Annotated in this window: 110 protein-coding genes (1 of these 110 cut by a window edge); 39 read left to right on the top strand and 71 right to left on the bottom strand. The window is 69.2% G+C overall.

The features are described from left to right. The 3 genes from nhaA to QRN21_RS09435 form a co-directional block, all read right to left on the bottom strand. Positions 1 to 226, bottom strand: partial view of a Na+/H+ antiporter NhaA gene (gene nhaA, locus QRN21_RS09445; protein ID WP_285363804.1) — the 5' portion only. Its footprint begins 1,055 nt before the window's first position; only the first 226 of its 1,281 coding nucleotides appear in the window; it begins with the start codon at positions 224 to 226; the stop codon falls past the left edge of the window. A 64-nt stretch (positions 227 to 290) separates the two neighbouring features. After that, complete coding sequence (locus QRN21_RS09440) at positions 291 to 464, bottom strand: hypothetical protein (RefSeq protein ID WP_171821976.1); 174 nt, start codon at positions 462 to 464, stop codon at positions 291 to 293. A gap of 51 nt (positions 465 to 515) precedes the next feature. Next, complete coding sequence (locus QRN21_RS09435) at positions 516 to 857, bottom strand: ArsR/SmtB family transcription factor (RefSeq protein WP_053098578.1); 342 nt, start codon at positions 855 to 857, stop codon at positions 516 to 518. An 83-nt stretch (positions 858 to 940) separates the two neighbouring features. Between QRN21_RS09435 and QRN21_RS09430 the strand changes: the two genes are divergently transcribed. After that, positions 941 to 2,275, top strand: a complete 1,335-nt coding sequence (locus tag QRN21_RS09430) for an NAD(P)-binding domain-containing protein (RefSeq protein WP_285363802.1) — start codon at positions 941 to 943, stop codon at positions 2,273 to 2,275. After that, positions 2,272 to 2,676: an arsenate reductase ArsC gene (locus tag QRN21_RS09425; protein ID WP_285363800.1), complete on the top strand. Its 405-nt coding sequence runs from the start codon at positions 2,272 to 2,274 to the stop codon at positions 2,674 to 2,676. The genes QRN21_RS09430 and QRN21_RS09425 overlap by 4 nt, the downstream gene beginning before the upstream one ends. A gap of 173 nt (positions 2,677 to 2,849) precedes the next feature. Here QRN21_RS09425 and QRN21_RS09420 read toward each other — a convergent pair whose 3' ends face one another. The 3 genes from QRN21_RS09420 to fdxA are packed head-to-tail and all read right to left on the bottom strand — an operon-like array spanning position 2,850 to position 4,337. Next, positions 2,850 to 3,479 (bottom strand): superoxide dismutase, encoded by a 630-nt coding sequence (locus QRN21_RS09420; RefSeq protein WP_285363799.1) that lies wholly within the window; start codon positions 3,477 to 3,479, stop codon positions 2,850 to 2,852. Between the two features lie 10 nt (positions 3,480 to 3,489). Continuing rightward, positions 3,490 to 4,014 carry a flavin reductase family protein gene (locus QRN21_RS09415; protein ID WP_053098574.1) on the bottom strand — a complete coding sequence of 175 codons (525 nt, stop codon included), beginning with the start codon at positions 4,012 to 4,014 and terminating at the stop codon, positions 3,490 to 3,492. Then, positions 4,011 to 4,337: a ferredoxin gene (fdxA, locus tag QRN21_RS09410; protein ID WP_285363797.1), complete on the bottom strand. Its 327-nt coding sequence runs from the start codon at positions 4,335 to 4,337 to the stop codon at positions 4,011 to 4,013. Before fdxA ends, QRN21_RS09415 begins: the two co-directional genes overlap by 4 nt. A gap of 79 nt (positions 4,338 to 4,416) precedes the next feature. Between fdxA and soxR the strand changes: the two genes are divergently transcribed. Beyond that, on the top strand, positions 4,417 to 4,893 hold the full coding sequence (soxR, locus tag QRN21_RS09405; protein ID WP_053098572.1) for a redox-sensitive transcriptional activator SoxR: 477 nt from the start codon (positions 4,417 to 4,419) through the stop codon (positions 4,891 to 4,893). A gap of 17 nt (positions 4,894 to 4,910) precedes the next feature. Here the strand turns inward: soxR and QRN21_RS09400 are convergent, their stop codons facing one another. From QRN21_RS09400 to QRN21_RS09375, 6 genes are all read right to left on the bottom strand, one after another. Continuing rightward, a complete protein-coding gene (locus QRN21_RS09400) occupies positions 4,911 to 7,157 on the bottom strand; it encodes an exo-beta-d-1,3/1,6-glucosidase (RefSeq protein ID WP_285363796.1) in 2,247 nt (748 codons plus the stop codon). Then, entirely contained in the window at positions 7,157 to 8,281 is a 1,125-nt protein-coding gene (locus QRN21_RS09395) for an ABC transporter permease (protein ID WP_285363795.1), read from the bottom strand. Before QRN21_RS09395 ends, QRN21_RS09400 begins: the two co-directional genes overlap by 1 nt. Before the next feature lies 1 nt (position 8,282). Then, positions 8,283 to 9,371, bottom strand: coding sequence for an ABC transporter permease (locus tag QRN21_RS09390; RefSeq protein WP_053098570.1), 1,089 nt, complete (start codon positions 9,369 to 9,371; stop codon positions 8,283 to 8,285). Continuing rightward, positions 9,368 to 10,174, bottom strand: coding sequence for an ABC transporter ATP-binding protein (locus QRN21_RS09385; RefSeq protein WP_285363793.1), 807 nt, complete (start codon positions 10,172 to 10,174; stop codon positions 9,368 to 9,370). Before QRN21_RS09385 ends, QRN21_RS09390 begins: the two co-directional genes overlap by 4 nt. Further along, positions 10,171 to 10,995, bottom strand: a complete 825-nt coding sequence (locus QRN21_RS09380) for an ABC transporter ATP-binding protein (protein ID WP_053098568.1) — start codon at positions 10,993 to 10,995, stop codon at positions 10,171 to 10,173. The genes QRN21_RS09385 and QRN21_RS09380 overlap by 4 nt, the downstream gene beginning before the upstream one ends. Before the next feature lie 71 nt (positions 10,996 to 11,066). Next, on the bottom strand, positions 11,067 to 12,734 hold the full coding sequence (locus QRN21_RS09375; protein ID WP_072590603.1) for an ABC transporter substrate-binding protein: 1,668 nt from the start codon (positions 12,732 to 12,734) through the stop codon (positions 11,067 to 11,069). Between the two features lie 166 nt (positions 12,735 to 12,900). Here QRN21_RS09375 and QRN21_RS09370 point away from each other — a divergent pair, with 166 nt between their 5' ends. Both QRN21_RS09370 and QRN21_RS09365 read left to right on the top strand, forming a co-directional pair. Then, on the top strand, positions 12,901 to 13,548 hold the full coding sequence (locus QRN21_RS09370) for a TetR/AcrR family transcriptional regulator (protein WP_056276425.1): 648 nt from the start codon (positions 12,901 to 12,903) through the stop codon (positions 13,546 to 13,548). A 9-nt stretch (positions 13,549 to 13,557) separates the two neighbouring features. Further along, entirely contained in the window at positions 13,558 to 14,772 is a 1,215-nt protein-coding gene (locus tag QRN21_RS09365) for an amidohydrolase (RefSeq protein ID WP_053098565.1), read from the top strand. Positions 14,773 to 14,888: 116 nt separating this feature from the next. On the opposite strand, the gene moaA is transcribed toward QRN21_RS09365, so the two are convergent. The 5 genes from moaA to QRN21_RS09340 form a co-directional block, all read right to left on the bottom strand. Continuing rightward, positions 14,889 to 15,974: a GTP 3',8-cyclase MoaA gene (gene moaA / locus QRN21_RS09360; RefSeq protein ID WP_285363791.1), complete on the bottom strand. Its 1,086-nt coding sequence runs from the start codon at positions 15,972 to 15,974 to the stop codon at positions 14,889 to 14,891. A 186-nt stretch (positions 15,975 to 16,160) separates the two neighbouring features. Next, positions 16,161 to 17,222 carry a sulfate/molybdate ABC transporter ATP-binding protein gene (locus QRN21_RS09355; protein WP_285363790.1) on the bottom strand — a complete coding sequence of 354 codons (1,062 nt, stop codon included), beginning with the start codon at positions 17,220 to 17,222 and terminating at the stop codon, positions 16,161 to 16,163. Next, positions 17,219 to 18,007, bottom strand: coding sequence for a molybdate ABC transporter permease subunit (gene modB / locus QRN21_RS09350; RefSeq protein WP_285363789.1), 789 nt, complete (start codon positions 18,005 to 18,007; stop codon positions 17,219 to 17,221). Before modB ends, QRN21_RS09355 begins: the two co-directional genes overlap by 4 nt. Beyond that, the gene (gene modA / locus QRN21_RS09345) at positions 18,004 to 18,783 is read right to left on the bottom strand and encodes a molybdate ABC transporter substrate-binding protein (RefSeq protein WP_285363788.1); all 780 of its coding nucleotides are present in this window, start codon (positions 18,781 to 18,783) and stop codon (positions 18,004 to 18,006) included. Before modA ends, modB begins: the two co-directional genes overlap by 4 nt. Before the next feature lies 1 nt (position 18,784). Further along, the gene (locus tag QRN21_RS09340; protein WP_056276411.1) at positions 18,785 to 19,177 is read right to left on the bottom strand and encodes a TOBE domain-containing protein; all 393 of its coding nucleotides are present in this window, start codon (positions 19,175 to 19,177) and stop codon (positions 18,785 to 18,787) included. Positions 19,178 to 19,327: 150 nt separating this feature from the next. Here QRN21_RS09340 and QRN21_RS09335 point away from each other — a divergent pair, with 150 nt between their 5' ends. From QRN21_RS09335 to QRN21_RS09320, 4 genes are read left to right on the top strand one after another with little or no spacing between them, the layout of a single operon-like run. Further along, positions 19,328 to 20,098, top strand: a complete 771-nt coding sequence (locus QRN21_RS09335; protein WP_285363787.1) for a HesA/MoeB/ThiF family protein — start codon at positions 19,328 to 19,330, stop codon at positions 20,096 to 20,098. Further along, the gene (locus QRN21_RS09330; protein WP_285363786.1) at positions 20,095 to 21,342 is read left to right on the top strand and encodes a molybdopterin molybdotransferase MoeA; all 1,248 of its coding nucleotides are present in this window, start codon (positions 20,095 to 20,097) and stop codon (positions 21,340 to 21,342) included. Before QRN21_RS09335 ends, QRN21_RS09330 begins: the two co-directional genes overlap by 4 nt. Then, a complete protein-coding gene (gene moaC / locus QRN21_RS09325) occupies positions 21,339 to 21,818 on the top strand; it encodes a cyclic pyranopterin monophosphate synthase MoaC (protein WP_285363785.1) in 480 nt (159 codons plus the stop codon). Before QRN21_RS09330 ends, moaC begins: the two co-directional genes overlap by 4 nt. Continuing rightward, entirely contained in the window at positions 21,815 to 22,051 is a 237-nt protein-coding gene (locus QRN21_RS09320; RefSeq protein WP_187248955.1) for a MoaD/ThiS family protein, read from the top strand. The genes moaC and QRN21_RS09320 overlap by 4 nt, the downstream gene beginning before the upstream one ends. A gap of 125 nt (positions 22,052 to 22,176) precedes the next feature. Here QRN21_RS09320 and QRN21_RS09315 read toward each other — a convergent pair whose 3' ends face one another. The 5 genes from QRN21_RS09315 to QRN21_RS09295 all read right to left on the bottom strand — a co-directional run bounded on the left by QRN21_RS09315 (position 22,177) and on the right by QRN21_RS09295 (position 25,920). Then, positions 22,177 to 22,617, bottom strand: a complete 441-nt coding sequence (locus QRN21_RS09315) for a molybdenum cofactor biosynthesis protein MoaE (RefSeq protein WP_187248956.1) — start codon at positions 22,615 to 22,617, stop codon at positions 22,177 to 22,179. Further along, positions 22,614 to 23,102: a MogA/MoaB family molybdenum cofactor biosynthesis protein gene (locus QRN21_RS09310; RefSeq protein WP_285363782.1), complete on the bottom strand. Its 489-nt coding sequence runs from the start codon at positions 23,100 to 23,102 to the stop codon at positions 22,614 to 22,616. The genes QRN21_RS09315 and QRN21_RS09310 overlap by 4 nt, the downstream gene beginning before the upstream one ends. Positions 23,103 to 23,143: 41 nt before the next feature. Next, complete coding sequence (locus QRN21_RS09305; RefSeq protein WP_285363781.1) at positions 23,144 to 24,784, bottom strand: molybdopterin-dependent oxidoreductase; 1,641 nt, start codon at positions 24,782 to 24,784, stop codon at positions 23,144 to 23,146. A gap of 84 nt (positions 24,785 to 24,868) precedes the next feature. Further along, positions 24,869 to 25,138 (bottom strand): hypothetical protein, encoded by a 270-nt coding sequence (locus tag QRN21_RS09300; protein WP_053098553.1) that lies wholly within the window; start codon positions 25,136 to 25,138, stop codon positions 24,869 to 24,871. 83 nt (positions 25,139 to 25,221) lie between these two features. Then, positions 25,222 to 25,920, bottom strand: coding sequence for a GTP pyrophosphokinase (locus tag QRN21_RS09295; protein ID WP_053098552.1), 699 nt, complete (start codon positions 25,918 to 25,920; stop codon positions 25,222 to 25,224). A 108-nt stretch (positions 25,921 to 26,028) separates the two neighbouring features. Here QRN21_RS09295 and QRN21_RS09290 point away from each other — a divergent pair, with 108 nt between their 5' ends. Both QRN21_RS09290 and QRN21_RS09285 read left to right on the top strand, forming a co-directional pair. After that, positions 26,029 to 26,388 (top strand): nuclear transport factor 2 family protein, encoded by a 360-nt coding sequence (locus QRN21_RS09290; RefSeq protein WP_056276387.1) that lies wholly within the window; start codon positions 26,029 to 26,031, stop codon positions 26,386 to 26,388. 91 nt (positions 26,389 to 26,479) lie between these two features. Continuing rightward, entirely contained in the window at positions 26,480 to 28,567 is a 2,088-nt protein-coding gene (locus QRN21_RS09285; RefSeq protein ID WP_053098550.1) for an APC family permease, read from the top strand. Positions 28,568 to 28,573: 6 nt separating this feature from the next. On the opposite strand, the gene QRN21_RS09280 is transcribed toward QRN21_RS09285, so the two are convergent. Next, complete coding sequence (locus QRN21_RS09280; RefSeq protein ID WP_285363778.1) at positions 28,574 to 29,980, bottom strand: aminotransferase-like domain-containing protein; 1,407 nt, start codon at positions 29,978 to 29,980, stop codon at positions 28,574 to 28,576. Here QRN21_RS09280 and QRN21_RS09275 point away from each other — a divergent pair. Genes QRN21_RS09275 through QRN21_RS09265 form a run of 3 tightly spaced genes read left to right on the top strand, consistent with a single transcriptional unit; the run spans position 29,979 to position 32,170 of the window. After that, positions 29,979 to 30,926 (top strand): DMT family transporter, encoded by a 948-nt coding sequence (locus QRN21_RS09275; protein ID WP_285363776.1) that lies wholly within the window; start codon positions 29,979 to 29,981, stop codon positions 30,924 to 30,926. The two genes, QRN21_RS09280 and QRN21_RS09275, sit on opposite strands and share 2 nt — an antisense overlap. Then, complete coding sequence (locus QRN21_RS09270; protein WP_053098547.1) at positions 30,926 to 31,537, top strand: FMN-binding negative transcriptional regulator; 612 nt, start codon at positions 30,926 to 30,928, stop codon at positions 31,535 to 31,537. The genes QRN21_RS09275 and QRN21_RS09270 overlap by 1 nt, the downstream gene beginning before the upstream one ends. A gap of 9 nt (positions 31,538 to 31,546) precedes the next feature. Further along, complete coding sequence (locus QRN21_RS09265) at positions 31,547 to 32,170, top strand: GNAT family N-acetyltransferase (RefSeq protein WP_285363774.1); 624 nt, start codon at positions 31,547 to 31,549, stop codon at positions 32,168 to 32,170. Here QRN21_RS09265 and QRN21_RS09260 read toward each other — a convergent pair. The 6 genes from QRN21_RS09260 to QRN21_RS09235 form a co-directional block, all read right to left on the bottom strand. Beyond that, the gene (locus tag QRN21_RS09260; RefSeq protein WP_053098545.1) at positions 32,134 to 32,835 is read right to left on the bottom strand and encodes a GntR family transcriptional regulator; all 702 of its coding nucleotides are present in this window, start codon (positions 32,833 to 32,835) and stop codon (positions 32,134 to 32,136) included. The two genes, QRN21_RS09265 and QRN21_RS09260, sit on opposite strands and share 37 nt — an antisense overlap. A 1-nt stretch (position 32,836) precedes the next feature. Then, positions 32,837 to 33,577 carry a GntR family transcriptional regulator gene (locus QRN21_RS09255; RefSeq protein ID WP_285363773.1) on the bottom strand — a complete coding sequence of 247 codons (741 nt, stop codon included), beginning with the start codon at positions 33,575 to 33,577 and terminating at the stop codon, positions 32,837 to 32,839. A 212-nt stretch (positions 33,578 to 33,789) separates the two neighbouring features. Continuing rightward, positions 33,790 to 34,968: an SLC13 family permease gene (locus QRN21_RS09250; RefSeq protein WP_285363772.1), complete on the bottom strand. Its 1,179-nt coding sequence runs from the start codon at positions 34,966 to 34,968 to the stop codon at positions 33,790 to 33,792. Positions 34,969 to 35,001: 33 nt separating this feature from the next. Continuing rightward, positions 35,002 to 35,358, bottom strand: coding sequence for a YciI family protein (locus tag QRN21_RS09245; RefSeq protein WP_053098543.1), 357 nt, complete (start codon positions 35,356 to 35,358; stop codon positions 35,002 to 35,004). Continuing rightward, a complete protein-coding gene (locus QRN21_RS09240) occupies positions 35,355 to 36,728 on the bottom strand; it encodes an RNA polymerase sigma factor (protein WP_285363770.1) in 1,374 nt (457 codons plus the stop codon). Before QRN21_RS09240 ends, QRN21_RS09245 begins: the two co-directional genes overlap by 4 nt. Beyond that, entirely contained in the window at positions 36,725 to 36,916 is a 192-nt protein-coding gene (locus QRN21_RS09235; protein ID WP_150115145.1) for a hypothetical protein, read from the bottom strand. The genes QRN21_RS09240 and QRN21_RS09235 overlap by 4 nt, the downstream gene beginning before the upstream one ends. Positions 36,917 to 37,208: 292 nt before the next feature. Here QRN21_RS09235 and QRN21_RS09230 point away from each other — a divergent pair, with 292 nt between their 5' ends. Genes QRN21_RS09230 through QRN21_RS09205 form a run of 6 tightly spaced genes read left to right on the top strand, consistent with a single transcriptional unit; the run spans position 37,209 to position 44,969 of the window. Then, positions 37,209 to 37,298 carry a potassium-transporting ATPase subunit F gene (locus tag QRN21_RS09230; protein ID WP_056276367.1) on the top strand — a complete coding sequence of 30 codons (90 nt, stop codon included), beginning with the start codon at positions 37,209 to 37,211 and terminating at the stop codon, positions 37,296 to 37,298. Then, the gene (gene kdpA, locus QRN21_RS09225) at positions 37,298 to 38,983 is read left to right on the top strand and encodes a potassium-transporting ATPase subunit KdpA (protein ID WP_285363768.1); all 1,686 of its coding nucleotides are present in this window, start codon (positions 37,298 to 37,300) and stop codon (positions 38,981 to 38,983) included. The genes QRN21_RS09230 and kdpA overlap by 1 nt, the downstream gene beginning before the upstream one ends. Before the next feature lies 1 nt (position 38,984). Further along, positions 38,985 to 41,123 (top strand): potassium-transporting ATPase subunit KdpB, encoded by a 2,139-nt coding sequence (gene kdpB, locus QRN21_RS09220; RefSeq protein WP_056276359.1) that lies wholly within the window; start codon positions 38,985 to 38,987, stop codon positions 41,121 to 41,123. Between the two features lie 41 nt (positions 41,124 to 41,164). After that, the gene (kdpC, locus tag QRN21_RS09215) at positions 41,165 to 41,764 is read left to right on the top strand and encodes a potassium-transporting ATPase subunit KdpC (protein ID WP_230100854.1); all 600 of its coding nucleotides are present in this window, start codon (positions 41,165 to 41,167) and stop codon (positions 41,762 to 41,764) included. 14 nt (positions 41,765 to 41,778) lie between these two features. Continuing rightward, the gene (locus tag QRN21_RS09210; RefSeq protein WP_285363902.1) at positions 41,779 to 44,301 is read left to right on the top strand and encodes an ATP-binding protein; all 2,523 of its coding nucleotides are present in this window, start codon (positions 41,779 to 41,781) and stop codon (positions 44,299 to 44,301) included. Then, on the top strand, positions 44,298 to 44,969 hold the full coding sequence (locus QRN21_RS09205; RefSeq protein ID WP_285363766.1) for a response regulator: 672 nt from the start codon (positions 44,298 to 44,300) through the stop codon (positions 44,967 to 44,969). Before QRN21_RS09210 ends, QRN21_RS09205 begins: the two co-directional genes overlap by 4 nt. 131 nt (positions 44,970 to 45,100) lie before the next feature. Here the strand turns inward: QRN21_RS09205 and QRN21_RS09200 are convergent, their stop codons facing one another. Both QRN21_RS09200 and QRN21_RS09195 read right to left on the bottom strand, forming a co-directional pair. Further along, complete coding sequence (locus QRN21_RS09200) at positions 45,101 to 45,895, bottom strand: TspO/MBR family protein (protein WP_285363765.1); 795 nt, start codon at positions 45,893 to 45,895, stop codon at positions 45,101 to 45,103. A gap of 98 nt (positions 45,896 to 45,993) precedes the next feature. Further along, positions 45,994 to 46,557 (bottom strand): TetR/AcrR family transcriptional regulator, encoded by a 564-nt coding sequence (locus QRN21_RS09195; RefSeq protein ID WP_056277669.1) that lies wholly within the window; start codon positions 46,555 to 46,557, stop codon positions 45,994 to 45,996. A 94-nt stretch (positions 46,558 to 46,651) separates the two neighbouring features. Between QRN21_RS09195 and QRN21_RS09190 the strand changes: the two genes are divergently transcribed. Then, positions 46,652 to 47,494, top strand: a complete 843-nt coding sequence (locus QRN21_RS09190) for an alpha/beta fold hydrolase (RefSeq protein ID WP_285363764.1) — start codon at positions 46,652 to 46,654, stop codon at positions 47,492 to 47,494. Between the two features lie 63 nt (positions 47,495 to 47,557). Here QRN21_RS09190 and QRN21_RS09185 read toward each other — a convergent pair whose 3' ends face one another. From QRN21_RS09185 to QRN21_RS09165, 5 genes are all read right to left on the bottom strand, one after another. Continuing rightward, complete coding sequence (locus QRN21_RS09185) at positions 47,558 to 50,332, bottom strand: glycosyl hydrolase 53 family protein (RefSeq protein ID WP_285363762.1); 2,775 nt, start codon at positions 50,330 to 50,332, stop codon at positions 47,558 to 47,560. 29 nt (positions 50,333 to 50,361) lie between these two features. Then, on the bottom strand, positions 50,362 to 51,273 hold the full coding sequence (locus QRN21_RS09180; RefSeq protein WP_053098533.1) for a sugar ABC transporter permease: 912 nt from the start codon (positions 51,271 to 51,273) through the stop codon (positions 50,362 to 50,364). Beyond that, positions 51,273 to 52,895 carry an ABC transporter permease subunit gene (locus QRN21_RS09175; RefSeq protein WP_072590577.1) on the bottom strand — a complete coding sequence of 541 codons (1,623 nt, stop codon included), beginning with the start codon at positions 52,893 to 52,895 and terminating at the stop codon, positions 51,273 to 51,275. Before QRN21_RS09175 ends, QRN21_RS09180 begins: the two co-directional genes overlap by 1 nt. A 64-nt stretch (positions 52,896 to 52,959) precedes the next feature. Further along, positions 52,960 to 54,186 (bottom strand): sugar ABC transporter substrate-binding protein, encoded by a 1,227-nt coding sequence (locus tag QRN21_RS09170; RefSeq protein WP_056276340.1) that lies wholly within the window; start codon positions 54,184 to 54,186, stop codon positions 52,960 to 52,962. A 124-nt stretch (positions 54,187 to 54,310) separates the two neighbouring features. Further along, positions 54,311 to 56,317 (bottom strand): beta-galactosidase, encoded by a 2,007-nt coding sequence (locus tag QRN21_RS09165; protein ID WP_285363761.1) that lies wholly within the window; start codon positions 56,315 to 56,317, stop codon positions 54,311 to 54,313. Between the two features lie 215 nt (positions 56,318 to 56,532). On the opposite strand from QRN21_RS09165, the gene QRN21_RS09160 reads away from it, so the two are divergent. Further along, a complete protein-coding gene (locus QRN21_RS09160) occupies positions 56,533 to 57,540 on the top strand; it encodes a LacI family DNA-binding transcriptional regulator (protein WP_285363760.1) in 1,008 nt (335 codons plus the stop codon). A 193-nt stretch (positions 57,541 to 57,733) separates the two neighbouring features. Here QRN21_RS09160 and QRN21_RS09155 read toward each other — a convergent pair whose 3' ends face one another. From QRN21_RS09155 to QRN21_RS09110, 10 genes are all read right to left on the bottom strand, one after another. Next, the gene (locus QRN21_RS09155) at positions 57,734 to 58,600 is read right to left on the bottom strand and encodes an alpha/beta fold hydrolase (protein ID WP_285363759.1); all 867 of its coding nucleotides are present in this window, start codon (positions 58,598 to 58,600) and stop codon (positions 57,734 to 57,736) included. 300 nt (positions 58,601 to 58,900) lie between these two features. Then, on the bottom strand, positions 58,901 to 59,857 hold the full coding sequence (locus QRN21_RS09150) for a siderophore-interacting protein (RefSeq protein ID WP_285363758.1): 957 nt from the start codon (positions 59,855 to 59,857) through the stop codon (positions 58,901 to 58,903). Further along, positions 59,847 to 60,647 (bottom strand): ABC transporter ATP-binding protein, encoded by an 801-nt coding sequence (locus QRN21_RS09145; RefSeq protein ID WP_053098527.1) that lies wholly within the window; start codon positions 60,645 to 60,647, stop codon positions 59,847 to 59,849. Before QRN21_RS09145 ends, QRN21_RS09150 begins: the two co-directional genes overlap by 11 nt. Then, positions 60,644 to 61,726, bottom strand: coding sequence for a FecCD family ABC transporter permease (locus QRN21_RS09140; protein ID WP_187248976.1), 1,083 nt, complete (start codon positions 61,724 to 61,726; stop codon positions 60,644 to 60,646). The genes QRN21_RS09145 and QRN21_RS09140 overlap by 4 nt, the downstream gene beginning before the upstream one ends. Further along, positions 61,723 to 62,766, bottom strand: a complete 1,044-nt coding sequence (locus tag QRN21_RS09135) for a FecCD family ABC transporter permease (protein WP_072590572.1) — start codon at positions 62,764 to 62,766, stop codon at positions 61,723 to 61,725. Before QRN21_RS09135 ends, QRN21_RS09140 begins: the two co-directional genes overlap by 4 nt. Before the next feature lie 32 nt (positions 62,767 to 62,798). Further along, positions 62,799 to 63,833, bottom strand: a complete 1,035-nt coding sequence (locus tag QRN21_RS09130; RefSeq protein WP_285363756.1) for an iron-siderophore ABC transporter substrate-binding protein — start codon at positions 63,831 to 63,833, stop codon at positions 62,799 to 62,801. Between the two features lie 290 nt (positions 63,834 to 64,123). After that, positions 64,124 to 64,327 (bottom strand): cold-shock protein, encoded by a 204-nt coding sequence (locus tag QRN21_RS09125; RefSeq protein WP_042538190.1) that lies wholly within the window; start codon positions 64,325 to 64,327, stop codon positions 64,124 to 64,126. Between the two features lie 77 nt (positions 64,328 to 64,404). Continuing rightward, positions 64,405 to 67,317 (bottom strand): helix-turn-helix transcriptional regulator, encoded by a 2,913-nt coding sequence (locus QRN21_RS09120; protein ID WP_285363755.1) that lies wholly within the window; start codon positions 67,315 to 67,317, stop codon positions 64,405 to 64,407. A 68-nt stretch (positions 67,318 to 67,385) separates the two neighbouring features. Beyond that, positions 67,386 to 67,637: a hypothetical protein gene (locus QRN21_RS09115; RefSeq protein WP_056276321.1), complete on the bottom strand. Its 252-nt coding sequence runs from the start codon at positions 67,635 to 67,637 to the stop codon at positions 67,386 to 67,388. Positions 67,638 to 67,821: 184 nt separating this feature from the next. Continuing rightward, a complete protein-coding gene (locus QRN21_RS09110; RefSeq protein WP_285363754.1) occupies positions 67,822 to 68,277 on the bottom strand; it encodes an SRPBCC family protein in 456 nt (151 codons plus the stop codon). A 117-nt stretch (positions 68,278 to 68,394) separates the two neighbouring features. On the opposite strand from QRN21_RS09110, the gene QRN21_RS09105 reads away from it, so the two are divergent. Further along, positions 68,395 to 69,429: an FUSC family protein gene (locus QRN21_RS09105; RefSeq protein WP_285363753.1), complete on the top strand. Its 1,035-nt coding sequence runs from the start codon at positions 68,395 to 68,397 to the stop codon at positions 69,427 to 69,429. Between the two features lie 22 nt (positions 69,430 to 69,451). Here QRN21_RS09105 and QRN21_RS09100 read toward each other — a convergent pair whose 3' ends face one another. Continuing rightward, positions 69,452 to 69,649 (bottom strand): hypothetical protein, encoded by a 198-nt coding sequence (locus QRN21_RS09100; RefSeq protein WP_053098521.1) that lies wholly within the window; start codon positions 69,647 to 69,649, stop codon positions 69,452 to 69,454. Between the two features lie 101 nt (positions 69,650 to 69,750). Between QRN21_RS09100 and QRN21_RS09095 the strand changes: the two genes are divergently transcribed. Then, entirely contained in the window at positions 69,751 to 70,419 is a 669-nt protein-coding gene (locus QRN21_RS09095) for a DNA alkylation repair protein (protein ID WP_285363752.1), read from the top strand. Between the two features lie 71 nt (positions 70,420 to 70,490). On the opposite strand, the gene putP is transcribed toward QRN21_RS09095, so the two are convergent. After that, positions 70,491 to 72,002 (bottom strand): sodium/proline symporter PutP, encoded by a 1,512-nt coding sequence (gene putP / locus QRN21_RS09090; protein WP_187248979.1) that lies wholly within the window; start codon positions 72,000 to 72,002, stop codon positions 70,491 to 70,493. A gap of 106 nt (positions 72,003 to 72,108) precedes the next feature. On the opposite strand from putP, the gene deoD reads away from it, so the two are divergent. Both deoD and QRN21_RS09080 read left to right on the top strand, forming a co-directional pair. Further along, complete coding sequence (deoD, locus tag QRN21_RS09085; RefSeq protein ID WP_053098518.1) at positions 72,109 to 72,822, top strand: purine-nucleoside phosphorylase; 714 nt, start codon at positions 72,109 to 72,111, stop codon at positions 72,820 to 72,822. A gap of 162 nt (positions 72,823 to 72,984) precedes the next feature. Then, positions 72,985 to 75,498: a DEAD/DEAH box helicase gene (locus QRN21_RS09080; RefSeq protein ID WP_285363751.1), complete on the top strand. Its 2,514-nt coding sequence runs from the start codon at positions 72,985 to 72,987 to the stop codon at positions 75,496 to 75,498. Here the strand turns inward: QRN21_RS09080 and QRN21_RS09075 are convergent. From QRN21_RS09075 to QRN21_RS09065, 3 genes are read right to left on the bottom strand one after another with little or no spacing between them, the layout of a single operon-like run. Further along, a complete protein-coding gene (locus QRN21_RS09075; protein WP_285363750.1) occupies positions 75,495 to 76,490 on the bottom strand; it encodes a D-alanine--D-alanine ligase family protein in 996 nt (331 codons plus the stop codon). The genes QRN21_RS09080 and QRN21_RS09075 overlap by 4 nt on opposite strands. Next, positions 76,487 to 77,635, bottom strand: a complete 1,149-nt coding sequence (alr, locus tag QRN21_RS09070) for an alanine racemase (RefSeq protein ID WP_285363749.1) — start codon at positions 77,633 to 77,635, stop codon at positions 76,487 to 76,489. Before alr ends, QRN21_RS09075 begins: the two co-directional genes overlap by 4 nt. Then, on the bottom strand, positions 77,632 to 78,240 hold the full coding sequence (locus QRN21_RS09065) for a M15 family metallopeptidase (RefSeq protein WP_285363748.1): 609 nt from the start codon (positions 78,238 to 78,240) through the stop codon (positions 77,632 to 77,634). The genes alr and QRN21_RS09065 overlap by 4 nt, the downstream gene beginning before the upstream one ends. A gap of 102 nt (positions 78,241 to 78,342) precedes the next feature. On the opposite strand from QRN21_RS09065, the gene QRN21_RS09060 reads away from it, so the two are divergent. Then, positions 78,343 to 79,014 carry a response regulator transcription factor gene (locus QRN21_RS09060; protein WP_285363747.1) on the top strand — a complete coding sequence of 224 codons (672 nt, stop codon included), beginning with the start codon at positions 78,343 to 78,345 and terminating at the stop codon, positions 79,012 to 79,014. Positions 79,015 to 79,042: 28 nt separating this feature from the next. After that, positions 79,043 to 80,119 carry a sensor histidine kinase gene (locus QRN21_RS09055; protein WP_053098513.1) on the top strand — a complete coding sequence of 359 codons (1,077 nt, stop codon included), beginning with the start codon at positions 79,043 to 79,045 and terminating at the stop codon, positions 80,117 to 80,119. Between the two features lie 198 nt (positions 80,120 to 80,317). Here the strand turns inward: QRN21_RS09055 and QRN21_RS09050 are convergent, their stop codons facing one another. Then, positions 80,318 to 80,974 carry an FMN-dependent NADH-azoreductase gene (locus tag QRN21_RS09050; RefSeq protein ID WP_187248984.1) on the bottom strand — a complete coding sequence of 219 codons (657 nt, stop codon included), beginning with the start codon at positions 80,972 to 80,974 and terminating at the stop codon, positions 80,318 to 80,320. A 79-nt stretch (positions 80,975 to 81,053) separates the two neighbouring features. Between QRN21_RS09050 and QRN21_RS09045 the strand changes: the two genes are divergently transcribed. Then, positions 81,054 to 81,392, top strand: coding sequence for a winged helix-turn-helix transcriptional regulator (locus tag QRN21_RS09045; protein ID WP_053098511.1), 339 nt, complete (start codon positions 81,054 to 81,056; stop codon positions 81,390 to 81,392). A gap of 164 nt (positions 81,393 to 81,556) precedes the next feature. On the opposite strand, the gene QRN21_RS09040 is transcribed toward QRN21_RS09045, so the two are convergent. From QRN21_RS09040 to QRN21_RS09030, 3 genes are all read right to left on the bottom strand, one after another. Next, positions 81,557 to 83,074, bottom strand: a complete 1,518-nt coding sequence (locus tag QRN21_RS09040; RefSeq protein WP_285363745.1) for an SDR family NAD(P)-dependent oxidoreductase — start codon at positions 83,072 to 83,074, stop codon at positions 81,557 to 81,559. 181 nt (positions 83,075 to 83,255) lie between these two features. Next, positions 83,256 to 84,461 carry a hypothetical protein gene (locus tag QRN21_RS09035; protein ID WP_285363744.1) on the bottom strand — a complete coding sequence of 402 codons (1,206 nt, stop codon included), beginning with the start codon at positions 84,459 to 84,461 and terminating at the stop codon, positions 83,256 to 83,258. A 66-nt stretch (positions 84,462 to 84,527) separates the two neighbouring features. Next, the gene (locus QRN21_RS09030; protein ID WP_285363743.1) at positions 84,528 to 85,745 is read right to left on the bottom strand and encodes a hypothetical protein; all 1,218 of its coding nucleotides are present in this window, start codon (positions 85,743 to 85,745) and stop codon (positions 84,528 to 84,530) included. Positions 85,746 to 85,982: 237 nt separating this feature from the next. Here QRN21_RS09030 and QRN21_RS09025 point away from each other — a divergent pair, with 237 nt between their 5' ends. The 4 genes from QRN21_RS09025 to QRN21_RS09010 are packed head-to-tail and all read left to right on the top strand — an operon-like array spanning position 85,983 to position 88,019. After that, positions 85,983 to 87,047: a M4 family metallopeptidase gene (locus QRN21_RS09025; RefSeq protein ID WP_187248988.1), complete on the top strand. Its 1,065-nt coding sequence runs from the start codon at positions 85,983 to 85,985 to the stop codon at positions 87,045 to 87,047. Continuing rightward, complete coding sequence (locus QRN21_RS09020; RefSeq protein ID WP_056276288.1) at positions 87,022 to 87,327, top strand: protealysin inhibitor emfourin; 306 nt, start codon at positions 87,022 to 87,024, stop codon at positions 87,325 to 87,327. The genes QRN21_RS09025 and QRN21_RS09020 overlap by 26 nt, the downstream gene beginning before the upstream one ends. A gap of 35 nt (positions 87,328 to 87,362) precedes the next feature. Next, positions 87,363 to 87,701 (top strand): hypothetical protein, encoded by a 339-nt coding sequence (locus QRN21_RS09015; RefSeq protein WP_056276285.1) that lies wholly within the window; start codon positions 87,363 to 87,365, stop codon positions 87,699 to 87,701. A gap of 60 nt (positions 87,702 to 87,761) precedes the next feature. Then, positions 87,762 to 88,019 carry a hypothetical protein gene (locus QRN21_RS09010; protein ID WP_285363741.1) on the top strand — a complete coding sequence of 86 codons (258 nt, stop codon included), beginning with the start codon at positions 87,762 to 87,764 and terminating at the stop codon, positions 88,017 to 88,019. Positions 88,020 to 88,028: 9 nt separating this feature from the next. On the opposite strand, the gene QRN21_RS09005 is transcribed toward QRN21_RS09010, so the two are convergent. After that, on the bottom strand, positions 88,029 to 89,084 hold the full coding sequence (locus QRN21_RS09005; RefSeq protein ID WP_285363740.1) for a mechanosensitive ion channel family protein: 1,056 nt from the start codon (positions 89,082 to 89,084) through the stop codon (positions 88,029 to 88,031). Between the two features lie 85 nt (positions 89,085 to 89,169). Here QRN21_RS09005 and QRN21_RS09000 point away from each other — a divergent pair, with 85 nt between their 5' ends. Together QRN21_RS09000 and QRN21_RS08995 are read left to right on the top strand one after the other, a co-directional pair. Further along, positions 89,170 to 89,907, top strand: a complete 738-nt coding sequence (locus QRN21_RS09000; RefSeq protein ID WP_285363739.1) for a ribonuclease H family protein — start codon at positions 89,170 to 89,172, stop codon at positions 89,905 to 89,907. Between the two features lie 38 nt (positions 89,908 to 89,945). Continuing rightward, positions 89,946 to 90,368, top strand: a complete 423-nt coding sequence (locus QRN21_RS08995; RefSeq protein ID WP_053098501.1) for a DoxX family protein — start codon at positions 89,946 to 89,948, stop codon at positions 90,366 to 90,368. 78 nt (positions 90,369 to 90,446) lie between these two features. Here the strand turns inward: QRN21_RS08995 and QRN21_RS08990 are convergent, their stop codons facing one another. Both QRN21_RS08990 and QRN21_RS08985 read right to left on the bottom strand, forming a co-directional pair. Further along, positions 90,447 to 91,424: an SRPBCC family protein gene (locus QRN21_RS08990; RefSeq protein ID WP_285363738.1), complete on the bottom strand. Its 978-nt coding sequence runs from the start codon at positions 91,422 to 91,424 to the stop codon at positions 90,447 to 90,449. 1 nt (position 91,425) lies between these two features. Continuing rightward, positions 91,426 to 91,821, bottom strand: coding sequence for an ArsR/SmtB family transcription factor (locus QRN21_RS08985; RefSeq protein ID WP_053098499.1), 396 nt, complete (start codon positions 91,819 to 91,821; stop codon positions 91,426 to 91,428). Positions 91,822 to 91,977: 156 nt separating this feature from the next. Between QRN21_RS08985 and QRN21_RS08980 the strand changes: the two genes are divergently transcribed. After that, entirely contained in the window at positions 91,978 to 93,024 is a 1,047-nt protein-coding gene (locus QRN21_RS08980) for an NAD(P)-dependent alcohol dehydrogenase (protein WP_072590538.1), read from the top strand. A 138-nt stretch (positions 93,025 to 93,162) separates the two neighbouring features. Here QRN21_RS08980 and QRN21_RS08975 read toward each other — a convergent pair whose 3' ends face one another. From QRN21_RS08975 to QRN21_RS08935, 9 genes are all read right to left on the bottom strand, one after another. Further along, the gene (locus QRN21_RS08975) at positions 93,163 to 95,307 is read right to left on the bottom strand and encodes a heavy metal translocating P-type ATPase (RefSeq protein WP_285363737.1); all 2,145 of its coding nucleotides are present in this window, start codon (positions 95,305 to 95,307) and stop codon (positions 93,163 to 93,165) included. Positions 95,308 to 95,373: 66 nt separating this feature from the next. Next, positions 95,374 to 97,635, bottom strand: a complete 2,262-nt coding sequence (locus tag QRN21_RS08970) for a heavy metal translocating P-type ATPase (protein ID WP_285363735.1) — start codon at positions 97,633 to 97,635, stop codon at positions 95,374 to 95,376. A 69-nt stretch (positions 97,636 to 97,704) separates the two neighbouring features. Beyond that, the gene (locus QRN21_RS08965; RefSeq protein ID WP_285363734.1) at positions 97,705 to 98,667 is read right to left on the bottom strand and encodes a DUF8832 domain-containing protein; all 963 of its coding nucleotides are present in this window, start codon (positions 98,665 to 98,667) and stop codon (positions 97,705 to 97,707) included. Beyond that, positions 98,664 to 98,876, bottom strand: coding sequence for a heavy-metal-associated domain-containing protein (locus QRN21_RS08960; protein WP_285363900.1), 213 nt, complete (start codon positions 98,874 to 98,876; stop codon positions 98,664 to 98,666). The genes QRN21_RS08965 and QRN21_RS08960 overlap by 4 nt, the downstream gene beginning before the upstream one ends. A 155-nt stretch (positions 98,877 to 99,031) precedes the next feature. Then, complete coding sequence (locus QRN21_RS08955; RefSeq protein WP_285363733.1) at positions 99,032 to 99,970, bottom strand: carbohydrate kinase family protein; 939 nt, start codon at positions 99,968 to 99,970, stop codon at positions 99,032 to 99,034. After that, positions 99,964 to 101,472 carry a glycoside hydrolase family 32 protein gene (locus QRN21_RS08950; protein ID WP_285363732.1) on the bottom strand — a complete coding sequence of 503 codons (1,509 nt, stop codon included), beginning with the start codon at positions 101,470 to 101,472 and terminating at the stop codon, positions 99,964 to 99,966. The genes QRN21_RS08955 and QRN21_RS08950 overlap by 7 nt, the downstream gene beginning before the upstream one ends. 36 nt (positions 101,473 to 101,508) lie before the next feature. Continuing rightward, a complete protein-coding gene (locus QRN21_RS08945) occupies positions 101,509 to 102,342 on the bottom strand; it encodes a carbohydrate ABC transporter permease (RefSeq protein ID WP_056276257.1) in 834 nt (277 codons plus the stop codon). Positions 102,343 to 102,350: 8 nt separating this feature from the next. Then, positions 102,351 to 103,289 carry a carbohydrate ABC transporter permease gene (locus tag QRN21_RS08940; protein WP_201778482.1) on the bottom strand — a complete coding sequence of 313 codons (939 nt, stop codon included), beginning with the start codon at positions 103,287 to 103,289 and terminating at the stop codon, positions 102,351 to 102,353. After that, entirely contained in the window at positions 103,289 to 104,671 is a 1,383-nt protein-coding gene (locus tag QRN21_RS08935) for an extracellular solute-binding protein (protein ID WP_056276254.1), read from the bottom strand. The genes QRN21_RS08940 and QRN21_RS08935 overlap by 1 nt, the downstream gene beginning before the upstream one ends. 195 nt (positions 104,672 to 104,866) lie before the next feature. Between QRN21_RS08935 and QRN21_RS08930 the strand changes: the two genes are divergently transcribed. Both QRN21_RS08930 and QRN21_RS08925 read left to right on the top strand, forming a co-directional pair. Next, positions 104,867 to 105,892: a LacI family DNA-binding transcriptional regulator gene (locus QRN21_RS08930; protein ID WP_285363731.1), complete on the top strand. Its 1,026-nt coding sequence runs from the start codon at positions 104,867 to 104,869 to the stop codon at positions 105,890 to 105,892. Between the two features lie 118 nt (positions 105,893 to 106,010). Beyond that, a complete protein-coding gene (locus QRN21_RS08925) occupies positions 106,011 to 106,763 on the top strand; it encodes an SDR family NAD(P)-dependent oxidoreductase (RefSeq protein WP_053098474.1) in 753 nt (250 codons plus the stop codon). A gap of 183 nt (positions 106,764 to 106,946) precedes the next feature. Here QRN21_RS08925 and hisD read toward each other — a convergent pair whose 3' ends face one another. After that, positions 106,947 to 108,263 carry a histidinol dehydrogenase gene (gene hisD / locus QRN21_RS08920; RefSeq protein WP_285363730.1) on the bottom strand — a complete coding sequence of 439 codons (1,317 nt, stop codon included), beginning with the start codon at positions 108,261 to 108,263 and terminating at the stop codon, positions 106,947 to 106,949. Positions 108,264 to 108,340: 77 nt separating this feature from the next. Here hisD and QRN21_RS08915 point away from each other — a divergent pair, with 77 nt between their 5' ends. After that, the gene (locus tag QRN21_RS08915; RefSeq protein ID WP_285363729.1) at positions 108,341 to 109,267 is read left to right on the top strand and encodes a LysR family transcriptional regulator; all 927 of its coding nucleotides are present in this window, start codon (positions 108,341 to 108,343) and stop codon (positions 109,265 to 109,267) included. Between the two features lie 154 nt (positions 109,268 to 109,421). Here QRN21_RS08915 and QRN21_RS08910 read toward each other — a convergent pair whose 3' ends face one another. Genes QRN21_RS08910 through QRN21_RS08900 form a run of 3 tightly spaced genes read right to left on the bottom strand, consistent with a single transcriptional unit; the run spans position 109,422 to position 112,464 of the window. Further along, positions 109,422 to 110,291: a nitrilase-related carbon-nitrogen hydrolase gene (locus tag QRN21_RS08910; protein WP_285363728.1), complete on the bottom strand. Its 870-nt coding sequence runs from the start codon at positions 110,289 to 110,291 to the stop codon at positions 109,422 to 109,424. Further along, positions 110,284 to 111,453: a cupin domain-containing protein gene (locus tag QRN21_RS08905; protein ID WP_053098471.1), complete on the bottom strand. Its 1,170-nt coding sequence runs from the start codon at positions 111,451 to 111,453 to the stop codon at positions 110,284 to 110,286. Before QRN21_RS08905 ends, QRN21_RS08910 begins: the two co-directional genes overlap by 8 nt. Before the next feature lie 30 nt (positions 111,454 to 111,483). After that, the gene (locus tag QRN21_RS08900) at positions 111,484 to 112,464 is read right to left on the bottom strand and encodes a nuclear transport factor 2 family protein (RefSeq protein WP_053098470.1); all 981 of its coding nucleotides are present in this window, start codon (positions 112,462 to 112,464) and stop codon (positions 111,484 to 111,486) included. Positions 112,465 to 112,475: the final 11 nt, after the last annotated feature.

Genomic DNA, 112,475 nt, shown 5'->3' with positions numbered 1-112,475 from the left:
CGATGCTCAGATCGAGATACAGCTCGGGGATGCCGAACGTGAAGTCGCGCACCGACTCGTACCACGACACGGCGGGGGTGTTGGCGAGGATCAGCGCGGCGACGGTGGCGGCGAGCAGCAGCGAACCACCGAGCACCTCGCTGCGGGCGTTGTTGCGGATGCCTCGCCACAACTCGTGCGGAGCGAGGCGCAGACGGGCACGGGGACGGACAGGAGAAGCGGACATGACGAGACCTCACGCGAGAGAAGGGGTGAACGACGCGGAAGACCGCACCCCACAGAGGCGCGGTCTAGTCGCGTGGCGGCGGGCAGCCCGCGATCTCGCCGTGCGAGAGAGTGCCCCAGACGCTGGTCCACCCGTTCGTGCCCGGGTGGAGCACGACGCGCATCCATTCCTTCATCGGAGTCGCCGAGCGCAGCTCATGCGGAGCGCGCGCCGAACCGGCGATCGAGAGGAGGGCCATGGAATCAGCCTATCGGGATGACCGCCCGCCGACCTGAGGAGCGCAGCAGGATCAGACGGCTCGCAGCGCGTCGCCGGCGGCGTCGAGAGCGCCCTCGGCGAGGGAGAAGTACGCCCACTTGCCGCGCTGCTCACGCGTGACGAGTCCGGCGTCCGCCAGCAGCTTCATGTGATGCGAGACCGTGCCCTGCGACAGACCGACCGGGTCGGTGAGGTCGCAGATGCAGGCTTCGCCACCCGCGGCCGACGAGATCAGCGAGAGCAGGCGGATGCGCGTCGGGTCGCCGAGCGCCTTGAACAGGCGGGCGATCCGTTCGGCCTCGGCGAGCGGAAGAGCGGATGCCGCGCGCGGCGTGCAGCAGCCCGTCTGCTCGATCGTCACCGGAAGCGTCATGCGGTCATCCTCTCACGTATTGACAATGTTCGATACGTGGGCGACGCTTCTCATATTGAAGTCTTTCGATCTGAGGAGATGTCGTGTCCGAGCTTCCCATCGTCGTCATCGGCGCGGGGCCGCAGGGTCTCGCAGCGGCGGCGCATCTCGTCGAACGCCGCGAAGACGTCGTCGTCCTCGAACGAGGGCGCGGCCCTGCCGCCGCGGTCTCCGAATGGGGCCACGTGCGCCTGTTCTCGGCGTGGCCCGAGCTGACGGATGCCGCCGCGCGTCGCCTGCTCGAGCCGACCGGGTGGACCGCACCGACCGCAGGCTGTCCGACCGGGGCGGAATGGGTGAGCGACTACCTGGCGCCTCTCGCGGGCGCACTCGGTGAGCGGATCCGGTACGGCACCGCCGTCACGGGCGTCGCTCGCCAGGGTCGCGACAAGGTCGTCGAGTCCGGACGCAGGAACCAGCCGTTCGTCGTGCACACCCTCGACACGGACGGCACCGAGTCGCGGATCCGCGCCCGGGCGGTCATCGACGCGAGCGGCACCTGGGACCTCCCCCACCCTGCGGGCGCAGACGGCTTCCCCGCCGTGGGCGAGGCCGCGGCATCCGATCTGATCTCCTATCGCATCCCCGACGACGTGTCCGAGCTCGCGGGTTCGCATGTGGTCGTCGTCGGAGCGGGACACTCCGCCACGCACGCCGTGCTGCGCCTGAGCGAACTGGCCCGCCGGTCGCCGGGGACCCGCGTCACCTGGCTGCTCCGCCGAGGGAGCGCCGCGAACGTTCTCGGGGGCGGCGCCGGAGACGAGCTGCCCGAACGCGCAGCCCTCGGCTCTCGGGTGTCGAAGGTGATCCATGACGGTGTCGTCGAGGTGGTGACAGGATTCCGCGTCGCCGAGTTCCGACGGGACGGGAGCGGCCTGGTGATCGTCGCCGAAGACGGACGCGAGATGGCGGAGATCGCGCACGTGTTCGCGCTCACCGGATTCCGGCCGGACACCGGCATCCTGCGCGAACTCCGAATCGATCTCGACCCCGCTCTCGATGCGGTCGCCGGCATCGCCTCCGAGATCGACCCCAACATCCACTCCTGCGGCTCGGTGGGCGCGACCGGTGCCCGACAGCTCATGCAGCCGGAGGAGGGCCTCTTCATCGTCGGCGCGAAGTCCTACGGTCGAGCGCCGACCTTCCTCGCCCTCACCGGTTACGAGCAGGTGCGCAGCGTCGCGGCCCACCTCGTCGGTGATCGGGAGGGCGCGGCGCGCAACGAACTCGCCCTGCCCGCGACCGGGGTATGCGGGGGATCAGGAGACTTCGACGACGGCGCGGGCAGCTGCTGCGCCGCGCCGGCCGTGCTGCAGATCGGCAGGACGCCGTTGACGACCCTCGACCCCGCACGCTCGCTTACCCTGGAGACATCATGACCACCACCAAGCCCTCCGTCCTCTTCGTGTGCGTGCACAACGCCGGACGCTCGCAGATGGCCGCAGGCTTTCTGCGCGAGGTCGCCGGCGACCGCATCGAGGTGCGCTCCGCCGGATCCATGCCCGCCGACGAGATCAACCCGATCGCGGTCGAGGCCATGAGCGAACTCGGCATCGACATCACCGCCGAGCAGCCCAAGGTGCTCACGACCGAGGCCGTGCAGGCTTCTGATGTCGTGATCACGATGGGATGCGGCGACGCCTGCCCGTTCTTCCCCGGCAAGCGCTACGAGGACTGGGAGCTCGACGACCCGGCCGGGCAGGGCATCGACTCCGTGCGCCCGATCCGCGACGACATCCGCCGTCGCATCGAGGCGCTCGCGGGCGAACTGCTCGCCTGACGCTCGCTCAATCGGGAGGAGATCTGCGGACGGGAGGGCGGATGCCGCGGCATCCTCCTCCGGATCGCGGATCTCCTCCCGATGCGGCGCGTTGGCCGCAACGCGGCGCGCTGGCGGCAATGCGGCGCAGATCTCCTCCCGACGCGCTGGCGCCGGGAGGAGATCCGTGAGATTCAGCGGGCGACGATGAGGCCCGCGGTCTTCTCCTGCACGGCCTGGAACCGGCGCTGCACGTCGGACCAGTTGACGAGCTCCCAGAACGCCTTGACGTAGTCGGCGCGCACGTTGAGGTAGTCGAGGTAGTAGGCGTGCTCCCAGACGTCGAGCTGCAGCAGCGGCGTGACGCCGAGCGGAGCATTGCCCTGCTGGTCGAACAGCTGGAAGATGACCGGACGCGCGCCGACGCTGTCCCACGCGAGCACAGCCCAGCCCGAACCCTGCACACCGAGCGCGGTGGCGGTGAAGTGCGCGCGGAAGGCGTCGATCGAGCCGAACGCGTCGGTCAGCGCGGCCTCCAGCTCGCCCTCGGGGTTGCCGCCGCCGTCGGGCGACAGGTTCTCCCAGAACACCGAGTGGTTGATGTGACCGCCGAGGTTGAACGCGAGGTCCTTCTCGAGCTTGTTCACGGCGGCGAAGTCGCCGGACTCGCGGGCCGCGCCGAGCTGCTCGAGCGCCGTGTTGGCACCGGTGACGTAGGCCTGGTGGTGCTTCGAGTGGTGCAGCTCCATGAGCTTGCCGGAGATGTGCGGGGCGAGCGCCGAGTAGTCGTACGGCAGCTCGGGAAGGGTGTACGGAGTGGGCATGCTGTTCCTTTCAGTCGTTCTGATCGGTGGGGAGTGAGTGGAATCGGCGGTCGAGGTAGACGAGCGGTCGGCCCGCCCGCCCGAGCAGCACCTCGTCGATCTCGGCGACCACGACGGTCGATGAGCCGACCGCGACCGTCGACATCGTGTGACCGCGCATCGCGGCGCGCGCCTCGGCGAGGTACGGCTCACCGGTCGGAAGGGTGCCCCACCCCTGCTCGGGGGTGAAGCGGTCGGCGCCGCTCACCGCGAAGCTCTGCGCCAGGGCCGAGTGCTCGTCGTCGATCAGGTGCACGACGAACGACTCGGCGTTGAGGATCGAGCCCGCGCTGCCGGTGGCCCTGGTGACCGAGAACACGATCGCCGCGGGGTCGACCGCGACGGATGCGACGCTCGACGCCGTGAGACCGACGGGACCGGCGGGGGTCATCGCCGTGATGATCGCGACCCCCGCCGGATGCGCGCGGAACGCGGCCTTGAGCCCCTCACCGACCTCGGACGGAACCGGCGCGGCGGGGTGCTGCTGACTGCTCATTCGGGTGCCTCCTGGGGCGGAAGTGCGGCGATGATCGGGTGGTCGCGCTCGATGATGCCGAGCTTCGCGGCGCCACCGGGCGACCCGAGCTCATCGAAGAACTCCACGTTGGCCTTGTAGTAGTCCTGCCACACGTCGGGCAGGTCGTCTTCGTAGTAGATCGCCTCGACCGGGCAGACGGGTTCGCACGCGCCGCAGTCGACGCATTCGTCGGGGTGGATGTACAGCGAGCGTTCGCCCTCATAGATGCAGTCAACAGGGCATTCGTCGATGCACGCACGGTCCTTGACATCGACGCAGGGCAGGGCGATCACGTAGGTCATCGGGTGGCGGTCTCCGTTCGGGTCACGGTTGCCACCGTATGACCTCAAGTACACTTGAGGTCAAATCGAGGAGGCCGCGATGAGCACCGATCCGGACCGGATTGCGCACGGACCCGACGAGCCGCTGACGATCGGCGAGATGAGCAGGCGCACCGGCGTCGCCCCGTCCGCCCTGCATTTCTACGAGAGCCTCGGTCTCATCGCGTCGACGCGCACCGCCGGCAATCAGCGCCGCTACGCCCGACACATGCTGCGCCGGGTCTCGCTCATCACCGTGGCGAAACGCCTCGGCATCCCGCTGTCGGATGTGCAGGACGCGTTCGCCGACGTCCCGCTCACGCAGACCCCGAGTCACGCCGACTGGCAGCGGGCGTCACGGCGCTGGAAGCGCGAACTCGAGAAGCGCCGCGAGGGCATCGAGCGACTCGAACGAGAGCTGACGGGATGCATCGGCTGCGGATGCCTGTCGATGAAGGCGTGCGGTCTGCTCAACCCCGACGATGCCCTGGGAAGTCAGGGCGCGGGGCCGCAGCGCCTCCGCGACGAGGACGCCTGAGCGCCCTCGTCGCAGACTCATGCCACGGTGAACGCAGCGCTCCGCAGGGCTTCTTCGCGCGAGCTCGGACCGACCAGCAGTTCGAACGCGCCGGATTCGACGCGACGGTTGCCGGCCGCATCCACGATCGAGCACTCGGTGACCGGCACCTCGAGCCGCACGCGCGCCGACTCTCCGGGCGCGACGTCGACCTGGCGGTAGGTCTTGAGCTCCTTGTCGGCCCAGCTCACGCTCGTGACGGAGTCGCGGACGTAGACCTGCACCGTCTCGCGCACCGGGCGCGCACCGGTGTTCGTCACCGTCACCTCGGCGACGATCGTGTCGGCGAGACCGAGCCGGTCGGTGTCGAGCGAGAGCTCGCCGTACGAGACCGTCGAGTACGACAGCCCCTCGCCGAACGCCCACGCGGGAGACTGCGTGAGGTCCGCGTAACGGTCGCCGTGCTGGCCGCGGATCTGGTTGTAGTACGTCGGCTGCTGCCCGACGTGGCGCGCGAACGAGATCGGCAGGCGCCCCGACGGCTCGACCGCACCCGAGATGATCTCGGCGAGCGCGCGGCCGCCCTGCATGCCGGGGTTCGCCGCCCAGATCACGGCGGCGGCCTTCGATGCGGATGCCGGCAGCACGAGCGGCTTCGAGGCCAGGAGCACCACGACGACGGGCTTCCCCGTCGCGATGAGCGCGTCGAGCAGCGCGTTCTGTCCGCCGATCAGCTCGAGCGTCGCCGTCGAGCGGCCCTCGCCCACGAGCTCGATACGGTCGCCGACGACGGCGACCACGACATCGGACGCCTCGGCCGCAGCGACGGCCTCGGCGATCATCGTGTCGTCGGGTGCGCTCGGGACGACGACCGAGGGCCGGGGCTGCCCGTCGGGGAACTTCGTGCCCCGCGGATCGTCGTCGAGCGTGAGGATCTCGGCGCCGCGCGTGTGCGTCACCGACCATCCGTCGATACCGGCGAGACCGTCGAGCACGGTGGTGATCATCTCGCGCGGCTGTCCGTCGAGCCATCCGGCCTGACCCGATCCGCCCGCCCAGTCGCCGAGCTGCGTCTGGGCGTCGTCAGCGAGGGGCCCGACGACCGCGACCGTCAGCGGCGCCGACGCGTCGAGCGGCAGCACGCCGTCGTTCTCGAGCAGCACGATCGAACGGCGGGCCGTCTCGAGGTTGAGCTCGGCGTGGGCGGCGCTGCCGACCACGGCATCCAGGTCCGCCTGCGGAAGTCGCGGGTCTTCGAACAGCCCCAGCTCGAACTTGAGCGTGAGGATGCGCGCCACGGCGTCATCGAAGGCGTCCTCCGCGAGCAGGCCGTTCGACACCGCCTCGAGAGCTCCGGCGAAGAAGCCCGGAGTGTTCATCACCATGTCGTTGCCCGCGCTCACCGCCGCGGCCGAGGCGTGCGCGTAGTCGGGCTGCACATGCTGCTCCCAGACCATGCGTCCGACGTTGTCCCAGTCGGTTATCAGCGTGCCGGTGTAGCCCCACTCACCGCGCAGCACATCGCTGAGCAGCCAGTCGTTCACCGTGATCGGCACCCCGTCGGTGGTCTGGTAGCCGAGCATGAACGTGCGGCATCCTTCACGGGCCACCCGCTCGAACGGCGGCAGGAACCACGACCGCAGCTTGCGTCGCGAGATGTCGGCCTCGCTGGCGTCGCGCCCGCCCTGCGTCTCGGAGTAGCCGGCGAAGTGCTTCGCCGTCGCGAGGATCGCGGTGGGGTCGTCGAGGCCCTCGCCCTGGTATCCGCGCACCATGGCGGAGGCGAGCTCGCCGATGAGGAACGGGTCTTCGCCGAACGTCTCGTCGATGCGGCCCCAGCGCAGGTCGCGCGCGATGCAGAGCACCGGCGAGAAGGTCCAGTGGATGCCGGTCGCCGCGACCTCGACCGCGGTGGCCCTCGCCACCTTCTCGACCAGCTCGGCGTCCCACGTGGCGGCCATGCCGAGCTGCGTCGGATAGATCGTCGCTCCCGGCCAGAAGGAGTGGCCGTGGATGCAGTCCTCGGCGACGAGCAGCGGGATGCGCAGTCGCGTCTGGGCGGTCAGCTCGTTCGCCCGGATGATGCGCTCGGGCGAGGTGTGCAGGATCGAGCCGACGTGCTTGCCCAGCACGTGATCGTCGAGGTCGTCGCGAGCGTCGAGCTGCAGCATCTGCCCGATCTTCTCCTCGACCGTCATGCGGTCGAGGAGGTCGGCGACGCGCGCGGCGATCGGCAGTTCTGGGTCGAGGTAGGGCAGGGATTCGGTCAGGGTCTGAGAGGTCATCACTCGGCGTTCTGTGTCTTCTTGTCGGTCTTCGTATGGGTCGTCGTCGCTGTCGCCGCGCTCTGCACGGTACCCGAGTCGGTCGTCGGCGCGCTGCGCACCGCCGTCACCGGATCGTTCACGTCGAGCCCCTTCTTCTTCATCGCGCGGGCACGTTCACCGGCCGACCGCAGCCTCGGGTTGACGTACTCGTCGATGCCGAAGTTGATGAGCGACAGGGCGACGCCGATGATCGCGATGCAGAGTCCTGCGGGCACGTACCACCACCACAGCCTCGGGAAGGCGCCGTTCTGCTGCGCCCAGAACAGGATGGTGCCCCAGTTGAGGTTGCTCACCGGGATCACCCCGATGAAGGCGAGGGTCGTCAGACCGAGGATGGCGGCGGTGACGGTGCCGACGAAGCTCGACGCGATCAGCGCCATGAGGTTCGGCAGCATCTCGACCGTGATGATGCGGTGCAGCGGCTCGCCGTTGGCACGCGCGGCCTGGATGAAGTCGCGGTTGCGCAGCGACATGGTCTGCGCGCGCAGCACGCGCGCGCCCCATGCCCAGCCCGTGAGACCGAGCACCGCGGCGATCACGATCAGCGGCGGGTTCTCGAACTGCGACGCCACGATGATGATCAGCGGGATGCCGGGGATCACCAGGAAGACGTTCGTGAGCGCCGACAGCGACTCGCTCTTCCACCCGCGCACGTACCCGGCGATGACGCCGATCGTGATCGCGATGACGGTGGCGATGATCGCCGACAGGAATCCGACCACGACGACACCGCGCGTGCCGAAGATGAGCTGGCTGAGCACGTCTTCGCCCATGTGGGTGGTGCCGAGCCAGTGGTCGAACGAGGGCGGCTGACGCAGAGCCGTGCGGTCCTTCTGCGTGGCCCCGTAGGGCGCGAGAAGCGGGGCGAAGATCGCGATCAGCACGAACACCCCGAGGATGATCAGGCCGGCGATCGACTTCGGGTTGCGGAACATCGCGAACGAGTGCGCGAGCTGCGACCAGAACGTCTTGCGGGTCGGCTGGTCGCCGTGGGCCGTGCGGAACGTGGCAGTCTCCGGCATCCCGGTGGGGATCGTGCTGCCGTCGGGCGCGGTCGTGTCGGTCGAGGTGGGAACGCTCATGTCAGGCCTCCGTCTGGCGCGTGCGCGGGTCGAGGTATGCGTAGACGATGTCCGCCAGGATGTTGGCGACCAGCACCGACAGCGTGATCACGAGGAACACGCCCTGCATGAGGGCGAAGTCCTTCGCGTTCGTGGCGTCGAGCAGCAGCTTGCCGACGCCCGGGTAACTGAAGACCATCTCCATGACGATCGTGCCGCCGACGATGAACCCGATCGAGAGGGCGAAGCTCTGGATCTGCGGCAGCACCGCGTTGCGAGCGGCATACGCCCACAGCACCCGCCTGTTCGGCATGCCCTTGGCCTGGGCGACGGTGATGTAGTCCTCGTCGAGCACCGTGAGCATCATGTTGCGCATGCCCAACATCCATCCGCCGAGCGAGGCGATGATGATCGTGACCGCCGGCAGGGTGCCGTGCACGATGACCTGGCCGATGAAGTCGAGGCTCCATTCGGGTGACTGCCCCTTGTCGTACGCGTGTGACGACGGGAACCACTTGAGGGTCGACGAGAAGATCGCGATCGCGATGAGACCGAGCCAGAAGTACGGGATCGTGTTGAAGAACGTCGTGATCGGGATGAGGGCGTCGAGCCTGCTGCCGCGCTTCCAGCCGACGATCGCGCCGCCGACCGTGCCGAGCGCGAACGAGATGATCGTGGCGAGACCGACGAGGCCGAGCGTCCACGGGAGAGCGGATGCCAGCACCTCGCTCACCGGACGCAGGCCGTGCAGTGTCGAGATGCCGAGGTCGCCGCGGAACAGCATCGCCCAGTACTCGATGTACTGCTGCCACATCGACTTGTCGGTGTCGATGCCGAGCAGCGCCCGCAGCGAGTCCGCCGCCTCGGGACTGATGTTGCGATTGCGCGCGAGGTACGAGCTGACCGCGTCGCCCTTCATGAACCGCGGGAGGAAGAAGTTGATCGTGATGGCCGCCCACAGCGTGAACAGGTAGAAGCCGGCCCGACCGGCGAAGAACCGCCAGGGCACGACGGCTCGCCCCTTCTGCGCGACGGTCGCGGTGGTGCCGACCTCGAGCGCGTCGCGGTTCTCCTGGTCGATCTGACCCAGATCGGGGGATGCGGTGGTCACAGTGCACCTCCGTGCGAGCCTGTCGTCGCGAAGTGCTTGTCGGGGTCGGGCGACGCCGCCCGCAGCTCGCGCGTGTAGGGGTCCTGCGGGGTGAGGATCACGTCGTCGGCGTCGCCGTACTCGACGACCCGACCCTGGTTCAGCACCATGATCTTGTCGCTGAAATGACGGGCGGTGGCGAGATCGTGGGTGATGTACAGCACGCCGAGGCCCTCCTCGCGCTGCAGATCGGCGAGCAGGTTCAGCACTCCGAGACGGATCGACACGTCGAGCATCGACACCGGCTCATCGGCGACGAGCAGCGACGGCCGCGAGGCGAGCGCACGGGCGATGGCGACGCGCTGACGCTGGCCGCCCGACAGCTCATGAGGGCGGCGGTCGATCACGGCATCCGCGTCGAGGCGCACGCGCTCGAGCAGTCGGCGCACCTCGGCCTCGGTGTCCTTCTTGGGGACGACGTCGTCGAGACGGATCGGGCGCTCGAGGTGATAGCGGATCGAGTGGTACGGGTTGAGCGAAGCGAACGGGTCCTGGAACACCATCCGCAGCTGCTGGCGGTACTTCCGCAGTCCCCTGCCGCGCCGCGGGATGGGTGTGCCGTCGAGCCGCACCTCGCCGGACGTGGGCGTCTCGAGCTGGGTGAGGATCTTCGCGATGGTCGACTTGCCGCTGCCCGACTGGCCGACGAGACCGATGGTCTGGCCGGAGTTCAGGGTGAAGCTGATGTCGTCGAGCGCCTTGAGCTGGCCGGCTCCGCGGACGTTGTAGATCTTGCTGACGTGGGCGAACTCGAGAGTGGTCATCGGGTCAGCACTCCTCTCGCACCGGTGAGTCGGGGGAACGACGACAGCAGGGTCTTCGTGTAGTCGTTCTGCGGGTCGGTCCAGATCTGCTCGGCGGAGGCCAGCTCGACGATCTCGCCCTCGCGCATGATGGCGATGCGGTCGCTGATCTCGAGCAGCAGCGGAAGGTCGTGGGTGATGAAGATCACCGAGAAGCCGAACTCGTGCCGCAGCTGCGAGATCTGCTTGAGGATCTCCCGCTGCACGAGCACGTCGAGCGCCGTGGTCGGCTCGTCCATGACCATCAGCTGCGGGCGCAGCGCCAGGGCCATCGCGATCATGACACGCTGGCGCATGCCGCCGGAGAGCTCGTGCGGGAACGACCGGGTGCGCTGACGCCCGACCTTGACGATCTCGAGCAGCTCCTCGGCCTCGGCCCTGCGCTGCCGTCGCGTCATGTCGGGACGATGGATCTCGAACACGTCCTCGAGCTGCGAGCCGATCGTCGCCACCGGGTTCAGTGCGTTCATCGCACCCTGGAACACCATCGAGACCTTGTCCCAGCGGAACTTCTGCATCGCCTCGACGTCGAGCGCGTTGATGTCGACGTCGACACCCGATGCATCGTGGAAGGTCACGCTGCCGCCCGCGATCACCGCAGGGGCCCGGAGCAGTCGCTGCACGCCGTAGGCGAGCGTGGTCTTGCCGCATCCGCTCTCGCCGGCGAGACCGAGGATCTCGCCTCTCTGCAGTTCGAGCGTGACGTTCTTCACCGCCTCGACGGGAGGGTCGACGTCGTACACGACCGAGAAGTCGCGCACGCTGAGCAGTGGTTCTGACATGAGGGGTCCTTCGTCGGTCGGGAGGTCGGTGGGAGGGGCGGATGCTGCTGCATCCGCCCCTCCGGGACTGCTTACTCGGCCGGCTTCAGCTTCGTGAGGATCTGCACGATGTTCTGCTGCGTCGGGTCGCCCGAGGCGTACGGGTCGTCCTCCGAGGGCCACCCGACGTAGTTGCGGGTGTTGTACTCGCCGAGAAGCGGGTGCGCGCCCAGCGGGATCGCCGGGACCTGCTCGACGAAGATCTGCTCGAGCGTGGTGATCGCCGCAGTGCGCTCCTCATCGGACGACGCGTTCGCGTAGGTGTTGAGTGCCTCGGTTGCCGCGGGGTCTTCGAAGCGTCCGAAGTTGAACCCGGCGATGCCCTCGGGCGAGATCCAGCGCGGGTCCATCGTCGACGTGTAGAGGCCGTATGCCGTGCCGCTGTCTTCCAGCCAGTGGATGATGGCCGAGAACGAGCCGTCGTCGCGGGGGCCCGCCCAGCCGCCCCAGTCGGGCATGTCGATCTTGACCTCGGCACCGATGGCCTCGGTGACGTCTTCGGCGATGAGCTCCTGCGCGGTGTTCCAGTCGCTCCAGCCCGAGGGCACCGAGAGCGTGAACGAGACGGGCGTGCCGTCGGGGTCGATCAGCGCGTCGTCCTTCCACGTGTATCCGGCGCTCTCGAGCAGGTCGCGCGCCTTCTCGGCGTCGACCGAGTACTCCTCGCCCTGGAACTCGGGCTGGATCTCGTCCTCGAGGATCGACGACAGACCGGTCACCGACCAGACCGGCTCGCTCGCGCCCTCACGGGCGATGTCGACGTAGGCGTCGCGGTCGATGACCCAGGCGAGCGCCTGGCGGAACGCCACATCGTCGAACGGCTTCTGCTGCAGGTTCATGAACAGCGTCGCCGAACCCGTGGTCGGCGCGACGAAGAACTTGTTGTGCTCGGGGTCGGCGTCGAGGAACTGCTCCTGGATCTGCGGGATGAACGCCTGCGCCCAGTCGGCCTCGCCCTGCGCGAGAGCCGTCGTCAGAGCGGTGTTGTCGCCGTACGAGACGTAGTGCAGCTCGGGAACCGCGAGATCGCCGCCCCAGTAGTCGTCGCGGGCCTCGAGCGTGACCGACTCGGTCGACCAGTTCGACAGGGCGTAGGGGCCGGTGCCGACCAGGTCGTCGCCCTTGACGGGGTCGGTGGCCGGCTCGTCGAGGTTCTCCCAGATGTGCTTCGGCACGATCGGCACGTGCAGGACGCGCGCCTGGTTCACGTACTTCGATTCGCCGAAGTTCAGGGTGACGGCGTCGCCCTCGACGGTCGCCCCCTCGAACTTGAGGCCGGCGGTGTCGAGCTCGGGGGTCGACACGAGCTCGTAGGTGAAGACGATGTCGTCGGCGGTGAACGGCTCGCCGTCGCTCCAGGTGACGTCCTTGCGGGGCACGACGGTGAGGGCCGTGTAGTCGTCGTTCCACTCGATGCTCTCGGCGAGCCAGGGGGTGACCTCGCGGTCGCCGGTCTGGTTGACGAGACCGAGGGTCTCGAAGATGACCTTGCCGTAGCCGTACTTCGACGCCGACGAGTCGCCGACGTAGGGGTTGTTCGACTCGGTGGTGATCGCGCCGTCGGGCTTGGCGATCGTCAGTGCTGCGCCGCCTGATCCGGCGTCACCGTCGTTCGATCCGCCGGCTGCGCAGCCGGCGAGGGCCGAGACGCCGAGGGCGGAGATCGCCGCGACGGCGATCATGGACTTTCTGAGCTTCATTGCTTCTCCTTGGGCACGGGTCGTTGTGCTGTGTGGCTGTCGGTGCCCGGGCATCCGACTGCATTCGCTTACTGGCGAGAAAGTAAGCTGGTGCGAGGTTACTCGTTGGTAAGTAGAGTTGGCAAGTACGATCCAGTGCAGGATTCCGTGCAGAAGAGGATGGACCATGTCGAAGGATGCTGTCGCCCACACGTCCGTCCGGCCTGCCACCCGCGAGAAGCGCGAGCAGATCCTCAAAGCCGCCGTCGAGATCTTCGGCAACAAAGGATCGACCAACGGCACCCTCGCCGATGTCGCCGAGCAGGTGGGCATCACCCACGCCGGCGTGCTGCACCATTTCGGGTCGAAGCAGAAGCTGCTGCTCGAGGTGCTCGCCTACCGCGACCAGGCCGACGTCGCCGAGCTCGCCGAGAAGCACATCCCCGGCGGACCCGAGCTCTTCCTGCACCTCGTGCGCACCGCCATCGCCAACGAGCGGCGCCCCGGGATCGTTCAGGCGTACACCGTGCTCTCATCGGAGTCCGTGACCGACAACCACCCCGGCCGCGAGTACTTCGAAGAGCGATACACGACGCTGCGACGCGAGGTGACGGAGGCCTTCCACGCCCTGTGCGCGCAGGAGGGAGTGACCGAGCCCTCGACGATCACGACGGCCGCCGCCAGCATCCTCGCCGTGATGGACGGCTTGCAGCTGCAATGGCTGCTGCATCGCGACGTGTTCGACCTCGGCGAGGCGAGCGAGTTCGCGATCCGGTCGATCGTCAACGGCGTACTGCATCCAGGACCGGCACTGGAGTCGTACCGCCGCGACTAGGCTCGGGCCATGACGATCGACCTCGAAGCGCTCTACACCGACCTGCACCAGCATCCCGAGCTCTCGTTCCAGGAGACGCGCACCGCCGGCATCGCCGCGGGCCACCTGCGGGATCTCGGCCTCGAGGTGCACGAGGGAATCGGCGTCACCGGCGTGGTCGGCATCCTGCGCAACGGCGACGGCCCGGTCGTGTGGGCGCGCGCCGACATGGACGCGCTGCCCGTCGGCGAGGAGACCGGGCTGGCGTACGCGAGCACCGCGACCGGCATCGATCCGGCCGGCAACACCGTGCCCGTCATGCACGCCTGCGGCCACGACATGCACGTCACGGCGATGATCGGCGCCGTCGAGAAGCTCGTCGCCGAGAAGGCCGACTGGTCGGGAACCGTGGTCGTGCTCATCCAGCCCGCCGAGGAGTACGGCGCCGGATCCCGTGCCATGCTCGACGCCGGACTGCGCGATCTCGTGCCGCACCCCGACGTCGTGCTCGGCCAGCACGTCACTCCCCTGCCCGCCGGAACCATCGGCGTGCGCCCCGGCACGCAGATGGCGGCATCCGACGGACTCACCGTCGTGCTGCACGGACGCGGCGGACACGGCTCACGCCCGCACTCCACGATCGACCCGGTCGTCATGGCCGCGGCGACCGTCATGCGGCTGCAGACCATCGCATCGCGCGAGGTCGACCCGCGCGATGTCGCAGTGGTGACGGTCGGCTCGATCCATGCGGGCCTCAAGAACAACATCATCCCGGCCGAGGCCAAGCTCGAGCTCAGCCTGCGCTATCCGAACGACGAGATGCGCGACAAGGTGCTCGCGAGCGTCGAGCGCATCGTGCGGGCCGAGGCGGCGGCATCCGGAGCCGAGCGCGAGCCCGAGATCCGCACCGACCACACCCTGCCGCCGACGATCAACGACGCCGATGCCACCGCGCGCGTCACCTCCGCCCTGCAGCGCGCGCTCGGCGAGGCGTCGGTCGTCGACCCCGGGATGTTCACCGGCAGCGAGGACGTGTCGTGGTTCGCCCGCGACACCGGCGCGCCGCTGGTCTTCTGGTTCTGGGGCGGCATCGATGCGGCGAAGTTCGCGGCATCCGCCGCCGCCGGCACGCTCGACAAGGACATCCCGACCAACCACTCGCCGTTCTTCGCGCCCGAGATCCACCCGACGATCGAGGTCGGCGTCACCGCACTGTCGGCCGCCGCGCGGGAGTTCCTCGACTGACGCGCGTTCTCGCCGTTCACAATTCAGCATGAACAGCCGGAACTGCGCCTAATACGCACTCTGGACGCGCGGAACGCACGTTCTCTGCTGAATTGTGAACGCGAAGCGGGGCTGACTCAGCCGCCGATGGCGTTCATGCCACGGGCGGGCTGCAGGAATGACGGGTCGTTGATCGCGTGCCCCGGCAGCTTGCCGTGCACGCACGAACGCAGCATGGCGCCGATCGCATCGGCTCGCTGAGCGGGAGCAGCCTGCGCGTCCGGCCGCAGCACGCCGATCAGGTCGTACTCGGCATTCGAGAACAGGCAGTTGCGCAGTTGTCCGTCTGCCGTCAGACGCAGCCGGTCGCACGCGCCGCAGAAGGGTGCGGTGACCGAGGCGATGACGCCGACCTCGTGCGGTCCGCCGTCGATGCGCCACTTCTCCGCCGGCGCACCGCCGCGGCCGGGAACCGGCTCCAGCTCCCACCGCGCGCTGAGCTTCTCGAGGATCTCCTCGCGCGTGACCATCGAGGCGCGATCCCAGGTGTGCCCGGCGTCGAGCGGCATCTGCTCGATGAAGCGCAGCTGCGCACCGACCTCCATCGCGAACGCGACCAGGTCGGGCAGCTCGTCGTCGTTCACGCCGCGCATCGCGACCGTGTTGAGTTTGAGCGGGCGCAGTTCGGATGCCGCCGCTGCCGCGATGCCCTCGAATACGTCGTCGATGCGGTCTCGACGCGTGAGGTCGGCGAAGCGCTGACGATCGACCGTGTCGATGCTGATGTTCAGTCGCGTGAGGCCGGCGTCGATCAGGTCGGGCAGGTGCTTCGCGAGCGTGATGCCGTTCGTCGTCATGGCGACCTCGACAGGGCCTTCGTCCCCCTCGATCGCCGAGACACGTCGCACGACGTCGACGATGTCGGCACGCAGCAGCGGCTCACCGCCGGTGAGCCGGAAGGTGCGGATGCCGAGCGATGCGGCGACCTGCGCCACTTCGACGATCTCGTCGGTCGACAGGATGCTGGTGCGCGCGAGCCATTCGTTTCCCTGCTCGGGCATGCAGTAGGTGCAGCGCAGCGAGCAGCGGTCGGTCAGCGAGATGCGCAGGTCGCGGTGCACGCGACCGTGGGTGTCGACGAGTCCCTGCGACGCGGGCGCGGGGTCTGTGGCGACCACGGGATGCGGCGAGCGCACACCGATCACGACCGGCACGGCCGTCATCGCAGTTTCCCTCTCCCCGACATGTTCCGAGACTACCCGCGCCCCGCGTCGCGCGGCCCATGCGGGCGCGACGACCGGCATATTGCCAGGTCCTCTCGGGACGCGCGGCGCTCGCCCAGGCCACCTGGCTGGAGATTCAGCCGGGAGTTCACCAGTCATCGGGCGAGCTCAGCGCACGGCTGCAGCTCACGGAACTGCGACGAACCGCACCAGCGCCGGGTCCACCAGCAGCCGAATCCGATCGCCGACCGCCACGCCTCCGGCAGCATCCAGCGACAGGTCGATCGCGCCTGCATCGGTGTGCACGCGCACGCCTCCCAGCGTGGGCTCGATGCGCGTCACCGCAGCCGGCCACGACTCCGGGCCGGCCTCGGCGACCCGCACGTCGCCCGGGCGGAAGACCGCGGCGAGCGCAACGCCGTCGGTCGCTGCGAGAGCACGCGATGCAGGATGGGCGCTGGTCAACCGCGCGTCGCCGCAGCTCCACGATCCCCCGCGTGCGACACCGACCAGGCGATTGACTCCGGCGATCGACGCGACGAAACCGGATGCCGGGGCGGCGAGAACCTCGCGCACCGGCCCCGACTGGGTGACGCGGCCCGCCTCGACGACGATCAGCCGGTCGGCGAGCGCGACGGCATCCGCGGCATCGTGCGTGACCGCGACGGTCGTGGTCGAGGCGAGCTGGTCGCGCAGCATCCGCCGGATGTCACCGGCCGTCTCGGGGTCGAGCGCGACGAGTGGCTCGTCGAGCAGTACGACGCGAGGGGATGCGGCGAGCGCGCGAGCGACCGCGACCCGTTGCTGCTCGCCGCCCGACAGCTCGTGCGGCATCCGCTCTCCGGAGCCGGGGAGTCCGACCCGTGCGAGCCAATCGTCGGCCCCCGCCCGCGCCGCGCGTGCGTCAGTGCCCGCGGCACGGGGCCCGAACGCCACGTTCTCGCGCGCCGACAGATGCGGGAACAGCCGGGGCTTCTGCCCGAGCAGCACGACCCCGCGGCGCATCGGCTCGGTCCTCATCCGAGGCTTCGCGACCCGGTCGACGACCCGGCCCTCGACGGCGATCTCGCCCCCGCCCAGTGGCTCGAGTCCGGCGAGCGCCTGCAGCAGCGTCGACTTGCCCGCTCCGCTGGGTCCCATCACGGCGACCGTCTCGCCGGTCTCCACCTGCAGCGAGACATCGACGGTGAAGTGCTCTCGCGGCACGACTACGCGGGCGCGCAGCCCGGCGACAGCAGGCGCGCTCATCGCGCCGCCCCCGGCCGCCAGCCGCGCACGAGCAGCAGCACGAGGATCGCCGTGGCGAGCAGCAGCAGCGCGAGGGCGACCGCGGCCCCCTGGGTGACGCCTGCGCCGTTGAAGGCCGTGTAGATCGCCAGGGGCATGGTCTGCGTGACGCCGGGTCGGTTGCCCGCGAAGAGTGCCGTCGCGCCGAACTCGCCGATGGCCCGGGCGAAGCACAGCACCACGCCCGAGACGATCCCGGGCGCCGCGAGCGGCAGCGTGATGCGGCGCAGGATCGTCCAGCGGCCGGCTCCGAGCGCGGCGGCGGTCCGCTCGTACTCGACGCCGGAGGTGCGCACAGCCCCTTCGACCGCCAGCACGAGGAACGGCAGCGCCACAAAGGTCTGCGCGAGCACGACGGCCGGCGTACTGAAGGAGATCCCGAGACCGCCGAACCACCCCGCCCGCCCGAACAGGTAGAGCAGGGCGACACCGCCGACCATCGGCGGCAGCACGAGCGGCACCGTGACAGCCGCCCGCAGCACGGCGGCCAGGCGGGGCCCGGAGCGGGCGATCGTCAACGCCAGCGGCACACCGATCACGATGCACAGAAGAGTGGCGACGAGGCCGGTGCCGAGCGACAGGAGCAGAGCCGAGCGCGCGGCCTCCGACGTCACGTCGGCGATGAAGGTCGACCACTCGACACGGGCGACGAGCGCCGCGAGCGGGAGGATGAGGAACGCGAGACCGATCAGGGCCGGGATGGCCAGGGCTCGCGGCGCGTATCCGTGTGAAGCGGCCGCAGTCACGGCGCTCCGAAGCCGAAGTCGGCCAGGATGCTCTGGCCATCATCCGACAGCACGAACGCGACGAACGCGTCGGCGGCCGCAGAGTTCGATGCCTCCGACAGCGTGGCGATCGGATAGTGGTTGACGACGTCGTCGGCACCGTCGGGCACGATCACCTCGACATCGTCACGACCGACGACGTCGGTGGCGTAGACGAGGCCCGCATCCGCCTCACCGGCTGCGACCTTGGTGAGCACCGCGGTGACGTTCTGCTCGAGGCTCGCGGCATCGACCACGACGCCGGCGTTCGAGAGCAGCGTCGCCGAGGCGGCGCCGCACGGCACCTCGGGGGCGCACAGCACGGTGGTGACGTCGGCCAGATCGGCGAGGGTCTCGACGCGACCCGGATTGCCCGAGGGAACGGCGATCACGAGCGTGTTGGAGGCGAACAGGGTCGGGTCGACCGCGGCATCCTCGAGCTTGTCCATGTTCGCCTCGTCGGCCGAGGCGAAGACGTCGGCCGGAGCGCCCTCGAGCAGCTGGGTGACCAGCGTCGACGATCCGTCGTAGACGCCGCTGAACGTCACATCGGGGTTCTCGTCGGTGAAGGCCGCACCGATCTCGTCGAAGGCGCCCGACAGCGACGCGGCGGCGTACACCGTGAGCTCGCCGCTGACGGCACTCTCCGGTGCATCTCCCGAGCTGGCAGGGGCCGGGGCTTCGGCGGTGCACCCTGTGAGGGCGAGAGCGGCGGCGGCCAGGACGACCGCGACGGTGCGACGCAGGGCGCGATTCATGTCAGCCCTTCGGCACTTCGACGACGACGTTGGTCGCCTTGACGGATGCGGTGGCGAGCGAGCCGACCTCCAGGTTCAGCTCGCGGGCGGCCTCGGCCGACATGAGCGAGACGACGCGGTGGGGTCCGGACTGCAGGTCGACCTGTGCCATGACTCCGTCGATCTGCACGCGCGTCACGATGCCGACGAAGCGGTTGCGGGCGCTCGAGAGAGCATGATCCGACGCCTGCGCCTCCTCGGCGAGCTCCACAGCGCGGGCGGCGAGAGCGTCACCGGGGATCTCGGCCGGGACGGCATCCGTCGTCGGCAGCAGGCCCTGATCGATCCAGCGCCGCACCGTGTCATCGCTCACTCCGAGCAGCTGTGCTGCGCGGGCGATCCGAAAGCTCTGCATGGGTGGACACTACCGCAGACGCGGATTCTGAAACCAAAAATCACCGCATTCGCGGAAGCAACACGCTCGATCGGCATCCGTTCGCTGCGAACTCCGGACGAATCCCCTCGCCCCCGCCGCAATCGCGCACCCCGGGCATAGCCTGGTGCCATGCAGCCGCTCGTCGCTCCCGCGCCCGCCCTCGACCCGGCCGAACTCGTCCGCACCGCCAGGCATGCGGTGCTCACGGGCATCGGAGAGGAGGGGCAGCGCCGTCTCGCCGCGGCACACGTCACCGTGGTGGGCGCCGGCGGCATCGGCTCCCCCGTGCTCCTCGCACTGGCCGCGGCAGGAATCGGCAGCATCACGGTGATCGACGACGACATCGTGGAGCTGACCAATCTGCAGCGCCAGCTCGCTCACCGTGTCGAGGACATCGGCCGCCCCAAGACCGTTTCGGCGGCGCGCGCGATCAGCGCACTGTCACCGGGGGCGGAGGTCGTGACGGCCTCCGAGCGACTCGACTCCGAGAACGCCGAGCGCCTGTTCGCCGGGGCCGACATCGTGGTCGACACGAGCGACTCCTTCGCGACCCGCCGCGACGTCGCCGCTGCGACCGAGAGCCTCGGCATCCCGCTCGTGTGGGGTGCCGTGCAGGAGTGGCACGCGCAGGCCACCGTGTTCTGGTCGAATCCCCCCGAAGGCCACACGCCCGTGGTGCTCACCGATCTCTTCCCGCTCGGCACCGAGGGCGAGCCGCCCAGCTGCGCGCAGGTCGGCGTGCTCGGGGCCCTGTGCGTGCAGGTGGGCGGGATGCTGGCGGGCGAGGTCGTGAAGCTCATCACCGGGGCGGGCGAGCCGCTGCTCGGCCGGCTCGCGATGATCGACTCCCTCACCTCGAGACAGCACGAGATCGCCATCCGTTCGGCGGTGTCGGCATGAGCGCCGCGGGCGGCGGCCGCCGATCCGTCGAGGATCAGCTCGCGCGGGTGCTGGATGCCGTACGCGCACTGCCCGCCGAGGCACGGGCGATCCGGGACGCGGCCCAGCGCACGCTCGCAGAGCCTGCGACGGCGGCGCACGACATCCCGCTCTTCGACAACTCCGCGATGGACGGCTTCGCCGTGCGGGCAGCGGATGTCGCCTCGGCATCCGACGAGAACCCTGTCGTGCTCCGCGTCGTCGCAGATCTGCCCGCCGGGGTGTCGGACGACCCGGCACTCGGAGTCGGCGAGGCGGCACGCATCATGACCGGCTCACCCGCCCCGACGGCGGCGGACGCGATCGTGCCTTTCGAGGACACCGTCGGCGGTCTCGCCGATTCGCTGGGCGAGGTGCGGGTGCTGCGCGCACCGTCGACCGCAGGAGCGTTCATCCGCCGTCGCGGCGCCGACCTGCGCGCCGGTGACGCAGTGGTGCTCGCCGGCGAGCGCCTCGGAGCGTTCCAGCTGTCCGCTGCCGTCGCCGCCGGGGTCGAGAGCGTGACGGTGACACGCGCACCCCGGGTGGCCGTCGTATCCACCGGCAGTGAGCTGCTCGAGCCGGGCGAGCCCGCAGCGCGCGGCCGCATCCCCGATTCCAACGGTCCGCTGCTCGAGCTCCTCGTCGCCGATGCCGACGCCGAGGTCGTGCTCGTCGCCCGCGTCGCGGATGACGCCGATGCCGTGCGCGCCGTCACGGCGACCGCCGTAGAACGCGGCGCTGACGTGATCGTGTTCACCGGCGGCGTGAGCGCCGGTGCATACGAACCCGTGCGCGGCGCGTTCGACGGACAGGGCGAGGTCGAGTTCGCGAGCGTCGCGATGCAGCCGGGCAAGCCGCAGGCGTTCGGCGTGCTCGATGCCGGCACTCTGGTGTTCGGTCTTCCCGGAAACCCCGTGAGCGTGGCGGTGTCGTTCGAGGTGTTCGTGCGCCCCGCGCTGCTGGCGCTGCAGGGTCGCTCCGAGATCCACCGCCCGCGCGCATCCTTCACCGCGGATGCCGCGTGGACCACCCCGCCGGGACGCCGTCAGTACCTGCCCGCCGTCGTCGACCTCGTGAACAGGACCGTGCGCCCGGCGACCTCGGGCGGCTCGGGATCGCACCTGGCCGGCGGACTCGCCCGCGCCCAGGCGTTCGCCGTCGTGCCCGCTGAGGTCGAGGCCGTCGCCGTGGGCGATGCGATCGATGTCATGCTGGTCGGATGAGCTTCACGCATCTCGATTCGGCCGGCCACGCCCACATGGTCGATGTGACCGGCAAGCAGCCGACGGTCCGCACCGCCACCGCGCGCGGATTCGTGCGCTGCAGCGCCGAGGTCATCGCTGCCCTGCGCGACGGCACCGCACCCAAGGGCGACGTGCTCGCGGTCGCCCGCATCGCCGGCATCCAGGCCGCCAAGTCGACACCCGCTCTGCTGCCCCTCGCCCACGTGATCGGCGTGCACCGCGCGTCGGTCGAGCTCGACATCGTCGACGATGGCGTGCACGTCGAGGCGACCGTGGGCACCGCCGACCGCACCGGCGTCGAGATGGAGGCCCTCACAGCGGTCTCGGTGAGCGCCCTCGCGATCGTCGACATGGTCAAGGGCCTCGACCGCTCGGTCGTGATCGAAGACGTGCGCATCGTCGCGAAGTCGGGCGGGCGCTCGGGCGACTGGGTGCGCGAGGGAGAGACGCTGTGACCACCCGCGTCCGCTATTTCGCTGCGGCCGCCGAGGCCGCGGGCACCGACGCCGAGGACCGCGGCGAGCACTCGCTCGAGCAGCTGCGCGCCGCCGTCGTCGTCGACCATCCGGCGCTCGCCGACATCCTTCCGCGGTGCGCGGTCATGGTCGACGGCGTGCGCAGCGATGACGACCGTCCGCTCGACGACGCCCAGCTGATCGACGTGCTTCCCCCGTTCGCCGGGGGATAGGCCGCCGGCGAAGCGATGCCCGCGGGGCGTGCGCTTCGTGCGGCGATCTGCGCGTCAGAAGGACGCGGATGCCGAAAACGGCCGTCAGAAGCGCGAATGGCCGCGTGAAGCAGCCGCAACTCGACTCAGCCGCCGATGCCCTTCCACGAGGTCGAGCCGTCCGACTCGACCTGGCGCTTCCACACCGGCAGCGACGTCTTGATGTCCTCGATGACCGCGCGGCACACCTCGAAGGCCTCAGCACGATGCTCTGCCGCGACCGCGATGACCACAGCCGCATCCCCGACGTCGAGGCGACCGATGCGGTGGCTCACGGCGACCACGACCCTGGCGTCGCCGACGGCATCCGCTGCCGCTCCCTCGGCGATGCGTCGCAGCGTCGGCTCCGCATCGGGGTGCGAGCTGTATTCGAGCCCGACCACCGGGGTCGTCGCATCGGGGTCGTTGTCGCGCACGCGCCCGATGAAGGTCGTGACCCCACCCAGGGCCGGGTCGTCCACCGCAGCGAGATGCGCGTCGACGTCGAGCTTCTCCTCCGAGATCGCTGCGATCCGCACCTCGTTCACGAGTGATCACCGCCCTCGACCTGGTCGACGACGTGTCTGGCGACGGTGAGCACGACGGGAACACCGGATGCCACGGCCCGGGGCGACCCGGGAAGATTCACCACGAGCGATCCGGCCGGGTCGACGATGCCCGCCACGCCACGAGAGAGCACGGACAGCGGGGTGTCGGCGAGGCCGCTGCGGCGCAGTTCCTCGGCGATGCCGGGCACCTCGCGGGTGATCACCCGACGGGTGCCCTCCGGCGTCTCATCGCGCGGACTGACGCCGGTCCCCCCGGTCGTCACGATCAGCCTCACGCCGCGGGCCACCGCTCGGCGCAGCGCATCAGCGACCGAGGTGGCGCCGTCGGCGATGACCTCGGCATCCGGGCAGTGCCACCCGGCATCCCGCAGCAGCCCGACCGCGATCGGCCCTCCCCTGTCTTCGCGTTCACCCGCGAAGGATCGATCCGAGACAGTGATCACGCAGGCGGGGAGCGACGTCATGGCTCCCACACTAGGGCGAGACCCGGGGTCGCGCACCGGCATCAGGCGACGCGGATCAGCGACCGCTGCCACCCCGACGAACCGTTCGGCGCGATCGGCGCCCGCTCTTCGATCTGCAGGTCGCCGTTCTTGTTGATGGCTCGCACGGCCACGTAGTGCGTGCCCGGCGTGGCATCCCACTCCATGAACCACTGCACCCAGGTGTCCTCGTTGATCGGTGCCGACAGCGTCGCCGGCATCCAGTCGCCCTCGTCGATGCGCACCTCGACCCGCTCGATGCCGACCGACTGCGCCCACGCGACGCCCGCGATCGGGATGCGGCCGGCCTTGACCGCCTCGCCGACCTTGGGAGTGTCGACGCGCGAGGCGAACTTGATCGGCGCCTCGGCGCTGTATCCACGCGGGGTCCAGTAGGCCTCGTCCTTGTCGAACGTCGTCACCTTGAGCTCGGTCAGCCACTTCGTCGCCGAGACGTAGCCGTAGAGACCGGGAACGACCATGCGCACCGGGAACCCGTGCTCGAGCGGCAGCGGCTCGCCGTTCATGCCCACCGCGAGGATCGCATCGAGGTTGTCGTCGGTCAGCGCCGACAGCGGCGTGCTCGCGGTGTATCCGTCGACGCTCTTCGACAGCACCATGTCGGCTCCGGACTTCACCCCTGCCTTCTTGAGAACATCGCGCAGCGGGACGCCGAGCCACTTCGCATTGCCGACGAGGTCGCCGCCCACCTCGTTCGAGACGCACGTGAGGGTGATCGCATACTCGTCGAGCCCCATGTCGAGGATGTCCTGGAAGCTCATCTCGACGCGCTGATCGACCATGCCGTCGATCACGAGACGCCAGGTGCTGGGGTCGATCGTGGGCACGGTCAGCGCGGTGTCGACGCGGTAGAAGTCCTTGTTCGGGGTGAACAGCTTGCTCAGGCCCGGGATGTCGAGCTCGGCGCCCTTCGGCACCGTGACCGTCGACTTCGGCGCCGGGAGCTTCAGCGCCTCCCGGATCGACGCCACGGAGGCGACCGTCATGCTCACCGTGCGCGACGCGATGCCGACGACGACCGCCGAGACGCTCGCGATCCCGGCGAGGATGAAGAACTGCCGACGCCCCAGATCCTTCGGCGGCTGCGCGGCATCCTGGCCCACCGTCCCGGTGCCGGTCGCGGCGAGACCCTCGCCCTTGCGGTCGGTCATCACGGCGGGAACCGCCGAGGCCCTCCACGTCTTCAGACGGCGGATCAGGAGCACCATCAGGATCGACCCTGCGATGGTGCCGAGCACGGGAGGGAGGAAGGCGAGGGGCGTGACTCCCGCCCTCGTCACGATCGCCGCGGTGGAGAGCGCGCCCGCGACCACCAGGGCGATCACGCCGAGCGGGGGACGGAGCAGCTGAAGGATTCCGGCGATCGCCGACGCGATCACCACCGCGAGACCGAGACCGACCAGCAGTGCGATCTTGTCGTACTCGCCGAAGGTCGCGATCGCGAATTCCTTGAAGGGCTGCGGCACGATGTCGATCACGAAACCGCCGACCGCGAGGATCGGGCTCGCTGAGCGCGCGAAGATCAGCGCGAACAGCTCTGCGGTGGCCAGGAAGACGGCACCGCTGATCACACCCGAGAGTGCTGCCCAGAGGATGAATCGTCTGCCCTTGCTGCGCTGTGGGTCTTTGCTGCGCTGTGCCATGATCTGCTCCTTCGCACCGCCGACGGTGTGGTCAGCGGTTGTTCGGAGCGAAGGCGCGAACGGATGGTCGCGAGCGCCGGTGCGTCAGAGACGCCGCGCGGTGATGGTGTCGCGGTCCTGCAGCTGGCGCAGAGTGCGCAGGCACCGGGAGCACAGGATCTCGACGCGACGCGGGTGGTTCTCCCCGCAGACGCAGTCGACCGTGACGCGCCACTTGGCCTTGCGCCCGCAGGCGGCATAGGCCTCGTCGTCGCCGTGGTCGCACTCGCACAGCTGGCGTCCTCGGTCGAGACCGGGGAGCTCGACGAGGGTGCGCTCGAGGTCGGCGACCGGGGGCTGCTGCGTCTTCACCACCTGCCCATGCTCCCGGAGCCGGCCACCGCGCGCAACACCGCGCCGCTCGCGTGCGCCGCGCACCGGAGACGACGAGCGTCGGGTCAGACCTGTACGACGTGCGGCGGGGGCGGCGGCGCGAGCTGGCGCTGCGGCACTCCGTGCGCCTCGCGATGCAGACGCTCCATGCGGCTGTCGAGCTCGGCGGCGGCCTCGGCCGCATCGGTCAGGCTGTCGACGAGGTGCGAGGGCACCTGGTTCGAGAACTTGTAATAGATCTTGTGCTCGAGGCTGGCCCAGAAGTCCATCGCGATGGTCCGGAACTGCACCTCGACCGGCACCGCGAGCGCCCCGGTCGACAGGAACACCGGCACCTCGATGATCGCGTGCAGGCTCTTGTAGCCGTTCTCCTTCGGCGTGGCGATGTAGTCCTTGACGGTGCGCACGGTGACGTCGTCCTGCGCGGTGAGCAGGTCGAACAGGCGGTACACGTCGGCGACGAAGCTGCACGTCACGCGCACGCCGGCGATGTCGGTGATCTCGGAGCGGATGCGCTCGAAGTCCGGCTCGACGATGCCCTTGCGGGCGATCTTCTCGACGATGCTGTCGGGGGTCTTCAACCGGCTCTTGACGTGCTCGATCGGGTTGTACGCGTGGTGATGGGTGAACTCGTCACGCAGGATCGAGATCTTCGTCTCCACCTCCCGCATCCCGAACTCGTACTCGCGCAGGAAGCGCTGGAACTCATCGCGGAGCTCCCGAGTCTGCTGGATCGCATCGTCGGTGAGCTGAAGGGACGTCATGCATCCGACGTTACGCGTTCGTGATCGGCGCAGGCTGTGCATCGCCGATGAGAAATTCGGTCCGGCGCGGTCTTGACGACGTCGGAGGCCGGGTCTACAACGGACGACATGGCTACCGCAGGCGAGAAGTGGACAGAGGCGTACGTCGAGGCGTGGCGATCGAACGACCCGCAGCAGATCGCGGCGCTCTTCAGCGAAGACGCGATCTACCTCACGAGCCCCGACGCCGAGCCGCGGGTCGGTCGGGCCGACATCGTCGCCGGCTGGCTCGAGGACCTCGACGATCCGGGTACGTGGTCGTTCGAGTGGTGGATCGTCCGCGAGGATGACGACTTCGTGGCGATCGAGGGGCGCACGCAGTACCCGTCTGAAAGGGACTATCTCAATCTCTGGATCGTCCGACTGGATGCCGAGGGCCGGGCGACCGCGTTCACCGAGTGGTACATGCCGCGCCCTCATTCCGAGTGACCGCCTCGGCCGCGTAAGGATTCCGTTAGGGACACCGGGGCACCCGTAGGGATTCCGTGAGGAACGCGTGAGGAAGCCGTTCGCGGGCGTAATGTCGCCCGACGTGTCAGATGAAACCCGGGACAACCTCGACGCTCCTCCTCGCGTGAAGCGCATCCTCATCGGCGACCCGCTGACGAGCGCACAGGTCGACGATCAGCTGCTCCCGAAGAAGATGGCGTTGCCGATCTTCGCGTCGGACGCCCTGAGCTCGGTCGCCTACGCGCCGCAGGAGCTCGTGATGATCCTCCTCATCGGCGGACTGACGTTCCTGTCGTTCACGCCGCTCGTCGCGGTCGCGGTCGTCGTGCTGCTGATCGTCGTCGTGCTCAGCTACCGGCAGCTCATCAAGGCCTACCCCTCGGGCGGCGGCGACTACGAGGTCGCCTCGAAGAACCTCGGCGAGATCCCCGGCGTCATCGTCGCGGCCGCGCTGCTGGTCGACTACGTGCTGACGGTCGCCGTGTCGGTGGCATCCGGCGTCGACAACATCATCTCGGCGGTGCCGGGCCTCGATCCGCTGCGCGTCGAGCTGGCGGTCGGATTCGTGATCCTCATCATCCTGGTGAACCTGCGAGGAGTGCGCGAGGCCTCGCTCGTCTTCGCGATCCCGACCTACGTGTTCATCGCCTCCGTCGGCTTCATGATCGTGACCGGGCTGTTCCGCACCTTCCTCGGCGATGCGCCGGTCGCCTCGAGCGCCGAGTTCGCCGTGCACTCCGAAGACCTCGGCCAGGCCGCGGTGATCCTTCTGATCCTGCGGGCGTTCTCGAGCGGATGCTCGGCCCTCACCGGCGTCGAGGCGGTGTCGAACGGCGTGCCCGCCTTCCGCACCCCGAAGGTCCGCAACGCCCAGACCACGCTCGTGCTGATGGGTTCCATCGCCGCGTGCCTGTTCGCCGGGCTCACCGCCCTGGCCCTGATCACCGGCGTGCACTACGCCGAGAACCCGTGCGACCTGATCGGCTTCGACTGCTCGAACCCGCAGCCGAGCCTGATGGCGCAGATCGCGTCTGCGACGTTCGGCGGCGGCAGCATCCTGTTCTTCATCATCCAGGCGGCGACCGCCTGCGTGCTGCTGCTGGCGGCCAACACCGCCTTCAACGGATTCCCGCTGCTCGGCTCGGTGCTCGCCCGTGACGGCTACGCCCCCAAGTCGCTGAACACCCGCGGCGACCGCCTCGTCTTCTCGAACGGCATGATCGTGCTGGGGATCGCGGCGATCATCGTGCTCGTGGTGTTCCAGGCGAAGCTCACCACGCTGATCCAGCTCTACATCATCGGCGTCTTCGTGTCGTTCTCGCTCGGGCAGATCGGCATGGTCCGGCACTGGCGCCGCGTGCTGCGCGGGCCGCTCGAGACGACTCCCGGATCGGGCGTCGACGGCGCCTCGGCATCCGACCGCCGCTCGGCGAAGATCGGACTGGTCATCAACTCGGTGGGCGCCGCGATGACGGTGGCGGTGCTGCTGATCGTGACGATCACGAAGTTCACGCACGGCGCCTACCTGGTGTTCTTCGCGATCCCGGTGCTGGCGTTCCTGATGATGGGCGTGAAGCGGTACTACCGCGACGTCGAGCACGAGATCGCGATCGACGACACGACGAAGTTCGGCGCGACCGGCGACCTGGCGATCGTGCTCGTCAACCGCCTGCAGAAGCCCGTGATCAAGGCCATCGACTATGCGATCGCCGCCAAGCACGGCAAGACTCTGGCGGTGCACGTCGCCGTCGCATCCGACGATGCCGCGCAGCTGCAGAAGGACTGGGCAGACCACCTGGTGCCGATCCCGCTGGTGATCGTCGAGTCGCCGTTCCGGTCGTTCGCACAGCCGGTGACGCAGTTCATCAAGCAGTACCGCGAGAAGCACGGCTCGTCCGTGGTCACGGTCTATCTGCCGCAGTACATCGTGGGGCACTGGTGGGAGACGTTCCTGCACAACCGCCGCTCCCGCCGCCTGGCCAACCAGCTGATGCTCGTGCACGGGGTCTCGATCACGCTCGTGCCGTGGCTGCTCGACTCGTCGGAGCTGATCTACGGCCGACGCTCGCGCCCGCTGCCGGGGCAGGAGCGCGCAGGGCGACCAGTCGTCGTGAACGGCCGCCGCGCGCATCGGCCCGAGGGTCCGCCCGAGAGCTGACGCCGGTCAGGATGCCGCGAGCACACCGCCGAGGATCTCCGCCGCCTCGGGGAATCGCGTCGGGTCGGCGTTCGCGTAGTTGAGTCGCACATAGGCTCCGGAGGGCTCCGCGGGGAACCATTCGGATCCGGGAGAGATGATGAGGCCGCGGGTCTCGCATCCTCGGACCACGCCGACGACATCGGTGCCCTCCGGAAGCCGCACCCAGAGGTTGAGGCCACCGGCCGGCACCGTCTCGACCGTCGCGGTCGGGGCGTGCTCGGCGAGGCTCGCGAGCAGCAGATCGCGTCGCGCCCTCAAGTGGTCGCGGAAGCCACGCAGGTGGCTCTTCCACGCCGGCTGGGTCACGACGTCGAGCGCGGCAGCCTGCAGCAGCCCGCTCACGTACATCGACTCGGCGGCACGGTCGGCGAGGATGCGCTCGCGCGCCGGACCCCGCACGATCACCGCGGCGATCCGCAGCGCGGGCGAGACGCTCTTGGTCAGCGAACGGAGATAGACGACATGGCCGTCATCGTCCATCGCCGCGATCGGACGCGGATCGCCGTCGATGGCCAGATCGTGCGCCCAGTCGTCTTCGATGAGGAAGGCACCGTGCCGCCGCACGCTCTCGAGAACGGCGAGGCCGGTCGACGCGGGCCACCTGGCGCCCGTCGGGTTGGCGAATGTGGGCTGCGCGTAGAACGCACGAGCGCCGGTCTCGACGAACGCCCGCTCGACGGCATCCGGATCGGGCCCGTCCGGCCCCGACGGGATCGGCACCAGCACCACCCCGGCCTGCTCGGCGGCGAGAAGAGCACCCCAGTAGGTGGGCGACTCGATCAGCAGAGGCTGCCCTGCCCCGACCACGGCTCGGAAGATGGAGCTCAGCCCGCTCTGGCTGCCCGCGATCACGAGCGCATCCCTGGCGGATGCCGGAGTGACGTCTGCGGGGGCGGATGCCGCGAGCTCAGCCGCGAACCAGGCCTGCAGCTCCGGCATCCCGGCGGCGGGCGAGCGAGTGAGCGCTGACGAGGTGCGTGCCGCACGGGTGATCGCCTGACGGACCAGCCGCTCGGGAAGCAGGTCGACCGCCGGATACCCCGAATGCATGCCGATCGCGTCGGGAGCGACAGTCCGCTGCGTCGAGGTGAGCCCGGCGAGTCGCGCGGGAGGAGCCCCGAGCGCGGATGTCTGCCAGCCGTAGTCGGCGGGGCGCGGCGTCTTCTGCGCGCGCACGAACGTCCCCGCGCCTGGTCGGGATTCGATCAGGCCCAGCCGGGCGAGGCGTCCCATCGCCTTCTGCACCGTCACAGGGCTCGCTCCGTACTGCGCGACGAGCGCTCGATTCGAGGGAACCCGAGACCCCGGAGGCGCCGCCTCGATCCACCGACGCAGTTCTCCTACGATCCGGTCACTGCTATCCTGACTCATGAAAGAACAGAGTAGCGTTATCACTCCTGCTCGCACAGCGCTATCCCCTGCGGGCCTCTGGTGGGGGCTTCTCGGCGTCGCCGCCTTCTCGTTCACCCTCCCCTTCACCCGCATCGCGGTCGGCGGCCTCTCGCCTCTGTTCATCGGATCCGGTCGCGCGGTCATCGCCGCAGCGCTCGCTGCCATCGCTCTGGCGGCCACCCGGCAGCATCCGCCGACCAGGGTGCAATGGTGGCGACTCGCGATCGTGGCCGGTGGTGTCGTCGCGGGGTTCCCCCTCTTGACGTCGTTCGCCATGACCGCCGCACCGGCGAGCCACGGCGCCGTGGTGATCGGCCTGCTCCCCGCAGCGACGGCCGTCATCGTCGTGCTCCGCACGCGCGAACGGCCGGGACGTGCGTTCTGGTGGTTCGCCGCACTCGGCGCCATCACGGCGGTGGTCTTCGCGTCACTGCAGAACGGGGATCTCGGCGCACTCCACTGGGCCGATCTGCTGCTGTTCGCCGCGGTGCTCGCTGCGGCTGTCGGCTATGCGGAGGGCGGCCTGCTGGCTCGGGAGCTCGGAGCCTGGCAGACCGTGTCGTGGGCGCTCGTGCTCGCCGCGCCGCTGATGCTCGTGCTGACCCTGGCCTCGGCGGTCGCCGACCCGCCGACGGCATCGCCGGTGCAGTGGCTCGCCTTCGCCTACCTCGCCGTGGTGAGCATGTTCCTCGGATTCTTCGCCTGGTATCGCGGGCTCGCGATCGGGCCCATGGCCCAGGTGAGCCAGATCCAGCTCGTCCAACCCGTGATGAGCATCGCGTGGGCCGCGCTGCTTCCTCATGAGCAGATCGGATGGCCCACCGCGCTCGGCGGCCTGGCCGTCATCGTGTGCGCCGCGCTCGCGGTGCGCACCCGACTGATCCATCCCCGACCCACCACCCGCCCCCTGAACGAGGAGTTCTGATGCGCCACACACCCCGTTACCTGATGACCGACCCGCTCGAGGTGAAGCGCCTGATCCGCGGCAACCCGTGGGCGACCTTCGTGTCCCCCGCGAGCACAGGGCTGGTCGCTTCGCATTACCCCGCGCTGCTGATCGAAGACGAACACGAGATCGTGATCGCGAGCCACTTCGGTCGCCCCGACGAGCAGCTGCATGAACTGGGCGCGCACGAGGTGCTCGTGATCATCCAGGGCCCCCACGACTACGTGTCGCCCAGCCTCTATGCGCCCGGCGACCTCGTGCCCACCTGGAACCACGTGACCGCTCATCTCTACGGCACTCCCGAGATCCTCACCGAGGAGGAGAACTACGCCATGCTCGCGCAGCTGACCGACCACTTCGAGAAGGGAACGCCGCACGGGCGCAGCCTGTCGGAGGACGAGGCCGGCACCCGGCGAGCGGCGAAGGGAACCGTCGGGCTGAGGATGCGTGTCGACCGGTTCGACGCGCGCGCCAAGCTGAGCCAGAACAAGTCTCCCGAGGTGCGAGACACCATCACCGGGCGGTTCGACGAGACGAACGCGGCACTCGCGGCCGAGATGCGTCGAGTGTCCGGCCACGCCCCTCAATAGGCTGGGGCGATGACCGATTCGCCGCACACCGACGTCTGGCCCGTCCGCACCGAGCGGCTGCAGATCCGGCCGATGACGGCACCCGACGTCGACGCCATGTGGGAGTGGCGTCGACGGCCGGAGGTGAACCGGTGGCTCGGACTCGCGCCGGCCACACTCGAGGAGTTCCGCGAGCGGTATCTCGACCCCGGCCGGCTCACGTCGATGTACCTCGTCGAGCTGATCACGGAGAACGACGGGCCCACGCCGATCGGCGACATCATGATCAGGATCGGTGACGGCTGGGCGCAGCTCGAGGTCGCCGATCAGGCGAGGGGCGTCGAGGCGGAGCTCGGCTGGGTGCTCGACCCCGCGCACACCGGTCGCGGCTATGCGACCGAGGCCATCCGCGCCGTGATCGACGTCTGCTTCGGTCCGCTGGGGCTGCGCCGGGTGCACGCCGGATGCTTCGCCGACAACGAGCCCTCGTCGCGTCTGATGGAGCGGCTCGGCATGCGCCGGGAGGAGTTCAGCCGCAAGACCGCTCTGCACCGGTCGGGCGAGTGGCTCGACGGGCTCAACTATGGCATCCTCGCGGAGGAGTGGACACCGACGCGTCAGAGTTCTGTGACCCCGTCGACCACGAACGTGTAGAGGTCTCTCACCAGATCCGTCGCTTCGAGGCGGTCGCGATCGCGCGCTGCGGCGACGAGCGCGTCGACGACCGATCGGAGCATGGCGGGGTTGCGGGGCCGGCTGAGCGAGCGGATGCCGAGCACCAGCGCCGTGCGCTTCGACGCGTGCAGGGCGCTGAGGTGTCGGTTGCGCGAGAACACCGCGAGCAGGTCGAGCAGTTCCCACAGCCCCTCCGCTCCGATGACCTGATCGCTCTCGTCCGACGCCCAGAGTTCGCGGACGGTCGCCGCCCGCTCGGCGAGATCGGCGATCTGCGCCTCGGTCGCCTCCGCGATGCCGAGGTCGGCCGCCGCGATCGACAGGCCGGAGCACTCAGCGGCGACAGCGACGAACCACGCGGGGGTCGGCGTCACGACGACCGACGCCCTGTTCAGACGGTGCTCGATCAGATGCATCGCTTCAAGGGTGCCGAGGGCTGATCGCACGGTCGCCGCGGCGACGGTGAGCCGCTGTGCGAGGGCGGTGACCGATAAGGGATCGCCGGGCGCCAGTTCGCCCGACTCGATCGAGTGCGCGAGCGAGTCGACGACGGCATCCGCGCGGGAGGTGATGACGGGCGGTGGCTGCTCGACCCCTCCCAGCAGTCGCGTGGAGTTCAGCCTGTCGATCCGCCGGTCGGGCATGTCAGTCCCCGGGTAAGAAGACGGCGGGCGTCGAGGCGGCGGAGACGGAGGCGGATGCCGCGGCGAGCGCCGCCCCCGCGCGGAGAGGTTCGATCGTCGATCTCAGGAACAGCGGTTCGATGAGGTCTCGTACCCCGACGCCGTCGCGCCGATCGAGCAGGGCACGCAGCTGATCGAGGGCCGCCCGCATGTAGTCGACGAGTTCGTCGGGCACGCGTTGCGCGGGCACGGTTCGGGTGAGGTGCAGCACCAGCTGACCGTCGAGGATGTCGATCATCGTCTGGTTGTGGGCGTTGAGCACGATCTCGCCCCACAGCGCGTACCAGAGGCTGAGCCCCTCGCGACTCGAGGTTCCTGCGAGCTCGGCGACCAGGAGTCCGTCGATCCTCTCGTGCAGAGAGGCGACCTGCTCGTCGGTGTAGGTCGGCACTGCTCTGACGGCGCAGTATCCGATCATGGCGACGGCGGTCTCGACACGTTCCGCCTGTGCCTCGAGGTCGACCGGCGCGACGCGTGTGAACCGGTTGGTGCTGACCTCGATGAGTCCGAGGTCGGCGAGACGGTTGAGAGCCTCGCGGATAGGCGTGCGGGAGACGCCGTATTCGGCCTGCAAGTCCTGGTCGCGAATCTCTTCGAGGGGTTGCATGCGCCCAGAGATGATCTCTTCGGCGAGCGTGGCGAAGACCTGGTCGCGGATCAGCTGCCGCGGCCGGATCGGCAGAGATGCGCTGATGTCGCCCACGGGCACACTTTATGCCGGTGTCATGCCGACGCACCATACATCAGGCACTGAAGTTTCACCGGATCCGACGGCATGTGCGTAGCGTTGTGGAGTAGGGCAGCGACCCTCACCCGGCACACACTCCCCATGTCGTGCCGCGGACCTCCCCCAGATCCCGTGACGCGAGTCGCTGCCCTTTTCCCTCCCCTGCGGCCGGGATCGGGATGCCGGTCTCAGCCTGCGACCAAGGCGAGCGCGAGCGTGGCGACCAGCACCGTCGGCACGGCGACGATCGCACCCCAGAGCATCAGGCTGCCCCAGCGGATCTCGACCCCCAGCGACACCACCCTGTGGTGCCAGAGCAGCGTGGCGAGCGACGCCCACGGGGTGATCAGCGGGCCGAGGTTCACGCCGATCAGCAGCGCCATGAGCGCGACCGGATCGCCGGCTGTGGGTTCGAGGATCAGGTAGGCGGGCAGGTTGTTGACCCCGTTCGCGGCGAGCGCGCCCGTCGCAGAGAGACGCAGCAGTTCTGCGGGCGCGTGGCCACTGGTCGCGAGGACCGACAGGAAGTCGAGGATGCCGTTCGCGTGCGCGGTCTCGACCACGACGAACAGGGCCGCCGCCAGGCCGATCGCCTGCCATGGCACGAGCGAGAGTCGCAGCACATGGCGACGCCGGATGCCGAACACGACGATGAGCACGAGCGCTGCGACCGTCGCGGGGATCCACACGTCATGGGTCACTGCGAGCAGCGGCATCAGAAGCAGCAGGATGCCGGACGCCGCCCAGAAGAGCACCCGGTCGGAAGGGCCGCCGCCTGTCGGCACGCGATAGGCACCGAAGAGCGTCCGACGGTGTCGCAGCGTGAGGATCACGACGGGCACGAGCACCCCGACCAGAGTCGGCGCCCAGCTCAGCGCGAGGAACGCGAGCGGGTCGTCACCGATCGACCGTGCCGCGAGCAGGTTCGTGAGGTTCGAGACGGGCAGGGCGAGGGACGCCGTGTTCGCCAGCCACACGGTGACGAGGGCGAACGGAAGCGGGGGGATGCCGACGCTCTGCGCCAGCACGACCACGACCGGCGTCACGATCACCGCCGTGGTGTCGAGCGATAGGAACACCGTGCTGATGACGGCGAGCACCACGACCGACAGCCACAGCAGGATGACCCGCCCGTGGCCCCATCGAGCAAGACGCTGCGCGACGACGTCGAACACCGCAGCGTCCCGGGCCAGCTCGGCGACGACCGTGATCGCGATGACGAACCCCAGCACCGGTGCGATGCGAGCGCCGAGCGCCCCGGCATCCGCGGGTGGAAGGATGCCCGTGACGATGCAGACGAGTGCGACGGCGATGAGCGCCAGGACGATGATCGTCCCCGCTCCCAGCCGCCGTCGCGTCGCACTCACTCGCTGAGTGTAGATCCGGTGGGGGTGTGTTCCTCAGTCCTCGTCCCAGGGGAGCTTCACCACCGGCAGGATGTAGACCCTCCCCATGACGGCGGTGGGATGCTTCGCCATGAAGCTCGCCGCCTCGTCGATCGACTCGGCGGTGACGATGTCGTAGCCGGCGAACCATTCCTTGAACTCGGGGAAGGGGCCGTCTGTGACGAGCACCTTGCCGTCTCGCACGGCCACCGACTTGGCTTGGTCCGCCCCGGCGACGGGTGCGCCCTCGCCCAGGCTGCCGGCCGCCCTGCCCTCATCCGCCCAGTCTTCGAGAAGGCGCTGATCCTCTCCCTGCGGCATCGTGCCGCCGGTCGGGTCGGTCATGTGGATCACGAGGTACTTGTTGCTCATCTGCTCTCTCCATTCGTCGTGCGCCCGGGCTCCCCGGGTGCGAGGGGCGCCGCGAGCTCGTCGCGGCGTCGGGTCAGGTGGATGATCTCCGCGGTGTTGTCGGCGAGGGCGATCGCGCGCTCGTATGCAGCCCGAGCATCGTCCGGCCGGTCCGCAGCGCGCAGCAGCTCTGCGCGCGTCACGTGGAAGGCATGGAACTGATCCAGCGCATCGCGCAGCGTCTCCACGATCAGCAGTGCTCGTTCGGGCGAGTCCCGCTCTGCGACGGCGACCGCCTTGCTGAGGGTCACGACCGGGCTGGCATCGATCCGCTCGAGCTGCTCGTAGAGTCCGATGATGCGCGCCCAATCGGTGTGCTCGGCATCCGTCGCCCGCACATGCACCGCGTTGATCTCGGCCAGCAGTCGGTGACGACCGGGGGCCGCGGTGGGTGGCTCGTCGAGCAATGCGAGGCCTCGACCGATAAGCTCGTGGTCCCACGCGCCACGGTCCTGTTCGTCCAGGCGCACCAGCTCGCCGCCGTCGGTGACGCGTGCCGCGGCGCGCGCCTCGCTGAGCAGCATCAGCGCCAGCAGACCCGTGACCTCCTCGTCGGCGGGCAGCAGCTCGCGGAGCAGTCCGGTGAGCCGGATCGCCTCGCCCGTCAGCTCGCGACGCAGTGCGGGCACTCCGGCCCCGGACGCGAAATACCCTTCGTTGAAGATCAGATAGAGCACTGCGAGCACTCCGTCGATCCGGATGCGGAGATCGTCGGCAGCCGGCATCCGATAGGGGATCCGGTCGGTCTTGATCTTCGCCTTGGCTCGGGTGATGCGCTGCCGCACCGCAGATTCCTGGATGAGGAAGGCCCGGGCGATCTCCTCGACGGTGAGCCCGCCCACGATCCGCAGGGTCAGGGCGACGCGTGCTTCGAGTGACAGCGCCGGGTGGCAGCAGGTGAAGAGCAGACGGAGGCGATCGTCGTCGATGACGCCCGTCGGCTCCGGTGGTTCGGGATCGTGCAGCATGAGAGCCTCCCGATGCTTGGCATCGCGGAACGACTCACGACGCAGTCGATCGATGGCCTTGCGGTAGGCCGTGGTGGTGATCCAGCCGGCGGGATTGGGCGGCACTCCCTCGTCCGACCATCGCTCAGCGGCCGAGGCGAACGCCTCAGCAGCCATCTCCTCGGCGAGGTCGAGATCACCGCATCGTCGGGTGAGACCTCCCACGATGCGCGCCCACTCGTCGCGATAGACCTGCGCGACGTGCTCTGCGACGTCGGTGTTCACCGAGAACCCTCGATCCGACCTCGTCGCCGCGTCACCTGTGGTCTCTCCGTCCGCTCGATCGAGCAGGTTCCGCTCCGATCCTGCCGTCAGGACGATCATCCCGGTTCCCCGCTTCCGCCGGAAGAGATGCGCGCCCAGAGGCGGCGAGCGCGCACACGGAGGGAAGGGCGCCGGATCAGACCAGGATGCTCGAGCGCCGTCCGACGTCGCACGATCTGCTCCTCGGCGTGCTCAGCCTCGAGCCGGTAGACGAGGTTCGCCACCATCGGGTCGTTGTACACAGTCACCACCGCACCTCTCGCGTCTCTCGCGTCTGAGGCCACCCGATCGGTGACCTCCTACCCGAACCACGAACGACGAACGACGAATGCGACAACGAGATGCGAGAAAGTCGGATCGACCCCGAGATGTGAGCAAGTCGCATGCATCCCGCACGGCCCCGTAGGCAAAGCGTGAGGATCGCGATATTCCGGTCTGCACGGGAGTTGTATCGAGTCTCGTGCTCGACATCATCTACATCGCGCTGACTCTCGCGCTGTTCGCCCTCGTCTCTCTTGTCGCGAAGGGGGTGGAACGACTGTGATCGTCTTCGAGATCATCGCCGCCGCCCTCGCCGTGGCCGCCGTCGTCTACCTCGTGGTGGCTCTCGTCGCCCCGGAGAAGTTCTGATGGGCGCGGGTGCCGACATCTGGTTCGGCGTCCTGCAGGCCGCCGTCCTCATCATCGCCCTCGTGCTGCTGTACCGCCCGGTGGGCGACTACATGGCCCACGTCTTCAGCACCCCGCGCGACCTGAAAGCCGAGCGCGGCCTGTACCGACTGATCGGCGTCGACCCGGCATCCGAGCAGACCTGGCGGGCCTATGCCCGCAGCGTGCTCGCGTTCTCGGTCGTCGGCCTGCTGCTCGTCTACGGGCTGCAGCGACTCCAGAGCTTCCTGCCCGAGTCGCTGGGACTCCCCGCGGTTCCCGAGGGCCTCGCCTTCAACACCGCGGCCTCGTTCGTCGCGAACACCAACTGGCAGTCGTACTCGCCCGAGCAGACCATGGGCTACACGGTGCAGCTCGCGGGCCTGACGGTGCAGAACTTCGTCTCGGCAGCGGTCGGCCTGGCCGTGGCCGTCGCGCTGATCCGCGGCCTCGCCCGCCGCGGATCAACCACGATCGGCAACTTCTGGGTCGACCTGATCCGCGGGCTCGGACGCATCCTGCTGCCGATCGCTCTGATCGCCGCCATCGCCCTGATCGCGGGCGGCGTGGTGCAGAACTTCGCCGGCTTCACCGACGTGACCACGGTCTCGGGCGGCACGCAGACCATTCCCGGCGGACCCGTCGCCTCACAGGAGGCCATCAAGCTGCTCGGCACGAACGGCGGCGGCTTCTTCAACGCCAACTCAGCGCATCCGTTCGAGAACCCGACCGGCTGGACCAGTCTGCTGCAGATCCTGCTGATCCTCGTGATCCCGTTCTCACTCCCCCGCACGTTCGGTCGCATGATCGGCGACAACCGCCAGGGCTACGCGATCGCCGCCGTGATGGGAACGATCTTCCTGATCTCGACTTTCGCGCTCTCGGCTCTCGAACTCGCCGGCCGCGGCAGCGCCCCCGAACTCGCCGGCGCGGCGATGGAGGGCAAGGAGGTGCGGTTCGGCATCCTCGGCTCGACCCTCTTCGGCAGCGCCAGCACCCTGACGTCGACGGGTGCGGTCAACTCGATGCACGACTCGTACACGGCGCTCGGCGGCATGATGCCGATGCTCAACATGATGCTCGGCGAGGTCGCCCCCGGCGGCGTCGGCTCTGGTCTCTACGGCATGCTCGTGCTCGCGATCATCGCGGTGTTCGTCGGCGGACTGCTGGTGGGCCGCACCCCGGAATACCTCGGCAAGCGCATCGGCCCGAAGGAGATCAAGCTCGCGAGCCTCTACATCCTCGTGACGCCCACCCTCGTTCTTGTCGGCACGGCCCTGAGCTTCGCGATCCCCGGCATCCGCGCCGACGTCGAGGCGACCAGCATCCTCAACCCCGGCGTGCACGGCATGAGCGAGGTGCTCTACGCCTTCACCTCGGCCTCGAACAACAACGGCTCGGCCTTCGCCGGCCTCACCGCGAACACCCCGTGGTTCAACACCGCACTGGGCATCGCGATGCTGCTCGGCCGGTTCCTTCCGATCGTCCTCGTGCTGGCCCTGGCCGGATCCTTCGCCGCACAGCAGCGCGTGCCGGAGAACACCGGAACCCTGCCCACGCACCGACCGCAGTTCGTCGGCCTCCTCACCGCCGTCACGGTCATCATCACGGCACTCACCTACTTCCCCGTGCTCGCACTGGGACCCCTCGCTGAAGGACTCGTCTGACATGACCCTCACCACCACGCCCTCGGAACAGCAGGATGCTCCGGCATCCGCCCCGACCGCACCGCCCCGCTCATTCGGCTGGGCACAGCTGACGCAGGCCCTGCCCGGCGCCCTGCGCAAGCTCAACCCCGCGTCGCTCGTGCGCAACCCCGTGATGCTCCTCGTCTGGGTCGGTGCCGCATTCACGACCGTGCTCGCGATCGCCGAGCCGTTCCTCGGCGGCCCGGCCGACTCCGGCGGAACACCCGTGCCCGCACCCTTCACCTGGGGCATCGCGATCTGGCTGTGGCTGACCGTGCTGTTCGCCAACGTCGCCGAGTCCGTGGCCGAGGGCCGCGGCAAGGCCCAGGCCGCGAGTCTGCGCAAGACCCGCACCAGCACGATGGCCCGCAAGGTCGTCCGCTATGACTCGGCGACGGATGCCACGGCCGAGCGCACCGAGGCGGTCGACGTCTCATCGGCCGAGCTGCAGCGCGACGACATCGTGATCGTCACGGCCGGCGAGCTGATCCCCGGCGATGGCGACATCGTGGCGGGCATCGCGACCGTCGACGAATCGGCCATCACCGGCGAGAGCGCCCCGGTCATCCGCGAGTCCGGCGGTGACCGCAGCGCCGTCACCGGAGGCACCCGCGTGCTGTCGGATCGCATCGTCGTGCGCATCACCTCGAAGCCCGGCGAGACGTTCGTCGACCGCATGATCGCGCTCGTCGAGGGCGCCAGCCGTCAGCGCACACCCAACGAGATCGCGCTCAACATCCTGCTCGCGAGCCTGTCGATCGTGTTCGTCGTAGTGGTTCTCGCACTCAACCCGATCGCCTCGTATGCGGCCTCGCCCGTCAGCATCCCGGTGCTGATCGCCCTGCTCGTGTGCCTGATCCCGACCACGATCGGCGCCCTGCTCTCGGCCATCGGCATCGCCGGCATGGACCGTCTCGTGCAGCGCAACGTGCTCGCGATGTCGGGCCGCGCCGTCGAGGCCGCAGGCGACGTCACGACGCTGCTGCTCGACAAGACCGGCACCATCACCTACGGCAACCGCCGCGCCCACGAGGTGCTGCGCCTCGGCGGCGTCGACCCCGACGAGCTGCTGCGTGTCGCTGCCCTCTCATCCCTCGCCGACCCCACGCCCGAGGGCGCCTCGATCGTCGAGCTGGCGCTGAGCCGCGGCATCCGGGTCGACGAGCCGGCGGATGCCGTGGTCGTGCCGTTCACCGCGCAGACCCGCATGTCGGGACTGGACCTCGCCGACGGGACGCAGATCCGCAAGGGCGCAGGGTCGGCGATCGACGCCTGGCTCGGGCTCGACACGGATGCCGAACTCGCCGGCCTCGTCGACGGCGTGGCCTCGAGCGGCGGCACCCCGCTGGTGGTCGCCGTGAAGCGTCCAGCGGGATCCGGCGAGGTGCTCGGCGTCGTGCACCTCAAGGACATCGTGAAAGACGGCCTGCGCGAGCGGTTCGAGGAACTGCGCAGCATGGGCATCCGCACGGTCATGATCACGGGCGACAACCCGCTGACCGCCGCCGCGATCGCGAAGGAGGCGGGCGTCGACGACTTCCTCGCCGAGGCGACACCCGAGCAGAAGCTCGAGCTGATCAAGCGTGAGCAGGAGGGCGGGCGACTCGTCGCCATGACGGGCGACGGCACGAACGACGCCCCCGCTCTCGCCCAGGCCGACGTCGGCGTCGCGATGAACACGGGCACGTCGGCCGCGAAGGAGGCCGGCAACATGGTCGACCTCGACTCGGACCCGACCAAGCTCATCGACATCGTGCGCATCGGCAAGCAGCTGCTCATCACTCGCGGCGCGCTCACGACCTTCTCGCTCGCGAACGACATCGCCAAGTACTTCGCCATCATCCCGGCGATGTTCATGGGGGTGTTCCCGGGCCTCGCGGCGCTCAACATCATGCAGCTGCACTCGCCGGCGTCCGCGGTCACCAGCGCGATCATCTTCAACGCGATCGTGATCGTCTTCCTCATCCCGCTCGCGCTGCGCGGAGTGAAGTACCGGCCGGCGAGCGCCTCGCAGATCCTGCAGCGCAACCTGCTCGTCTACGGCCTCGGCGGAGTGATCGCACCGTTCATCGGCATCAAGCTGATCGACCTCGTCATCACCCTCATCCCCGGCTTCTGACCGGCGTCCGTCTTCGTCCTTCTCGCATCGAAAGGCACTCCATGTCCTCCTCCCGCACCGTCGCCCGCACCACCGGCGTCGCCATCCGCGCGATGCTCGTGCTCACCCTCGTGCTCGGCGTCGGCTACACGCTCGTCGTCACCGGCATCGGTCAGCTGCTCCTGCCGTTCCAGGCGAACGGCTCGCCGCTGGGCGACGACAAGGGCAGCTCGCTGATCGGTCAGTCCTTCACGGATGCCGACGGCGACGCGCTGCCCGAGTACTTCCAGTCGCGTCCGTCGGCCGCCGGTGACGGCTACGACGGGGCCGCGTCCAGCGGCAGCAACCTGGGCCCCGAGAACCCCGACCTCGTCGCGGCGATCGACGAGCGCCAGGCGGCCATCGCCGAGCGCGAGGGCGTGAGCACGGATGCCGTGCCGGCCGACGCTGTGACGGCATCCGGATCCGGCCTCGACCCGCACATCAGCGTCGCGTACGCGCTGCTGCAGGTGCCGCGGGTGGCGGCCGAGCGCGACCTGCCCGCGCAGCAGGTGCGCGACCTCGTGGAGTCTAGGATTCAAGGGCGGGATCTGGGATTCCTCGGCGAAGAACGCATCAACGTCGCCGAACTCAATCTCGCGCTCGATGAGCAGGAGGGCTGATGACGGCAGAGCGGATGCCGCGGCGCGGCCGACTCCGCGTGCTGCTCGGCGCAGCCCCCGGTGTCGGCAAGACCTTCGAGATGCTGGTCGAAGGGCGTCGGCTGCTCGACGAGGGCCGCGACGTCGTGATCGCGATCGTCGAGACGCATGAGCGCGCGGCGACCGCCGCGCAGACCATCGGCATCCCCGGGGTCCCCCGTCGCACCGATCTGCACCGGGGCGTGCCGCTCAGCGAGATGGACCTGGATGCGGTGCTCGCACGCCGACCCGAGATCGCGCTGGTCGACGAACTCGCGCATACCAACACCCCCGGCTCGCAGAACCCGAAGCGCTGGCAGGACGTCGGTGCGCTGCTCGACGCGGGCATCGACGTCGTCACGACCGTGAACGTGCAGCACATCGAGTCGCTGAACGCGGTGGTCGAGAAGATCACCGGCATCGCGCAGCAGGAGACGATCCCGGATGCCGTGGTGCGCGCCGCCGACGAGATCGAGGTCGTCGACCTGGCGCCGCAGTCGCTGCGCGACCGTCTCTCCGCCGGACTCGTCTACCCGGCGGAGCGGATCGACGCGGCCCTGTCCAACTATTTCCGGCTGGGCAACCTCACGGCTCTGCGTGAACTCGCGCTGCTGTGGCTCGCCGACGAGGTCGACAGCGCGCTGCGCAGCTACCGGGCCGACCACGGCATCGAGGGCACCTGGCAGGCGCGCGAGCGCGTGGTCGTCGCCCTCACCGGCGGACCCGAGGGCGAGACGCTGCTGCGCCGAGGGGCCCGCATCGCCGCACGCTCGGCCGGCGGCGAACTGCTCGCCGTGCACGTCGCCGCGCAGGACGGGCTGCGCGATGAGACCCCCGGCGCCCTCGCCGCGCAGCGGTCGCTCGTCGAATCCCTCGGCGGCAGCTTCCACCAGATCATCGGCGACGACATCCCCGGCACGCTCGTCGAGTTCGCCCACGGGGCGGATGCCACTCAGCTCGTGATCGGTGTCAGCCGGCGTGGGCGTCTCGCGGCGGCGCTGACGGGACCGGGCATCGGCTCGGAGGTCATCCGCCGCTCCGGCGACATCGACGTGCACATCGTCACCCACGCCGCCGCGGGCGGCCGCGTCGCACTCCCCCGCATCACCGGCGGCGCCCTCGGCTGGCGACGTCAAGCGCTCGGGTTCGCACTGGCGCTCGTCGTCGGCCCGCTGCTCTCGTGGGCGATGTTCGCGTTCCGCAGCCCCGAGTCCATCACGGTCGAAGTGCTCGCCTTCCAGCTGCTCGTCGTGATCGTCGCCCTGGTGGGAGGCGTGCGGCCTGCCGTCTTCGCGGCGGTGCTGTCGGGCATCACCCTCGACTTCCTGTTCGTCGCCCCGCTCTTCACCATCACGATCGCGCACCCGCTGCACGTGCTCGCCCTCGCGCTGTATGTGACCATCGCCATCCTCGTCAGCATCATCGTCGACCAGGCCGCCCGGCGAGCCCGCACCGCCCAGCGCGCCGCCGCGGAAGCAGAGCTGCTCGCGGCCGTGGCCGGCAACGTGCTGCGCGGCGACAACGCGGTGCTCGCCCTCGTCAGCCGCACGCGCGAGGCGTTCGGACTCACCGGCGTCCGCCTGCTCACCGCCGACGGCGAGGTGCTCGCCAGCGACGGCGAACCCGTGCCCGACGGACGCGCCACGACCATCCCGGTCGGTGCCGGAGGATCGGCACCCGCCGTGCTCGAGCTGCACGGCGAACCCCTCGACACCCCCGCCCGACGCCTGCTCGACGCGATCGTCGCGCAGCTGGCGGCGGCCATCGAGCACACCGACCTGCGTGCCACGGCGCGCGAGGTCGCTGCCCTCGCCGAGACCGACCAGGTGCGCAGCGCCCTGCTCTCGGCGGTCAGCCACGACCTGCGCCGCCCTCTGGCCTCGGCCGTCGCCGCGATCGGCGGACTCCGCGGGGCGCACGCGCTGTCGGCATCCGATCGGGAAGAGCTGCTCGCGACGGCCGACGAGAGCCTCGCGACCCTGTCGTCGCTCGTGACCGACCTGCTCGACGTCAGCCGGGTGCAGGCCGGAGTGCTCGCCGTCTCGACCATGCGGCTCGATGTCGCCGGCCCCGTGCTCGCGGCCGTCGACGAACTCGGCCTCGGGCCGTCGGATGTCGAGCTCGCGCTCGATGCCCGGCTGCCCGCCGTGTCGGCCGACCCGGTGCTGCTGCAGCGAGTGCTCGTCAACGTCATCGCGAACGCCCACCGTCACGCGCCCGCCGACAGCCAGGTGATCGTCTCGACGAGCACGATCGGCGACCACGCCGAGATCCGCATCATCGACCGCGGTGCCGGCGTTCCCGCCGAGAAGCGCGACGAGATCTTCCAGCCGTTCCAGCGCCTCGGCGACACCGACAACACCACCGGCCTCGGCCTCGGCCTCGCCCTCTCGCGCGGATTCGCCGAGGGCATGGGCGGTACCCTGACACCCGAGGACACCCCCGGCGGTGGACTCACCATGGTCATCTCGCTGCCCCTCGCAGCAGAGCCCGACATCATGCAGGAGGAGACGGAGTGAAGCTCCTCATCGCCGACGACGACCCGCAGATGGTGCGCGCACTGCGCATCACCCTCGCCGCCCACGGGTACGAGGTGGTCGTCGCTCCCGACGGGGCCGCCGCGGTGGCCGCTGCCGCGCAGACGCATCCCGACCTCATCATGCTCGACCTCGGCATGCCGCGGCTCGACGGCATCGAGGTGATCCAGGCGCTGCGCGGCTGGACGACCGTGCCGATCATCGTCGTGTCGGGTCGCACCGGGTCCGCCGACAAGGTCGAGGCCCTGGATGCCGGAGCCGACGACTTCGTCACCAAGCCCTTCCAGGTCGACGAGCTGCTCGCGCGGCTGCGGGCGCTGTCTCGTCGGGCGGTGCCCGCGGGCGGGGAATCCACCGTCGGATTCGGCGATGTGGTGGTCGACCTTGCGACGAAGACGGTCACCCGGGCGGGTGCGCGCGTGCACCTGACACCGACCGAATGGCGCATGCTCGAGCACCTCGCCCGGCATCCCGGAGCCCTGGTCACCCGGCAGGACCTGCTCAAGGAGATCTGGGGCAGCGAACAGGTGTCCGACTCGGGCTACCTGCGGCTGTACATGTCGCAGTTGCGCAAGAAGCTCGAGGCCGAGCCGAGCGCACCGGTGCACCTGCTCACCGAGTCGGGCATGGGCTACCGGCTCGTCCTCTGAGCCAGGTCTGCCGTTCTCGTCATTCTCGGTTCACAACTCAGCATGAGCTGCTGTCAACCGACGGAATCGGCGGGTTCACCTCGTCGCACGCACGATCTGTGCTGAGTTGTGAACGCCGACCGAGCGCAGAGTCAGAGGGCGACGTCTACCCGCGGCCTCCGCAGCACTCCCCAGACACCCGCGGCGACGAGGGCGACCGCGACGACGATCGCGGCGATCGCGGTCACGGTGCTCTCGGGTTCGCCGGTCAGACGACCGACGGCGAGCCATCCGAGACCCCATGCGGTCGCGAGGGCAGGGGCGATGCGCTTGGTGACGAGGGCGCTGGCAACCCCGATCACGAGCACGACCACGAGCACGGCGACCGCCCAGATCTCGGCCTGATCAGCCCAGCTCTCGGGCGCGATCTGCGTGAGCCAGGCAGTGGTGTTCGCGACGGTCGCGATGGTGACCCAGCCGAAGTGCAGGCCGTTCGCGCCGTCGACGACGATGCGCTCGGGCCAGGTGCGGGCACGGCTGCGGCCGAGGATCACGATGACGCGAGCGAGGGTCGCGAGCAGCAGGGCGATCACGATGACCGTCAGCGGCAGCGACAGGAACTGCGCCGTCACGAGCCAGAGCCCGTTGAGGATCATCGACGCGGCGATCCATCCGCCGACAGCTCGCTGGCGCTCATCCGCCCGCTGCGCCGGAAGCGCCTGCCACACCGTGTAGGCGATGAGGCCGATGTAGATCAGCGACCAGATCGAGAAGGCGGGGCCGGCCGGCGCGAGGTATGAGCCCTGCGCCGAGAGCGCTCCATCCTGCAGCTCGCTGACCGAGGTGCCACCGAAGGCACCGGATCCGACGGCCGCTGCGATGAGCATGAAGGTGGCCGAGGCGATGATGATCGTCTGGCGGGCGATGTCCTGCGTCCGGGAGTCCATGCTCGCAACATACGCGCGCGAGGGCGCAAACGCACCAGCCTTGACACCGGGATGCATAAACGCTAGCCAAGCTAGCTAAATCTGCTCTCCCGTTGCGGTCAGGCGGCGACGGCGGCGTCGATCAGCACTTCGGCGGCGTTGCGCGCCTGCACGGCGACCTGCGGGTCGGCGGCGATCGCCGCGGTGCTCTGCGCACCCTCGGCGAGGATCGACAGCTGCGCGGCGAGGGATGCCGGCGCTCCGGCCGCCACGACGAGGTCGGCCATGTACGCCTGGAACGACGCCTTGTGATCGCGCACGATCTCGGCCACCTCGGGGTTCGTGCCACCGAGCTCGCCGAACGCGTTGATGAACGCGCAGCCGCGGAAGTCGTCAGTGCAGAACCAGTCCTCGAGGTACCCGTAGACGGCGAGCAGGCGTTCGCGGGGGTCTGCCCCGGCATCCGCCACGGCTCCCGTGAGTCCCGACTCCCACTCCCGATGCTTGCGCGCGAGGACGGCCGTGACGATGTCGGTCTTGGATGGAAACAGGGCATAGAGGCGACGCAGCGACACGCCGGCCGCAGCCCGCAGCTCATCCATGCCGACGGCCGCGTATCCCTTGCGGTAGTAGAGCTCGTCGGCCGCCGCGAGGATCTGTTCACGCACTGTGTCGTCGGTCATCACCCCAGTGTACTTGACATGAGAACGAGCGTTCTCTACAGTGAAGACATCAGCGAGAACGACCGTTCTCACCGGACCGAAAAGGATCAGGACCATGGGCTACATCACCGTCGGAAACGAGAACAGCACCCCGATCGAGCTCTACTACGAAGACCAGGGATCGGGTCAGCCCGTCGTCCTGATCCACGGGTACCCGCTGAACGGCCACAGCTGGGAGCGCCAGACCCGTGAGCTGCTCGCTCAGGGCTACCGCGTCATCACCTACGACCGCCGCGGTTTCGGCCAGTCCTCGAAGGTCGGCACCGGATACGACTACGACACCTTCGCCGCAGACCTCAACACCGTGCTCGAGACCCTCGACCTGCGCGACGTCGTGCTCGTCGGCTTCTCGATGGGCACTGGAGAGCTCGCCCGCTATGTCGGCACCTACGGTCACGAGCGGGTCGCCAAGCTCGCCTTCCTCGCCTCGCTCGAGCCGTTCCTCGTGCAGCGCGATGACAACCCCGAGGGCGTGCCGCAGGAGGTCTTCGATGGCATCGAGGCTGCAGCCAAGGGCGACCGCTTCGCGTGGTTCACCGACTTCTACAACAACTTCTACAACCTCGACGAGAACCTCGGCAGCCGCATCAGCCAGCAGGTCGTCGACGCCAACTGGAACCTCTCGGTCACCAGCGCCCCGGTCGCGGCCTACGCGGTCGTCCCGAGCTGGATCGAGGACTTCCGCGGCGACGTCGACGCCGTGCGCGACGCCGGCAAGCCCACCCTGATCCTGCACGGCACGAAGGACAACATCCTTCCGATCGACGCCACCGCCCGCCGGTTCCACCAGGCCGTGCCCGCCGCGACCTACGTCGAGGTCGAGGGCGCACCCCACGGTCTGCTCTGGACCCACGCCGACGAGGTCAACGCCGCGCTGAAGGACTTCCTCAGCAAGTAGTCCGCGAACGGCCCGAGAGCCCGGCATCCGCCTCAGGATGTCGGGCTCTCGGACGTGTTGACGTCAGCGCTTGACCGCCACCGTGAGCGTCTTGCTCTGGGTGCTCCCGGCCGCGTTCACGAACTCGACGCGGTAGGTGTGCTTCCCCACCGCGCGATCAGCGACCGGCACCGTCACCCGCTGCGCGGCGGGGCTGTTCGCGACCATGTCGCCCTCGGAGATCAGCATGCCGTCCTCATACAGGCGATACGAGGTCGCATTGGTGCCCCACCACATGTCGGCGGTGAGAGTGTATGAGCCGTCGCCGTCCCAGTTGTCGGCCGAGAGCACGGGCGTGCTGGGCGCGGCATCCTTCACCGTCACCGTCACGGGCTTCACCGCCGTCACACCGCGCGAATTGACCAGCTCCCCACTGTAGACGTACGAGCCATTCGCCTTGCCGGTCACGGCAATCTGCGCGCTCTGCGCGGAGGTGCCCCCGAAGGCGAGGGGCACGGTCTTGATCAGCACACCGTTCTCGAACACCCGCAGCTTCGTGGCGTTCTGCCCCCACCACAGGTTCATGGTGAGCGTGAAGTCGCCGTCGAGCAGCCCCGTATCGTGACCGTTGTCGTGCGACAGCACTCCGCGAGCGGGCGCGGCGGTCGCCGCATCCTGAAGCAGGAGCGCGTCGACTGCGGCAGCCAGTGCGTCCAGCGCCCCCGTGACCGCTGACGCACTCGGACTCGCGGCAGCCAGCACGATGTCGGCGCGAGCGATCGCTCCGGGCAGCGCGACCGTCGACGACGCGACATAGGCATCGAGGTCGAGAGCCGCGGCCGCATCGCGCCGCTCTCGCAGCTGCGAGGTGTCGGCACCGGGCACCGGTGCGCGCACGAGTTCGAGATCGTCGATCGTCCCCCACGCCCCCGCCGGAAGCGCCGCGGAGACCCGCACGACAGCCGTGCCGTCAGCGCCCACCTGCAGCGCTTCGGTCGTCGGCGTCGACCACACGCGCCAGCCGTCGAAGCCGAACGCCGCAGCGGCGCCGGCGACCGACGCAGACGACAGCGACAGCGACGCACGCCCGTCGGCACCCTCCCCGTCGCCCTGCAGCGATGCCCGTGCGACATACGACCCCGCGGGCAGTCCGGAGACCGTCTGCGAGAGGTCGAACGAGTATCCGGTACCCGCATAGAAGTGCGCCGAGTGCGTGCCGCTCCGAGGGTCGTCCCACGCGCGCAGCGTGAGTCCCGATCCGGTGACGCTCCACATGCTCGTGTCCGCGTCCTCGAATCCGGGGTTGCGCAGGTAGTTGCGCGCCGAGACGGTGACGGTGGCCGACGCCGCGAGGCCGGCATCCGTCGCGCCCGAGATCACGTACTCGCCGGCGCCCTCGATGAATCCGGCCGCCGATGACCAGGTGACGGGCTGCTGCTCCGACGACCCGTCGTTGTAGAGCACCGTGACCTCGTCGGGCAGCTCGACGGCATCGCCCTCGGTCACCTGCAGCGCGACCGCCTGCACCGACTCGACGGCCCGCGGGGCCTGGGCGCCGGTGCGCACGTACGAGAAGATGTTCAGCGCATCGGATGCCGTGCCGTCGAAGCCGAACAGCGCCTGGTTGTCCCACGCGGATCCGCCGAACCAGTGCCCCGCGTCCTCGGGCTCGTACTCGCCGGCGAAGCTCGACGCCCAGCCCGATCCGTCGCGCTCCCACAGCGTTCTGTTCTGCTCGAGCTGTGCGGGCGGACCCACCGGCAGCCATGCGGGCTCCCAGTAGTAGACGCCGAGTCCCGCCTCACCCACGTCGGCGACGGCCTGCACGACCGCGCGCACGGCATCGGCCTGACCCTGCACGCTCACCGGGTACTGCGTCGCCTCGGACGCCAGGTCGACGACGTTGCCGTGACCGTCTCCGTCGTCGAGCGTGAACGCCCACGAGGTCTCGGCGACCATGACCTTCTTGCCGTAGGTCTCGGCGACGTGCGAGAGCACGGCCGTGAGGTTCTCGGGAGTCCCGTGCCAGAACGGGTAGTACGACGACGCGAACACGTCGTAGTCGACGTCGCGGCGATCGAGCTGCGCGGCGACGTCGGCGTAGAACCCGGCGCGCTCGGGGTTGGTGAAGTGCAGGGCGACGAGCGTGTCCGGCGCCTCGGCCCGCACGGCGGCGGAACCGGCCGAGAACACCTTCGCCATGTCATCCCAGCCGCGCACTCCGGCGACTCCGCCGTTCGTCTCATTGCCGACCTGCACCATGCGGAGGTCGACACCCGCATCGACCAGGCGACGCACCGCATCGCGCGTGAAGGCACCCACCTCGGTCGCCACCTGGTCGGCGGTCATCCCCTCCCACGCCTTGGGCGCCTGCTGCTTCGCGGGGTCGGCCCAGAAGTCGGAGTAGTGGAAGTCGACGAGCACGCCGAGGCCGGCATCCGTCGCTCGCTGCGAGATCTCGATCGCCCGATCGACGTCGACATCGCCCCCGCCGTAGCCGTTGCCGTTCGCGTCGAACGGGTCGTTCCAGACGCGCACGCGGACGTCGGTGACCCCGGCGTCCGCGAGGATCTCGAACAGGTCGCCCGGCGCGCCCTGGGCGTCGCGGAACACCACGCCCGACTCCTCGAGCGACAGCACCGACGAGACGTCGACGCCGCCGATGAAGTCGTCCGGCAGGTTCTCGACCCGGGGGACGGTGATGGCGGCATCCACCGGCCCGTCGACCGAGACAGCCGCAGGAGCGAGAGCGGATGCCGCCGGCGAGGCGGCCGACGCCGGCAGCGCGACGCCGATCAGGGCGACGGCGGCGACCGTGGCCAGGGCGGTGGAGAGAAGGGAACGCGTGCGACGGTGCATGACGGCCTTTCGAGCGGTGGAGGTGCGGATCAGCCCTTGACGGATCCCTGGGTGAGCCCGCCCACGATGTACTTCTGCAGCGAGAAGAACAGCGCGAGCACGGGCACGGCGGCGACCACGACGCCGGCGGCGAAGAGCCCCCAACGTGAGGTCAGCTGGTTCGAGACCCACTGGTACATGCCGACGGCGAGGGTCCAGTTGTCCTCGGACGTGAGGATGATCTTCGACAGGATGAAGTCGCCGAACGCCGCGAGGAACGCGAGCAGGGCGACGACCGCGAGGATCGGCACGACCAGCGGCATGATGAGCCGCCAGAAGATCTGCGCGTGGCTGGCCCCGTCGATCTTCGCCGACTCGTCGATCTCGACCGGGATCGTGTTGAAGAACCCGTACATCAGGAAGGTGTTCGCGCCGAGCGCGCCACCGAGGTACACGCAGATCAGAGCGATCTTCGAGTTGATGCCCAGCGCCGGCACGACGTCGCCGATCGTCTGCAGCATCAGGAAGATCGCGATGAACGCGAGCGCCTGCGGGAACATCTGCAGCACGAGCAGGGTGGTGAGGCTGGCGCGTCGTCCGCTGAACCGGAACCGGGAGAACGCGTACGCGCCGCAGGCGCCCATGAGCACCGAGCCGACTGCGGTGACGCCGCCGATCAGCAGGGTGTTGCCGAACCAGACCCAGTAGCGGGATTCACCCAGAGCGATGTAGTTCGCCGGGTCGAACGCGCTGAACAGCGCACTGGATGCCGCAAGGCTGCCGTTCGGGTTGAGCGAGGCCGAGAGGACGTAGACGAGCGGGAACGCGGCGAAGAACAGCACGCCGGCGGCGAGGATGTACTTCCAGCCGACCTCGCCCCACCATCGACGCCGACGTGCACCCGCGCGCGCGGCCTCGGCATCCTTCGATGAACCGGTCACGATGACTCTGGTCTCACTCATCACTGGTACTCCTCGAGCTTGCGGGTCTGTCGGAAGCTCAGCGCTGAGATGAGACCGACCACGATGAAGGCGATGATCGACAGCGCACTCGCGAGGCCGTAGTCGGCCGCACCACCCGAGACGCCTGAGACGTCGTAGATGGCCGAGACGAGGATGTCGGTCGAACCCAGTGCGTAGGGCGCTCCGGCGATCGCCGGCCCGCCGTTATTGAAGGTGTAGATGACGGTGAAGTTGTTGAACGCCACCGCGAACGAGGCGATCAGCAGCGGAGCGGTCGAGACGAGCAGCAGCGGCAGCACGATGGCGCGGAAGCGCTGCAGCTTGTTGGCCCCGTCGATCTCGGCGGCCTCGAGCGTCTCACCGGGGAGCGACTGCAGGGCTCCGGTGCAGACGAGGAACCAGTAGGGGTAGCTCAGCCAGACGTTGACGAAGATCACCGCCGCACGGGTCAGCCACGGGTCGCCGAGCCAGTTGATCTGCGACCCGAAGAAGAACAGGTCGTTGATGACGCCGAACTCGGCGTTGAACATGCCGCGGAACAGCAACGCGGCCATGAACGCGGGGAACGCGTAGGGCAGGATGAACAGCGCTCGCAGGAACCGGCGACCCTTGACCCGCGGGTCATTGTAGACGATCGCGAGGCCGAGCCCCACGGCGAAGCTGAGGACGACCGAGAGGATCGCGAACGCGAAGGTCCAGACGGTCACGCTCAGCAGAGTGCCCGCGAGATTCGCGTCGGTGAAGAGCTTCAGGAAGTTGGCGAAGCCGACGTTGACCGACCAGCCCGTCGGCAGCGCCGTGCCGTCCTCGGCCACGAACGCGCCGAGTTCTGTGGCGGTGTAGACCGTGCCCGACTGCGTGTCCGTGATGGTCTGCGCCTCGGCATCCCACACCAGCGTCGGTTCGTACACCGAGCCGGTCGAGCCCTCCCGTGTGCGGATGGAGCCGTCGTTCGGGTCGTCCGACACGGGCACCCTGAGGTCCTTGATGGTCGCGCCGAGTGCCGGATCGGTCAGCACGGTCGCCCTCGGGACGACCTCCCACCCGGGCACCTCGCTGGGGGCGCCGGTCGCGCCGATCTCGGCACCGGATGCGGTGGTCAGCGGCTCGGTGGCCGAGCCGACCTGCACGTCGCCGTCGTCATCGACGATCGCGAAGCCGAGCTCTGCGCCGCGCTGCACGATCGACAGCGGATAGTCGGACGAGCCCTCGATGCGGCGCTCGCCCTGGATCAGTGCGGCCTCGACCGCCTGCTCCTGGGTGCCGACGTGACCGGTGCCGTAGTTCGTGAAGGCGATGTAGGCCGTGTAGCCGAAGATGAAGATCTGGAAGACGAGCAGGAAGATCAGCCCGGGCAGCAGGTACTTCAACGGCAGCGCCCTGCGGGTGAAGTACACCCAGTCGGCGATGATCACCAGCAGCACGACGACGCCGAGCACGATCCACGACTCGGCGCTCCAGGCCGAGATGGCCGTCATGATGCCGAAGGCGTTGACCAGCGCCATGAGCGCGAGCTTGATGAGGAAGCCCCAGCCGAGGCCGCGGAAGCGGCGGGCATGGGACTCGCGCGAGGGCTTCACCACGGGAGTGGGCGCCTCGGCGGGCGGTGCCTGGATCGTCATGTGTGCGTCCTGTCTGAGGATCGCAGGACGGGGAGGGGTTCGGGCCCCTCCCCGTCCGGCGGGGTCAGCCGGCGAGGGTCGTCTCGAGGTCGGCGACCATGGTGTTCCACGTCGACACCGGGTCGGCGCCGTTGATGATCTGCGCCTGCGCGGCGTTCCACAGGTCCCAGACGGAGCCCATCTCGGGGATCGACGGCATCGGGACGCCGGTCTGCGCCGAGGCCACGAATCCGGCCGTGATCGGGTCGGACGACACCTCTTCGGCGAGCGTGGTCCACGCCGGGATGCGCGGGTCGGCCTCGTACAGCGCGCGCTGCGCGTCTTCGGTGCCGAGGTAGTTCACGAGGAACTCCTGCGCGAGCAGCGCGTTCTTGCTCTTGCTCGAGAGGTAGAAGCCCTGCACGCCGACGAACGGCGCAGCGGTCTCGCCACCCGCAGACGGGATCGGGTTCACGGCGACGTTGACGCCCTCGAACGCGCTGATGGCCCACGGGCCCTGGATCGTGTACGGTGCCTTGCCCGACGCGAACAGCTCGTTGTTGATGTCGTAGTCGACCGTGGTCGAGATGTAGCCGGTGCCGTTCGAGCCGTTGGCTCCGAGCCACGTGGCGAACGCCTCGCCGGGCGCGCCGCCCATGCCGACCTCGCTCGTGTACGAGCCGGTGTCGTCCTGCACGAAGACGGGGGCGCCGAACGAGGTCTGCAGTCCGTACATCGTGTATCCGTCGCCGGTCTCGCCACCCGTGTTGATGACGAACGGGCGCTCGGTGCCGGCGGCGACGCCCTTGGCGATCATGTCGTCCCAGCTGGCGGGAGCCTCCGCGCCGACCAGGTCGACGTTCTGCACGAGGGCGATGGTCTCGAGCGAGTACGGCATCGCATACAGCTGACCGTCGTACGTCATGGCGTCGAGCGCGACCTGCTCGAACTCCGACGCCTTGTCGCCCAGGTCGATCGTGTCGACGACACCGGCCGCGACGAGCGCGCCGAGCCAGTCGTGGGCGCCGACCGTGATGTCGGGGCCCTCTCCGGTCGGGACCTGTGCGATGAAGTCGTTGCGGAGGTCCTCGAAGTTCTTCTGCACGAGGGTGACCTTCGCGCCGGTCTCCTCCTCGAACGCCTCTGCGGCGGCGGTGATCGCGGCTTCGCGCTCGGCGTCCGTCCAGATGACGAGTTCCGCGCCGTCGCCGGATGCGGCGTCGTCGCCGCCTTCGGGTGCGCCGGCGGAGCAGCCCGCGAGGACCACGGCCGCGGCCAGAGCGAGTGCGCCGACTCCGATGTGCTTGCGCATGCGTTTTCCTATCTGTCGTGGCCGACGATGCGCTGCGCGTCATCGCGACCGGTGAGTGGGTGGTGCTGGGTGAAGCGGGTGGTGCGGGGTGAAGCGGTTCGTGCGGTTCGTGCGGTTCGTGCGGTCAGTGGGAGGTGCGGATGACGGCGACGCCGCCCGCCGCGATGGTCAGGGCGCCCGAGACCTCGGCGCCGCTGAGGAGCTCGATGCCCGAGGCATCGAGCTCGACGTCGTCGTCACGGTGGTTCACGGCGATCCGGTAGACCGCGTCGGCGCCGTGACGCGTGATGACCTCGAGGCCGTCGGCGACACCCGACGGGGTGATGTCGGCATCCGCGTAGACCTCGTGGAGAAGGGCGCGCATGCCCGCGGCATCCAGACGGGTGCCGACGTACCAGCCGGTCCCGGCGCCATGCGCGTTGCGGGTGATCGCCGGCTCGCCCTCGCCGGGTCCGCCCGAGAAGTTCGCGACGACCTCGGCGCCTTCGAGCGCGATGTCCTCCTGCCAGACGTCGGCGACGATGCCCTCGTGGTCGACCCAGTCGAGGCCGTGGCTCTCGCCCTCGCGCAGCGGCAGGAACTCCTCGACCGTGAGGCCGAGCGCCTCGCGCAACGGCGCGACGAAGCCACCGGCGTGCACGGCGTCGTTCTCGTCGACGATCGCCGAGAAGAACGACACGAGCAGGGTGCCGCCGTCGTTGACGTAGGCGGTGAGGTTGGCGGCATCCGCCGTGCTCAGCAGGTACTGCGCCGGAGCGACGACCAGGCGGTAGCCCGAGAGGTCCTGGCCGGGCAGGGCGAAGTCGACCGTGATGCCGTCACGCCAGAGCTGCTCGTAGAAGCGGCGCACCTGGGCGGCGTGCGTGACGTCTTCGGACGGGCGCCACTCGAGGTCCTGCGCCCAGAACGATTCGAAGTCCCAGAGGATCGCGACGTCGGCCTTCACGACGCTGCCCTGCACCTCGTCGAGGCGCCCGAGTGCTGCACCCAGATCGACGACCTCGCGGAAGACCCGCGACTCGGTGCCGGCGTGCGGCAGCATCGCCGAGTGGAACTTCTCCGCACCGGAGCGCCCGGCGCGCCACTGGAAGAACAGGATGCCGTCCGCCCCGCGACCGAGGTGCGTGAGCGAGTTGCGCTTCATCTCTCCCCGGCGCTTCGCGATGTTGCGCGGCTGCCAGTTCACGGCCGAGGTCGAGTGCTCCATGAGGATCCACGGCTTGCCGCCGCCCACCGAGCGGCTGAGGTCGGCGGCGATCGCCAGGCCGATGTGAGCGTCTTCATCGGCGGCCCACAGGTAGTGGTCGTCCGAGACGATGTCGACCTCGCGGCCCCACGCCCAGAGGTCCGTGGTCCAGCTCTGGTTCGCCATGAAGTTGGTCGTGATCGGCTGGTCGGCGTGCGCGCGGATCGCGTCGCGCTCGGCGATGAAGCACGCGCGCAGCTGGTGATCGGTGAAGCGCGCGAAGTCCAGGCGCTGGGCGGGGTTCACGACGCTCGGGGCGATGGCCGGGGCGCCGACGTGCTCCCATGCCGAGTAGTGCTGGCCCCAGAAGGCGGTGCCCCACGCGCTGTTCAGTGCGTCGAGCGAGCCGTACTTCTCCTGGAGCCAGAGCCGGAAGGCGGCGACCGCGTTCGGCGAATAGTCCTCGCCGACGGGAACGCCGTACTCGTTGTGCACGTGCCACAGCACGACGGCAGGATGCTGTGCGTAACGCGCCGCGAGAGCATCCGCGATCCGCACGATCGCCTCGCGGTAGGCCGGCGACGAGTGCGAGGCCATGCCGCGCGAGCCGAAGCCCATCGTGCGGCCCTCGCGGTCGATGACGTGCGCGTCGGGGTGGCTCGCGAAGAACCAGGCGGGCGGCGAGGCCGTCGGGGTGCCGAGGTCGACCCTGATGTCGTTCTCGTGCAGGAGGTCGAGCAGCTCGTCGAGCCAGGCGAAGTCGAACTCGCCCTCGGAGACCTCGATGAGCGCCCACGAGAAGATGCCGACACTGACCAGGTTCACCCCGGCCTCGCGCATCAGGATGACGTCTTCGCGCCACGTCTCGGGCGACCACTGCTCGGGGTTGTAGTCGCCGCCGTAGGCGATTCCGCGCAGGTCGGGCCAGGCGTGGGGCGAGGTCATCGGCACTCCATCGGGTCGGTGTGGTCGTGGTGCGGGTCCCGACGTGCTGTCGCTCATTCGACTGGGACCGGTCTCAGGTTGTCACGGGGACATGACTGGGACCGGTCTCAGTTCTACCCCAGGTTCGGCGTCGACCACAACCGCTGTTACCGAACTGAGACCGGTCCCAGGTTGGACTATCGCTGGACAGGATGCTGTGGGTAGAGTCACAGGCGATGAGTGATGTCAGCGCGAAGCGCAAGCCGACGATCCGCCAGATCGCGGCGCAGGCGGGGGTGTCCCGCAGCACGGTCTCGCGAGTGATCAACGGCGGGCACTGGGTGTCCCCCGACGCCAGGCAGGCCGTGGAAGAGGCGATCCTCGCCACCGGCTACACCGCCAACCACCATGCCCGCAGCCTCGCCACCGGCCGCGCCGGATCGCTCGCCTTCCTTCTGACCGAGCCGCAGCAGCTGCTGTTCGACGATCCGACCTTCGCGCTGCTGCTGCGCGGGGCCGCCGAAGCGCTCGCCCAGCGGGCCATGACCCTCGTGCTGCTCGTCGCCGGGACCCCCGCCGAGCGCGAGAGCGTCGCCCAGTTCCTCAGCGCGGGACACGTCGACGGCGTCATGCTGATCTCGTCGCACGAGTCCGACCCGCTGCTCGATCAGCTGATCGAGGTCGGCATCCCGACTGTGTGCTGCGGCGTGCCGCTCGGGCACGAACGCGAGCTCTCGACGATCTCCGTCGACGAGATCGCCTCCGCCCGCACCATGGCCGCGCACCTCGTGACCCAGGGACACCGCCGCATCGGCATGATCGCCGGCCCCGACGACACCCCCGGTGGCCGCTATCGCCTGGTCGGATTCCGCGAAGAGCTCGGCGACCTCTACGACGAATCGCTGGTCGAGCGCGGCGACTACTCGTACGAGTCAGGACTCGCCGCCATGACGCGGATGCTCGAGCACGACGTCGACGCGGTGTTCGCGGCATCCGACCGGATGGCGGCCGGAGCCATCGCCGCCGCCCGCCGCGCAGGGCGCCGCGTGCCCGAGGACATCGCGATCGCCGGCTTCGACGACTCAGGCCTCGCCGCCACCCATGAGCCCCCCATCACGACCATGCGCCAGCCGTGGGATCAGATCAGCGCGAAGATGGTCGCCGTGCTGCTCGAGGTCATCGCGGGAGCATCCCCCCGCTCGGTCATCCTCGACACCGAGCTCGTGGTGCGCGACAGCGCGTAGGCGGCATTCGCTCCCGCTCCCGCTCGTGCTCCCGCTCGTGCTCCCGCTCGCGCTCCCGCTCGTGCGCGCGCTGCGAAGGTGATCTCCCGCAGCGAAGGGCCGAAGGCCGCGTGAGGCCCTTCGCAGCGCGAGATCTCCTTCGGTGCGTGCGACGGCTGACGACAGGACGCGTCGACGAGGTCTCGCTCGCCCCCTACGGCCGGTCGAGCACCTCGCGGAGCGTGGCAGCGAAGGCCTCGGGCTGCCCGGCATAGCCGAACTCGCGACCCATGAAGCCGCCGTGGTGACTGGGGAAGACCGTCGCCTGCTGTCCGAGCTTCTCGGCCAGGGCGAGCGCGGTGCGGCCGGTGTAGCCCTTCAGCGACTCCTCCCCGACAGCGACGACGATCCGAGTCGGGGATGCCTTCAGCGCTTCGAGATCCGGCTCGTAGAGCGGCACCGCCCACGAGAGTTCGGACAGCAGTGGATCATTCCGCGAGCCGTCGTCCTCCGTCGGCATCCCGAATGCCGCGGGGTCGGGGGCCGGCTGGGCGAGGAACTCCTCGGTGACTTCGCCCTCCCACGAGGTCATCGCGACGAACGCCGCCATTCCGGCTCCCCATCCCCTGTCCTGATACGCCCGCGTATAGGCCACCCGCGCACGATGCACAGCCTCAGCATCCGGTAGCACGCTGTCGATCGGCGGCTCGTGGGCGACCAGAGTCGCCACATCGTGCGGGTGCGCGGTGACCAGAGCGAGTGCGCTCACGGCTCCACCGCTGCTCGCGAACATGTCGACAGGGCCTGCACCGAGCGCCTCGATGATCGCGTGGACATCCTCGGCCTGGACATCGGGCTCGTTCGTGACTCCGCCGTCCTTGCGCACGCTGCGGCCCAACCCTCGTGGGTCGTAGGTCACGACGGTGCGATCGCCGAACAGCTTCACCTGCGCCTGGAAGCCGCTCGCATCCATCGGCTGGCCGATCATCATCAGCGGAGGGCGGCCATCCTTCGTCGGGAGTGGCCCATGCACGTCGTAGACGAGGTCGACGTCCGGGAGCTCGAGGGTGTGCTGCGTCATCGGGTGGCCTCCTCATCGTCGAACGATTCCACTGGGATGCTACGACGCGGCATCCGCTGGCGCCAGCGCTTCGACACTTCTTCGTGACAGCCGACCGCACCCCGTCTCAGCCGACCGCATCCCGTCTCAGCCGACCGCATCCCGTGTCAGCCGACCGCATCCCGTGAAGGAGATCTCGCTCGGCGAAGGATCGGATGCCGGATCCGCTCCTTCGTTGCGTGAGATCTCCTGCGATGCGCGAACGAGAACGTGAACGCGAACGCGAACGCGAACGAGAACGGCCCCCCGAACCGACCGGCGTCAGCCGCGCATGGCGACGCCGCGTCGCCAGTAGCCCATGAAGGCGACCTGCGAGCGGTCGATGCCGAGATCCTTGACCAGGTGGCGGCGCAGCGTCGTGACGACGCCGCTTTCGCCGGCGATCCAGAAGTAGCGCTCGGCGGGAGCATCCGCCTCCGCGATCTCCTCTCCGAGACCCGAGTAGTCGGGGGTCTCCCAGAGCAGGGCCTCCGTGTCGATGTCCTTCACGTCGATCTCGTCGGCAGCATCCGCATCTCCGAGGTACTCGAGCACGGCGGGAATCAGCCGCACACCGTGGGGCTCACCCGCATCGCGAGGCAGCCAGTGCACCTCGACCCCGGCAGGCGCGTCGATGCGCAGGACGTCGGCCGGGGACGGCACCTCGATGAAGGCGCAGCCTCGAAGGTCGCTGGGGGCGTCTTCGAGGATGCGCGCGATCGCGGGAGCCGCCGTCTCGTCACCGGCGAGGACGACCGACGTCGCGGTGCCCGGCTCGTACTCGGCGCCGCCGTGTGCGGCCGCGGCGACGCCTCGACGTGGTCCGACGATGAAGAGCTCCTTGCCGACCGCCGCCGCATCGGCCCAGCGCGACGCCGGGCCCGTGAGTCCGGGCGCCAGGTGCAGCACGAAATCGACATCGATCTCGGTGCCCGCATCCGTCGCCCGCAGGTCACGCACCGAGTAGGTGCGCATGGATCCGCGGTCCTCCTCGGGGACGGCGAGGAAGGAACCCCACCAGTCGTCGGTCTCACGATCGAGATCGGGGAGGATGCCGGATGCCGGCGGGAACACGATCTTGATCCGGGAGTCGAAGACGTCACCCGGCGTGCCGAACTCGAGAAGGTCGTCGCCGCCGAACGTGATCCGCACGAAGTTCGGCGACACCCGTTCGACCCCGCGCACCTCGGCGCGAGCGAGCACGTAGGTGGGGCGTTCGGTCGTGGTCTCAGCGGACATGATGCCTTCCGATCGGGGTGACCATCGGCTTCCCGGAGACCGGGTCGATGGTGATCTGGTTCGCGAGGTCGAAGACCTCTTCGACGAGCTGGGCGGTCACGACATCCTGCGGAGCGCCGGTGGCGTGCACCCTGCCCTCCTTCATCGCGACGAGCTCGTCGGAATACCTCGCGGCGAGGTTGAGGTCATGCAGCACCATCACGATCGTGGTGCCGCGCGAGACGCTGAGGTCGGTGAGCAGATCGAGGACCTCGACCTGGTGAGCGACGTCGAGGAACGTGGTCGGCTCGTCGAGCAGCAGGATGTCGGTCTCCTGCGCGAGCGCCATGGCGATCCACACGCGCTGACGCTGGCCGCCCGAGAGCTCGTCGACGCTGCGGTCGGCGAGTTCCGTGGTGCCGGTGGCGGCCAGAGCATCCGCGACGACCTCGTAGTCGTGGGCGCTCCAGCGAGCCAGCATCTTCTGATGCGGATGCCGACCGCGGCCGACGAGATCCGCGACGGCGATGCCCTCGGGAGCGACGGGCGACTGCGGCAGCAGGCCGAGGATGCGCGCGACCTCCTTGGTGGGGCGCGCGTGCACCGACTTGCCGTCGAGCACGACCTGACCCGCCGTCGGCGAGAGCAGACGCGCGAGCGAACGCAGCAGGGTCGACTTGCCGCATCCGTTCGCGCCGACGATCGTGGTGATCTTGCCCGGCGCGATCGCGAGGTCGAGGCCGTCGATGATCGTCCGGTCGCCGTAGGCGAGAGTGACGGACTCCGCCGTCAGAGTGTGCGCCTCGGTCACAGGGAGCCTCCCGAGCGGTTCGTGCGGATGAGCAGGTAGATGAGGTACGGAGCGCCGAGCACGCCGGTGATCACGCCGACCGGGTAGCGCTCGCCGAACGCGAACTGCCCGATCAGGTCGCCTCCGAGCACGAGCACAGCGCCGATGAATGCGCTGGGGACGAGCAGGTTCGCTCCCGGCCCCGTGATGCGGGCCGCGATCGGACCCGCCATGAACGCCACGAACGCGATGGGGCCGGTCGCGGCGGTGGCGAACGCCAGCAGTGCGACTGCGCCGAGGATGAAGAGCAGACGAGTCGTGTTGACCCGCACCCCGAGACCGGATGCCGAATCGTCGCCGAGCTGCATCGCCCCGAGCGCCCTGCCCTGCAGGAGCAGCAGCGGCACGATGATGACGGCGGCGATCGCGAGCGGCATCACGCGTTCCCACGAGGCGTTGTTCAGGCTTCCGGTGAGCCACTGCATCGCGGTCTGGATGTCCCAGTTCGCCGCCCTCGACAGCATGTACGAGATGATGCTCTGCAGCATCGCCGCGACACCGATGCCGATCAGGATCAGTCGAGTGCCCGCGAAGCCGTTCTTGATCGACAGCAGGTAGATGACTCCTGCCGTGACGATCGCACCGCCGAGCGCGAGCAGCGAGACGATCGGCCCGTTGAGCGACAGCACGATGATGCCGAACACCGCTGCGGCGCCGGCGCCGTTCGAGATGCCGATGATGTCGGGCGAGGCGAGCGGGTTGCGCAGCAGCGTCTGGAACGAGACGCCGGCGATGCCGAACGCGAAACCCGCGAGGATCGCGAGCACCGCGCGGGGCAGGCGCAGCTCGCCGACGGTGAACGACGCCCCCGGCACGGTCTCGCCGAGGATCACGCGGATCACCTCGTCGAGCGGATAGAACGTGTTGCCGATCATGAGCGCCACGGCGAACAGCACGAGCAGCAGCGCACCGAGCACGATCGTGGCCGTGGCGTGGCGGCGGTGGCGTGAACGGCGGCCCGCGACGAGCGCGGCGACCTCGTCGCGGGTGCGGTCGGATGCTGCGGGGGTCTGGGCGGCAGCCCGGTCGATGGTGCTCACAGTTCACGCACCTTCTGACGACGGACGATCCAGATGAAGAACGGGGCGCCGATGATGGCGGTGATGATGCCGACCTGGATCTCCTCCGAGGTCGGCGCGATGACACGGCCGACGATGTCACTCGCGAGCAGCAGGGCGGCGCCGGCCATGGCCGAGAACGGCAGCAGCCAGCGGTGGTCGGTGCCGATCAGCATCCGGCAGACATGCGGGATCACGAGACCGACGAATCCGATGGGCCCGGCGATCGCGGTGGCTGCTCCGGCGAGGATCACGGCGCCGACCGCCGACATGAGGCGCGTGCGGAAGACGTGCTCGCCGAGTCCCTTCGCCATGTCGTCGCCGAGGGCGAGGGAGTTCATGCCCCGGGCGCTGGCGAAGCAGATCAGTGCGCCGAGCGCGAGCACCGGGGCGGTGATCGCGATGCGCGGCCACTCGGCACCGCCCACTCCGCCGATCTGCCACGACTGGAACGCCTGCAGCAGGTCGACGCGCGGCAGCATGACGGCGCTGATGAGCGAGGCGAAGGCGGCCGAGGTGGCGGCACCGGCGAGAGCGAGCTTGAGGGGCGTGGCACCGCCGCGTCCGAGCGAGCCGACGGTGTAGACGAACGCCGCGGCCAGGGCGGCGCCGATGATCGCGAGTGCCATCTGGCTGTAGGCGTCGGTGAGACCGAGGAAGGCGAGGCCGAACACGACGGCGAGCGAAGCCCCGTTCGAGACGCCGAGGATGCCGGGGTCGGCGATCGGGTTGCGGGTGACCGCCTGCATCGTCGCGCCGGAGAGCGCGAGCGCTGCACCGACGAGGATCGCGAGCACCGTGCGCGGAAGGCGCTTGATGATCGCCGCCTGGGCGAGGGTGTCATCCTGCCCCGCGAGGGCGGCGAAGATGTCGTCGATGCTCACGGAGCGCACGCCGAAGCAGATCGACAGGATGCAGAGCACGAACAGCACTCCCAGGCCGACGAGCAGCCAGAGCGTGCGCGCCCATGCCGGGCGTCGCAGATCTGCGACGCCCGGCAGGGGAACGGTGACAGCGGTCACGGGAATTCAGTGTGCGAAGGTGACGCCGACGGTCACTTCGCGGCGAGCGGTGCTGCCAGCAGGCCGAGGTAGTCGGACAGGCCCCACTGGATCGACAGCGGCGACGGGTTCGCCGAGGCCGCGATCGGGGTGGAGTCGGGCAGGATCACGATGTTGCCGGCGGCGATCGCGGGGATCTTCGACAGCAGCGGGTCGGCCTGCATGGTGGCGATGAGCGAGTCGTCGCCGTAGGTCACGAAGACATCGACGTCGTCGAAGGTGTCAGCCTCTTCGGAGCTCACAGAGAGGTAGAACTCCTTGCTGTCTGCGTTCTCCTCGACGATCGACGGAAGCGGAAGACCCAGGTCGTCGTGCAGGTAGCCGGGGCGCGTGTCGATCGCGGTGTAGTAGCCGACCTGGCTCAGGTCGCTCGGGTCGACGTAAGCGAACAGCACCTTCTTGTCCTTGAGGACGCTGTTCTCCTCGAGGGCGGCCTCGGCGTCGGCGTGCAGCTCTTCGATGAGGGCGTCGCCCTCCTCCTCGAGGCCGAGCGCCTTCGAGTTCATCTCGATCATGTCGTCGACCGGGGTGCCCCAGGCGACCTCGGGGTAGGCGACGACCGGAGCGATCTTCGAGAGCTGGTCGTACTCCTCCTGCGTCAGACCCGAGTACGCCGCGAGGATGACGTCGGGCTGCGTGTCGGCGACGGCCTCGTAGTCGATGCCGTCGGACTCGTCGAACAGCACGGGCTCTTCGCCGCCGAGCTCGTCGAGCTTGTCCTCGACCCAGGGCAGGATGCCGTTGTCGTCGTCGTCGCCCCACGTGGCCTTGCTCATGCCGACCGGGACGATGCCGAGAGCGAGGGGAACCTCGTGGTTCGCCCAGGCGATCGTCGCGACGCGCTCGGGCTTCTCCTCGATCGTGGTCTCGCCGAACACGTGCTCGATCGTGACGGGGAAGGCACCGTCATCGGCGGGGTTGCCGCCGGCGGAGTCGGAGTTCGAGTCGGTCGATGACGTCGCGCAGGCCGTGAGGCCGACGGCCAGAGCCGCGGCGACACCGGCGGCGATGAGACGAGAGGTGCGCACAGGCGTTCCCTTCGGGTTGGGATGAGGGGGTGCGGCGCGGAGGGGCGCCAAGGCTTTGGTAAGCCTGGCCTAATCTAACAGAAAGTTAGGCAAGCCTCATCTTGGGTCCCTAGCCCGGGCGGCATCCTCGCCTCTCGTGCGGGGTCGACATCGCACCGCATCCGCCCGATGTGGAGGGGCACGGGCATGGGCACGGGCACGGGCACGGGCACGGGCAGAAAACACCCGGACATGCAGAAAGCCGGCCGGATCCGTGAGGATCCGACCGGCTTCAGGAAGCCTATGCGCGCTCAGAGAGCGCGGATGTTCGCAGCCTGCATGCCCTTGGGGCCACGCTCAGCGTCGAATTCGACCTTCTGGTTCTCACGAAGCTCCTTGAAACCGGAGCCGGTGATTGCCGAGTAGTGGGCGAAGAGGTCGTCCGTGCCGTCATCGGGAGCGATGAAGCCGAAGCCCTTTTCCGCGTTGAACCATTTCACAGTGCCAGTGGCCATGTGTTTTCTACTTTCTGTTTTCAAACGGCCGCTTGCGCGGCCCGCGCCGTGACGGAACGTCCGACATACGCGCCTGCTCAACGTACCACGGCAGGCTGACCGGTGTCCCGGAAGTTCGGATTCTTCTGAAGAACAGCCGCCTCGGTGCGGGTGCTCACCCCGAGTTTGCGCAGCACGGCCGACACGTGGACGCTCACCGTCTTGACGCTGATGAAGAGCCGCTCCCCGATCTGGCGGTTGCTCAGACCCTCGGCGATCAGCTCGAGCACCTGCCGCTCGCGGGCGGTGAGCGGGTCGGCATCCGGTTCGACGCCGGCGGTGCCGGATGCCGCAGTGCCGGATGCGGTGCCGGATGCTGCGGCGAGGCCAGCCGCCGCTTGGAAACCACCGACGATCCGCCCCAGGGGAACGTGGCCGAGGCGCTCCGCCTGGCGCATCGCGGCCGAGAGCACGGCGCTCGCCTCCCCTCGGTCTCCTGCGTCGACGAGTGCGCGAGCGAGAGCGAGACGCGTGGTCACCGCGAACGTCACGGGCACATCGCGGTCGTCTGCGTGCTCGACCGCCTGGCGCAGGGCTGCGACGGACGGGAAGAGGAATGCCTCGAGGATCGTCTCCCATCTGTCGCCTCGCAACTGCGGAGGTTGGGCGCGCCACGCGTCGCGCACGTCTGCGACCGCCGCCTCGACCTCGACGCCGGATGCCCGCAGCTCGGCGATGAACCATGCCGCCTCGAGCAGCAGTCGACGCTGATGCAGGGACACCGGCCCCTGATCGGCGAGCATCGCCCTGACCTCACCGAGAGCACCCGCGAGGTCGCCCCGCCCCTCGGCGACGGCCACGCGCATCATGACCTCGTCGTACCAGATCTGACGTTCGACCCGACCGGTCTCCTCGAATGCGGGGTGCCACTCGCGAAGGATCTCGGCCGCCTCCTCGTGTCTGCCTCGCCAGGAGAGCACCCGCACGCGCGTCATCGTGGAGTACATGTGCGAGATGCGCAGGGTCCGCTGAGCGAGCTCGCGCGCCAGCATCCCCTCGACCCGTTCGATCTCGCCCATCTCGAGCAGTGGCACGGCCATGTTCTGCGTCATCAGCGCGCCCGTGGTGCGCTCGACGCCGAAAGCGCGCGCGGGCGCGAGCCCCTCTTCAGCGACCCTGACGGCATCGCGATAGCGCCCCAGCAGGCCGAGCAGATCCGAGTAGTTGACCCGGTATCTCATCTCGGCGTTCGTGCCTTTGGCGAGCTGCAGGGCGAGCGCGTACTCGCGGTGCCCCGCGTCGAGGTCGCCGAGGTGCGCGCGGGCTCCGCCCCGGACGTTCGCGGCGATCGATGCCTCGTCGTCCGACCCGGCGCGCGCGGCCCGCTCGCCCGCCTCCGCGGCCAACGCGATCGCCTCGTCGAGTCGCCCCGAGATCATGTAGCGACTGGCGAGCTGGTTCAGCACCGAGGCGCGCAGCCGGTCGTCGTCGACGCCCGCCTCGAGGATCTCGAGCGCCTGCTGCAGCAGCGGGACCGCGCCGGCGCGGCCGAGGTTCATCGTGTAGTACGCCTTGTCGCGCAGCAGCCGGGCGTGCATGCGGGGGTCGACCGTCCTCGGATCGACCTCGGCGAGCGCGAGGTCGACCACGGCGAGCGCCCGTTCTCCGTCTCCCGCGTTGCGCAGCACGGAACCGAGAGTGCGCAGCACCTCGAGGCGCGCCACACCCACGACGGCCTCGGCATCCGGCACCTGGATCCACAGGTCGAGGGCGAGCTCGCCGAAGCGGGCAGCGCTCGCGAAGGCGAACCGCGACTTGGCGTCGGCCATCGCGGTGACGGCCGCGGCGAGCGCTCGCCGGTCGTCTTGCGCGAGCTGCCAGTGATAGGCGAGCGCGGCGGAGTCGGCGGTTTCGGCCCCTGAGCAGTTCTCCTCGAGCGCCTCGGCATACGCCCGGTGCAGCCGCGCTCTCTCGCCCGGGAGCAGATCGTCGTGCACGGCTTCGCGCAGCAGCGCATGCCGGAACCGGTAGTCGTCGTCGACCACGACGAGGATGCCGCTGAGCGTCGCCTCGCGGATCGCCTCGTCGAGGCGGGCTTCGGGCAGACCCGCGAGGCGGGTGACGAGCGGGTGGGTCAGCGGACGCTCGGCTCCCGAGACGACCTGCACCACCCGCCGGGCGTCATCGCTGAGACGGTCGAATCGGGCGAGCAGCAGGTCGCGCAGACTGCCGGGCAGGGGACCGGTCGAGCACCCGGCGAGCTCTTCGACGAAGAAGGGCACGCCCTCGGCTCGATCGTGGATGCGATCGAGCGCCGCGTCTGTCACGGGCTGCCCGGTGAGCGATTCGACGAGCGCACGGACAGCCGAGGTGTCGAGCCGATCGATCGCGACCCTCTCGAGCAGACGCGCGCGGGTGGACTCGCCGATGAAGCGGCTCACGGCATCGCCGCGTCGCACGTCGTCGGAGCGGCAGGTCAGGATCAGGAGGATGCGGCCGTGCCCGAGGGTGCGCAGCAGGAAGGAGAGCAGCGCCAGGGTCGACTCGTCAGCCCAGTGCAGGTCTTCGACGACGAGCACCTGCGGCGCGTGTTCGGCGGCCGCCTCGATGAGCGCCGCGATCGCATCGCGCAGGCGGTCAGGGCTGGTCTGCGATCGCTCGGTGGGGTTGAGCTCGGGCAGCAGCATGCCCAGCGCCTCGACGCCGACGCCGATCTCCTCCCGCACCCGGTCGGCGCCTATGCTCGCGACGATCGACCGGAGGATGCCGGCGAGCGGCCCGAAGGGCGTGCGCGACGCCCCGAGATCGAGGCACCAGCCGACATGCACGCCTGCGCGGTTCGCCACCTCGGTGCTGAACTCGCGCAGCAGTCGCGACTTGCCGATGCCCGCCTCGCCCTCGATGAGCGCGGCCACCGGGACCCCGTCGACCGCTCGCCGGAACAGCTCGCGGATGGTCGCGAGCTCGGTCTCTCGGCCGACCATCGCGGCGCTGGGAGCGGACGGGGGCATGAATTCATCGTGCCACTCCCCTCCGACATCCGGCGTCGCGCTGCCGTCTGCCCGCAGCGGAGCGACGATCACCGGGCGGGTGCCGGTTCGCGGCCCGCGGATGCGCGGCGCTCGGGCTGCCGTGCAGCATCCGTCGCCGCGTCGCGCGATGCGTCGGTCGTGTGCAGCAGCCGGCCGGCCAGACGCCGGATCGGGCCGGGCTGCCTGCGGACCAGCTGATCGCTGCGCTCCTCGATGACGCGACGGCGTTCTGCCGCGCGAGCGAGCTGCTCCTGGTCGAACTCGGTCGATCTGTAGGCGAGATACGGGTGCTCGAACATGACATCTCCTCGGTGTGCGATGTCCTCAGAATCCGCTCTGAGTCGCCCCGACGACATCGGGAGGATGCCCTATCTTCCGTTCGTGAGTTCCCTAGTCGACGCCGGGCGTGCCGTCGTCCGGGCAGCGAAAGAGGTCCGAGCGGTGATGGGGGCACCACCGCTCGGACCTCAGCTCAGGGGTCGATCAGGCGTCGACGTCGCCGCGCCACGCACCGGTCTCGGTGCCGCGCTTCTCCATGAACTCCTTGAAGTTCTGGAGATCCTTATTCACCGCGTGCGAGCCCGCGCCCACGAGCGAGCCGACCTTCTCGAGAAGCCCCTCGGGCTCCCAGTCGATCTGCACGGTCACGCGGGTCGTGAGGTCTTCGAGCTTGTGGAACGTCACGACGCCCGCATGCTCGGTCTCACCGCCGATGCTGTTCCACGCGACTCGCTCGTCGGGGTGCTGCTCGGTGATCTCCGCGTCGAACTCGCGCGTCGCGCCGCCCACGTTCACCTTCCAGCGGGTGTGCGTGTCGTCCAGCTGGACGATCGACTCCACCTCGTCGAGGAACTGCGGGAAGCTCTCGAACTGCGTCCACTGGTTGTACGCCACGTCGATGGGAACGTGTACGTCGATGGTCTCGATGATCTGCACCATGTGATGATCCTCACTGTTCGTCGGTCGTGTCATCCCATTCAGCGGCGTTCGACGACTCTTGGCGACGGGGTTGACATCTCCCCTGACGGCACTCGCTAGCCGAGTAGCGTTGCAGGCATGCGCATCCACGCCGCGATCCGCGCCTCGAAGCGCTCACCCCTGCTGCAGGTGGTGAAGTCCGCCGCGGCGACGATCGCCGCATGGATGCTCGCGGGATGGGTGGTTCCGGGACAGCTCCCCGTCTTCGCCGCGATCGCCGCTCTGCTCGTCGTGCAGCCCAGCGTCAACCAGTCGCTGTCGAAGGCGCTCGAACGCAGCATCGGCGTGATCGTCGGCGTGGTGATCGCGGTCGCCCTGGGCCTTCTCCTGGGGTCACCGAGCTGGATCGTGCTGCTCGCCATCGTGGTGGCCATGCTCATCGCGTGGGCCTTCCGGGCGACGCCCGGCACCGGCAACCAGGTGGCCATCTCGGCGATGCTCGTGCTCGCGCTGGGCTCGACTCCCGACTATGCGATCGCGCGCATCTTCGAGACCCTGATCGGCGTGGTCATCGGCATCGTCGTGAACGCCCTGATCGTGCCGCCCGTGCTGGTCGCCCCGGCCCGACGCGATCTCGGGCTGCTGGGCAGCGAGCTCGCCTCGAGCCTCGACCGACTCGCCGATGCGCTGCCCGAACCCCAGACTCCCGCCAGGCTGCATCAGCTCATGCTCGAAGCCAGACTGCTGCGCCCGATGAAGGACGCGGCAGAGGCATCCATCGCTGCGGGTGAGGAATCCCTCACTCTGAACCCGCGCCGGTCGACGCACCGTGAAGAGCTCGTCGAGATGCGCGCACTGCTCGAACGGCTGACGCCCATCGTGACGCAGACCATCGGGATGACGCGCGCCTACTTCGACCACTACGACGACTCCATCGGCGAGGAGCCGGCCGTCACGGCCATCGCGGAGCAGCTGCGGCGTGCAGGACACGATGTGCGACTGGCTGTGCAGATCGCCGATGTGTCCCCGGAGCCCGAGGTCCTGACCTCGGCGATCCCGGCACTGACCGCGCCTCTCGTCATCCGGCCGCCCTCGTCGACGCACTGGATCCTCATCGGGTCGCTGATGGAGGACCTCAGGCGCATCCGCGCGGAGCTCGTCGACGAGGAATGACAGGGCGACGCGGCGGCGCCGGTCAGTCCTGCTCGGGGTCGTCGGCGAGCACGTCGCCGTCGTCGTCGTCGCTCTCGTCGCCCGAGCCGGAGGGGACGACCGTCGGCGGCTCTCCCTTGTTGTCCTCGGCGCCGAGGTTGTCGTTCTCCTCGGGGCCGGGCGACGGCTCCGTGCTGATGTCGTTGCGGTCGGTGCTGATGTCGTCGCTGTCGCGAGTCATGGCATTTTCCCTTCGTCGGAGTTCGATCTCCTGCGAGGTTAGGGCCGCATGCCCGCAGAAAGCCCGGGCCTTGACAAGCGCTCCGGGCCTACCCTGGTGACATGTCCGACATGACCGTTCCCGAGGCTCTGGCCGAGCTCGCCGCCCTCGAGGATCCGAAGATGCGCGCCGCGAACGAGAAGCGCGGCGACGACCACGGCATCAATCTCAGCCGCATGCGCACCCTCGCGAAGCGCATCAAGACAGACCAGCCCCTGGCGAAAGAGCTGTGGGCGACCGGCGACACCGCCGCCCGGCTGCTGGCGCTGCTGATCTGCACGCCGCGCGCGTTCACCGCCGACGAGCTCGACGCGATGCTGCGACAGACTCAGGCCCCCAAGGTCAACGACTGGTTCGTGAACTACGTCGCGAAGAAGACCCCCCTCGCGGAAGAGCTGCGGCTGCGCTGGTTCGACGACTCCGACCCGACCGTCGCCGCGGCCGCATGGTCGCTCACGACGGTGCGCGTCGCGAAAGATGCCGAGGGCCTCGACCTCGATCACCTGCTCGATCTGATCGAGCGCGATCTGCAGAACGCGCCCTCGCGGTTGCAGTGGGCGATGAACGAGACGCTCGCCAACATCGGCATCTTCCACCCGGCGCTGCGGTCCAGGGCGCTCGAGATCGGTGAGCGCCTGCAGGTGCTCGCCGACTACCCCACCGCGCCCGGCTGCACCTCGCCGTTCGCGCCGATCTGGATCGGCGAGATCGTGCGGCGGCGCGAGGGCTGAGACCCGACGCGAGGGCTGATCCCCGCATCCGGCGACTCAGCCCTGCGTCCCGCGACCCAGCCCTGCGTCCGTCAGCGAGCGCTGCCGACTGCGGCCCGCGGTGCCGTCAGCATCGCTTCGGCGTCGGTGAACTCCTTCTCGATGTCGTCGTTGCGCGTGTAGGTGACGAGGCTCACCACGACGGCCGCGACGAACGCGAACACGAACGCGGGGAGCAGCTCGTACAGGTCGGTGTCGAGGGCCTTCCAGACGAACACCGTGACCGCTCCGACGAACATGCCCGCGAGAGCACCCCAGTTCGTGAGCTTGCGCCAGAACAGGCTGAGCAGGATGATCGGGCCGAACGCGGCACCGAATCCTGCCCAGGCGAACGACACGAGCCCGAGGATCGAGTCGTTCGGCGTGATCGCGAGGATGATCGCGATGATCGCGACGACGAGCACCGCCAGGCGGCCCAGCAGCACCAGCCGCTTGTCGGACGGCGGGGTCTTGCGCACCACCTTGTAGAGGTCCTCGACCAGCGCAGACGAGCACACGACCAGCTGGCTCGACACGGTGCTCATGATCGCCGCGAGCACGGCCGCCAGCACGAGTCCGGCGACGAACGGATGCAGCAGCGTCTGCGACATCAGCAGCACCACGGTCTCGGGGTTGTCGAGGGTGATGCCCTGCTGCGCCATGTAGGCGATGCCGACGAGGCCCGAGATGATCGCGCCGAACATCGAGACGACCATCCACGAGATGCCGATGCGACGCGCGCTCTTCGCCTCCTGCGGCGAGCGCAGCGCCATGAAGCGCACGATGATGTGCGGCTGCCCGAAGTACCCGAGGCCCCACGCCAGGGCCGAGGCGATGGCGAGGAAGGTGCCGCCGGTGACGGCCCCTCCGCCGAGCAGCGACAGGAATCCCTCTCCGGCGTTCTCGGTGATGAGCGTCGACGTCTCCTCGAGTCCGCCGATCGCGATGACGGCGGCGACCGGCACGACGATCAGCGCGATCACCATCATCAGCCCCTGCACGACGTCGGTGAGGGAGGCCCCGAGGAATCCGCCGAAGAGCGTGTACAGCAGCGTGATGCCGCCGACCAGCAGCATCCCGAACAGGTAGTCACCGTTGAACGAGCTCTCGAAGAAGACGCCGGCGGCGACCATGCCCGACGAGATGTACAGCGTGAAGAACACCAGGATGATGAGCCCCGAGACGATGCGCAGCGACCGGCTGGTGTCGCGGAGCCGGTTCTCGAAGAAGCTCGGGATCGTGATCGAGTTGCGCGACACCTCGGTGTAGGCGCGAAGCCGTGGGGCCACCAGCAGCCAGTTGAGGTAGGCGCCGATCGTCAGCCCGATCGCGATCCAGGCCTCGATCAGTCCAGCGGCGTAGATCGCGCCGGGAAGGCCCATCACGAGCCAGCCCGACATGTCGGCCGCACCGGCGCTGATCGCGGCGACCCACGACGGCAGGTTGCGTCCGCCGAGCATGTAGTCCTCGTGGTCGGAGGTGCGCTTGTAGGCGAAGTATCCGATGAGCAGCATGCCGGCGAAGTACAGCCCGAGTGCCCCGTACAAGAAGATCTGATCGGACATCGTCGTCCCTTTTCCGCGGTGCCGATCACCGCTCGGTACCGATGATCTCAAGGCGGACGCTGTGGTCCGGGCGCGCCACGCAGAGACCGCTGGTTACGCTGAAGCCATGAGCACGCACATCGCCGCACAGCCCGGTCAGATCGCCCCCGTCGTCCTGTTCCCCGGCGATCCGCTGCGGGCGAAGTGGATCGCCGAGACCTTCCTCGACGACGCCGAGCTGTACTCCGAGACCCGAGGGATGCTGGGCTTCACCGGCACCTGGGAGGGCCACCGCGTCTCGGTGCAGGGTTCGGGCATGGGTCAGCCGTCGATGGCCATCTATGCGACCGAGCTGTTCGAGGAGTACGACGTGCAGACGATCGTTCGCGTCGGATCGTGCGGGGCGCTGACCGAGAAGCTGCAGGTGCGGGACATCATCATCGCGAACGGCGCCTGCACCGATTCGGGCATCAACAGGGTGCGCTTCCACGGACTCGACTACGCACCTGTCGCGGACTTCGGACTGCTGCGCGCGGCGGTCGAGGCGAGCGAGGCCGAGCCCCTGGACTCGGCCGTCCACGTCGGTCTGCTGTTCTCGAGCGACCAGTTCTACAGCACCCGGCCCGAGCTGACCGAGCCGTTCGTGCAGCACGGCGCCCTCGGAGTGGAGATGGAGGCCGCGGGGCTGTACACCCTCGCCGCGTACCACGGGCGTCGCGCTCTGGCCATCTGCACGGTGTCGGATCACATCGTCACCGGCGAGCAGACCACCGCTCAGGAGCGCGAGCAGACCTTCGGCGACATGATCCGCATCGCGCTGCGCGCCGCGACGTCCGTCTGAGTCGTTGCGGGCCGGCCGGCGCGCTCGCTTGCAGGCTCGCTCGCTCGCTCGCAGCGAAGGAGATCTCACGCTGCGAAGGACCGCATCCAGCATCCGCTCCTGCACAGCATGTGTTCCCCTTCGCAGGAGGTGCCCCGCCGGAGGTGGGATGATCGACAGACCATGCCTGCGATCCTCGACCACACGACGCTGACCGACGGATCCGATGCGGATGCCGTCTACACGGCGTTCGTCGAATGGGCCGAGTCGACCGGCATCAGCCTCTACCCCGCCCAGGACGAGGCGGTCATCGAGATCGTCTCGGGCAACAACCTGATCCTGTCGACGCCCACCGGCACCGGCAAGTCGCTCGTCGCCGTCGGCGCACATTTCGCCGCGCTCGTCGAGGGGCGCCGCTCGTTCTACACCGCCCCGATCAAGGCGCTCGTGAGCGAGAAGTTCTTCTCCCTCGTCGACGTCTTCGGCGCCTCGAACGTCGGCATGATCACGGGCGACTCCTCGGTCAACCCGGATGCCCCGATCATCTGCTGCACGGCCGAGATCCTCGCGAACCTCGCACTGCGCCAGGGCACGGATGCCGCGGTGCATCAGGTCGTCATGGACGAGTTCCATTTCTATGCCGACCCCGACCGCGGATGGGCCTGGCAGGTACCGCTGCTCGAGCTGCCGCAGGCGCAGTTCATCCTCATGTCGGCCACCCTGGGCGACGTGTCGCAGCTGTCGAGCGACCTCACCCGCAGGACGGGCCGTGACACGGCATCCGTCACCGGCGTCGAGCGCCCGGTTCCGCTGCACTACTTCTATGAGACGACGCCGATCCACGAGACGATCGACGACCTGCTGAGCACGGGCCAGGCGCCGATCTACGTCGTGCACTTCTCGCAGGCCGCTGCGATGGAGCGGGCCCAGGCGCTGTCGAGCACGAAGGTCGCCACGCGTGAGCAGCGCGACGAGATCGCGGCCCTGATCGGCGGTTTCCGCTTCACGACCGCCTTCGGCAAGACCCTCTCCCGGTTCCTCCGCGCCGGCATCGGCGTGCACCATGCCGGGATGCTCCCGAAGTACCGACGCCTGGTCGAGCAGCTCGCCCAGCGAGGTCTGCTGCGCGTGATCTGCGGCACCGACACGCTCGGCGTCGGCATCAACGTCCCGATCCGCACGGTGCTGCTGACCGCTCTGACCAAGTTCGACGGCACCCGGATGCGGCAGCTCAGCGCCCGCGAGTTCCACCAGATCGCCGGGCGGGCGGGCCGCGCGGGCTTCGACACGGCCGGCACGGTCGTCGCCCAGGCTCCGGAGCACGAGAGCGAGAACGTCGCCGCGATCAAGAAGGCCGGCGACGACCCGAAGAAGAAGCGCAAGATCGTGCGCAAGAAGGCTCCCGATGGCTTCGTCTCGTGGGGCGAGCCGTCGTTCCGCAAGCTGATCGACGCCGAGCCCGAGACCCTCACCTCGCACATGCAGATCACGAGCGCCATGATGCTCAACGTGATCGGGCGCGGCGGCGACGTCTTCGGCAACATGCGCGCACTCGTCTACGACAACCACGAACCTCGCAAACGACAGCGCGAACTCGCTCTGCGCGCCATCGGCATCTACCGCACGCTGCTCGAATCGGGCGTCGTCGAGCAGACGGCCGACGGCGAGATCCGCCTGACCGTCGATCTGCAGCCGAACTTCGCCCTGAACCAGCCGCTGTCTCCGTTCGCTCTCGCCGCCTTCGAACTGCTCGACCGCGACCCGGCTGCCGGCACTGGAACCGGGTCGTACGCCCTGGACATGATCTCGATCGTCGAGTCGACGCTCGATGATCCGCGGGCGATCCTCGGACAGCAGGAGTTCCTGGCACGGGGCGAGGCCGTCGCCGTCATGAAGCGCGAGGGCATCGAGTACGACGAGCGCATGGAGCTGCTCGAGGAGATCACATATCCGAAGCCTCTCGACGAGCTGCTGACCGCCGCGTTCGAGACGTTCAGCGCCGCGCAGCCGTGGATCCGCGACTTCGAGCTGCATCCGAAATCCGTCGTCCGCGACATGTACGAGCGAGCCATGTCGTTCGGGGAATATGTCGCGTACTACAAGATCGCACGGTCGGAGGGCGTCGTGCTGCGCTACCTCTCCGACGCCTATCGGGCGGCCTCGCAGACCATCCCCGAAGAGGCGAAGGACGAGGATCTCCGCGACCTGATCGAGTGGTTGGGCGAGCTGGTGCGCCAGGTGGATTCGAGCCTGCTCGACGAGTGGGAGGAGCTGGTCAACGGCGTGCTCCACGGCCCGGACGACGAGCCGATCGTTCCGCCGGCGCCGAAGAGACTGACATCGAACGTCCGCGCCTTCCGCACTCTCGTGCGCAACGAGCTGTTCCGTCGGGTGCAGCTGGCCGCCCGCGAGGACGTCGCCGCCCTCGCCGAACTCGACCCGACCTTCGGTGCCGACGCCTGGTCGGATGCGCTCGACGGATACTTCGCCGATCACGACGAGATCCTCACGGGCGCGAACGCCCGCAGCTCTCAGCTGCTGCTCCTGACCGAGGGTGCGACGGAGTGGACCGTCCGTCAGATCCTCGACGACCCGGCAGGCGACCACGACTGGGGCATCTCGGCCACCGTCGACCTCGCCGCCTCCGACGAAGAGGGCGCGGCCGTGGTCACCGTGACGGGCGTCGACCGCCTCTAGGCGACCCGCTCGAGGCCGACCCTCCGGCGCGCACCGTCACCGCCTGGCACCTCAGCGGCTCGCACGAGGCGCGACACGAGGTCGACGTACGACACATCGGCCGCCGCGAACATGCGCGGCGCCTGCGAGGCCGCGGTGAGCCCCGGCATCGTGTTGACCTCGTTCAGCACCGGGCCCTCGGCGGTGAGGAAGAAGTCCATCCTGGCGACCCCGGCGCATCCGAGGGCGTCGAACATGGTCAGCGCCGCACGCGTGAGCAAGGTCGTCTCGGCCGTCGACAGCTGCGCGGGCACGGTGAATCGCGCGCTGCCGTCGTACTTCGTGGCGGTGTCGAAGAGGCCGGCGGCGTGGATCTCGAGCGGCGGCGCCGCCCAGCGCACGCCACCGGCTTCGCGCAGGACGGCGACATCGATCTCCCTCCCCTGCACGACCTCTTCGATGAGGATGCGGCGGTCGAACCGCGCCGCCTCGCGGAGCGCCGGCCCCAGTTCATGCTCTCCCCGCACGAGCGAGACACCGTAGCTCGAACCGGCCGACACCGGCTTCACCACCACGGGCCCCTCGAACTCGGCATCGCCGCAGTCCGCCGCATCGACGACGCGTCCCCGTGCCGTGCGCAGCCCTGCCGCTTCGGCGACGAGCTTGGTGGCCCACTTGTCCATGCCGATGGCGCCGGCCCGCGGACCCGATCCGACCACGCGCACCCCTGCGAGACCGCACAGTGCCGCGAGTGCTCCGTCCTCTCCCAGGGGTCCATGCACGGCGGGGAATACGACGTCGCAGTCGGCGAGGAGCGGCATCGCGAGAGCGAGGGATCCGGCGGCGGTGGCACCCTCCGAGACGCCCGCCACCTCCCACACGCCCTGCCGCGAGATCGTCACCGTGCTCACGTCGTATCCCCCGAGCCGCAGGGCCTCTGCGACCGCTGCCGCCGAGGCGAGCGACACCTCGTGCTCGGCGTTCTGCCCTCCCCCGATCACCAGCACTCTCATGCGATGGCCCTCTCGACGCGGGAGCCGATGCCCGTCACGACGGTGTGCGGGATGCTCCCCGCCCACCGCGCCCACTCCTGCATACTCGGCACCGCGCCCCCCTCGGGTCCGAAGACCACGGCCGTGGTACCCCTCGGCATCGAGAGATCACCCGTGTCGATCACGATCTGATCCATCGACACGCGACCGACGATCGGGCACCGGATGCCGTCGACCGCCACCCCTGCGCCCGCACCGAGCTCCCGCGGGATGCCGTCGGCATACCCGACCCCGATCACGCTCAGATGCGAGGTGCGCGTCGTCGCATACGCGCCGCCGTAGCCGATCGCGGTGCCCGCCGGCACGACACTGCTGTGCACGACCGATGCCGTCAGCCGCGCCGCCCCCTGCAGCGGCACCGTCTCCGACGGATCGATGCCGACCAGCCCGGCGCCGACCCTGACCATGTCGAAGTGCGTGGCGGCATCCGTCAGCGTCCCGGACGTCGCCGCGAGATGCACGAGCAGAGGACCGAATCCGGCGCGCAGCACGGCATCCCTCGCCTGTCGCATCCGGAGCACAGCGGGCGCGTTCTTCGCCGGGTCGGCGGCGTCGGCGTCTGGCAGGTGCCCCATCACCCCGACGACGTCGATGCGTGCACGACCCGAGTCGCGGCCCGTGCGAGCCACCCGCAGCAGCTCGGCCCAGTCCTCGAGCGGTACGCCGCCCCGCGACATGCCCGTGTCCATGTGCAGATGCACGCGAACGCACCCGTTCGGCAGCGCCGACGCATCCGCGATCAGCTGCCGCAGCTCCTCGACCGAGCCGACAGCCAGATCGACGCGATCCGCGACGACCTGCGCGACGTCGACCCCGGCGGGATTGAGCCAGGCGAGGATCGGCACCTCGACACCCGCCGCACGCAGCGGGGCAGCATCCTCGGCATCCGTGATCCCGAGCCACTCGGCTCCGGCCGCGATCGCCGCGAGAGCGACGGTCACGGCGCCGAGGCCGTAGCCGTCGGCCTTGACGACCGCCATGATGCGGGCGTCCGTGGCCGATCGGATCCGCTCGACGTTCGCTCCGATCGCGTCAGGGATCGTGTGCAATGTCGGCGGGTGAACGCGCGAGAGGGTGAGGCGTGGAGTGGTAAGCGCCGTGGTCATCGCTGCGTCCTGGGATCGGTGGTCGGGTCGTCGTACATCAGCGGGCACCCGTTCGCCGGGGCCGCCGGCCGCAGCTCGAAGTGCCAGCGCTCATTCGCGTAGATCTGGCAGAGGCCGAAGTCCGCGCCGTGGCGTGACAGCCAGTCCTGAGCGGCGAGAGGGCCGAGGTCGACCGCGTCTCCCGATACGTGCTCGGAGTTCTCGGGGGTGGCGACCCAGCGCGCGGCCTCCTCTTCGGAGCCGTACTCGACGACCGCATCCTGACGCAGCACCTGCTGGTAGTCGGCCGACCGCCAGCCGCTGTTCACATGCATCCGCACGCCGTCGTGCTCGGCAGCGGATGCGGCAGCGCGCACGGCGGCGAGCAGGTCGGAGTCGAGATTCGTCACGGCGGGCGTGTCGTCGAACACCGAGACGGCGCCCTCCTCGCGGATCATCCCGTCCGCCTCGCTGAGGGACGACGGCGCGACGGTCGGCACGACGGATGCCGACGCCAGAGACTGCTGACCGATCAGCACGACCGAGACCGTGAGAGCGACGGCGAGCAGGGCGGCACCGATGATCGCGGTGAGGCGTCGCCGTGAGGAGGTGGAGCGAGTGTTCATGTCCTCAGTCAAGAAGGAGGCGTGTTGCGACGACGTATGCGATTTCTCATATGCTCCCGATATGTCCGGGTGCGTAAGCTCTGAGCACATGGGAGCTGTGTCGTGCGTGTGCTGATCGTCGAGGACGAGCCCTATCTCGCGGAGGCTGTGCGAGACGGCCTGAGGCTCGAGGCGATCGCGGCGGACATCGCCGGCGACGGCGACACGGCCCTCGAGCTGCTCAGCATCAACTCCTACGATCTCGCGGTACTCGACCGCGACATCCCCGGCCCGTCGGGAGACGATGTGGCGAGGTCGATCGTGGCCTCGGGCAGCGGCATCCCGATCCTCATGCTCACCGCGGCCGATCGCCTCGACGACAAGGAGTCGGGTTTCGAGATCGGCGCCGACGACTATCTCACCAAGCCCTTCGAGCTGCGCGAGCTCGTGCTGCGCATGCGGGCGCTCGACCGTCGTCGCCACCGCGCCAGGCCGCCCGTGCTCGAAGTCGCAGGGCTGCGTCTCGACCCGTTCCGCCGCGAGGTCTTCCGCGACGGCAAGTACGTGGCCCTGACGCGCAAGCAGTTCGCGGTGCTCGAGGTGCTCGTCGATGCGGGCGGCGGAGTCGTGAGCGCCGAGCAGCTGCTCGAGCGCGCGTGGGATGAGAACGCCGACCCGTTCACGAACGCCGTGCGCATCACGGTCTCGTCGCTGCGCAAGCGACTGGGCGAGCCGTGGCTGATCCTCACCGTCCCCGGCGTCGGCTACCGCATCGGAACGGATGCCGATGGCTGATCCCGTTCGGCCCGTGAGGCGCCGAGGCATGAGCGCCCGCTGGAAGCTCACGCTGAGCTATGCGGGCGTCGTGGTCGTGTCAGGCATCGGTCTGCTCGCGGCCGTCGCCGTATACCTGCTGCGGTATGTACCGGATGCCGCGATCATCGCCGACCGCTTCGTGCCGAACCGCTCGGACCTGATCCGCGCATTCATTCCGGCTGCGATCGTGATGATGCTCGTGCTGCTCGCGATCGGAATCGGCGGCGGATGGATCATCGCCGGACGGATGCTGGCCCCCCTCGACCGCATCGGACGGGCAGCGCAGCTCGCCGCGCAGGGGTCGCTGTCGCACCGGGTCGCCCTCGAGGGACCGCGCGACGAGTTCCGTGATCTGGCCGATGTCTTCGACTCGATGCTCGAGCAGCTCGAGGCGCACATGGGCGAGCAGCAGCGGTTCGCCGCCAACGCCTCGCACGAGCTGCGTACCCCGCTCGCGATCTCGCAGGCGATGCTGGAGGTCGCCCGCAACGACCCCGACCGCGACGTCGACGCGCTGATCGACCGACTGCACGAGGTCAATGCGCGCGCGATCGAGCTGACCGAGGCCCTGCTGATGCTGAGCCGTGCCGAGCGCCGCGCGTTCACCCGCGAGCCGGTCGACCTGTCACTGCTCGCCGAGGAGTCGACCGAGACGCTCCTGCCGTCGGCCGAGCGACGTGGTGTGTCCATCGACGTCGGCGGTGACACCGCGAACGTGCTCGGATCCCCCGCCCTGCTCCAGCAGCTGATCACGAACCTGGTGCACAACGCGATCGTTCACAACCTGCCCGCAGGCGGCACGGTCATCGTGCGGACGCATGTTCTGCCGCAGGCGGTGGCGTTGGTGGTCGAGAACACGGGCGACGTGCTGCCCGCCCATCTCGTCGCCACGCTCGCGGAACCGTTCCAGAGAGGTGCCGACCGCACGCGCGGTGAGGATCACGGCGGTGTCGGCCTGGGCCTCGCCATCGTGCAGCGCATCGCCCAGGCGCATGACGGATCCCTCGTGCTCACCGCTCGGCACGGCGGGGGTCTGAACGTGACGGTGTGGCTGCCGCATCCGTTCCCCCGGCCGCTCGCCTGAGGCGGCGGTCGGTCGTCCGGAGGTCCGGGTCCTGCCCGGAGGTCCGGTTCCTGTGCCGTCTGCAGGACCGAGGCACGGATGCAGGACCAGAAACCGTGTTCTGACCCCGCATCCGTGCCCTGATCCTGCAGACGGGACGCCTGGAGGGGCGGGACCAGACGGGATGCCTGGAGGGGCGGGACCGCTCAGGATGCCGGGTCAGGCGACCTGGTCGCCCCGCAGTGCGGCGAGCTCGCGGCCGTACGTGCGCGCCGACTCCTCGGCGTTCTCCTTGAGCTCGCGGGCGGTGTCGGCGAAGGCGTCGAGAGCGGGGTTCACGCCGACCAGGGTGAACGGACGCTCGACGATGCGCAGGTCGAGGCCCCAGACGTCCTCGAGCACGCGGCGCAGCCATCCGGTGGAGTGGTCCCAGCCCTCCTTGGGCGTTCCGGGGGCGTAGTTGCCGCCGAGCACGGTGACGAGGGTCGCCGGCTTGCCGCGCAATGCGGTGCCCTGCGGGTCGATGCGGGAGTCGGTGTAGGCCAGGTCGAACCAGGTCTTGAAGTGCTGCGAGACGCCGTAGTTGTAGAGCGGCACGGCGAAGAGCAGCGCGTCGGCGCCGATCAGCTCGTCGGCGAAGGTGGTGGCGAGGGCGCGCGCTGCGCGCTGAGCGTCGGTGCGCTCGGCGTCGTCGACGAATCCGCCGGTCACGGCATCCGCCCATGCCGTCGCGGGCACGGGGTCGGCGGCGAGGTCGCGGCGGGTGACCGTGGAGTCCGGGTGCGAGGCGGTCCACTCGGCTTCGACGAGGTCGGCGAGCGAACGGCTGGCGGACGACGCGGGCAGGATGCTGGCATCCAGGCGGAACAGGGACATGAGAAGTGCCTTTCGTTTTTCGTAGTCACTCTGTTTTTCTTAGCGACTCGCGTTAACGTAGCACAGGTATGATGGGCGCATGGCCGAGATCGACGAAGAGCGTCACGTCTGCGACGCCGCCGTCACACTGGCCTTCAGCGTGCTCGGCAAGCGCTGGAACGGCATGATCGTCTCGTCGCTCGGCGGCGGTCCGTCGACGTTCGTCGCGCTGCGCCGCGGGGTGTCCGGCATCAGCGACACCGTGCTCTCCGACCGGCTGGCAGAGCTCGCCGAGGCCGGGCTCGTGGCCCGCGCGGTCGACGCCGGTCCGCCTGTCACGGTCTCGTACTCACTGACCGACAGCGGACGTGGGCTGCTGCCCATCCTCGATCAGCTCGGCACCTGGGCGTCCGAGAACCTCGAGATCCGCGCGCACTGACCGTCGCGTGCGGCCCAGGGTGGCGACCGGCACACCGTTCGCAGGACCGAAGCACGGACGCAGGACCAGATTCCCCGTCCCCTCCTGCAGACGGGATCTCACCCTGCAGACGGCACAGGTCCGGCGGTGCAGTCACGGCAGCCCGCAGCTCAGAGGCCGCCGACTCACCAGGGGCTGGGCTCGTAGTCCTTCAGGAACACGCCGTGAATGTCTTCGCCGGCCTCGCCGCGCACGATCGGGTCGTACACGCGGGCCGCTCCGTCGACGAGGTCGAGTGGGGCGTGGAAGCCCTCCTCGGCCAGGCGCACCTTGGTGAAGTGGGGGCGCTCGTCGGTGATCCAACCGGTGTCGACGGCGGTCATGAGGATGCCGTCGGTCTCGAGCATCTCGCCGGCGCTCGTGCGCGTCAACATGTTCAGCGCCGCCTTGGCCATGTTCGTGTGCGGGTGACCGGGACCCTTGTACCGGCGCGAGAACTGCCCCTCCATCGCCGAGACGTTGACCACGTACTTGCGGTTCGCCGACGAGGCCGCCATCGAGGCGCGCAGGCGACTGATCAACAGGAACGGCGCCGTCGTGTTGGCCAGCTGCACCTCGAGCATCTCGAGCGGATCGACCTGATCGATGGACTGCACCCAGCTGTTCGTGCGGTTGACGTCGGGCACGAGTCCGCCTGCGTCGATGGCGGTGCCGTCGGCGTGCTTCTCGAGCGACGACGAACCGGGGGCCATCGCGAGGCGTGCGAGGTCTTCGGCCGTCAGCGCCTGACCGCCCTGCTCAGCGACGGTGCCGCCGAGCGCCGCGACGGACAGCAGCGGATGCGCATCGACCGAAGCCTGCAGCGCCTGCGGATGCGGATCGGCGGTGTGCCCGAATGTCTCCATCTCGGGCAGCGGTCCGTCGGGAAGCGGCTGCAGCTCGGCATCCGCCAGGAGAGAGTATGACCCCGGTGAGCGGCGCACGGTCTGCGCGGCGTTGTTGATCAGGATGTCGAGCGGTCCCTGAGCCGCGACCGAGTCGGCGAGGCCGATGACCTGAGCGGGGTCGCGCAGGTCGATGCCGACCACGCGCAGGCGGTGCAGCCAGTCGGCCGAGTCCGGCAGCGCCGAGAATCGACGAACCGCGTCGCGGGGGAATCGTGTGGTGATCGTCGTGTGCGCGCCGTCGCGCAGCAGTCGCAGGGCGATGTGCATGCCGATCTTCGCGCGGCCGCCGGTGAGAAGCGCGCGCTTGCCGGTCAGATCGGTGCGGGCGTTTCGCTTGCCGCGACTGAAGCGGGCGCAGTCCGGGCAGAGCTGGTGATAGAACGCATCGACCACCGTGTAGGGCTGCTTGCAGATGTAGCAGTTGCGCGGCTTGAGCAGCTCGCCGGCGATCGGGGCGTCGACGACGCTGGTCGCGAGGTCGTGCCCGCGGGTCTCGTCGTCGATGCGGTCGGGAGCGCCGGTCGCCGTGCGGGCGACGACCGCCTTGTCGGCGTCGGCGATCGCGTCGCGGATCTCCTTGCGACGCACGCGCTTGACCGCCTTGAACATCGCGGCCGTCGCATGACGCACGGCCACGAAGTCGGGGTGCTCGTTGTCGATCTGGTGCAGCTCCGACAGGACTCGCAGCGTGGTGGCGAGATCCTCGGGGTCGATACCGGCACCCAGGTCGGAGGCGGCGTCGGGTGCATCGGTCATTGTGCCGATTTTACGCGACTCCTCGGGGTGTCTTCCTGGGAGCGCGGGCGGGGCGCCGGGGCTCGACCTCCACAACTCCGGAGACGCGCGCACCACCGGGGTCGCGCTCCCCGGAACGGCGCACAACGGGGAACGAGAGCCACGTGGATCTCCGGAGTTGTGGAGCGGTACCTCGCGCCGGTCAGTGGCCGGCGGCGCCGACCACGACGAACTCGCCGGGCACGACGTCGAGCGTCGCCTCGGCCGCGACCTCGCCGGTGTGCAGATCGACGGCGACGATGCGGTTCTCTGCCGGCTCGGTCACGTAGGCGACGTCGCCGACCACGCGGAGTCCCGGGTGCGGCTGCTGCCATTCGTCGGGGCTCTCCCACGGCTCGATGACATCCCACGAGTCGACCACCGCGCCGGTCTCGTCGAGCACGTTCAGGGTGCCGTCGGATGCGAGCACGATGATGTTGTCGTGCCCGTCGCGGCCGACTCCGCGCCACGTGTACTCGACGCCCTCCGGGAGGTCGACCACCGACAGGCTCTGCGCGTCGGTGTCGACGAGCGCGAGCTGCGACAGCAGGTAGCCCTCCTGATCGGGGTCGGACTTGTAGTCCAGGGCGGCGATCGCACTCGTCTCGGTCACGTACGCGTTGCCCGAGCGACCGAAGTCGTCAGGCGCCTCGAGCTTGGTGAACGCTCCGTCGGCGAACACCAGCACGCCGTCTTCGCAGCCGAACACGATGGTCTCGCCCTTGAGCGCGCCTTCGCCGTGCACCCCGGGGCACTGCTCGTTGCGGGCGAGCTCGCCGCCGTCCTCCGCGAGCAGGCGGGCGCCGCTGCGCGACTCCGACGTGCCGATGGTCGACAGCAGCGTGCCGTCGGACAGCTCGATCGCGACTCCGTGATGAGCGGCCTCCGATGCGACCGTCCGCGAGTCCGGCAGCGCGCCGGTGCCGACGGCATCCGTGTCGAAGAGCGTCACGTCTCCGGTGCCGTCGTCGAACAGAGCGGTGCGCCCGGCATGCGGGGTGGCGTGACCCGGGGTGACGGCGTCGAAGATCTCGCCGGTGAACTCCACGGTGTCCGAGGCGAGGCCGGTGTCGAGCACGTGGAATCCGTCGGCCGCGGTGACGAAGACGTGTCCGTCGTGATCGCCGGCCGGGTTGACGCGCAGGAAGCCGTCCAGCTCGGCGGAGTCGACGGCCTCGAGGGTCTCGCCGTCGAGCACGGTGATGCCGCCGTCATAGGCGATCGCGACTCTGGTGTCGCCTTCGTGGTCCGACGACGACTCGGACTCTCCGGATGCCGAGGGCGCGGCGGTCGCGCATCCGGCGAGCGCGACCACGGCGAGCGTGGCGATCGCGCCGGCCGCGAGGCGGCTGCGGGCGGGTCGATGCATGGGTGTCTCCTTCTTCTGGGGGTGCGCGGGTGCGCGTGACGACGGATGCCGTCGATGAGTCCGGTGTCAGCCGACGAGCTGGAGGTACTGCGGATCGAGGCCGTCGAAAGTGCGGGTGACGGTGCCGTCGCCGTGGTCGATCTCGTGCACCGCGCCTGTGGCCGGGTCGGAGACGTACGCGTGATCGGCGTCGATGACGAGGTGCACGAGGTCGCGCAGGGCGGGGTCCGCGACGGATGCGGCGAGCAGGGCGCTCGTGCGCACGAGTTCCGAGCCGTCGGCGGCCAGCACCCGCACGGTGCCGTCCGCCGCGATCACGACGGTGCGGCTGTCGTCGTCGCCGATGGCCGCGGCGCGCAGCAGCGGGGTGTCCGTGGCGAACAGCATCCATTCGCGGGCCCGGGAGTCGAGCAGCCAGGCACCTCTGTCGCCGGCGACGCCTGCGAGATCCGGTCGGTCCGCGCGTCCGGCGAGAACCGGTGCCGCGACGGCGCCCGCGGGGTAGGGGATCGACTCGGTGACGAGCGCACCGCCGACTTGGCGGGTCACGAGCACGGCACCGGCGTCGCACGCGAAGACGGCGCCGACACGGGTGAGGTCGACGTCGGTCGCGTTCGTGCAGGGCACGGTGATGCCGGTCGCGGTGCCTTCCGCGTCGAGGATCTCGATCGTCTCGTCGGTGGCGGCGAGGAGGTGCCCGGAGAACGGGATGACGGGTCCGGCCGGGTCGACGGGGAGTGTGAGGTGAGGCGCGTCGTCGAGATCGGCGAGCTTCTCGTGGTCGATGAGGGCGACGTCGCTGCCGAAGCGGATGGCGGTCGCACTGTCACCGACTCGGATGTCGACAGGGCCCTCTCCATCGATGGTTCCGAGCACCCCCGCGTCGCCGAAGAAGGAGTGCGAGTGGTCGCCGTGCGGCACCGTCCAGCGGCCGGAGTCGATCACCTCGACGACCGTGCGGTCTCCCTCGACATGGGTCACGTGGGCGAAGCGGCCGACGCCGAGCACGGCATCCGCATCCGCGTCCTCCTCTGCGAGCGTCGAGCGTTCTTCGGTCTCGAGGTCGAGCAGGGTCAGCTCGCCGTCCGCGTCGGCGACGACGAGCGCGAGAGCCGGCGATGCGACCTCGGCCGCTCCCCCGCCGTCGACCCCGTCGTTCGGCGGAATGCTCGCGCTCGATGCAGGAGCCGGGGCATCGGATGCTGCGCATGAGGTCACCGTCAGGGTGGCCGCGAGCAACGACACGAACAGGAGAGTGCGGCCGGCGCGGGGAGAGGGGGTCACAGAACCCCACTTTATTGATAACGATTCTCAGTATCAAGTCGGGGCCATTTCCCGTCATGTCGTGTCGTTCCGACACCGTTCGTGTGCGCCGGCTCGGTGACACATGCTTCCCTCGGCCAGAGGCCCGGAATCCGGCCGATGCAGGCGCATCCGGCCGACCGAGGCGCACGTACGGCGACTCCGCACGGCCCCGCCAGCCCTCGCCCGAACGTCGGACCCCCGGCGTAGGGTCTGAACATGAGCAGCCACACCGAGATCCCCGGAGTCGTCCCGTCCTACCTGCTCGCGCGCCTGGCCGAGTCGGGCCGCTATCCCCGTGCGGCCGCCGCCGCACGGCAGACACTGACGGCGGGCAGACCGCCGTTCCGTGCGCGCATCGATCTGTCGATCGACGAGAACGGAGACCTGGTCGCCGAGCTGTCGGACGCGCCGAACCGCACGATCAGCGACGCCGGCAACACCCAGAACCTCCCCGGGGCGATCGTCCGCGCCGAAGACGACGAGCCGGTGGCCGACACGTCGGTCAACGAGGCGTTCGACGGACTCGGGGCGACGTTCGAGATGCTGCTCTCCGCCTTCGGGCGCAACTCGCTCAACGACGCCGGCGCCCCTCTCGACGCCACCGTGCACTACGGCATCGACTACGACAACGCCTTCTGGGACGGCGAGCGCATGGTGTTCGGCGACGGCGACGGCGAGGTGTTCGTCGGCTTCACCTCATCGACCACCGTGATCGGCCACGAACTCGCGCACGGTGTGGTGCAGTACACCGCGAACCTCGAGTACCAAGGTCAGCCCGGCGCGCTGAACGAGTCGATCGCCGATGTCTTCGGCGCGCTCACTGAGCAGTACCTCCTCGGGCAGACCGCCGCAGATGCCACCTGGCTCATCGGGGCGGAGATCTTCACGGATGCCGTGCAGGGCAGTGCACTGCGGTCGATGATCGCCCCGGGCACGGCCTACGACGACGACGAGCTCGGCAAAGACCCGCAGCCCGATCACATGAGCGGATTCGTGCGCACGACAGAAGACAACGGCGGCGTGCACATCAACTCGGGCATCCCCAACCGGGCCTTCGCCCTCTTCGCGATCGACCTCGGCGGCAACGCCTGGGAGACCGCCGGAACGGTCTGGTACCGCGCGCTCACCGGCGGCCTGTCGAGCACTGCGAGTTTCACGGAGTTCGCCGACGCGACCCTCGCCGCGGCATCCGCCATCGACGACGCGACTGCCGCAGCCGCTCGACGTGCGTGGGCGACCGTGGGAGTCTATGAGGATGAGCGAGTCCCCAGAGTCGAGTGACGCGCCGGTCGTCATCGCGGTGGTGCGGACGGGCGGCATCGCCGGCATCCGTCGCAAGTGGCGGGTGGAACCAGACCCGACCGAGACGCACCACTGGATCGCGATGATCGACAGCTGCCCGTGGGATGCCGACAGCGATGCCGATCCTGGCGCAGACCGCTTCGTGTGGCTGATCCGCGTGCGCACACCGTCGGAGGAACGCGAACGCGAGCTCCCCGACTCCGCACTCGACGGGCCGTGGCGAGAACTCGTCGATGCGGTGCGCGAGGCCGCGGCCTGACCGAACGATCCACAGACGACGAGAGGCACAACCCCGTGACGACCGAAGAGGCCGCCCGACTGCTGCAGCTGGCCCGAGACGCCTACGACCGCGGTGACGCGCTGCTGCACCTCAACGTCGAGGTCAGCCGACTCACCGGCGAGGCCTCGACCTGGGGATCTGCGCAGAACGGATTCATGAGCGATGACAGCATCGGCTATTTCCTGAGCGAGGTCGAACGCGTGGGCTGGCGGCTCGATCACACGGGGTACACGTTCGTCGAGTCCGGGGCGACCACCTCGGCGCGCATGCTCAGCACCGGCACCGGCGTCGTCAATCACGGCGCTGTCGAGGGGTACTTCACTTTCCGCCGCCGCCAGCCGGCTGAGGCCTGACCCGATCAATCCGGTGTGAATCCGACCGCCCCTTCGCGAGGCGGGTCGAGAATGGGACCCATGGGACTTTTCCAGCAGCGCGCCGATGACGAAGAGAATCAGTGGACTCTGCCCTCCGAGCCGCTCGAGCGGTCGGAGACCGAGGTGCTCGACGCCGCGCCGGCGGTCGACCCGCTGGCCATAGGACTCGGCCTCGGTGCCGGCGCATCGATCAGCTCCGTCGCCTTCCCCGTCGCCCCGCCCGCTCCCGCGGCGTTCTCGATCGAAGATCGCGAGCCCGAAGACCGCGAGCCCGAAGACCGCGAGCCCGAAGGCTGACCCGCCTTCTCAGTCCGCGAGCTGCGGGGCACCCAGGTCGACTCGCGTCCGGGGAAGTGCCTCGGGATGCTCACGCTGCAGCCAGCCGATCATCTTCTCCCGTACCTCGCAGCGCAGTGTCCACTGATCGCCCGAGTCCTTGGCCGACATCACCAGGCGCACCGTGACGTAACCGCCCTGTGCCTCCGTCACCGCGGAGTCGTAGGAACGGCCGTCCCAGGCGCGTGACGCCTCGACGATGCGCTGGAACTCCTGCCGCAGCTCATCCATCGGCACTCGCCAGTCGAGATCGAGGTAGACCGTGCCGAGGATCTTGTCGGAACGTCGCGTCCAGGTCTCGATCGGTGTCGTCGTGAAGTAGCTGCACGGAATGACCAGGCGGCGCTCGTCCCAGATGTAGACGACCACGTAGGACAGGTTGATCTCGCCGACCCGCCCCCATTCGCCTTCGACGACGACCACGTCGCCGACTCGGATCGCATCGGTGAAAGCGACCTGCACCCCTGCGATGAGGTTGCCGAGGATCGACTGCGCAGCGAGTCCGGCGATGATGCTGACGATGCCGGCCGAGGCCAGCAGGCTCGTGCCGACGGCCCTCATCTCGGGGAAGCTGAAGAGCACGGCGCCCAGAGACAGCACGGCGATCGTGACGAGGACGAGCCGGTGGATGACGAGGAGCTGCGTGCGACGGCGGCGGGCCTCCGGACCGACGAGCAGCGTCTCCTCTCTGGCCATCAATCGCTCGAAGCCGAACGAGATCGATGCGCCGAGCAACCACGAGCCGGTGAGGATCGTGGCGATCAGGAACAGCCGGGACACCACCGGCCACCATTCCTGTGTCGCCGGCTCTGAGATCGCACCCGCGATCCAGATCGCGACCACAGCGGTCGTCGCGATCATCGCGTTGCGCACGCGTCTGGCGAGATCGCGCACCCATGGCACGCGACGGCTGATCAGCGAGGCGGCGAGCGCCAGCACCGCGAGTGCGGCGGCAGAGATCACCGTGAGGATGGCGATCGACGCGGCGGTGCCGACCCAGGAATCCCAGGAGAAGTCGGTAGGCATCGATCCACACTATGTCCCGCGGCGGGCGGAGGCGAACGCACGTAGCCGCGCAAGGAGTGGCGCCGCGCGCGGCTACGGTTGAGGAATGACGATCACCGCCGCCGCAGACGGCTCCGCCCTGGGCAACCCCGGCCCGAACGGCTGGGCCTGGTACATCGACGACGCCAACTGGGCCGCGGGCGGCTCCCCGCACGGCACGAACAACCAGGGTGAGCTGCGGGCCGTGCTCGAACTGCTCCAGGCGACGGCCGGCATCTCCGAGAAGCTGATGATCGAGTGCGACAGCCGCTACGTGATCGATTCGGTGACCAAGTGGATGCCGGGATGGAAGCGCAAGGGCTGGCGCAAGTCGGATGGCGGGCCCGTGCTCAACCGCGACCTGCTCGAGGGCATCGACGAGGCGATCCGCGGGCGCGACGTCGAGTTCTCGTGGGTCAAGGGCCACGCCGGGCACCCCCTGAACGAGGCGGCCGACGAGCGCGCGAACGCCGCAGCGAAGGCCTACCAGGCACAGCAGGAGCCGCGCCGCGGGCCCGGGTTCACCATGGCGACGGATGCCGGGGCCGCTGCCGCAGCATCCGCCCCGATCGCCGCCGCAGCGACACGCGGCGAGCAGGATGCTGCGGCATCCCCGGCCGTCGCGACGTCTCTCGCCGAACCCCTGTGGGCCGAGCCATCCGACCTGCTCGACAGCCTCTATGCGTCGGTCGACGATCCGATCGAGGTGCGACTCGCGCTGTCGAGCGACGAGCACGCCCGCCTGCGCGATCGCGCCGAGGCACAGGGCGTCACGCTCGAAGAGGCGCTCCGCCGCCTGATCTGACGGCCCTCACCCCTGAGGGCCCCGCGTACACTCGCACCATGGCGAAGAATGTCGCACGCACCATCGGCCGGGTCTTCCTGGGTTCCTCGCTCGTCTTCGCGGGCGTCTCGCATCTGACGTTCGCGCGCGAGGAGTTCCAGGCGCAGGTGCCGGAGTGGGTGCCCATCGACCCGGACGTGACCGTGCTCGCCTCGGGTGTCGTCGAGATCGGACTCGGCACCGCGCTGCTCGTCGCGCGCAAGCACCGCGGACTGGTCGGCGTGATCACCGCACTGTTCTTTGTCGCGGTCTTCCCCGGCAACATCGCGCAGTGGACGCATCACCGCGACGGCTTCGGCCTCGACACCGACATGAAGCGATTCGTGCGCCTGTTCTTCCAGCCCGTGCTGATCGCCCTGGCCATCTGGTCGACGCGCCGCCCGCGCCGCGACGCGGCCGGCTCCGCTCCCGCCGCTCCATAACTCCGAAGCTCTGCACCGGAACGGCGGAAGACCGGCCGTTCCCCGAGGGATGCGACCGGCCTTCCGGAGTCGTGGAGCTCAGACCACGAGCAGCTCCCGCTCGAGGCGGGCGTACGAGGTCTCCATGCCGTCGGCCATGCCGGTGGCGAGGATCATGTCGCGCGTCTCCTTGTCGGGGTACTCGATGTAGAGCGTGATGAGCGTCGCCCCGTCCTCTTCGTAGAGGTTCAGGTCGTTCAGCGTCTCGACCGGCATCCCGATCATCCGCTCGGTCTGCACCGACCGCCGCGGTGCGTCGATCAGCAGCGCCTCGCCCTCGAATCCGAACGGCTGCCCCTCGGTGTCACCTACGGGTGCCCAGGAGTTGCGGTAGGTCTGACCGACCTCGGTGGCAACCACGCACTCGGTCATCTCCCACCCGTCGGGTCCGAGCAGCCACTGCTTCATGAGCTCGGGGTCGTTGTGCGCACGCCAGACCAGTTCGCGCGGTCCCTCGACGAGACGCGTGATGCGCACGTGGGTGTCGTCGAGCAGCTCGACCTGCGTGCCCTTGCCCTGCGCGTAGTCGCGCAGATCCTGCAGCACGGCGTCGAGCTGGCTCATCGCCAGCTTCAGACCCTCGATCTGGCCCATCTCGACGACCTGCTCGATCGCCTCGACCGAGTCGAAGTGACTGGTCGTGACCATGCGGGTGCCATCGGCGGTGGACTCGAACGCGAACGACATCCGCTGCGCGGGGAAGCCGTCGAGAGGGTTGCCCTCATCGTCGACGAACGAGTCGAGCACCTCGAAGCTGTGCGGGGCATCGATCGAGAGGAACTCCCACGACCCCGACGACTTCTCGCCGCGCGGCCCGCTCATCGAGTACTGCGCACGTCCGCCGACCGTGTGGTCCCAGGCGGTGAAGGTGGCCGGCCATCCGGGAGGACCCCAGAAGCGCTCGAGCTGGCGCGGGTCGCTGTATGCGGCCCAGACCCGCTCGATCGGCGCCGCGAAATCGGCGACGACGGTCATGGTGAGGTTGTCGGCATCGGTGGTGACATCCGTGACGGGCATGTCAGTCTCCTTCTTCGGTTCGTGGAACATCGGTGGTGTCGGTCGTATCGGTGCGGGATGCCGGCGTCTCGGCCAGCAGCTCGTCGAGCCGGGCGATGCGCGACCGCCACAGCTCTTCGTATCGGGCGAGGAGCGCCCTGGCGCGGGCGATCATCTCGGGGTTCGCGCGGACGAGCCGCTCGCGTCCCTCGGCGCGCTTGACGATGAGATTCGCCGCTTCGAGCACGGCCACGTGCTTCTGCACCGCGGCGAACGACATCTCGTATTCGGAGGCGAGGGTCGAGACGGACTGCTCCCGCTCGATCGTCCGACGCAGGATGTCGCGTCGGGTCGACGTCGCCAATGCGTGGAACACACGGTCGACCTCCGCTTCGCTCAGTTCTCTTTGTGCAACCATTTGGTTGTACGTTAGGCCCGATTGAGAGCGGATGTCAAGGGTTCTGCCGCAACAGCCGCCGCTCACGCCCCGGGCGGATACTGGAAGAGACGGCCTCGAGCGCCCGCGCCTCCGCACCGCGCGGCAGACCGCTCGGGCGCCAGGAAGAAGAAGCACATGAAAGCTCTCCGTTACGTCGAGATCGGCAAGCCCCCTGTCGTCGTCGACATCCCGATTCCTCAGCCCGGCCCCGGTCAGGTTCTGCTCAAGATCACTGCGGGCGGCGTCTGCCATTCCGACGACTACGTCATGGGCCTTCCTGAGAAGGACTACCTCGAGCAGAGCTATCCGCTGCCGCTGACGCTCGGCCATGAGGGCGCAGGCATCGTGCATGAGATCGGAGAGGGCGTCGACTCGACGCTGAAGGTCGGCGACGCCGTGGCGGTCTACGGTCCGTGGGGCTGTGGCCGCTGCCACAACTGCTCACAGGGCATGGAGAACTACTGCACCAACGCCGCGGCTGAGGGCATCCGCCCTCCCGGCCTCGGCAGCCAGGGTTCGATGGCCGAGTACATGATCGTCGATGATGCCCGCCACCTCGTGCCGCTCGGCGACCTCGACCCCGTGCAGAACGTCTCGCTGACCGACGCCGGCCTCACCCCGTACCACGCGATCAAGCGCTCACTCCCCAAGCTCGGCGCCGGCACCTTCGCCGTCGTCATCGGCACCGGCGGGCTCGGCCATGTCGGCATCCAGATCCTGAAGGCGATCTCGGGCGCCACCGTCATCGCCCTCGATGTGAACGACACGAAGCTCGAGCTCGCCACCGAAGTGGGCGCAGACCACGTCCTGATCAGCGATGCATCCGCCGCCGACACGATCCGCGAGATCACCGGCGGTCTGGGCGCCAACGCCGTGTTCGACTTCGTGGGCGCGAACCCGACGATGGCCCTGGCGCAGAGTGTCGCCGCACTCGATTCGGACGTGACGATCGTCGGCATCGGCGGCGGAACCATGTCGCTCGGCTTCGGCGCGATCGCCTACGACGCCGCCGTGCGAATCCCCTACTGGGGATCGCGCTCGGAACTGATCGAGGTGCTCGATCTCGCGCGCGCGGGAAAGATCCACGTGCAGACCGAGACGTACTCGCTCGACGACGGCCCGAAGGCGTACGAGGATCTCGCCTCGAACAGCATCCGCGGCCGCGCAGTCATCGTCCCGTAGACGGCGCTTTCGCACAGCGGCCGCTCCGTCTCACAGGCGGGGCGGCCGCTGCTGTCTGCACCGCCGATCGAGCACCGTCACCGCGCTGAAGCGCCGGTGAGATCTCGGTGTTCGCGGGATCACCGAGGCGATCCCGCGTCAGGCCCGCTCGAGCACACCCCGCACACTCGCCTCGGGCGACAGGTCGATGCGCCGGAGCAGCTGCGCGTTGAGCGCGACGACGATCGTCGAGAGCGACATCAGCACCGCTCCGACCGACATCGGCAGGACGAATCCCACGGGTGCCAGGATGCCGGCGGCGAGCGGCACCGACAGCAGGTTGTATCCGGCCGCCCACCACAGGTTCTGCCGCATCTTGCGGTAGGCGGCGCGGGAGAGCTCGATGACCGAGATCACCGAACGCGGGTCGGAGCTCGCGAGGATCACCCCGGCCGAGGCGATGGCGACATCGGTCCCGGCGCCGATCGCGATGCCGACGTCGGCCTGAGCGAGGGCGGGGGCGTCGTTGACGCCGTCGCCGACCATCGCGACCTTCTTGCCCTCTGCCTGCAGCTCCTTCACCTTGGCTGACTTGTCTTCGGGACGCACCCCCGCGAACACCCGGTCGATGCCGAGCCGGGCTGCGACGGAATCGGCCACGGCCTGGGCGTCGCCGGTGATCATGACGACCTCGACGCCGAGGCGGTGGAGCGCGTCGACCGCCTGCTGAGATTCCGGTCGCACCTCGTCGGCGAGCTTCAGCCCGCCGGCCACCTGTCCGTCGACGGTCACGTGCAGGATGATGGCGCCCTCGTCTCGCCACCCGTCTGCGGCGGAGATCTCTCGGCCGCCCACCTCGTCGAGGAGCTTCGGCCCGCCCACGCGCACCTCTCTGCCGTCGACCGTGGCGGTCACGCCCACGGCAGGCGACGACGTGAACCCGGAGGCCTTCGAGAGCGTCAACCCTCTCTCCTCCGCCGCGCGCACGATCGCGCGAGCGAGCGGATGCTCACTGTCGGCCTCAGCCGAGGCGGCGAGCGCCAGCAGACGATCGGCGTCGATGTCACCGGTCGGCTCGACGGCGGTCACGGTCGGCGCGCCCTTCGTCAACGTGCCCGTCTTGTCGAACAGCACGGCGTCGACGGTGCGCATGCTCTCGAGCGCGAGGCGATCCTTGACGAGCACCCCGCCCCGGGCTGCGCGCTCGGTCGCGATCGACACGACCAGCGGGATCGCGAGGCCGAGCGCGTGCGGGCAGGCGATGACGAGCACGGTGATGCTGCGCACGACCGCGGCATCCGGATCCCCGACGAGGGTCCACACCAGCGCGGTCAGAGCGGCCGAGAGCAGCGCGAACCAGAACAGCAGGGCGGCTGCGCGGTCGGCGATGCGCTGCGCCCGCGACGAGGAGTTCTGTGCATCGGTCACCAGCCGCTGGATGCCGGCGAGCGCGGTGTCATCCCCGGTCGCGGTGATCTCGACCCGCAGACCGGAGTCGGTCGCGACCGTGCCCGCGGTCACGGTGTCACCGGTCGCACGGGTGACCGGGCGGGACTCGCCCGTCACCATGGACTCGTCCATGGCGGCTGTGCCGTCGATGATGCGACCATCGGCCGGAACGCTCGCCCCGGGACGGATGACGACCACGTCGCCGACGACGAGATCGGCGGGCGCGACCGTGACGATCTCGTCGCCCTCGACCCGTTCGGCCTCGTCGGGCAACAGCGCCGCGAGGGAGTCGAGCGCCGACGTCGTCTGCGCGAGGGACCTCATCTCGATCCAGTGGCCCAGCAGCATGATGACGATGAGCAGTGCGAGCTCCCACCAGAACTCGAGCTCGTGATGGAGGATGCCGAGCGTCGCGCCCCATGAGGCGAAGAACGCGACCGTGATCGCGAGGGCGATCAGCAGCATCATCCCGGGCTTGCGGGCCTTCAGCTCGCTGAGCGCCCCGGTGAGGAACGGCCATCCGCCCCAGACGTACATGACGGTGCCGAGCACGGGCGAGATGAACCGGGCACCTCCGGCGACGTCGTAGCCGAAGATCATCGCGAACATCGGCGAGAACGCCACCACCGGCACGGCGAGCAGGAGATTGACCCAGAACAGGCGACGGAACTGACCGACGTGGTCACCGTGCCCGCCATGCCCGCCGTGCCCACCATGTCCACCGTGCCCGCCGTGGTCCGCGTGCTCGCCGTGGTCCGCGTGCTCGCTGTGAGCCCCGTCCGCGTTCCGAGCGTGATCGTCGTGCGAGACCTGGTGGCCTCCCCCGGGGGTTCCGTGCGCGTCGTGTGCAGTCATGGGTCCCGTCCTCCCGTATCGGGTGTCGTTCTCAGTGTGTCTCGGCGGTCGCCGAGAGCCTAGGGGTCACCGCGTCGCGATGCTGCGGAACCCGCGCAGACGCAGGCTGTTGCCCACGACGAAGACGCTCGACAGCGCCATCGCCGCACCGGCCAGCATCGGGTTGAGCATTCCCAGCGCCGCGACCGGGATGGCCGCCACGTTGTAGGCGAAGGCCCAGAACAGGTTGGTCTTGATGGTCGAGAGCGTCGCCCGCGAGAGCCGGATCGCGTCGACCGCGCTGCGCAGATCACCGCGCACCAGGGTGATGTCGGACGCCTCGATCGCGACATCCGCTCCGGTGCCCATGGCCAGGCCGAGGTCGGCCTGGGCGAGTGCGGGTGCGTCGTTGACGCCGTCGCCGATCATCGCGACCGTCTTCCCCTCACCCTGCAGGCGGGTGATGACCGCGACCTTGTCTGCCGGGAGGACTTCGGCGATGACCTCGTCGATGCCGACCTCCGCGGCGATCCGCCGGGCGACGGCCTCGTTGTCGCCGGTGAGCAGGATGGGCGTCAGCCCGATCGCCCTGAACCGGGCGATCGCCTCGGCACTGCTCGGCTTCACGGTGTCGGCGACGACCAGGATGCCGCGAGCCAGGCCGTCCCATCCGACCGCGACGACCGTCTTGCCCTCGCCCTCGGCGCGGGCCTTCGTGGCGGCGAGCTCGGGGCTCAGCGCCTGCGCCCACTCGGCGAGGAGCGAATCCCGGCCGACGATGACGGTGTGGCCGTCGACGACGCCCTGCACGCCCTTGCCCTCGATGTTCGCGAAGTCCTCTGGTGCGGGCAGTGCGCCGATCTCCTGGGTCGCGCCCTTGGCGATCGCCTGCGCGATCGGGTGCTCGGAGGCATCCTCCAGCGCACCGGCCAGCCGCAGGAGATCCGAACGGTCGGTGCCCGGCTCGACGAACACGTCGACGAGCGTCATCCTGCCGGTGGTGACGGTTCCCGTCTTGTCGAGCACCACGGTGTCGACCGTGCGAGTGGACTCCAGGACCTCCGGCCCCTTGATGAGCACTCCCATCTGCGCACCGCGGCCCGTGCCGACGAGCAGCGCGGTGGGCGTCGCGAGGCCGAGCGCGCAGGGGCACGCGATCACGAGCACGGCGACCGCCGCGGTGAACGCCGCCGTCATGGGAAACCCGGCGCCGAGCCAGCCGCCCAGCGTGACGACGGCGATCACGATCACGATCGGCACGAAGACACCCGAGATGCGGTCGGCGAGGCGCTGCACCTCCGCCTTCCCCGTCTGGGCGTCCTCGACGAGCTGGGCCATCTGCGCCAATTGCGTGTCGGAACCGATCCGGGTGGCGCGAACCACGAGCCGCCCACCGACGTTCGCCGTGGCGCCCGTGACCGCGTCGCCCTCGGCGACCTCGACCGGCACGGCCTCGCCCGTGAGCATCGACGCGTCGACGGCCGACGTGCCCGACACCACGATGCCGTCGGTCGCGATCTTCTCACCGGGCCGCACGACGAATTCGTCTCCCACCTGCAGGTCCTCTACCGGGATCTTGGCCTCGACCCCACCGCGCAGCACGGCGACGTCCTTCGCGCCGAGCTCGAGCAGCGCACGCAGCGCCGCGCCGGCCTGCTTCTTCGACCGCTTCTCGAAATAGCGCCCGGCGAGGATGAACATCGTGACACCGGCACCCACCTCGAGGTAGATGTTCGCCGCTCCATCGGACGGAGCGAGCGCGAACTCGAAGGGATGGGTCATGCCCGGTGTGCCGGCCGAGCCGAAGAACAGCGCGTACAACGACCAGAGGAAGGCGGCCGATGTGCCGAGGGAGATGAGCGTGTCCATCGTCGCGGTGCCGTGGCGGAGGTTCATCCAGGCCGCCCGGTGGAACGGCCAGGCCGCCCAGAGGATCACGGGAGCGGCCAGTGCGAGCGACGCCCACTGCCAGTACGTGAACTGCAGCGCGGGGATCATCGCCATGGCGATCACCGGCACGGTCAGCACGACCGCACCGATCAGGCGAGTGCGCAGCGAGCGAAGCTCCGGGTCCTCGGCGTCGAGATCTCCGGCGTCACGCACCACCCCCTTCGGGGCAGGCAGCGACGCCGAGTAGCCGGTCTTCTCGACCTCGGCGATCAGCGCGGCCGGGTCGTACCCCTCGGGAACGGTGACCTTCGCCTTCTCGGTCGCGTAGTTGACGGTCGCCACGACGCCCTCGAGCCTGTTCAGCTTCTTCTCGATCCGCATCGCGCAGGACGCGCAGGTCATCCCGCCGATCTCCAGCTCGAGACCTGTCCCCGTGGTCGGGGGTGCTGACGTGCTCATGTTCGTTCCTTCTGTGCGATGTCGTTGTGGGTCGCAGCGGGCAGCCGCGGTGGGGGCGATGAGCGACGGTCAGTGCGCGTCGTCGTGCGAGTCGCCGTCGGATTCGGGCGCGCCGTCAGCCGGAGCGGCATCGAGCACGAACGCGGCGGTGTGCACGGCGCCGTCGACCTGGAAGTCCACGTACAGCAGGTAGCGCCCGGCAGTCGGAGCCTCGGCGGCGAACGCGATCTCCGGCCCCGACGTCTCGCCCGGTTCGGGTTCAGCGCCCGCGGCGTGCACGTGCAGGTAGGCGAGGTCTCCGTCCCGGAGTGCCACGAGATGCCCGAACGCCCCGAGATACGGCTGCAGAGCGGTGACCGGCTGGCCGTCGCGAGTCACGGTGAACGTCAGCTCGCTCACCGCCCCGGCCTCGAGAGCCCCGTCGACCGAGACCGTATAGCCGGCGACCTCGGCGACCTGTGTCGGCTGCGGCTCGACGGGTGCGAACTCGCCCCCCACCTCGACGGTGCGCGCGAGAGTGATCGACGGCGCATCGGCGCCCGCCGGCGTGAAGTCCGCGAAGACGCGGTATGCGCCGGCATCCGTCCACTCCCACGGCAGCGACCAGGTGCCGGTCGACTCATCGAGCACCGGATGCACGTGGCGGTACTGGCTTCCGTCGGAGCGCACGACGATCAGGTGGAGCTGCTTCTCGTGCGCGGTGGCATACGCCGTCACCGGGATGCCGTCTGCGTCGTCGATCCGGAACGCCAGCTCACCGGGTTCTCCCGTCGAGGTCGGGGCCTCGACCGGCGACATCGCGTAGCCGTCGAGCCCGAGGGAGAGCCCCTTCAGGTCGTCCGCCGGAGCACTCTCGCCCTCGCCGGAACCGGCGGCACTCGCATCATGAGTGTCGTGTTCGTCCATCTCCGCACCCTTCGTCCAGTCACTCACCGCACTCGCGGGGATGATGACGCCGGCGAGGCCGAAGGCCGCGCCGAACGCCACCACCAGGCCGGCCCCGAAGAGGCCGAGCCGTGCGCCGGAGTTCATGACGTCCGCACCGCCGAATAGCCCGCCTCGGCGACGGCTGCGAGGATCCGCGTCTCGTCGATCGGGGCGGATCCGGTGACGACGAGCGTGCCGTTCAGAGCGCTCACCTGGACGTCTTCGACGCCGGGAACTTCGGAGACCTCTTCGCGGACCGACATCTCGCAGTGGCCGCACGTCATGCCCGTCACCTGGAACTCGTTCTTCGTCATCATGTCTCCTTGTCTTCGTTCTAGTACCCCAGGGGGGTATTAGACACAAGCGTATACCCTCTCCGGGTATTCCACGATGGGCGCACGAAAATCGCACCGCACGGACCGGCCGTGCGGTGCGTGCGGTGCGTGCGGTGCGTGGGAGTGCGGGCGCGTCAGCGCGAGGAGATCGCCAGCTCACTCAGGCGCGGCGGGTTCGCGCCGCGCCGGGACACGGTGACGGCCGCGCCGGCGAGCGCGGCCTCGGTCACGCGTTCGAACTGCGTCAGATCGCGAGCGTCGGGATGGAACGCGTCGCCGGCGAGCGCCGGCACCAGACCGTAGGAGACCACGCCGTGGATGAGGCCGGACATGAAGGAATCGCCCGCACCGATCGTGTCGACCACCTGGACCGGCGGCGCCTCTCTCTCGACCGGCCCCGCTCCTCCCTCGATGAGCGAGACGCACCCGTCACCTCCCCGGGTGACGACGGCGAGCCGCGCACCCAGCGCGATCACCCGCGCGAGCACGTCATCGATCGGGCATCCGGGATACAGCCACTCGGCATCCTCATCGCTGAGCTTCACGATGTGCGACGCCGCCATGATCGCCTCGACACGCTCGGTCGCGGCCGCGCGCGGCCCGAGAAGCTCGCCCCGGATGTTGGGATCGTAGGTGCGCAGAATGCCGTCGGGCACCGCGTCGATCATCGCGCGGACGACATCCGCTCCGGGGTCGAGCACCGCGCCGAGCGAGCCGACATGCACCACGTCGACGCCGGCGGCCTCTGCGATCGCGACCTCCGCTGACACATCCCACTCGATGTCGAAGTCGTAGGCCGCAGCCCCGTCGGCCCCGATCACGGCGACGGCGCGGGACGTGCGCTCCCCTGCTCTCATGCTCGTCGGCACGACGGCGACCCCCTCCCGGGCGAGGTGCTCGCCCAGCATCCGTCCGTGCGGGTCGTCACCGATCCGCGTGAGCAGTCTCGTCGCGAGCCCGAGACGAGAGAGCCCCACCGCCACGTTCATCGGCGATCCGCCGGGGTGGGGCACACCGCCGACGACGTCGACGAGCGCCTCCCCCACGACGAGGCACCGTGCAGTCGTCAGCACGTCAGCTCGGCGACGGCGGCACGGGCGTCGAGGAGCGCTCCCCCCGAGGCCTCCAGCACGCATGAGCGATGCGCAGCGGCAGGGATCAGCGCCGTGAGCACCCGAACGCCGTCCTCCGCGAAGAGCTCGAGAGACGACACCCTGTCGTTCAGCCGATCGATCCAGATCTCCCAGTCGATCTCGTCCGGGCGAGTGGCGGGCATCGACATCGACCCGCCGACCCCGGCGGGAGGGATCAGCTCGGGGCGGACGACGTCGATGCGCCCGCTCGCGCGGTCCTGACGGATCACGACCCCACCCGCATCCACGCCCTCGAGGCGCAGTTCGACTCCTCGCGCGTCTCCGAACGCCGCCGAGACCCTGATCCGCGCGGCATCCGGCAGCTGCTCGGACACCGTGGTCGGGCCCGTCATCGCGCCGAGCTCGGTGAACTCGACGGGTGCGGCGTCGACCGCCGGCGCCTGGCGCAGACGCACCACGCCACTGCGGTCGCGGGTGAGCGAGAGCCGTCGAGGGAGAGTCATCGCGGTGCGGTACTCGGACGAGTCGTCCTGGGGGATGCGGCCGGCGTACTCCCAGTTGTCCATCCACGCGATCAGCGTCCGCTCGCTCTCGGCGAGGCCGTCGAAGGTGACACCGGCGTAGCAGTCCGGGCCGAAGTCGATCCAGCCGTACGCCTCGAGCTCGTCTCGTGATTGACTGCGGTCGACCATCAGCCGCCGCGAGGGAGTCGGATGCGGTGCGCTCGCGCGGAACGTCGTGCCGTCGAACTCCCCCACGACGTAGTGGGTTCCCGATCCCCCCGCGATGCCCCCGGGGTTGAGGCTGATGAGCAGCACCCACCGCGAGTCGGTCTCATCGCCGTCGACGGCGAGCCGGAACATGTCGGGGCACTCCCAGACCCCGCCGACGGGTCCCGCGGGGCCGTACGACGAGAGATACGTCCAGGTCGTGAGATCGTCGGACCGGTGGAACAGCACCTGCCGGTCGTGGGCTTCGACCGCGACCATGACCCAGTACCCGCCGTCGGCGTCGTCGTAGCGGAACACCTTGGGGTCGCGGAAGTCGCTGGTGCCACGGTCGAGCACCGGGTTGCCCTCGTACTTCGTCCAGACGTATCCGCCGTCGGTGCTGTACGCGAGGGCCTGGGCCTGATGCCCTGCAGCGGCCGCCGTGTAGAGGGCGACCAGGGCCGGCTCCTCGGCGGTGCCGAATCCCGAGGTGTTGCCGTGATCGACCACGACGGAGCCGGAGTAGATCTGCGCCGCGTCGTCCGAGAGGATGGCCGGCTCGTGCTCGGTCCATCGCGCGAGATCCGTGCTCGTCGCATGCCCCCAGCTCACGTTCGAGTGCGAGATCCCGTGCGGGTTGCACTGGAAGTACAGGTGGTGGATGCCGTCGTGGAAGACGAGTCCGTTCGGATCGTTCATCCAGTTGTTCCGCGGCGCGAAGTGCGTGCGCGGGCTCGTGGTGCGGACCGGAGGAGAGTCAGTGGGGGTCACCGGGGTAGTCGTCTTTCTCTGTGGTGGGGGCGTGCGTCACTTGCCGACGCCGGCGGTGAGTCCTTCGCGCAGCGGCTTCTGCCCGAAGAAGAACACCAGGAGTGCGGGGATCATCGAGAGGATCACTCCGGCGAGCACCGTCGACACGCTGCCCGTGCCGAGGTTGCCCTGCAGTGTGACCAGACCGAGCGGCAACGTGAAGTTCTGCTCGCTGATCGTCATGATCAGCGGACGGAAGAACTCGTTCCAGTGGTAGTTGAAAGCGAGGATGCCGACGATCGCGAGACCCGGGGTCGCGAGCGGCAGGTAGACGCCGAAGAACGTGCGCCAGGGGCCCGCTCCGTCGAGCTGGGCGGCCTCTCCCAGCTCGGTCGGGATGCCCATGAAGTACTGCCGCATCAGGAATGTGCCGAATGCCGTCGGGAGCGCGGGGACGATGAGCGCGAGCAGCGTGTCGGCGAGGCCCATGCCTCTCACGAGCATGAACACGGGGACGATCGTCACCTGCAGCGGCACCATCATCGTCGCGAGGATCAGGGCGAACAGCAGCTTCTTGCTGCGGAACTCGAACTTCGCGAACACATACCCGGCCATCGCGGCCGAGAGCATCTGACCGGCGGCGACCAGCACCACCACCAGCGCGCTGTTCCATGCGTAGAGCCAGATCGGGATCTTGGCGAAGACGTCGGCGAACGCATCGAACCCGACGCTGACCTCCTGGGTCACGGGGTCGGTCGGCGAGAGCGCCGTGATCAGGGTCCAGACGACGGGACCGATGGTCAGCAGGGCGGCGAGCCCGAGAAGGGCGAACTTTCCGCCGGTGCCGAGGGTGTAGAGCCAGGAACGCTTCGAAGACACTGTCGTGGTCATGATGGGCCTCACCCGTAGAAGACGAATCGGCGGCTCAGCCGGAACTGGATGGCCGTGACGAGCATGATGAGAAGGGTCAGCACGATGCCGATGGCCGATGCGCCGCCGAAGTCGAGCTGTCGGAACGCGGACTCGTAGATCACCATCACCGCGGTGCGGGTCTCGTCGCCGGGACCGCCTCGGGTCAGCACCCACGGCTGGTCGAAGATCTGCAGCGCGTTGATGATCGCCATCACCGATGCGACGAGCAGGGTCGGGCTCACCAGCGGCAGCGTGATCATGCGGAACTGAGTCCACCCGGCCGCGCCGTCGAGGGAGGACGCCTCGTAGACCTCACTCGGGATCGCCGCGAGACCTCCGATGAAGAGCAGGAACGTGAACCCGAAGTTCTGCCACACGTAGACCAGCAGCACCACGACCTTGGCACCGAGGCCGGTCGTCAACCAGCCGACGTCCGCGATGCCGATCAGGTTGAGCGTCTGATTGACGAGCCCGAACTCCTGATTGAACAGGTACGCCATGATCAGCGAGACGGATGCCGCCGACAGGATCAGCGGGAAGAACAGCGCCGACCGGAAGAACGTGCGCAGCCAGTTCGGCATCCTGGACTGGACCAGCACCGCCAGCACCAGAGCCACCGACAGCTGCAGGATGACGGCGACGACGACGAAGCCGATGGTGTTCAGGAACGAGACGCTCACGGTCGGGTTCGCGGCGAGGTCGACGAAGTTGTCGAATCCGACGAACACCGGATCGGAGATGATGTCCCAGCGGAAGAACGCCAGGACGAACGATCCGATGATCGGCACGAAGTTGAACAGGCCGAGCCCGATCAGCGTCGGCGCGAGGAAGACCCAGGTGAAGACGCGCCCCGATCGGGCGACCGTGCCGGTCTCCCGACGCAGCTTCGTGGGCACCGTGACGGTGCGGGTGCTGCTCTCGGACATCAGTTGCCCCCCAATGCGAGCTCGAGGTCTCGCTGCATGGTCTCGAGTCCTCGGCGGACGCCGGACGGACCGTTCGTGATGGTCGACACCACGTTCTTCAGCAGGGCGGATTCGACGGCGGCCTGCTGGGGCGGTGCCGGCATGGGACCCGTGTCGGGGAACTTGTCGAGCGTGTCGTAGAAGACGTCCCAGTGCGCCGGCCCGACTCCCGCGCCGTAGAGCTTGGCGTTGAGTGAGCGACGGGGGAGCGACGAGTCGGGTTTCGAGTGCGCGATCGTCATGCCCTCGACCGAGACACAGTACTTGAGCCACTCCCACGCCTCGTCCTTGCGCGGCGAGGTCTCCATGATCGCGTAGCCGCCCGCGCCGAACTGGTGCCGCTGCCCCGCCATCCTCGGGAAGTAGGTGACGTCGTAGGCGTCGTTCGCGACGCCGGCCTCCTCGAGGCCGCGCACCCAGAAGCCGCCGGCCGGGGTCATCCCGACGGAGCCGGTGGAGAACAGGGAGACCAGCTCGTTGCCGCCGCCCTGCGCCGGGTTCGCCGCGAGCCCTTCCGAGACCATGCGCTCGAGCACCGAGAAGCTCTCGACCGCATGCTCGTTGAGCGCGTCGGCCTGCTTCCACACGTAGCCTCCGCTGCGGGCCGGCTGATCCGGATAGAAGCGGTCCCAGAGCCAGTCGCCGCCGGTCGCCTTCTCCTCATGCAGGAAGCTGGTGTTGTTCACATACAGCCAGGGCACCACTCCGCCCCACAGCCGGTTGTTCCAGAAGTACGGCAGGAACTGCCCCGAGGCGCTCTTCTTCATCGCGCGGGCGGTGCCGAGGAAGTCCTCCAGCGTCCAGTTGTCCGCGGGACGCTCCAGCCCCGCGCGCTCCATGGCCGTCGTGCTGTAGAACACGTTGGCGGCGTTGAAGTTGTCGGGCATCTGGAAGAGGCTGCCCTGATACATGAACGCCTCGATGAGGGTGGGGTTCACGTCGTCGAAGTACTCCTGCATCTCGGACGCGTCGCGACGCACGAAGTCGTCGAGCGGGTGCGCGAGGCGCGAGGCGAAGAGCTGCGCCCCCTCGGTCGCGACGGTGACGACATCGGGTGGCGTGCCCGCGGCGATCATCGTGAGGATCTTCGCGAAGTACTCGCTCCAGTCCTGACCCTGGATGGCGACGATGCGCACCTCGACGCCGGGGTGCTTGCGCTGGAAGCCGTCGATCAGCGACTGACGAGCCAGCGCATCCTGCGCGGTGCCGAAGAGGGCGACCGTCAGAGTGTCCTTGCCGCGCCCGGGGATGTCCGATCCGGTGAGCCTCGGCCACGAGACGACGGTGCCGACGATGCCCAGTCCGATCGCGCCGAACAGAGCCCTGCGAGTGAGATCAACCACGATGTTCTCTCCTGTGTGATGACTTCGCGGCACGGATCGAGAGTCCCGGGCTGCGATGCTAAATTGATTCAGCATCGCCGAGAGTAGCACCGTCGAATCGCGGTCGCAATGATTTTGCTAAATCAATTCAACACGGGTGGTTTCGGGGCTCGGCATCCACTGCCTATGCTGGATCGCAGCGACTGGAGGACGCCGATGCCGAAGAGAGTGGATCGCAGACCGACGCTCGCCGACGTCGCGGCGCTCTCGGGCATGTCGAAGGCCTCGGTGAGCATGATCCTCAACGATCGACCGGGGTCGCGACTCTCCGTCGACGCGGCGCGACGGGTCAAGGCCGCCGCCGAGGAGCTGGGCTATCGCCCGAATCCCGCGGCTCAGAGCCTGCGCCTGGGCAAGACGAAGACGCTGGGTTTCATCTCCGACCAGATCACCGTCACCCGCTACGCCTCCGAGATGATCCGCGGCCTGCTGTCGGCGGCGAAGGAGCACGGCCACACCGTCCTCATCGCCGAGACCGAGGGCGACGACGCGACCATCGCCGACGAGATCCAGGCGATGATCGACCGCCGGGTCGACGGCATCCTGATCGGCCTCCTCGGCGCCCGCATGATCGAGGTGCCCGAGACGCCCGCAGACGTCCCCGTCGTGATCGTCAACGGCATGTCGACGACGGGTCACCCCTCGGTCCTGCCCGACGAGCGCGTCGCGGGCCACGCGATGGCGCGCCTGCTCACCGATGCCGGGCATCGCCGTGTCGGCGTGATCGGCAACAATCCCCGTGCGGTCTCGTCCCCCGTGTACTCGGTGACCATCGGCTCGCGATTCGACGGCATCCGCGCCGCGTTCGCCGAGGCGGGCGTCGATCCGCTCATCATCGACGTCCCCGAGTGGAACCCCGACATCGGATACACGCGGACCCTGCAGATGCTCGACGCGCACCCCGACCTCACGGCGATCCTGGCGGGCAACGACGGCGTGGCGTTCGGCACGTACCAGGCGATCGCCGAGCGAGGGCTGAGGGTGCCGGACGACATCTCGGTCGCCTCCTTCGACGACGAGGAGCTCGCCAGCTTCCAGCGCCCGGGGCTCACGACCGCCCGGCTCCCGTACGACGTGATGGGTCGCACAGCGGTCGAGATGCTGCTCGGCGAGCGGCCGCTCGACGCCGTGCTGATCCCCATGCCGGTCATCGAGCGGGCGTCGATCCGCCGTGTGAGCTGACGCGCACGGATCCATTCACGTGCATCCATCTCCCTGAGACAGGCGTAGGCTGGAGACCTAGGACGGACCGTCCGAGAAGATCTCCCGGCACCGTGACCGTCCGGAAGAGGAGTCACTCGTGGCTCAGTACGACGTCTCGAACCGCTCGGCGATCGTGACGGGAGCAGGCAGCGGAATCGGACGCTCGACCGCTCTGCTGCTCGCCCAGAACGGCGCCTCCGTCGTGGTCAACGACCTGAACGCGGACAACGCGAACGCGGTCGTCGAGGAGATCCGCGCCGCCGGCGGCATCGCCGAGGCATCCGTCGGAGACGCGACGGACACCGACTGGATCGCCAGCTCGGTCGAGCTCGCGAACACGCTCGCCCCGCTGCGCATCGGCGTGAACAACGCCGGCATCGGCGGCGCATCCGCTCCTACCGCCGAGTACGACGACGCCGCGTGGGACAAGGTCATCTCGATCAACCTCAACGCCGTGTTCCGCAACATGAAGGCGCAGATCCCCTCGATCCTCGCGAACGGCGGCGGCTCCGTCGTCAACATCGCGTCGATCCTCGGCAGCGTCGGCTTCGCGAACTCCCCCGCCTACGTCGCCGCCAAGCACGCCGTCGTGGGCATGACCAAGTCGGCCGCCCTCGAGTACTCCGCCCAGGGCGTGCGCGTGAACTCGGTCGGCCCCGGCTTCATCGACACCCCCCTGCTCGCCACCATGGGCGACGAGGCCAAGGCGTTCCTCGTGAGCAAGCACCCGATCGGTCGCCTCGGCCAGCCCGACGAGGTCGCGAACCTCATCGCCTTCCTCGCCAGCGACGCCGCCAGCTTCATCACCGGCAGCTACCACCTCGTCGACGGCGGCTACACCGCCCCCTGAGGCTCGGTCGCCACGCGCCGCTGTCCGCGCCGCGCCGCTGTCCGCGCCGCGCCGCGCCGTTTGCAGGACGAAAACACGGATGCAGGGCGAGATCGACCATCTCGCCCTGCATCCGCGCTTCTGTCCTGCATCCGGCACCGACCTACCCGTCGGCACCGGATCAGGCCACCCGACGCCCCTCCGTCACCCGAGACGGTCCAACCGCAGGGTCGCCGTGGCGCTGTGCGCGGCCATGCCCTCGGAGTCCGAGATCACCTGCACGGCGTGCGCGAGCTCGGGCGTGGCCGCACGGCTGATGCGCTGATACGTGAGCGGCTTGAGGAAGCGCGAGACCGAGAGCCCGGCGCTGTGCTTGGCCCCACCGGCCGTGGGCAGCACGTGGTTCGTGCCCGCCATGCCCTTGTCGGAGTATGCGACCGTGCTCCAGGGCCCGAGGAAGATCGAGCCGTAGTTGCGCAGATTCTCGTGGTACCAGTCGTCGTCGGCCGTGAGCAGTTCGAGATGCTCGGGGGCTAGGTCGTCCATCAGAGCGACCGCCGTGTCGCGGTCTTTCACGACGGTGACGACGCCGTAGTCACGCCAGGCGGCGCCGGCGATGTCGACGGTTGCCAGCGTCTCGAGCTGTCGTTCGATCTCGGCGATCACGGCATGACCGTGCTCGTCGGAGGTCGTGATGAGCGCCGCAGGCGAGTTCGGCCCGTGCTCGGCCTGCCCGAGCAGGTCAGCGGCGACGAGCACGGGGTCGGCCGTCTCATCCGAGATCACGGCGACCTCGCTCGGGCCTGCGAGCAGATCGATCGCGACCGTGCCGAACAGCTGGCGCTTGGCCTCGGCGACGTAGGCGTTGCCCGCGCCGACGAGCATGTCGACGGGCAGGTCGCCGAGCAGTCCGAACGCCATGGCTGCGAGCGCCTGGACCCCGCCGATCACGAACACCCGGTCGACACCCGACAGGTGCGCGGCGTAGACGACGGCGTCGTTCGCTCCGCCGTCGGGCTGCGGGGGCGTGCACGCGATGACGGTCGGCACGCCGGCCGCCTTGGCCACGCCCACGGTCATGAACGCGCTGGCCGTGAGCGGGAAGCGTCCGGCCGGCAGGTATGCGCCGACACGCGACACGGGGATGTACTTCGCGCCGGTCACGATGCCCGGAACGAACTCGGTCTCGAAGTCGGTCAGGTGCTCGCGGGAGGCGCGGGCGAACTCCTGCGTCCGCTCGGCGCCGAGCTCGATGGCCGCCCGCAGGTCGGGGGCGAGGCGTTCTCCGCTGCTCGCGATCTGCTCGGGGGTGAGCTCGATGTCGGTCCCCTGGTAGTTGTCGAGCTTTCGCGCGTAGTCGAGCACGGCGTCAAGGCCGCGCTCGCGGATGTCGGCGAGCATGGCCGTGACCGTCTCGATCACGGCGGGGTCGCGCTGCGCGGCGGGTGCGTCGATGAGCGGGGTCTTGAGGTGGTGGAAGTCGCCGTCGAAGCGGGCGAGCACTGCAGAGGAGTAACGCATGCAGGAAGGCTAGATCCGCTCGCAACCACGAGACAAGCCTGATGATCCTGCACGATCCATCGGGTTTACCATTGGGTGTGACCATCACCCAGCTCACCGCCTTCCTCGCCGCACTCGACGACGGATCCTTCACGGCGGCGGCCAAGACCCTCGGGATGACGCAGGCCTCGGTCTCGGAGCTGGTCGCGCGCCTCGAACGGGAACTCGGCATCACGCTGTTCGCCCGAGGCAGCAGACGCCTCGTCCCGACGGCCGCGGCGCTCGAACTGCGGCCGCACGCCGCGCAGGCGGTCAGCGCGGTGCAGAACGGCATCGACACGATCCAGGCGCTGGCCTCGCTCGAGCGGGGCACATGCACCTTCGGCGTGCTGCGCAACGCGGCCTATTACGCGCTCGCCGATCTGGCCGAGACATTCCACCACCGGCATCCCAATGTGCGGTTGCGCCTGGTCGGCATCAACTCGGCGCACGTCGCCCGGTCGATCGCGGCGGGCGAACTCGAGGCCGGACTGCTCGTGCTGCCGGTCGATGAAGACGGCCTCGAGGTGCGCCCGCTCTTTCGCGACGAGGTGCTCTACGCCTCGGCCACGCGGACACCGGAAGCCGGCCCGGTCACGATCGAGGAGGCCGCCGACGCCAAGCTCGTGCTCTACGACGCCTTCGCCGGGTGGGACGACCCGACCCGACGCCAGCTACTCGAACGCGCACGGCTGCGGGGCCTGACCATCGAGCCGGCGGTCGAGGTCGAGCACGTCGAGACGGCCCTCAGCCTGGTCGCCGCAGGCACGGCCGACACGATCGTGTCACGTTCGATCGCCGAGTCCGACGCCTTCCCCTCCGGCATCCGCACCTTCCCCTTCGCCGAGCCGATGCACGACACGATCGCCCTGGTGCAGCGAGCGGGCGTGCTGCTCTCACCCGCGACGCAGAAGCTCGCCGAGCTCGCCGAGCGGATGCTGCGCGAACGCCTGCCGGAGCATCAGGGTCGCACGGCACTGAGCTGAGGCCGACTCCGGGTGGGCGGGCGGCGCCACCTCGCCACCCCACCGCGCGCCGTTTGCAGGACGAGAGCACGGATGCAGGACCAGATCGGCGATCCCGCCCCGCATCCGTGCTCTCGTCCTGCATCCGGCACAGGGCCGGGCTTCACATACCCACTCAGTACAGGTCGGCGCGCCGATCGGCGAACAGGTCGTTGTGCGGCGGCAGCGCCTTGCCGCGGGCGGCGTCGAGCGACAGCACGGCCGTCGCCCCCATCACTGCTCGGAACGCGACGATCCAGCCCTGCTCGTCGATGATCGCCGTGCCGTCGGTCCAGTCGACGCCGCGCTCGGACCCCCATCGATCGGCGATCACGACGGGCAGTCGCGACGACCGCGCCGACGCCATCGCCTGGATCAGCTCGGGTGCATGTTCGCCGTCCGGCCGGGGCACGAGCGGCCAGTTGACAGGCAGTGCGAGCACATCCGCGCCCGCGAGCGCGAGGCGGCGCGGCACCTCGGGGAACTCGTTGTCGTAGCAGAGCGCCACGCCGAGACGACCGAACGGGGCGCCCACGACGAGTCCGGCCTCGGACCCGCTGCCGAAGACGAGCTTCTCGGCACCCCACAGATGCGACTTGCGGTAGTCGGCCAGGCGCGCGTCGCGAGTGAGCACGGCGGCGGTGTTGAAGAGCCGCTCCCCGTCTGCTTCGGCGTATCCGACCACGACGACGGCATCCGCGGGGATCGTCTCCTGCAGCGTCGACCACCGCGGGTCGTCGGCGGTGAGAGCGGCACTGTGCGCCTCCTCGCGATCCGCGAACACGTAGCCGCTGGTCGCGAGTTCCGGCAGCACGATCAGCTGCGCCTGCCGACGAGCAGCGGCAGAGATCGCCGAGCGGATGCGGTCGAGATTGCCGTCGACGTCGCCGAGCACGATCTCGGGCGACAGCGCCGCGACGCGCAGCTCAGCGGCATCCGATCCCGTCACGGACGCGCCGGGGCGCGAGAGGGCAGTACCCCCTCGCGCCCCGTCGTTCTCAGTCATCTTCCGTGGCGGTGACCATCACTCCTAGCGGGGCCAGGTAGCCGTTGGGATCGATGGTCCAGTCGGCGGCGGCCGCCGCTTCGACGACCTCCGGAGCCCACTCGAGGTACACGCGGTCGTCGCCGCCGTTGATCACGAGCACCGTGCCGGTGCCGGACTCGTCTCCCTCGACGCAGACGTACGAGCGCCAGCTGCCCTCCGGAACCGAGAAGGTGTCTCCGGCGCCCAGCGTGACGGCGGTCGACGGGTCGCCGTTGAGGGTGACCTCCCAGCGGCCGGTCTTGAACAGCAGCGCCTGCGTCTTGTCGTGGCGGTGGCGCAGCACTCCCTGACCGGCTTCGGCCCGCACCCACGCGAGGTTGAACGAGTGGGGTTCCGTGACGTTCGGCACCTGGCGACGGTTCTCGCTCATGCCGTATCCGATGGCGGTGGCGAGCTCGACGTGCCCGCCGTCGACCGCCGCGCACAGCAGCGCCGCCGACGAGTACTTGCGGTCGCCGGGCTGGATGACCCGCGAGCGCATGTCCTCGACCGTGTAGGTCGTGAGCTCGTCGATGTAGTGCTGCTTCATCGGGGTGATCAGCGGCACATCGTCGGGCAGCACGTCACCGGCGACCGTGTCGATGAGCTTGTTGTCGGCCGTGAGGTGAAGGCCGTAGGACTCCGCCTCGCGCAGCACCGACGGACCCCAGATGATGCCGCCGTTGTCGTCGCGGCCGAGCACCGTGTAGAGGATGCCGTCATCCGGCCCCTCGTTCGTGAACCCGCGGAAGATCCACGTGGGGATCGTCACGATGTCTCCGTCGTGACTGATGTATTCGCCCTGCTTGCCGTCGACACCCCAGCGGAGGCGGAACTCGCCGCCGAGGTTGATGAAGACCTCCGCGGTGAAGTGCAGATGCAGGTTGTTCGAGATGCCGTTCGGCATCCCCGCGGCTCCGGTGTTGAAGCCGTGATTCACCTCGAGGTTCACGTACTGGCTCGCGTTCTGCGAGACGCCGGCGCCGATGAAGGAGTAGTTCTCCTTGCGGTCGGATCCCGGAGTGCGGCAGTCGATGAAAGCGGAGTTGCACGGCACCCAGTCGGTGCGGCGGATGGTGCGGCGTGCGATCTCGTCCGCGGGGACGATGACGTCGACCTGGTCGACGATGGCGTTGCTCATTTCTTCTTCTCCTTGTCGATCAGTCGATGATCAGTAGATGTTGCTGAAGGCTGCCGGCTCGTCGCCGCGGGTACCCGCGATCTGGGCGCGCAGGGCGATGTCGTCCCACAGGCGCACCTCCTTGACGAGGGCTCCCTGATGGAAGGTGAACTGCGAGATGCCGAGCACGTCGACGGGCTTGCCGGTGAGGCTGCCGTAGTTCGGGGCTCCGTTGTAGTCGCCGACGAACTTCCAGGTGACCGCGACGCGCAGTCCCGCATAGCGGACGTCGTAGTTGGTCTGGATGTCACGGATCTCGAACTGCCCGGCGGGGAACGACTCGAGGAATCGCAGCAGTGCGCGGCGGTAGCCCTCAGGCCGGATGACGACGCGGTTGCCGACCGTGAGCAGCACGAGGTCGCGGTGGAAGAACTTCTCGACCTTCTGCAGGTCGCGGTCGTTCCACACCGTCTGGATCATGTCGATGACGGTCTCGACCTCGGAGCGGTGGTCGTCGGGACGCACGCCCGAGTCGCCCTTCGCGATCGGATCGGCGGGCGCCGGCTCGGTCCACGACCCCGTGTAGCCGCGGAAGGCCTGGGCGCGGGCGAGCTCGTCGAGGTCGTCGCCGCGTTCGAGTGCGCCGGCGAGCGAATCGCGCACGACCCACTCCTCGACCATGCGGCCCTTGCGGTACAGGCAGTTGGCGATGGTGCGGCTGTGCGAGGAGGTCTGCAGGTGCCCCGACAGCACGAGGTGCGAGCTGAGGAACGCATCGTCGCCGCGAGCCTCCCAGATCACGTCTTCGGCCTGGCCGGTGCGATCGGGTGTCGCCGAGATGCGCATGAGCGTTCCTTCGATGACCTCCTGTCGCGTCGTCGAGGTGCCGTAGGCGCCGTGCACGATCGAGTCGGGCTCGTAGTTGTCGCGGATGAAGCTGATCGACCGATCGACCCAGATCAGATCGGTGACCTCACGGATGAAGTCGTCGGGGTCTTGGTAGGGCAGATAGGCAACCGGGTCGAGAGACACGCGTTTCACTC

Source organism: Microbacterium sp. LMC-P-041 (assembly GCF_030209555.1).
In the GTDB taxonomy this organism is placed as follows: Bacteria; Actinomycetota; Actinomycetes; order Actinomycetales; family Microbacteriaceae; genus Microbacterium.
The sequence above is the reverse complement of the archived record's forward strand: the minus strand, read 5'-3'. Positions and strand labels throughout refer to the sequence as shown.

Coding starts and splice junctions, on each gene's coding strand:
- QRN21_RS09440 (WP_171821976.1), bottom strand. CDS start 464: ATGGCCCTCCTCTCGATCGCCGGTTCGGCGCGCGCTCCGCATGAGCTG.
- QRN21_RS09435 (WP_053098578.1), bottom strand. CDS start 857: ATGACGCTTCCGGTGACGATCGAGCAGACGGGCTGCTGCACGCCGCGC.
- QRN21_RS09425 (WP_285363800.1), top strand. CDS start 2,272: ATGACCACCACCAAGCCCTCCGTCCTCTTCGTGTGCGTGCACAACGCC.
- QRN21_RS09420 (WP_285363799.1), bottom strand. CDS start 3,479: ATGCCCACTCCGTACACCCTTCCCGAGCTGCCGTACGACTACTCGGCG.
- QRN21_RS09415 (WP_053098574.1), bottom strand. CDS start 4,014: ATGAGCAGTCAGCAGCACCCCGCCGCGCCGGTTCCGTCCGAGGTCGGT.
- fdxA (WP_285363797.1), bottom strand. CDS start 4,337: ATGACCTACGTGATCGCCCTGCCCTGCGTCGATGTCAAGGACCGTGCG.
- soxR (WP_053098572.1), top strand. CDS start 4,417: ATGAGCACCGATCCGGACCGGATTGCGCACGGACCCGACGAGCCGCTG.
- QRN21_RS09400 (WP_285363796.1), bottom strand. CDS start 7,157: ATGACCTCTCAGACCCTGACCGAATCCCTGCCCTACCTCGACCCAGAA.
- QRN21_RS09395 (WP_285363795.1), bottom strand. CDS start 8,281: ATGAGCGTTCCCACCTCGACCGACACGACCGCGCCCGACGGCAGCACG.
- QRN21_RS09385 (WP_285363793.1), bottom strand. CDS start 10,174: ATGACCACTCTCGAGTTCGCCCACGTCAGCAAGATCTACAACGTCCGC.
- QRN21_RS09380 (WP_053098568.1), bottom strand. CDS start 10,995: ATGTCAGAACCACTGCTCAGCGTGCGCGACTTCTCGGTCGTGTACGAC.
- QRN21_RS09375 (WP_072590603.1), bottom strand. CDS start 12,734: ATGAAGCTCAGAAAGTCCATGATCGCCGTCGCGGCGATCTCCGCCCTC.
- QRN21_RS09370 (WP_056276425.1), top strand. CDS start 12,901: ATGTCGAAGGATGCTGTCGCCCACACGTCCGTCCGGCCTGCCACCCGC.
- QRN21_RS09365 (WP_053098565.1), top strand. CDS start 13,558: ATGACGATCGACCTCGAAGCGCTCTACACCGACCTGCACCAGCATCCC.
- moaA (WP_285363791.1), bottom strand. CDS start 15,974: ATGACGGCCGTGCCGGTCGTGATCGGTGTGCGCTCGCCGCATCCCGTG.
- QRN21_RS09355 (WP_285363790.1), bottom strand. CDS start 17,222: ATGAGCGCGCCTGCTGTCGCCGGGCTGCGCGCCCGCGTAGTCGTGCCG.
- modA (WP_285363788.1), bottom strand. CDS start 18,783: ATGAATCGCGCCCTGCGTCGCACCGTCGCGGTCGTCCTGGCCGCCGCC.
- QRN21_RS09340 (WP_056276411.1), bottom strand. CDS start 19,177: ATGCAGAGCTTTCGGATCGCCCGCGCAGCACAGCTGCTCGGAGTGAGC.
- QRN21_RS09335 (WP_285363787.1), top strand. CDS start 19,328: ATGCAGCCGCTCGTCGCTCCCGCGCCCGCCCTCGACCCGGCCGAACTC.
- QRN21_RS09330 (WP_285363786.1), top strand. CDS start 20,095: ATGAGCGCCGCGGGCGGCGGCCGCCGATCCGTCGAGGATCAGCTCGCG.
- moaC (WP_285363785.1), top strand. CDS start 21,339: ATGAGCTTCACGCATCTCGATTCGGCCGGCCACGCCCACATGGTCGAT.
- QRN21_RS09310 (WP_285363782.1), bottom strand. CDS start 23,102: ATGACGTCGCTCCCCGCCTGCGTGATCACTGTCTCGGATCGATCCTTC.
- QRN21_RS09305 (WP_285363781.1), bottom strand. CDS start 24,784: ATGGCACAGCGCAGCAAAGACCCACAGCGCAGCAAGGGCAGACGATTC.
- QRN21_RS09295 (WP_053098552.1), bottom strand. CDS start 25,920: ATGACGTCCCTTCAGCTCACCGACGATGCGATCCAGCAGACTCGGGAG.
- QRN21_RS09290 (WP_056276387.1), top strand. CDS start 26,029: ATGGCTACCGCAGGCGAGAAGTGGACAGAGGCGTACGTCGAGGCGTGG.
- QRN21_RS09285 (WP_053098550.1), top strand. CDS start 26,480: ATGTCGCCCGACGTGTCAGATGAAACCCGGGACAACCTCGACGCTCCT.
- QRN21_RS09275 (WP_285363776.1), top strand. CDS start 29,979: ATGAAAGAACAGAGTAGCGTTATCACTCCTGCTCGCACAGCGCTATCC.
- QRN21_RS09280 (WP_285363778.1), bottom strand. CDS start 29,980: ATGAGTCAGGATAGCAGTGACCGGATCGTAGGAGAACTGCGTCGGTGG.
- QRN21_RS09270 (WP_053098547.1), top strand. CDS start 30,926: ATGCGCCACACACCCCGTTACCTGATGACCGACCCGCTCGAGGTGAAG.
- QRN21_RS09265 (WP_285363774.1), top strand. CDS start 31,547: ATGACCGATTCGCCGCACACCGACGTCTGGCCCGTCCGCACCGAGCGG.
- QRN21_RS09260 (WP_053098545.1), bottom strand. CDS start 32,835: ATGCCCGACCGGCGGATCGACAGGCTGAACTCCACGCGACTGCTGGGA.
- QRN21_RS09245 (WP_053098543.1), bottom strand. CDS start 35,358: ATGAGCAACAAGTACCTCGTGATCCACATGACCGACCCGACCGGCGGC.
- QRN21_RS09240 (WP_285363770.1), bottom strand. CDS start 36,728: ATGATCGTCCTGACGGCAGGATCGGAGCGGAACCTGCTCGATCGAGCG.
- kdpA (WP_285363768.1), top strand. CDS start 37,298: ATGGGCGCGGGTGCCGACATCTGGTTCGGCGTCCTGCAGGCCGCCGTC.
- kdpB (WP_056276359.1), top strand. CDS start 38,985: ATGACCCTCACCACCACGCCCTCGGAACAGCAGGATGCTCCGGCATCC.
- kdpC (WP_230100854.1), top strand. CDS start 41,165: ATGTCCTCCTCCCGCACCGTCGCCCGCACCACCGGCGTCGCCATCCGC.
- QRN21_RS09210 (WP_285363902.1), top strand. CDS start 41,779: ATGCCGCGGCGCGGCCGACTCCGCGTGCTGCTCGGCGCAGCCCCCGGT.
- QRN21_RS09200 (WP_285363765.1), bottom strand. CDS start 45,895: ATGGACTCCCGGACGCAGGACATCGCCCGCCAGACGATCATCATCGCC.
- QRN21_RS09195 (WP_056277669.1), bottom strand. CDS start 46,557: ATGACCGACGACACAGTGCGTGAACAGATCCTCGCGGCGGCCGACGAG.
- QRN21_RS09190 (WP_285363764.1), top strand. CDS start 46,652: ATGGGCTACATCACCGTCGGAAACGAGAACAGCACCCCGATCGAGCTC.
- QRN21_RS09185 (WP_285363762.1), bottom strand. CDS start 50,332: ATGCACCGTCGCACGCGTTCCCTTCTCTCCACCGCCCTGGCCACGGTC.
- QRN21_RS09180 (WP_053098533.1), bottom strand. CDS start 51,273: ATGAGTGAGACCAGAGTCATCGTGACCGGTTCATCGAAGGATGCCGAG.
- QRN21_RS09175 (WP_072590577.1), bottom strand. CDS start 52,895: ATGACGATCCAGGCACCGCCCGCCGAGGCGCCCACTCCCGTGGTGAAG.
- QRN21_RS09170 (WP_056276340.1), bottom strand. CDS start 54,186: ATGCGCAAGCACATCGGAGTCGGCGCACTCGCTCTGGCCGCGGCCGTG.
- QRN21_RS09165 (WP_285363761.1), bottom strand. CDS start 56,317: ATGACCTCGCCCCACGCCTGGCCCGACCTGCGCGGAATCGCCTACGGC.
- QRN21_RS09160 (WP_285363760.1), top strand. CDS start 56,533: ATGAGTGATGTCAGCGCGAAGCGCAAGCCGACGATCCGCCAGATCGCG.
- QRN21_RS09155 (WP_285363759.1), bottom strand. CDS start 58,600: ATGACGCAGCACACCCTCGAGCTCCCGGACGTCGACCTCGTCTACGAC.
- QRN21_RS09150 (WP_285363758.1), bottom strand. CDS start 59,857: ATGTCCGCTGAGACCACGACCGAACGCCCCACCTACGTGCTCGCTCGC.
- QRN21_RS09125 (WP_042538190.1), bottom strand. CDS start 64,327: ATGGCCACTGGCACTGTGAAATGGTTCAACGCGGAAAAGGGCTTCGGC.
- QRN21_RS09120 (WP_285363755.1), bottom strand. CDS start 67,317: ATGCCCCCGTCCGCTCCCAGCGCCGCGATGGTCGGCCGAGAGACCGAG.
- QRN21_RS09115 (WP_056276321.1), bottom strand. CDS start 67,637: ATGTTCGAGCACCCGTATCTCGCCTACAGATCGACCGAGTTCGACCAG.
- QRN21_RS09110 (WP_285363754.1), bottom strand. CDS start 68,277: ATGGTGCAGATCATCGAGACCATCGACGTACACGTTCCCATCGACGTG.
- QRN21_RS09105 (WP_285363753.1), top strand. CDS start 68,395: ATGCGCATCCACGCCGCGATCCGCGCCTCGAAGCGCTCACCCCTGCTG.
- QRN21_RS09100 (WP_053098521.1), bottom strand. CDS start 69,649: ATGACTCGCGACAGCGACGACATCAGCACCGACCGCAACGACATCAGC.
- QRN21_RS09095 (WP_285363752.1), top strand. CDS start 69,751: ATGTCCGACATGACCGTTCCCGAGGCTCTGGCCGAGCTCGCCGCCCTC.
- putP (WP_187248979.1), bottom strand. CDS start 72,002: ATGTCCGATCAGATCTTCTTGTACGGGGCACTCGGGCTGTACTTCGCC.
- deoD (WP_053098518.1), top strand. CDS start 72,109: ATGAGCACGCACATCGCCGCACAGCCCGGTCAGATCGCCCCCGTCGTC.
- QRN21_RS09080 (WP_285363751.1), top strand. CDS start 72,985: ATGCCTGCGATCCTCGACCACACGACGCTGACCGACGGATCCGATGCG.
- QRN21_RS09075 (WP_285363750.1), bottom strand. CDS start 76,490: ATGAGAGTGCTGGTGATCGGGGGAGGGCAGAACGCCGAGCACGAGGTG.
- alr (WP_285363749.1), bottom strand. CDS start 77,635: ATGACCACGGCGCTTACCACTCCACGCCTCACCCTCTCGCGCGTTCAC.
- QRN21_RS09065 (WP_285363748.1), bottom strand. CDS start 78,240: ATGAACACTCGCTCCACCTCCTCACGGCGACGCCTCACCGCGATCATC.
- QRN21_RS09055 (WP_053098513.1), top strand. CDS start 79,043: ATGAGCGCCCGCTGGAAGCTCACGCTGAGCTATGCGGGCGTCGTGGTC.
- QRN21_RS09050 (WP_187248984.1), bottom strand. CDS start 80,974: ATGTCCCTGTTCCGCCTGGATGCCAGCATCCTGCCCGCGTCGTCCGCC.
- QRN21_RS09045 (WP_053098511.1), top strand. CDS start 81,054: ATGGCCGAGATCGACGAAGAGCGTCACGTCTGCGACGCCGCCGTCACA.
- QRN21_RS09040 (WP_285363745.1), bottom strand. CDS start 83,074: ATGACCGATGCACCCGACGCCGCCTCCGACCTGGGTGCCGGTATCGAC.
- QRN21_RS09035 (WP_285363744.1), bottom strand. CDS start 84,461: ATGCATCGACCCGCCCGCAGCCGCCTCGCGGCCGGCGCGATCGCCACG.
- QRN21_RS09025 (WP_187248988.1), top strand. CDS start 85,983: ATGAGCAGCCACACCGAGATCCCCGGAGTCGTCCCGTCCTACCTGCTC.
- QRN21_RS09020 (WP_056276288.1), top strand. CDS start 87,022: ATGAGCGAGTCCCCAGAGTCGAGTGACGCGCCGGTCGTCATCGCGGTG.
- QRN21_RS09010 (WP_285363741.1), top strand. CDS start 87,762: ATGGGACTTTTCCAGCAGCGCGCCGATGACGAAGAGAATCAGTGGACT.
- QRN21_RS09005 (WP_285363740.1), bottom strand. CDS start 89,084: ATGCCTACCGACTTCTCCTGGGATTCCTGGGTCGGCACCGCCGCGTCG.
- QRN21_RS09000 (WP_285363739.1), top strand. CDS start 89,170: ATGACGATCACCGCCGCCGCAGACGGCTCCGCCCTGGGCAACCCCGGC.
- QRN21_RS08995 (WP_053098501.1), top strand. CDS start 89,946: ATGGCGAAGAATGTCGCACGCACCATCGGCCGGGTCTTCCTGGGTTCC.
- QRN21_RS08990 (WP_285363738.1), bottom strand. CDS start 91,424: ATGCCCGTCACGGATGTCACCACCGATGCCGACAACCTCACCATGACC.
- QRN21_RS08985 (WP_053098499.1), bottom strand. CDS start 91,821: ATGGTTGCACAAAGAGAACTGAGCGAAGCGGAGGTCGACCGTGTGTTC.
- QRN21_RS08980 (WP_072590538.1), top strand. CDS start 91,978: ATGAAAGCTCTCCGTTACGTCGAGATCGGCAAGCCCCCTGTCGTCGTC.
- QRN21_RS08975 (WP_285363737.1), bottom strand. CDS start 95,307: ATGACTGCACACGACGCGCACGGAACCCCCGGGGGAGGCCACCAGGTC.
- QRN21_RS08970 (WP_285363735.1), bottom strand. CDS start 97,635: ATGAGCACGTCAGCACCCCCGACCACGGGGACAGGTCTCGAGCTGGAG.
- QRN21_RS08965 (WP_285363734.1), bottom strand. CDS start 98,667: ATGAACTCCGGCGCACGGCTCGGCCTCTTCGGGGCCGGCCTGGTGGTG.
- QRN21_RS08960 (WP_285363900.1), bottom strand. CDS start 98,876: ATGACGAAGAACGAGTTCCAGGTGACGGGCATGACGTGCGGCCACTGC.
- QRN21_RS08945 (WP_056276257.1), bottom strand. CDS start 102,342: ATGACCACGACAGTGTCTTCGAAGCGTTCCTGGCTCTACACCCTCGGC.
- QRN21_RS08940 (WP_201778482.1), bottom strand. CDS start 103,289: ATGTCCGAGAGCAGCACCCGCACCGTCACGGTGCCCACGAAGCTGCGT.
- QRN21_RS08930 (WP_285363731.1), top strand. CDS start 104,867: ATGCCGAAGAGAGTGGATCGCAGACCGACGCTCGCCGACGTCGCGGCG.
- hisD (WP_285363730.1), bottom strand. CDS start 108,263: ATGCGTTACTCCTCTGCAGTGCTCGCCCGCTTCGACGGCGACTTCCAC.
- QRN21_RS08910 (WP_285363728.1), bottom strand. CDS start 110,291: ATGACTGAGAACGACGGGGCGCGAGGGGGTACTGCCCTCTCGCGCCCC.
- QRN21_RS08905 (WP_053098471.1), bottom strand. CDS start 111,453: ATGAGCAACGCCATCGTCGACCAGGTCGACGTCATCGTCCCCGCGGAC.